The following is a 94,513-nucleotide window of genomic DNA, read 5'->3' on the forward strand; positions in this document are numbered from 1 at the left end:
GGGAGATCTTCTCGACGCTGCCGACGGTAACGTCGTCGACCTTGACGGAGGCCCGTGGCACCAGTTAGAGCACGTCGCCGAACTCGGCGGTGACGGTGTAGCCGTCGCCGGCCGGCGCCCCGCCGGGCAGCGGCAGGTCGGCGACCTCGGGCAGCCCGCAGCCGGCGGGCAGCACCGCCGCCACCAGGACGCCGGCCAGCACGCGCAGCGCCCGGGCGGTCATGCCGGACCCCGCAGGATGCCGCCGAGGGTGGGGTCGCTGGTGGTGGAGGAAGAGCCGCCCGGCGCCTCGGCGGGGATCGGCGCACCGGGGGAGCTGACGGAGCCCGGTGGGGACCCGCCGGCCGCCGGGGCGCCGGGCGGCAGCTTGAGCAGCTTGCGCAGCTGGTCGGTCAGGGGCAGGCCGCGGGAGCGCAGGGTCTGCGCCAGCGCGGTGCACTTCGCCGGCACCTGGCCGGCGGGGAGCTGGTCCACCATCAGTGAGCAGACGAAGGTGGCCGGGTCGTAGGGGCCGAGGGCGTTGTCGCGGGTGTCGAGGGTCCCCGAGCGCGGGTTGTAGGCGAGGCTGAGGTTGTTCACCGCCAGCGGCGTCACGTCGAGGATGTCGATGACCGCCTGCTGCTGGCGGACCAGCACGCCGGTGATGTCGGTCAGCGCGGCCACGTTCGAGGTCAACGCGGTGCGGTTCTGCTTGACGAAGGTGGTCACCTCGGCCAGCGCGGCGGAGAGGTTGCGCAGCGCGGCGGCCAGCTCCTCCTTCTCGCCGGCGAGCTGCTCGGCGACGTCGGCGAGCTGCTGGTTGAAGCCGCGTACCTGCTGGTCGCTGCGGGCCAGCGCGGTGGTGAAGCGTTGCAGGTTGGCCACCGAGCCGAACAGGTCCTGCCGCCCGTCGGCGAGGGTGGTCAGCGCGCGGGACAGCCCGTCGAGGGTGTCGTGCAGGTTCCCGCCGTTGCCCTGGAGGTTGGCCCGGCCGGTGGCGACCAGGTCGGACAGGGCGCCGTTCGCGTTGGCGCCCTGCGGGCCGAGGGTGCGGTTGAACTCGTCGAGCGCCTGGTAGATGTCGTCGATCTCCATCGGGGCGGCGGTCCGCTCGACCGGGATCTGCGCGCCGTCGGCCAGCGCCGGCCCGCCGGTGAACGCCGGGGTGAGCTGGACGTACCGGTCGCTGACCACGCTGGGCGGGACGATCAGCGCCTGGGCGTCGGCGGGCACGTCCACCGCGGGGTCGTAGCGCATCTCGACGCGTACGGTGCGGCCCTGCGGCGTGACCGCCGCGACCTCGCCGACCCGGACGCCGAGCACCCGTACGTCGGAGCCGGGGTACACCCCGACCACCTTGGTGAAGTACGCGACCACCCGCCGCTGGGATGGCTCGTGGCGCCACAGCACCACGCCGACGGCGACGGCGGTCAGCAGCACGGTCGCGGCGGCCAGGGGGCGGCGCCAGCGCTGGATCGGGCCGGGCATCAGCGTCCTCCCGTCGTGGGCAGGTACGGCTGGAGCAGGCCGTCGACGTACGAGTCGAACCAGCGGCCGTTGCCCACCACGTTGGCGAACGCGGTGACGAACGGTGTCATCCGCCGGATGGTCCGCTCCAGGTCGTCGCGGTTGCGTTGCAGGATCGCCACCACGTCGCGCAGCTTGCGCAGCGCCGGTTCGAGCTGGGCGCGGTTGTCGGCGACCAGCCCGGACAGTTGGATGCTGAGGTCGTTGGTGCCGACGAGCAGCCGGTGGATGGCGTCCCGGCGACGGCTGACCTCGGCGAGCAGCTGCTCGCCGTCGGTCACCAGCTTGCGGAACTCGTCGTCGCGTTGGGCGAGCACGCCGGTGACGTCCCGGGTCCGGGCGAGCAGGGTACGCAGCTCGGCGTCGCGGCTCGCGACGGTTTGGGACAGCCGGGACAGCCCGGTCAGCGAGGTGGTGACGCTGGCCGGAGTGTCGGCGAAGGTCTCCGAGAGGGTGTCGAACGCCTGGGCGAGCTGGTCGGTGTCGACCTTGTCCAGGGTGTCGGCGAGTCCGGTGACCGCCTGCACCACGTCGAACGGCGCGGCGGTGCGGGCGAGCGGGATCTGCCCGTCCTCGGGCAGCTTCCCCGGTCCGGCCGGGGACAGGGCGAGGTACTTCTGCCCGAGCACGGTCTTGATCCGGATGGTGGCGCCGGTGTCGCGGCCGAACCGTACGCCGTCGTCGTCGATCCGGAAGCGGACCCGCACGTACGGCTGGGCGCCGTGGGCGAGTTCCACCCCGGTCACCGCGCCGACCCGGACCCCGGCCACCCGGACCTCGTTGCCGGTGGCGAGGCCGCTGGCGTCGTGGAACGCGGCCTGGTACGTGCGGCCGGTGAGGGCGGCCAGCCGGTCGAGCTGGAAGGCGCCGAGCAGGGCGGCGAGGATCAGAGTGAGTGCGGTCGCGCCGACGACGACCGGGTTGCGTTCGCGGAAGGGTTTCACTGGCTGCCTCCGGTGGCGCAGCGGGCGGCGGGGGCGCTGAAGGTGGCGGGGTTCAGCGGGGCATGGCCGGCGACGGCCACCCGCCCGTCGAAGTCGCAGAGGTAGAAGTTGAACCAGGAGCCGTAGGAGGCGACCCGGGTCAGCGACTCGTAGCGCTCCGGCAGCCGGCCCAGAGTGCCGTCGATGACGGCGGAGTTGCGGTTCAGGGTGCCGGCGAGGTCGTCGAGGGCGCGGACGTCGGCGGCCAGCGGCGGCCGCACCTGACCCAGCAGCGAGGAGGTCGTAGTGGTCAGCTCGCCCAGGTTGACCAGGGCATCGCCGATGGCGGTCCGGTCGGCGGCCAGCCCGGAGACGAACTGCTGCAACTGGGCGATGCTCTGGTCCAGCTCCCGGTCCCGGCTGGCCAGGGTCGCCAGGACGCGGTTGAGGTTGGTGACCACCCGGCCGATGACGGCGTCCCGGTCGGCGAGGGTGTTGGTCAGCGAGGCGGTGCGTTGCAGCAGGCTGGCGACGGTGCCGCCCTCGCCCTGCAGGACCTGGATGATCTCGTACGCCAGCTTGTTGACGTCGTTCGGGTTCAGCGCGGTGAACAGCGGCCGGAACCCGTTGAACAGCACGGTCAGGTCCAGCGCGGGCGTGGTGCGGGCGAGCGGGATCAGGCCGTCGGCGCGCAGCGGCCGGCCCTCCCCCGGGCCCTCGCTCAGCGCCACGTACCGCTGGCCGACCAGGTTCCGGTACCGGATCTTCGCGCGGACGCTGGTGGCCACGGGCACGTCGCGGTCCACGGTGAAGGCCACCTCGGCGACCGTGTCGTCGACCACCGCGATGTCGCTGACCTTGCCCACCCGCACCCCGGCGATCCGGACGTCGTCGCCCGGCAGCAGGCCGGTGACGTCGGTGAACCGGGCCCGGTAGGTGACGCCGTCGGGCGGGAACGCGCCGAGGGTCTGGGCGAGCAGCGCGGTGGCGAGCAGCGTCACCGCGGCGAAGACCACGAGCTTGACCAGCGCACCGGTCGTCTTCCCGGTCATCGGGCGTTCACCACCGCTCCGCGCAGCAGCGGCCCCCAGAGCAGGACCGCGATGTCGGGCACCTCCGCCGGGGGCGTGCCGGTCAGCCCGCCGACCAGGGGTTTGACGAGGGCGCTCTCCTCGCCGGTGCCGGCCCGGCCCATCGCGGGACCGGCGGCCGGGGCGTCGGCGCCGGCCGGCGCGCCGACCGGCAGGGGCGCCCGGGTACGGGTGCGGCCGTAGTCGTAGCCGTCGGCGACCGGCACCTCGGGCGCGGGCACCGGCGGGTCGGGCAGGCCCCGGCAGTTCGGGCCGTCGTGGGCGGCGTAGACCGGCTCGTCGCGGCCCCGCTCGTACGGGCCGCCGTCGCGGGTCACCTCGAGGGTGATGTGCATCCGCCCGCCGGCGAAGACCTGCTCGACCCGGGGTTGCAGGGCGACCAGGCCGTGCACCAGGCACGGGTACTCGGGGGCGTAGGTGGCGAGCAGTTCCAGCACCGGGCGGCTGACGGCGCCGAGCCGGATGAGCTGGTCGCCGTGCCGGTCGAGGAAGCCGCGGGTGGTGTCGGCGGTGTCGGTGGTGTCGGCGAGGAACGCGGCGAGCTGGGTCCGCTGGTCGCTGACCGTGGCGGCGGTGACGGTGACGTCGCGCAGCAGGGCGAGCAGGTCCGGCAGCGCGGCGTCGTAGCCGTCCAGCACGACGGCGAGTTGGCGCACGTCCTCGGCGATGGTGGGCATCGCCGGGTTGAGCTGCCGCAGGTACCCGTCGAGCCGGGTCAGGTTCGCCCCGAGCTGGTCGCCGCGCCCCTCGAGGGCGGTGGATAGGGCGCCGAGGGTCGCGGCGAGCTGGTCGGGCCGGATGGCCTGCAGCAGCGGCAGCGCCTGGTCGAGGACCCGTTCCAGCTCGACGGCGGTGCGGCTGCGGTCCTGGGTGATGACCGCGCCGTCGCGGATCGGCCGGGCGGCGCTGGCCGGCGGTGGGACCAGCTCGACGTACCGCTCGCCGAAGAGGGTCTTGGGCAGCAGTCGCGCGCTCACGTCGGCGGGGATCCGGCCGGTGCTGGCGGGGTCGAGCGCCAGCCCGATGACGGCCCCGCCGCCGTCGCTGCGTACCGTCCGGACGTCGCCGACGACGACGCCGCGGACCTTGACGTCGGCGCCCTCGAGCAGTTGCAGGCCGGCGCGGTCGGCGCGGAGGGTGACCCGCTCGACCGGGGTGAACGCCTTGCGGTACTGCAGCACGGAGGCGGTCAGCGCGGCGGCCAGCACGGCGATGAAGAGGATGCCGAGGATGCGGTGTCTCATGGTCACCCCGCGATCCGGACGGTGGTCGTGGCGCCCCAGATGGCCAGCGACAGGAAGAAGTCGACGACGTTGACCGCGACGATGGCGGTGCGGACGGCCCGCCCGACGGCGACGCCCACCGCGGCCGGTCCGCCCTTGGCGGTGTAGCCGTACCAGCAGTGCACCAGCACCACGATCACGCTGAACACCAGCACCTTGCCGAAGGACCAGAGCACGTCCCCGGGCGGCAGGAAGAGGTGGAAGTAGTAGTCGTAGGTGCCGGCGGACTGTCCGAAGTAGCCGACCGCGATGGTGCGGGTGGCGAGGTAGCTGGCGAGCAGCCCCACCACGTACAGCGGGACGACCGCGATGAACCCGGCGATCATCCGGGTGGTGACCAGGAACGGCAGCGACGGCACGCCCATCACCTCGAGCGCGTCGACCTCCTCGGAGATCCGCATCGCGCCGAGTTGGGCGGTGAACCCGCAGCCGACGGTGGCGGAGAGGGCCAGCGCCGCCACCAGCGGCGAGATCTCCCGGGTGTTGAAGTACGCCGAGACGAAGCCGGTGAACGCGCTGCTGCCGATCTGGTCGAGCGCCTGGTAGCCCTGCAGACCGACCTCGGTGCCGGTGAAGAAGGTGAGGAAGCAGATCACCCCGACGGTGCCGCCGAGCACGGCGAGCGCGCCGGAGCCGAAGCTGACCTCGGCCAGCAGCCGGATCACCTCCCGCTTGTAGCGGCGCAGGGTGCGCGGGGTCCAGGCGAAGGCGCGCAGGTAGAAGGCGAGCTGCCCGCCCAGGTCGTCGAGGTAGCGCAGCACGGCCATGTCAGCTCCCCTTCTGCGGTACGACCTGGAAGTACACGGCCGTGACGACGAAGTTCAGCGCGAACAGCAGCATGAAGGTGATGACGACGCTCTGGTTGACCGCGTCACCGACCCCCTTGGGGCCGCCCTTGGCGTTCATTCCCTGGTAGCAGGCGACGAGCGCGGCGGTGGCCCCGAACAGCAGCGCCTTGACCTCGCCGACCAGCAGGTCGGGCAGCTGCCCGAGGGCCTGGAAGCTGGCCAGGTACGCCCCGGGCGTGCCGCCCTGCAGGACCACGTTGAAGGTGTAGCCGCCGGTCACCCCGACCACGCTGACCAGCCCGTTGAGCAGCACGGCGACCAGCATCGAGGCGAGCACCCGGGGCACCACGAGGCGCTGGATGGGGTCGATGCCCAGGACCTGCATCGCGTCCAGCTCCTCGCGGATCTTGCGGGACCCCAGGTCGGCGCAGATCGCCGAGCCGCCGGCGCCGGCGATGATCAGCGCGGTGACGATCGGGCCCGCCTCGCGGACCACGGCGAGCACCGACGCGGCGCCGGTGAACGACTGCGCGCCGAGCTGCCGGACCAGCGAGCCGAGCTGCAGGGCGATGACCGCGCCGAACGGGATCGAGACCAACGCGGCCGGCAGGATCGACACCGAGCTGATGAACCACGCCTGCTGGACGAACTCGCGGACCTGCACCGGGCGGCGGCCCAGGCCGCGCAGCGTGTCCAGGCAGAACGCGAAGAACTCGCCGGAGCGGCGCAGCGCGGCAACCGGGGCGTTCATCCGGCCACCTCCCGGTGGTGCCGGCCTTCCGTGGCGAGGTGCGGGGCCAGTTCGACGGTGGGCCGCTCCGCGTCCCGGCGGCCCTCGAACGACCCAGGTGGCGGGGCGACGCCGTGCTCCCGGCACCACTGGCCCGGTGGGCGTTCGGCCCGCCGGGGCAGCCCGTCCGACGGCGGCAGCTGCAGCGGGATGGGCGGCAGCGGCGGCAGCTCCACGCCGGCCTGCGCCTCGGCCTGGAGTTCCTCGGCGTCCTTCTCCTCGGCCATGCCGATCGGGCCGATCCGCTGGGCGTTGAGGAACTGTCGCACCACCGGTTCGGTGCTGGACAGCAGCATCTCCCGGGGGCCGAACATGGCCAGGTGCCCGTGGTAGATCAGGCCAATGTTGTCCGGCACGGTCCGGGCGGTGTTGATGTCGTGGGTGACGATCAGGAACGTCGCCCCGGTGCGCTGGTTGAGGTCGATGATGAGCTGGTTGAGGTACGCGGTGCGCACCGGGTCCAGCCCGGAGTCGGGCTCGTCGAAGAGGATGATCTGCGGGTCGAGGACGAGGGCCCGGGCCAGCCCGGCCCGCTTGCGCATGCCGCCGGAGATCTCACCGGGCAGCTTCTTCTCGGCGCCGACCAGGCCGACCATGTCGAGCTTCTCGGTGACCACGGCGCGGATCTGCGGCTCCGACTTGCGGGTGTGCTCGCGCAGCGGGAACGCCACGTTGTCGTAGATGTTCATCGAGCCGAACAGCGCGCCGTCCTGGAACAGCACGCCGAACAGCTTGCGCACCTCGTACAGCGCCCGCTCGGACAGGCGGGGCAGGTCCCGGCCCTCGATCACGATGGAGCCCCGGTCGGGCCGGAGCAGGCCGACGAGCGTCTTGAGGAACACCGACTTGCCGGTGCCGGACGGTCCGAGCAGGACGGATATCTCCCCCGCCGGCAGGGTGAGGGTGACGTCCGACCACACGGGCTGCCCGCCGAACGACTTGGTCAGCCCCTGCACGGTCACCTCGACGCCCATCGACCCTCCCGTCGCCTCTACTGACAGAGACATCGCCGCGGTACGTGAAGTCGCAACACATAACTTTCGGTGCCACAGCGCTACCCAGCGTGAGAGGTGCGGAAACCAGCCCGACTCAGTACGGTGCGGTTAACCCGTCGGTAACGAAGGTGTCTCGCAATCCCATGATCCGAGCAGTCGATCCAGAGCTGGTCCACCAGGCCGTCCAGGGTGACCGGACGGCGATGGCGACGCTGCTCACCGACCTGCGGCCCGGCCTGGTCCGCTACTGCCGGGCGCGCCTGGGTCGCATCGGCGGTGCGTACACCACCGCCGACGACGTCGCCCAGGAGGTCTGCCTCGCGGTGCTGCGCGCACTCCCCCGCTACCGCGACCAGGGCTCGCCCTTCGCCGCCTTCGTCTACGGCATCGCCGCCCACAAGGTGGCCGACGCGCAACGCGCGGCGATCCGCGACTCCGCCGTCACCTCCACCGACGCTCCGCTGGAGCGGCCCGACGCCGCTCCCGGTCCGGAACAGCAGGCCGTCGCCACCGACCTGGCCCGGCGGCTGTCGGTGCTGCTGAAGAAGCTGCCGGAGGGGCAACGGGAGATCGTCCTGCTGCGCGTCGCGGTCGGGTTGTCCGCCGACGAGGTGGGGACGATCGTCGGGATGACGGCGGCCGCCGTACGGGTGGCCCAGTCCCGCGCCCTGGCCCGGCTCCGTACGCTTGCCGGGAACGCACTGGACGAGGTGGCGGCATGAGTGAGCGCACCCCCGGCGGCGGCGAGGAGGCGATGGACCTCGACGTCATCGCCCGCGACGACCTGCTGCTCGACGCGCTCGCTCGGGGCGAGGACGCGCCGACCGACGACGTCGTCGCCGCCATGCTCGCCGCCTGGCGGGCCGACGTCACCGCCGACGCACCCGAGCCGATGGGGGTGCGGCCGCCCGCCCCGACCGGGGACGGCGGGGTGCCCGAGCCGCCGGTGCCCCTGCGTCCGGCCGCCCGCTCCCGCCGGTCACGCCCCTGGGCGCTGCGCCTGGCCGCCGCGGTCGTCGCGGCGCTCGCCCTGGTGTCCGGGCTCGGGATCGGCAGCCGGAACGCCGGGCCGAGCAGCCCGCTGTGGTCCCTGACGAAGCTGCTGTATCCGGAGCATGCCGAGGTGCGCGGCGTCGAGGAGACGATCGCGCGAGCCCGCGCGGCGCTGACCGCCGGCCGCTTCGACGAGGCCCAGCGGCTCGTCGACCGGGCGCGTCGGGAGCTGACCGCGATCACCGACCCGGCCCCCGTGGAGCGGCTTCGCGGTGAGCTCGCCGCGCTGACCCGCCAGCTCGTCGCCGCGCGGGCCGTCGCCACGCCGCAGGCCGCTCCCCCGGCGTCGGCCGCGCCGTCGACGCAGCGGTCCGGGCCCACCGGACGCGCGACAACCCACGCCCCGGCAGCGCCGCCAGGGCCGACGAAGCCGGGTTCCGGACCGGCGCCGGACGCCTCGCCGACCGGCGGCGGCGACCCCCGGCTGCCGCTGCCCCGGCTGCCGCTGCCGCCGGTCACCGGCCCGTCGCTGCTGCCGCCGCTGCCGGCCCTGCCCCTGCCCACCACCGGCCTGCTCGGCTGAACGTCCGCGTCCGCCGACCCGCCGAGCGGCGACGACGACCGCGGCCGTGATGACCCGGTCGGCCGGTGACGACGACCCACGGCGACACGCTGCAGCTGGACGACAGCTACGCCGACGGCGGCTCAGGCCGCGGGCCGCTCCCGGTCGGCATCGCGGCCGAGGGCGACCATCCGCAACGTCTCCTCCCGACGGCGGACGAGCAGCACGCCGGCGAGGAACGTCATCGCCGGCACGAGCACGAGCATCGCCCACTGCGTCGGTACGAGCGGGATGGTGTGGCCCATGTGCATCGTGGACACCGCCCAGCCGGCCAGCGCGGTGTCGATCACCAGGGCCAGCGTGGCGACCGGCGCCAGCATCACGACGATGCGCCGGCGGACCTCCGGGGCGAGGGTGGCCAGGGCGACCAGCGCGGTCAGCCCGGCCGCGGCGAGGCCGGCGACATACAGCCACATGACCAGCTCGCTGCGCGCCTCCAGGTCGTAGAGGCGCTGAAAGGACACCGTCGCGGTCGTGGTGTTGAAGAGCGGACTGGTGACCCGGTTGACCACCAGCAGCGCCGCCATCGCGAGCGGCGCCAGCACCAGCACCGCCAGCCGGCGTACGCCCAGCACCGCCACCGCCCGGCGGCGCGGCGCCGGCACGCTGAGCGCGGCGGCCACCACCACGGCGAGCGCGAGCTGCGGCAGGGTGTCCACCACGTACCGGGGCTGGTCGGCCACCCCCGGCCCGACCAGCACCACCCAGGCGACGACCGCCGCCCAGGCCAGCCCGGCGGCGATCCACCGCAGCCCGACCAGCGCGGCGACGCAGACGCCCGCCCAGCCGACCAGGCGCAGCAGATCGACGCGGTCGGCACGGACCACCAGATGGACGAACGGCGGGAGGGAGGGATCCGATACGAACTGATCGACCACCCCCTTCCCGGCCAGCACCAGCAGCACGAGGGCGACGAACAGGCCGGTCACCGCGGCGGCGTCGGCCCAGGCCGGCTCGGTGAACCCCCGTGCGCTCACCCTCAGCCGGGCCCGCAGGCCGGCGCCGATCAGGTTGGCCGCGTCCGCGGCGGTGGGCCGACGCTGCCCGGGCCGGGCGTCGGCGAGGAGGACAGCGAGCATCTCATCCTCGTACGCCCGGCGGTGTTCCCAGGGGTAGACGGCGAGCAGCCGACGGTAGCGGCGTTCCAGCTTCTCGTCGCTCACGCCGCTCCCCCCTCGGGGAGCAGGCCGGCCCGACGCAGCCGGACGCCGGCGGCGTCGGCGTTGCGGCGCAACCGGGCGGCCTCGTCGGCGAGCCGGGTCGCGCCCAGCGCGGTGAGGCGGTAGTAGCGGCGCAGCCGGGACTGCACCACCTCTTCGCGCTCGACCTCGATCAGGCCGTCGGCACGGAGCCGGTCCAGGACGGCGTAGAGGGTGCCGGCGCGGAGTCGGACCCGGCCGTCGGAGATGCGCAGGACGTCCTCGATGACGGCGTAGCCGTGCTGGGGTGTCTCGGCCAGCGCGGTGAGGACCAGGAAGGTCGGTTCCCGGAGCGGACTGTCGGTCATGCTGCCGAGCATATACCGCTTGTCGTTATATGCAGTGCCCCGTCAGTGCGGCGGTTCCTGCCGACCGCGGTGGCCGTCGCCCTCGGCCGCGGCGGCCACGCTCTCGGTGACCGGGCCGAGCACCGGCCCGACCGGCGTCGCCTGCTCCTTCGGCCCCGGCCCACCGGGAGCCGCCTGCTCACGGGCGCCCCGGGTGAACTCGCTGAAGAAGCGCAGCAGCTCCACCGGGATCGGCATGACCAGGGTGCTGTTCTTCTCCGCCGCGACTTCCACCACCGTCTGCAGCAACCGCAGCTGGTACGCCCCCGGCGTGTTCGCCATCGCCTGGGAGGCGTCGGCGAGCCGGCGGGACGCCTGGAACTCGCCGTCGGCGGCGATCACCCGGGCTCGGCGTTCCCGCTCCGCCTCGGCCTGGCGGGACATCGAGCGCTTCATCCCCTCGGGCAGCGACACGTCCTTCACCTCGACCCGTTCGATGAGCAGGCCCCACGGCTTCTCGGTGGGCGCGTCGATCACCGCCTTCAACTCGGCGTTGATCCGGTCCCGGTCACGCAGCAGGGTGTCCAGGTCGGCCTTGCCGATCACCGACCGCAGCGCCGTCTGGGCCACCTGGAGCACCGCCGATTGGTAGTCCCGCACGTTGACCAGCACCTTCACCGGGTCGACCACCCGGTAGTAGACGACCGCGTCGACAGTGAGGGTGACGTTGTCCCGGGTGATGACGCCCTGCGCGGGCACTCCGATCACGGTGGTCTGCATGCTGACCCGCACCATGCGGTCGGCCACCGGGATGATCAGGTGAAAACCGGGCTGTCTGATGCGGTCCACCACCCGGCCGAAGCGGAACACGACCCCGCGCTGGTACTGCTGCACCAACCGGACGCTCAGCGACAACACGAGCACCACGATCGCGATGACGATGACCAGGCCAACGACGACGGCAGCTCCCATTGTCCCCCTCGATTCCGGAGGCGCCCGCCTCCCGGCGCCGCGCCTACCCGTTCCGACGCCGTTCACTCCCGCGAGCGGGGCATTGCGGAGCGCGTGCCCGCCCGCCGGCCCGGTCCTCGCCCCGGACGGCGTCGCCCTCACCATCGTCGGAGCCGGCGCGGCGCAACGGGCACCGGCGGGCGTCGGCGGCCGCCGACGCTGGGCGCTGGCCGAGCCGGTCGGGGTGGACGTCAACCCGGTGGTCATCCGCCCACCGGCCAGACCGTCTGACCGGAGCGGATGGACGCCGGGCGGACCCGGCGGTCCGGGGAGCCACGGGCAGCGACGAGTCGCCTGCGGTTGGTAATGTGTCGCCGGTCCGCGGCGGTAGGCTCCCTTCGGCGCCCGGACGGTGTCCCCTGGGGAGGGTCGACATGTGGACGGACGACGCGGGCCTGGCGACGGCGGGACGCCGCATCGACGACTGGGAGGCCTCCCTCGCCGATCGGGCGGAGCGCAGCCGGGCGCTGGCCCAGCGACTGTCGGGCTTGACGGCCAGCGCGACCAGCGCGGACGGGGCCGTCGAGGCGACCGTGGACTCCGCCGGCACGCTGATCGCCCTGCGGCTCGACGAGCGGATCCGGGCCCGGCCGGCGGCGCGGACCGCCGAGCAGGTGCTGGCCACCACCCGGGCCGCATACGCCGACTTGCTGCGCCAGGCCACCGAGGCGACCCGGGAGACCCTGGGGCCGGACGATCCGGCGGCCGACGCGATCATCGACTCGTACGGCCGGCGACTCGGCGGAGCCGACGGGGACGGCCACCGTGCCGGCCGGTGAGGGCATCGACGTCGTACCGACGGATCTGACCGCGCACGCCGGTCACCTGGACGGGATCGCCGACGCCCTGGCGGTCGCCCGGCAGGCCGGCGCGTCCGTCCGACTCGGCGCGGACGCGTACGGCCAGCTCTGCGAGCTGATGCCGGTGCTGCTCGACCAGGTGCAGCGAGTCCTGGTCGACGGCGTCGGCACGGCGGCCCGCTCGGTGGGCGACACCGCCGACCGGCTGCGCACCGTGGCCGCCCGCTACCGGGAGACCGACACCCGGGCGGAGACCACGCTCAACCGGATCCGGCAGCGCCTGTGACCACCAACCCGCTGGTCGCCGCCCCCGCCGACGGCCCGGCCAACCCGTGGGCCGGCGTCTGGATCGCCGAGGACATCCAGCTCATCGGCGAGGGCATCACAAACGGCAGCTGGATCGACGGCACCCTCGGCGTGGTCGGCGCCAGCCTGGACGGCCTCGCGCTGGTCTCCGACCCGATCGGCTCCCTGCTCCAGTACGGCGTCGCCTGGCTCATCGAACACGTCCGGCCGCTCACCGAGGCGCTCGACTGGCTGGCCGGCGACCCCGCACAGATCGCCGCGCACGCCCAGACCTGGCGCAACGTCGCCGGCTCCCTGCGCGACGAGGCGGAGAGCCTGGCTCGGGCGGTACGCATGAACGTCGCCGAGTGGGGCGGCAGCGCCGGACCGGCCTACCGCACCTGGGCCGGCGAGCAGCAGCAGGCCGTCGCCGGCCTGAGCCACGCCGCCGACACCATGGCGCTGGTCACCGAGGCCGCCGGCATGCTCATCGCCGCCGTCCGGCTCATGGTCCGCGACGCCATCGCCACCTGCGTCTCCCGCCTGATCGTGTACGCCGCCGAGGAGGCGGCCAGCCTCGGGTTCGCCACTCCCCTGGTCGTCGAGCAGGTCACCACCACGGTGGCGGCGTGGGGGGCGAAGATCGCGCAGTGGTTGCGCGGGCTGCTGGCCAGCCTGCGGCGGCTGATCCCGAAGATGCACCGCCTCGGCGAGTTGATCGACAAACTGAAGCAGATCCTCGGTCGGCTCAGGGACGGCAGCGGGCAGCCCTCCCACCGGCCTGAACATCGGAACGAGCGTCTGGATCCGGAAGCTGAGGCGAAGCGAGTCCGCGATCTCGGCATGGATCCAGCCACCGGCAGATTCCGTCCGTGGAGGCCGAAACGGCAGTACGGCTGGAGCAGGCACTCGGAGTCCGACTGCGACGGGCCCCAGCAGGATCCTCCGCCGACTGGGTTGACGAGGCCGGTCACACGTATGATGCCGTGGGACCTTTCGACAGCCGGTTCTTCGACCGGGAGTGGAAGCGACTCCAGTACCAGATGGAACGACATCTGAACAAGGCGGATCTCGTACCAGTGGACGTATCAACGTTCACGCCGGAGCAGATCGTGCGGATCCAGCAATTCATTGCGGACAAGCAGCTTGGTCCGCGTGTCTTCATCTTGGGGAAATGATGGCGGGCCTGATCGTACTCAAGCCAGGGCTCGACTGGTCTGCGGGCGGTGGCTTGTTCGACTGGACCCTGGAGTTCCTCATTCCACGAGTGAGCGACCGGAAGGCAGCCGAACACCTCCAGGAAATCGTCGAAAACAATCTCGGGTCCTTCTGGTTGGACGACGTGCCCGCCGACACGCGGCGGGAGATCCTCGCACAGTGGCAGGATGGTCTGATCGAGGCAGCGCGGGACGAGCTTCCGGAAACCAGTCACAAGAGCGATGTGCTGCGGCAGTTGCAAGATCTCGTCGAGCTTACCTACGAGGCCGGCCGGACATAGCCAAGCCACCGCGCGTGAGCGTCCACTTGCATGGACCTCGCCGGTCCTTTGAGGAAGGGCTCCATGAATCTTCACGACCCGGTTCAACTGGTGTCGGAACTGCCCGAGCAAGGGCTGCCAGCAGGTCAGAACCGACGCGCCAGCGGGATGCCGTGCGGGGGTGCGGAACGCAGCAGCCAGGTCGGGTTGCTCGCCCCAAGGATCGTGCCGTCCGCCGATCGGACCTGGGTACGGACGTAGGTGCCGTCGCCTGGCGTCACCCGCAGGTCGTACCAGCCCGGTCGAAGCTGCCCTATGGAGATCCGGGTGGTCCTGTTGGCCGGGGTCAGGTCGCGAACGCCGGCCAGGTCCACCGTCCCGATGACCGCCTCCAGGGACGCGCCGGCCGGCAGGTCGGTGGCGAGCAGACGTACCGTCAGCTCCGCCGCGTCGGTGACGGCGACCGCGCCCATCGCCGTACGGCCGTTGAGCTCGATGTCCAGGGCACCCCGGTAGCGGGCCAGGTCGGTGAACCAGGCCTGCCCGGCGCGCAGCGCGGCCACCAGGTCATCGCGGTCGGTGGACGGCGCCCAGACGTACGTGACGTGTCGATCGCCGCGTCCCCGCCAGTCGGTGCCGTCGTGGTCGTCGGTCACGCCGACGGCGGTGAAGAAGACGGCGTTACGGGCGGCGACGTCGAGCGCCCACAGGTGGTCGGCGAGGGGCCCGCGACCGATCTCGACCAGGTCGGCGCCGAGGTTGTTCCGCTCCACCATCAGCCGGGCCAGCGACTCCCGGTTCTCCACGTCGAGCGGGTGGTTCCAGCAGACCACGCCACCGTGCGAGTGCAGGAACTCGATCATCCGCGCGGTACGGGTCACGTCGTTGTCCCGGTACGGCGGCGACGGGAACGCCGGCAGCGTCTGGTCCCCGCCGAACCAGTTGAGGTGCCGCACCAGCGACACCTCGTACGCCCGGTGGTGGGTGACACCCGGGAACGCGCCGTCGTACCCGCGGAGCACCTCGGCGCGGAGGTCCTCGCCGGCCTGGCCGGCGCGGCGGGCCCGGTCGAAGGCCAGCCGGTCGACGACGAAGCTGCCCCGCGCGGACGCGTTCACGCTGACGCCGAGGCGCAGGCCACGCAGGGAGTTGTCCCCGGCGACCAGGTCGGGCCAGAGCCGCCGGACGTCCTCCACCAGCGCGAACGTGTGCCGCCGCCACTGCCCGGGCGGGGCGGGCAGGTCGACGGTGCCGAGCAGGTCGTCGGTCGACTGGCCGGCGCGCTCGGTGCCGATGCGGTAGCGCAGGATGTGCTGGCCGGCGGGTCGGCCGGCGCGGGCGGGGTGGTGCGAGAGGGCGATCTCGACGAGCAGGATCGCGTCCGGCCCGGACGTTTCCGGCAGCACGTCGAGGTGGAGCGTAGTGTCGGAGATGTTGCCGGTGTGCGTCCAGTTCCAGGCCTGGCCGGCGTACCAGAGGATGCCGTCGCCGGTGGCGGTGAGGCGCAGGGTCTTCGCCGAGTCGTCGGTGGCGTGCGGGCTGTCGACGAAGTCGGCGGCCGAGGCGGCCAGTTGGCCCTCGGTGGACGCCTTCCAGGTCCAGGCCAGCCCGCCCTCCAGCTCCTCCGCGCCGTCGAAGTGCACCATCCGGCGGTGGTCGTGCGCGGCGACCCGGAAGTCGTGGTCGGTCCACCAGATCACGTCGACGTCGTTGCGGCGGGCCTGGTCGAGGTGGGCGGCGTAGCTGGCGATGCCCTCGCTGAACGAGGCGTGGATGTGCATCGCCATGCTGATCGGCCGGCGGCCGCCCGGCGGTGGCGGTGGCGGGTCGGCGGTGGCGGCGAGGCTGACGGGGACGCCGACACCGGCCACGGCCAGGCCCCCGGCGGCGACGAGCAGGCTCCGCCGGTTGAGCCGTGGCTGTCCCTCGCCCATCCCCGCTCCTGTCCTGCCCGTCGGTGGGGCCAGCGTACGGTCGGCGGCGACGGCCGGGGATCCGGCAGTGGTGTCCGGCGGCGGAACAGCGGGGTGCTCGCCGACCTCGTCGGCTGACGCCTCCTGTTCGTTCGATCCGATTGGGGCACTCAGCTCTGCGTCATCTGCCCTTCTGCGCGCCGATCTACACGTACCCCGCGGCGTCGATCCGGCCCCACCTGCCTGGAATGTCGAGCAGCTCGATCCGCCTGAATCTCTCGGGCAGGGCCGGCGCCGCCACCAGGTCGTCTCCGTACGGCTCCAAGCCGAGCATGGTCCGCAACAACAGGAGTGGCGCGCCGGTGGACAGGACCTGAGGGCTGTTCGCTGTGGGGTACTGGACGGGGTGCCTCGTCAGCTCCCGGTCGTATCCGCCGAAGGCCTCCGGCAGTCGATCGTTGAAGAACTCGGCTGCGTCGATGATGCCCTGGGCGATGTGCGCGGCTTCTTGGGCGAAGCCGTAGCGGCGTAGTCCCCAGGCGATGAAGGAGTTGTCGAAGGGCCAGACGGTGCCGACGTGGTAGCCGAGCGGGTTGTAGCGGGCCTCTCCCTTGGCGAGGGTGCGGACGCCCCAGCCGGAGAACAGTCGGGGGCCGAGCAGGTGCTCAGCGATCTTCGCGGCCCTGGACTCTTCGACGATGCCGCTCCACAGCAGGTGGCCGATGTTGGAGGACAGCGCGTCGACCTGGCCGCCGTCGGCGTCGAGGGCGAGGGCGTAGTATTCGCCGTCCTCCACCCAGAAGTCCCGGTTGAACCGTTGCTTGAGCTCGGCTGCTTCCCGTTCGAGGCGGTCGGCGTACGCCGGGTCGTTCCAGAACTCGCGGGCCAGGCGGGCGCCGCGGATCTTGGCGTCGTAGGCGTAGCCCTGCAGCTCGCAGGTGGCGCGGGGCAGGCCGGGCAGCCTGCCGTCCCGGTAGGAGATCGCCTCCGGCGAGTCCTTCCAGCACTGGTTCTCCAGGCCGGTCTGCTCGTTGCGGCGCTGGTACCAGACATAGCCGTTGCCCATGATGTCGCCGTACTCGTCGATCCAGTGCAGGGCCGCCCGGGCCTCGTCCTCGAACTCCCGCACCAGGGCGGCGTTCCCGGTCCACCGCTCGTACTCGTCGAGCAGGACCACGTAGAGCGGGGTGACGTCGGCGCTGCCGTAATACGGCGATTGCGGGCGTTGCTCGAACGCGACCAGCTCGCCGTAGCGAAACTCGCGCAGGATCTTTCCCGGCTCCTCGTCCCGGAAGTCGTCCAGCACCGAGCCCTGGTCAATCCCGAGCATGCGCAACGTGGCCACGGCGAGTTCCGAGGCGAAGGGCAGTGCCTGCAGACTGGCGAAGATGGGTTCACGCCCAGTGAGGGTCGCGGCCCACGGCAGGCCGGCGGCGGGCATTGCCTCCTTCGGGAGCGTCAGCGGCGAGTACCGCAACGCCGCAAGATCGATCAGGCTTCGACGGTACGTCCTCGTCAGCGGCGCCCAGTCACAGTGCAGTTGCGGTGCCTTGTCGAGCCACCGTTGAAGGTCCTGCTCGAGGTGCACCTTGTTTCGCCTGCGTCGCCCGGGATACACATGGTCGCGAACATCCTGGCCGTCCGGGCGCAGCACCTGTCCTCGGACGTGCAGTGTGGTGGTCCACTTTTCGTGCGCGCCGACGAGGATGTTGTACGTCAGCCCGTGTTCGTCGACCTGCGCCGGCTCGCTCGTGGAGATGACCGTCTCGCGCCGGAACTTCTCGCGCTCGTAGCCGAGATGCAGGGACCCGTCCTCGACGCGCTTGTAGATCCGGCCCGCTGGCTTCTCCGGCTGCGCGATCGCGAGCAGAGGCATGAAGTCAGAGTCCGCCTCGAAGCGGACGGTGAACTCGGCCGGTTCCGCGGCGTGGTTGAAGACCGTCAACCGCTCCTCAAAGCTGCCGGCGACCGACCGTTCACGCATCACCGACACCTTGGAGTCCAGGTAATGGGTCGGAGCGCCCGGCACCAGGAAGAAACGCACTTCGAAGTAACGCGAGTCGTCCATGGCCAGGGCGTGCAGCCCTTCGCCGTTGATGCTCAGCCGCCACAGCGACAGGAATCGGGTGTCGAACGAGAAGAACCCACATGGGACAGCGGGCGACGCTTCGATGTCACCGCTGTCAAAGCTCAACACGAAGATGTTGCCGTCCAGGATCCTGACGAGCTCCGCACTCATCTGCGCCCCCCACGTTCGCGGGCAAAGGTCCGCGGATGGCGCGCGCCGGGCGTCTCGCGAAAGAGCCGCTCCAGCAGGACTATGAACCGATATTGGCCTTCGCTGGTGATCTCGTTCCGCAGCCACGCCGGCAACGGTTTCTCCTCGCCGCGTGCCATGCGGTCGAAGAACGCGTTGTCGGCACGGATGACGCAGTCGGCGTCGCGCTCCTCCCTCGACACCCGAATATCACCATTGATGATGGTGACGAGCCAATGATCGATCCCGTGGCCGTGTTCGAGATCGAAGCGTATGGTGCCCGTGGTCTTTTTCAGCAGGCGTTCGGACCCACGGCGGTCGAGTTCGTCGAAGAACTCTCTGGTCGCATGCGACATCAGCGCCACCCCTTGCAAGTCGACCGGCTCAACAGGCAGCGTCGCTCACCCCGTGATGCCGAGGTGCCCCGGCCCGGGTGATGCTGTGCTGGTCAGAACTGACCGAGGGAGTCTGATGTCTGATCCAACGGCGGAGTTCTTCGACGGGCTCGGCCGCCGCGGCCACGAACCCCTGCTCCAGGAGGCCACCGGCACCATACGCTTCGATCTCGAACACGATCACGGGATCGACCATTGGCTCGTCACCATCAACAATGGTGATATTCAGGTGTCGAGGGAGGACCGCGAGGCCGACTCGGTCGTCCGCGCCGACAAGGGGCTCTTCGACCGGATCGTCAGCGGCGGGGAGAACCTGTACGCGGCGTGGGTACGGAACGAACTCAGGGCCGTGGGCGACATACGGCTGGCGCGCTTCATTCAGCGAGTCTTTCCGGGGCCGCCCGGCGCGCACCACCCGCGGATGTTCGCCAGCGAGCGGAGACGGCAGGGATGACTGAGGACCTTGTCAGGCTTCTGGACGGCAACACGTTCGTGGTCAGTGAGGCGAGCGGCGACATCGACGCGTCTCCCACCATCCCGACCGGACTGTTCTCGTTTGACACCAGATTCCTGTCGAAGTGGCTACTGAGCATCGACGGGGATCGGCTCAACGCGCTCACCGTCGACGACCTCGAGTACTTCGAGACGCGGTTCTTTCTCACCCCGGTTGCCGCGACTCCCGCTATCGATCCCAAGGTTTCGGCCATCCGCGAACGCTCGATCGGTGGCAGCTTCAACGAGCGCTTGACGGTGATCAACCACCGAAGTGAGCCGGTCGACCTACGGATCCGGCTCGAGGTCGACAGCGACTTCGCCGATCTGTTCGAGATCAAGGACGTGCGGGAGAAGAAGGGACAGTACTACACGCGGGTCGAAAACGGGTGCCTGCGTCTCGGCTACCGGCGCGAGGCGTTCCAGCGGGAGACGGTCGTCTCCACCACCGAGCCGGCCCGGATCGACGAGCACGGGCTGACGTACGACGTCCGGATCGGACCACACGGCGAATGGGTGACCGATCTTCACGTGGCGACACTGGGCGTGAACGGGCGTGATCTCCGGGAGAGCCTCCAGGGCAGACCCGGTCGGGTCAAGACGGAGATGCGCCGGGACCTGGACCTGTGGCTCCGTGAGACACCCCGTCTGAACTGCGAATCCGCATCACTGATGATGACCTACCAACGCAGCCTCGTTGACCTTGCCGCGCTCCGTTTCGCGCCGCTGACGGCCGGCGGACGAAGCCTGCCCGCCGCCGGTCTGCCGTGGTTCATGGCCATCTTCGGTCGTGACAGCATCTTCACTAGCCTGCAGGCGCTGCCGTTCGCACCGGATCTCGCCGCTACGACGCTGCGCCTTCTGACGCTGTTGCAGGGCAGCGTGCTGGACGATTTCCGCGAAGAAGAGCCGGGAAAGATCATGCACGAGTTGCGCTACGGGGAGACGGTCGGGTTCGAGGAGCAGCCGCACTCACCGTATTTCGGCAGCGCCGACGCCACCCCGCTCTACGTGATCCTCATCGACGAATACGAGCGCTGGACCGGAGACACCAATGCGGTGCGGCTTCTCGAGCGCTCTGCGCGGGCCGCCCTCGACTGGGTCGACGAGTACGGCGACATCATGGGCAACGGCTATGTCTGGTACCAGCGCCGCAACGAGCAGACCGGCCTGGAGAACCAGTGCTGGAAGGACTCGCCGGAGGCGATCTCCTACCGGGACGGCAGGCTGCCCGGCCTGCCCCGCGCCACCTGCGAGCTGCAGGGCTACGCCTACGACGCCAAGATCCGCGGCGCCCGCCTGGCCCGCGAGTTCTGGAACGACCCGGCGTACGCCGACCGCCTCGAACGGGAAGCAGCCGAGCTCAAGCAACGGTTCAACCGGGACTTCTGGGTGGAGGACGGCGAATACTACGCCCTCGCCCTCGACGCCGACGGCGGCCAGGTCGACGCGCTGTCCTCCAACATCGGCCACCTGCTGTGGAGCGGCATCGTCGAAGAGTCCAGGGCCGCGAAGATCGCTGAGCACCTGCTCGGCCCCCGACTGTTCTCCGGCTGGGGCGTCCGCACCCTCGCCAAGGGAGAGGCCCGCTACAACCCGCTCGGCTACCACGTCGGCACCGTCTGGCCCTTCGACAACTCCTTCATCGCCTGGGGACTACGCCGCTACGGCTTCGCCCAAGAAGCCGCGCACATCGCCCAGGGCATCATCGACGCAGCCGAGTTCTTCAACGGTCGACTGCCGGAGGCCTTCGCCGGACATGACCGGGAACTGACCCGGTATCCGGTCCAATACCCGACTGCCTGTAGTCCGCAGGCGTGGTCGACGGGCACCCCCTTGTTGCTGCTGCGGACCATGCTCGGCATGGAGCCACGCGGGGAGCACCTGGTGACCAGGCCCGGGGTGCCCAGAGAGATCGGCCGGATCGAGCTGCGGGACATCCCGGGGCGGTGGGGCCGCGCCGACGCCTTCGGACGGGGGCGCCTCGGCTGACAGCCGCGGCGTTCAGGCCGCGTACCGGGCGGCCAGGTCGACGATGCGGCAGGCGGCGGCCACCATCGCGCGGTCGGCGAACCGGCCGTCGGGCAGCACCACCGTGCCGGAGTCGCGGGCCTGCGCGTCGGCGACCGCGGCGAGGAGCTCCCGGGCCCGGGCCACCTCGCGCTCGGCCGGCCGGAACGCCTCGGCGATCACCGGGAGCTGGCGCGGGTGGATGGCCGCGCGGCCGAGGAAGCCGAGCCGCCGGCCGGCCGCGCAGGAGGCGGCCAGCCCGTCGAGGTCGGCGACGTTGGCGTACACCGACATGGCGGGCGGCGGCAGGCCGGCCGCGCGGGCCGCGACCACGATCCGGCCGCGCGCCCAGAGCAGGCCGTCGTCGTCGGCGACGCCGAGGTCCGAGCGCAGGTCGGCCTCCCCCAGCCCGAGCGAGGACACCGCCGGATGCGCGCCCGCGATGTCGTACGCGGCTTCCAGCCCGGCGGCGGACTCGATCAGCGGGTGCAGCGGGGTGTCGGTCCGGGCAGCGAGCGCGGCGACGGTGGCCGGGGCCTCCACCTTGGGCAGTCGCAGCCCGGCCAAACCCGGTGCCCCGGCGACGGCGGCCAGGTCGGCGTCCACGTCCGGGCCGGTCAGCTCGTTGACCCGGACCTGCACCGGCACCGGGTGCGGCGCGGCGAGGAACTCGGCGACGGCGGCGCGGGCATACGCCTTGCGCCCGCCGACGACCGCGTCCTCCAGGTCGAGGATGACCGCGTCGGCGCCCGAGGCGACCGCCCTGGCGAACCGGTCCGGCCGGTCGCCGGGCACGTAGAGCCAGGTGAGCAGCATCAGATCACCCCCCGCTCGCGCAGCGCGGCCAGTTCGTCGTCGGTGACGCCGAGCGCCCGGAACACCTCGTCGGTGTCCTGGCCGTGCCGCCGGCCGGCGTGCCGGATCTCCCCCGGGCTGGCGGACATCCGGAACGGCACGTTCTGCATGCGTACCTGGCCGAGGTCCTCGTCGGGGACGCTGACGACGGTGCCCAGCGCCGCGTACTGCGGGTCGGCGAGTATGTCGCGGACGTCGTAGACGGGGGCGACGGCGGCCTGCGCGGCCTCGAACGCGGCGACGACCTCGTCCCGGTCGCGTTTCGCCACCCACGCGCCGACGGCGGCGTCGAGCTCGTCGGCGTGCGCGGCCCGGCCGCTGCCCGTGGCGAACCAGGGTTCGTCGATCAGTTCGGGGCGGCCGACCAGCCGCAGCACCCGCTCGGCGATGCTCTGCGCGCTGGTCGACACGGCCACCCACCGCCCGTCGGCGCACCGGTAGGTGTTGCGGGGGGCGTTGTTGTTGGACCGGTTGCCTAGCCGGGGCTGGACGTAGCCGAGCTGGTCGTACCAGGTGATCTGCGGGCCGAGCATCGCCATGATCGGCTCGATGATGGCCAGGTCGACCACCTGGCCCTGGCCGGTGAGGTCGCGGCCACGCAGGGCCAGCATGACCGCGTACGCGGCGGCGAGCGCGGTGACCGAATCGGCGAGCCCGAACGGGGGCAGGGTGGGCGGGCCGTCGGGTTCGCCGGTGGCGGCGGCGAAGCCGCTCATCGCCTCAGCGAGGGTGCCGAACCCCGGCCGGGACGCGTACGGGCCGACCTGGCCGAAGCCGCTGATCCGGGCGATCACCAGTCGCGGGTTGACGACGTGCAGCTCGTCGGGGCCGAGCCCCCAGCGTTCCAGGGTTCCGGGGCGGAAGTTCTCCACCAGCACGTCCGCGTCGGCGATCAGCCGGCGCAGCAGTTCCGCGCCCTGCGGGTCGGAGAGGTTGCAGGTGACGGTGCGCTTGTTGCGGCCGAGCACCTTCCACCACAGGCCGACGCCGTCCCTGGCCGGGCCGTGGCCGCGCGACGGGTCGGGCTTGGCCGGGTGCTCGACCTTGACCACGTCGCCGCCGAAGTCGCCGAGGAACGCGGCGGCGAGCGGACCGGCGAAGAGGGTGGCCAGGTCGACGACCTTGATCCCGTGCAGCGGCGCGGTCATCGGACCTCCCGGGGCAGGTCGGCGGCGCAGCGGAAGCCGATCGAGTCGGAGCGGGTCAGTCCCGCGCCGAGCAGCAGCAGCTTCACCGACACGTCGGGCGGCTGCGGGCCGCCGTCGAGGTACCAGTCGGAGCCCTCCGCCCGGTACGCGCACCCGCCCTTGAGGATCACGAACCGGGTACGCCCGTCGGAGTGTTCGCTCTCGGTCAGGTTCCAGACGAGGGGTTCCCGCCTGCTGAGCAGCCCCGCCTCGGCGGCGACCTGCCACTCGTCCTCGGTGGGCAGCCGCAGTCCCGCCCAGTCGGCGTACGCGCGGGCGTCGGCGAGGTCGACGCCGGTGACCGGGGCGTCGGCGGGTCCCTGGCCGGCGGTGAACCGTTCCGGTCGGACGGGTCGGTAGCCGGTGGCGGCGAGGAACCGCGCGTACTGGCCGTGGGTGACCTCGTTGGTGTCGATGGCGAAGCGGCCGAGCCGGACCGGACGGCGCAGGGTGCCGGTGTGGTGCAGCCGGGGCGGCAGCGGCTTCCACTCGTCGACGTAGGGCGCCTCCCCGTACAGCCCGGTCTCCCGGACCCGGTGGCGGACGAGCAGGTCGTGACGGCCGCCGTCGACGGTGACCATGCCGTCGGGCAGGGCGGCGAGGGGCGACCACGGGGTGCGGCTCCGCACCGCGGCGCGGGCCGGGAAGGACGGATCGCCGGTCGGCGGCTCGTGCCGGGCGACGGGCGTGTCGGTGGCGACCACGGCGGCGATCGCGCCGGCCGGGAGCGGGCCGCCGACGGCGACCCGGCCGTCACCGGTCTCGCTGACGGTCAGTTCCGCCCCGGTGACCAGGTCGACAAAGCGCCGGCCGGGGCGCGGCTCGGTGAGCAGCCACGGCCCGTCGTGGTCGGCACCCCGGTTGACCACTGTCCACAGGGGTTCGCCGTCGTGCGTCCAGCGGGACGCGTACACCTGGCCGGAGCCGGGGTGGTCGGCGAGAGGCACCCAGTCCTCGGCGCGCAACCAGGCGGCGTGGCTGGCCTGCACCCGGCGCATGGCCCGCAAGACGGCCTTGTCCCGGTCGTTCCAGCCGACCCAGACACCGAAGACGCTCTCCCAGACCAGGACCCCGCAGCCGTTGAGCCAGGCGGAGTGCAGCTCGTCGAGGTGGCTGCGGTGCCAGCGCCGGGTGTGGTGCAGGATGTGCCGCCGCTCGAACCACTTGGCCCGCAGCACCCCGGGCACCTCCGAGTCGGCGAACCACTGCGCCCAGGACATGGCGTGATCGGAGATACGCGCCAGCGGCACCCGGCTCTCCCCCTCCAGGACCAGGCCGGGGCGGACGGCGTCGAGGGCCTTGCGCAGCTCGCCGGCACCCTCCTTGAGGGTGTCCAGGAAGACCCCGTCGACGCCGAGGGTGGCGGCCAGCGCGGCCACCTCCTCGGCGTCGGTGCCGGGCTCCCGTTTTGTGCCGGTGTCCCAGGGGTTGTAGTCGATGAAAACCCGGACGCCGTGCGCCTGGAACGCGCGCACCACCTCGGGCAGCTCGGGCACGTCCCGGTACCAGTCGAACTGGTTGCGGTCGTCCAGCCCGATCACCGGGTACGCGTGCCAGAGCACCACCCCGTCGAAGCCGCCGAAGTCGCGCCGGGCGGCTTCTAGGAACGCCTCGACGGTGAAGACGCCCCGCTCGTGGTCGTAGAGGGTCTCGTCCCAGAGCCAGGCGAGGCAGACGGTGAAGCAGTCGCCGGTGATCTCGTCGTAGTGCTCGCCCGTGTAGGCGATGCGGCCCCGGGCGTCGGCCCGCCACCGGGTGAGCTGGTCCCGCCAGGCGGGCCAGTCGGCCGGGTCGTCGGGGGCGGCGAAGACCTTCGCCTCGTCGAGGGTGGCGAGGTCGGCGTGCGAGCCGAGCGGCACGTCGGCCGGCCGGTCGATCGGCCGCGGCATGTAGGCGTTGAAGCTCACGCGGCATCTCCGTAGGTGGCGGCGTGCAGGGCGTCGATGGCGGCCCGCCGCGGCAGGGCGGTGGACGCGCCCGGCCGTTGGGCGCAGGCCGCGCCGGCAGCGCACGCCCAGCGCAGCACGGCCGTCGCCGTGTCGGCGGTGAGGACGCCACCGTGCTCGGCCAGGGCGACGGCGAGCGCGCCGGTGAACGCGTCACCGGCCGCGGTGGTGTCGACCGCGTCGACCTTCGGCGCCGGGACCTCGATGCGGGCGCCGTGCCGGTCGGCGTACGCGGCGCCGCGCGCGCCCAGGGTGAGCACCACCCGGGGCACCAGGGTCACGAGCGCGTCGAGCAGCGCGCCGGGTTCTTCGGTGAAGACGCCGCCGACGACTGCCGCCTCGTGTTCGTTGACCACCAGCACGTCGACCAGGTCGAGCAGCTCGCCCGGCAGCGGCCGGGCCGGGGCGGCGTTGAGCACCACCGTGGTGGCGTCGGCGCGGGCCCACTCGGCGGCCTGGCTGACCGCCGTGAGCGGCACCTCCAGCTGGAGCAGCAGCACGTCGGCGGCGGCCACCGCCGTCCGGTCGGCCGCGTCCAGCGTGGTGAGGGCGGCGTTGGCGCCGGGGGCGACGACGATGAAGTTCTCCGCCGCGCCGTCCACGGCGATCAGCGCGACGCCGGAGGGCCCGTCCACGGTGCGCAGGCCCCGTACGTCGATGCCGGCGGCGATCAGGTTGTCACTCAGCAGCATGCCGAAGTCGTCGGTGCCGACGGCGCCGACGAAGTCGCAGTCCGCGCCGGCCCGGGCGGCGGCCACCGCCTGGTTGGCGCCCTTGCCTCCGGGCACGGTGCGGAAGTCGCCGCCGAGTACCGTCTCACCGGGCCTGGGCAGCTGCGGCGTGGTCACCACCAGGTCCAGGTTGGCGCTGCCGACCACGATCACCCGGGCGCTCACGCCGCACCGCCGTCCGCTGGCGCCGTGGCCTCGGCCAGGGCGAGGGTACGGTCGGCGAGGGTGTCGAAGCCGATCCCGTCGAAGCCGGCGATGCTGCTGGCCAGCCGGTTGCGCAGCGGGGCGACCCAGCGCTCGGGCAGCCCGGACGCGCCGGTCAGCGCCCCGGTGACCGCGCCGACGGTGGCGCCGGTCGAGTCGGTGTCCCAGCCGCCACTGACCACGGCGCAGATGGACCGCTCCAGGTCGCCGCGCCCGTACGCGAGCGCCGCCGCGACCAGCGCGGCGTTGTTGCGCACGTGCACCCAGTGCAGGTGGCCGTGCCGCTGGTAGAGGGTGTCCACGATGCGCTCCCAGTCGTTTGTGCAAGCGCCGAGGGCGCGCGCCTCCCGGACGGCGGCGGTGAACCGGCTGCCCGGGGGCAGCACCGATTCGGCCGCGTCCAGCACCTCGTCGATGCTCCCGGCGACCGGCGCCGCCGCGGCGAGGGCGGCCACCCAGATCGCCCCGTACGCCCCGGCCCGGACGTGGCTGACGGCGGCGTCCCGCCAGGCCGCCTCGGCGGCCCGGTCGGGGCGGCCGGGGTTGGTCCAGCCGTACACGTCGGTGCGGATCTGCGCGCCGATCCACTCCCGGAACGGGTTGTGCCGGCGGGCGGTCTCCGGCGGGGTGTAGCCGAGCAGCAGGTTGCGGTAGGCGACCCGCTCGGCGGTGAAGACCCGCCCGGCGGGCAACCAGTCCAGCCAGGCCTTGGCCACGTCGGCGCTGGTGAAGTCCGGCCCGTGGGTCTCCAGGAGCCGCAGGGCCAGCAGCGCGAAGTTGAGGTCGTCGTCCTCGGGCATGCCGGCGATGTTCTCGGCCAGGCTGGTGGGGGCGCTGCGCCGGTTCCACGGCCAGCGGGCCGCCACCTCGGCGGGCAGCCCCTCGGCGGTGAAGTACCCGCGCAGCGGCCACCGGCCGGTGGCGGTGAGGATCTCCCGGATCCCGTGTCGGGGGATCTTCTCCACCGGCTTGCCGAGCAGGCAGCCGACGGCCCGGCCGAGCCAGGCGCCGTGCAGCCGGTCCCGGTCCACCGTGGTCGGCAGCGCCCAGGCGGTCGGCCACGTCGCCCGCACGGCGGCCAGGTCGTCCGGCTCGTCGACCGCGTCCGGGCCGGGCAGCGCGTCGGCGGCGTCGAGCAGGTCGACGGCCAGGGCGCGCAGCTCGGGCGACGCGGGCACCGCCGAGGCCCCGCTGATCGGGGCGGTCGCGTCGCCGCCGGCCGCCGTCCAGCAGTCGGCGAGGGCGGTGACGTCGCGGCCCTCGTCAGCGCTGGCCGCCAGCTCGTGCGGGAGTAGGTCCTCCGGCTGCACCCAGGTCAGCCGCAGCCCGCCCGCCGCGCCGGACCGCACGGCACGGCCCCCCGGGCCGGCCGACCGACCGGCGGCCGTCGCGCCACCGGCGGCCGGGACACCCGCAGCGCTCATGCCAGGCCGCCGAAGCGCTCGGCTCGCCGGGCGAACCGCTCCCGGTCCCGGTCGAAGACCTCGGTGGCGACCTCGGCGAGGACCCGCGCCGGCTCGACCAGGTCGGTGCGGGACGCCTCGGCCACCACCGCGGACCACTCGGCGGGCACGGCCGCCGCGCCGCCGAGCGCCCCGGCGATCGCGCCAGCCATGGTGGCGGTGGAGTCGGCGTCGCGGCCGTAGTTGACCGAGCCGAGCACCGCCGCCCGGTATTCGCCGCGGGCCACCACCAGCATGCCCAAGGCCACCGGCAGCTCCTCGATGGCGTGCAGCCGGCTGGGCCGGCGGGCGCCCAGGCCGGGGCTGCGGTACTCCTCCCCCACCGTGTCGTAGGGCGCGACCGCGGCGCGCAGCGCGGGGATGGCGGCCTTCCAGTCGTCGTACCCCCGGGCCTCCTTGACCACGGCGTCGATGGCGGCGCGGGTGCCGTCGCGGGCCAGGTTTAGGGCCGCGGCGAGCACGTCGTCGACGCCCGCGCCGGGGGCCGCGGCGGCGGCGACCGCCGCGGCGAAGACCGCCGCGGCCTCCCGCCCGTAGCTGTGCTGATGCGCCCCGGCGATCTCCACCGCCTCCGCGTACGCCCCGGCCGGGTCGCCGGCGTTGACGATGCCGACCGGGGCCATGTACATGGCGGCGCCGCAGTTGACGATGTTGCCCACGCCGGCCTCGCGAGGGTCGGCGTGCGCGTGGTGCAGGCGGGTGACCAACCACCGCTCGGCCGCGGCCAGCCGGTGGAAGGTCACCCCCTCCCGCTCCAGGTCCGGGATGTACACCACCCGCTCGATCAGGTCGGGGACGAGCAGTTCCACCACGTCGTACGCGTCGAGGTGGTCCCGCTTGGCCGCGTACGCCCGGACCAGCGCGTGGGTCATCAACGTGTCGTCGGTGATGTGCCCGTCGCCCTTGTGGTACGGCGCGAGTGGCCGCGCGGTCGCCCAGTCGGCGTGGTACGGGGGCACGATGCCCTCGACCCAGCCGCCGAAGCGGGCGCGGATCTGCTCGGGGAGCGCTGTCTCGGTGGCACCGCCGAGGGCGTCGCCCACCGCGGCGCCGACCAGGCAGCCGACCGACGTGTCGAGCAAGAGTGACATGGTTACCTCAGAACCTGCTTGCCACCGTCGACCAGCTGCGTGCCGAGCTGGTCCAGGGTGATCTTGTTGGCGAAGTACTGCTGAAGGGCCGGGGTGGCGTACTTGGTCTTCCACTCCGGGTAGCCGTCGACCTTCTGGAACGGGGCGACGGTCAGGTCGGCGGCGCTGTCCGCGGCGACGTCCCAGCCCTGCTTGCCGCTGGTGGCCTTGACCAGCTCCGCGTTGGCCTGCTTGCCGGTCGGCACCAGCCAGTCACCCTTGGCGAGGGTGGCCATGTTGGTCGGGTTGAGGAACCATTCGAGGAACTGCGCGGCCTGCTTCTTGTGCTTGCTGTCCTCGGAGATGGACAGCGTCTGCGGGTTGGCGGCCTGCTTGGTCGACAGCCCCTTGATCGGCGGGAGGGTTACCCACTCGAAGCCGGCGGGGGCCTGCTCGACCATCTGCTGGCGCAGCGACACCGAGCCGGGCAGCATCGCGTACTTGCCGCCGAAGAAGCCGGGGAGGGTGTCCGCGCCGCTCATGCCGAGCGCCTCCGGGGAGGCCGACTTGCTGGTGTAGATCATGTCGTGCATCCGCTTCGGCACCTCCTTCTCCGCGTCGCCGACCTTGACCTCGGTCTTGCCGCCGTCGGTGTAGAAGAACTTGCCGTCGTAGTTCAGCGCCAGGTTCATCACCCGGTTGGTGGGTGACTTCAGCGCCCAGGCCACGCCGTACTGGCCGGGCTTGGTGAGCTTCTGCGCGTTGGCCTGGAACTCGTCCCAGGTCCAGCCGCCGTCGGCCGGCGGCACGGCGACGCCGGCGGCGTCGAGCAGCTTCTTGTTGGCGATGACCACCTGCGACTCCAGCAGGAACGGCACGCCGGTGACCTTGCCGTCGAAGGTGGCGGTGTCCCAGACGCCCGGGTCGATCTGGCCCTTGAAGTCGTCGCTGAGCAGCTTGGAGACGTCGGCCAGGTAGCCCTGCTTGCTGAACTCGCCGATGGCGGATGCCTCGTAGTGCACGATGTCGGCGGCGTCGCCGCCCTCGAACGAGGTGAGCAGCTGGTCGTGGACGGAGTTCCAGTCACCCTGGACGTACTCGACCTGGATGTCGGGGTGGTCGCTGTTCCACTTGGCGACCAGGTCCTTGTTGGCCTGCAGCGACTCCTTCTGCCAGGCCAGGCTGAGGAAGCGCAGCTTCACCGGGCCGGACGACGCCTCGTCCTTGCCGCCGCCGTCACCGCAGGCGGTGAGGGCGCCGAGGCCGACGACCGCGACCGCGGCGGCCGCGGCGAATCGACGGCGGAAACCTGTACGGGGCATGGGGGTTACCTCCTAGGTGATGGGTGGGGGATGTGGTTCCGCTCGTCAGCCCTTGACGGCGCCGGCGAGCGAGCCGGAGGAGAGTCGGCGTTGCATGAACGCGAAGAAGAGCAGGCTGGGCAGGGTGGCCAGCAGGGATCCGGCGGCGAGGGGGCCGAGCCGGGCGGTGCCCTCGATGCCGACGAACCGGGCCAGGGTGACCGGCAGGGTCGCCAGGTCGGGGGTCTTGAGCAGCACGAGGGCGAAGAAGAACTCGTTCCAGGCGGAGATGAACGAGAACAGCGCGGTGGCGACGATCCCGGGCGCGAGCAGCGGGAAGACCACCCGGCGCAGGATCTGCAGGCGGCTGGCCCCGTCGACGCTGGCCGCCTCCTCCAGTTCGCGCGGGATGTTGCGGACGAAGCCCTGGAGCATCCAGAGCGCGAACGGCAGCGCCCAGACCACGTAGATCAGCACCAGTCCGGCGTGGCTGTTGGCCAGCCCGACCTCCCGCAGGATCAGGAAGATCGGGATGATCAGCAGCACGAACGGGAAGAGCTGCGACAGCAGCACCCAGCCCAGCGCCGCGGTGCCGAGCTTCGTGCGGAACCGGGCCAGGGCGTACGAGGCGGGCAGCGCGATCAGCACGGTGAGCACCGCCGAGGCGAGGGACACCTGGAGGCTGTTCAGCGCGGCCCGACCGAGTTCCTGCTCGGTGAAGGCCTGCACGAAGTTCTGCACCGTCGGGTTTTCGGGGATCAGCGTGGGGTGCAGCCGCACCAGTTCCCGGGGCGGCTTGAACGCGGTGGAGACCAGCCAGACCAGCGGGAACCCGAGGAAGATCAGGTAGCCGGTCAGGGCGACGTACTGCAGCGTCCGCCCGGTGCGGCTCGGCTTTCCGAACATCAGTTGGCCTCCCGGAGTCGGCGCCGCAGGTAGACCGCGAGCAGCGCGACGATGATCACGACCATGACGTTGCCGAGTGCGGCGGCGTAGCCGTAGTTGCCGTAGCGGAACGCCTCCTCGTAGGCGAAGAGCATCGGCAACATGGTCTTGCCGCCCGGCCCGCCCGCGGTCAGCACGTAGACCAGTCCGAACGAGTTGAAGTTCCAGATGAAGTCCAGCGAGGTGATCGCGACGATCACCGGCGCGAGGGCAGGCAGCGTGACGTTGCGGAACCGGTGCCAGGTGCTCGCCCCGTCCACCGCGGCCGCCTCGTGCAGCTCGCGCGGCACCCCCTGCAACCCCGCCAGCAGTACGACGGTGGTCTGGGGCATGCCGGCCCAGACGCCCACGATGATCACCGCGGGCAGGGCGGTGCTGAAGTCGCCGAGCCAGTTGGTGCGCAACCCGTCCGCGCCGGCCTGGTGGAAGAATTCGTTGAGCAGGCCGGCGTCGGGGTGGTAGACCAGCTTCCAGAGGATGCCGACCACCACCGGCGGCATCGCCCAGGGCACCACGGCGAGCACCCGGGCCGCGCCCCGGAAGCGCAGCTGCTGGTTGAGCAGCAGGGCCAGCCCGAGGGCGAGCACGAACTGCAGCACGGTCACCCCGACCGCCCAGAGCAGGCCGATCTTGAACGAGTTCCAGAACAGCTCGTCGCCGAGCAGCTCCCGGTAGTTGGCCAGCCCGGTGAAGCTCACCTCGACGTGGCGGCCGGCGCGGGCGTCCGTGAAGCCCAGGTAGATGCCGCGCAGCAGCGGGAAGACCGAGAGCACCACGATGGGCAGCAGCGACGGCAGGAGCAGCAGGTAGATGCCCATCCGGTCGGAGCGGGACCGGGCGGCGCGCGGGCCGTCGGCGCGCGCGACGTCCGGCCGTTCGGCCACGGTCGTCATGCGGTCACCTCCGGGGTGCGCGGTGCCGGCGGCATCGCCGCCTTCGGCAAGAGCGGTGGGGCGCTGGAGGCGCGGACGGCGAGGTGGGGGGCGACCTGCTCGCGGCGGGGCGGCAGGGCCGGGTCGGCGATCCGTTGCAGGAGGAGCTCGGCGGCGCGTCGACCACGCTCGGCCGAGCCGAGGGAGACGCTGGAGAGCTGCGGGAACATCATCCGGGCCAGCTCGGTGTCGTCCATGCCGACCAGGGCCACGTCCCCGGGAACCCGGTGGCCGGCGGCGAGCAGGGCGTGCAGCGCCCCGACGGCGATCAGGTCGTTGGCGCAGACCAGCGCGTCGGGGCGGGCCCGGGCGAGCAGCCGTTCGGCGGCGTCGCGGCCGGCGGTGTACTGGAAGTCGCCGACCTCGACGAGCCGCTCGTCGAGTTCGATGCCGTGACCGGCGAGGGCGGCCCGGAAGCCGGCGTCGCGGGCCGCGCCGGGGACGGTGTCGAGCGGGCCGTTGACGAAGCCGATCCGCCGGTGTCCGGCGGCGACCAGGTGGTCGACCGCCAGCCCCACGCCGGCGCGCGAGTCGGTGCGGACGTTGTCGACCGGGGCGTCGGCGCCCAGCTGACCGACCACCACCACCGGCACCGGGCTGTCGACCAGCGCGGCCAGGTGGTCGTCGGTGACCCGGATCGGCGAGACGATCATCCCGTCGACGTAGCGGTGGGCGAGCCGGCGCAGCAGCGCCGTCTCGTTGGCGACCTGGCCGGCGGTGGCGTGCACCAGCAGCTGCCGGCCGGAGGCGGCAACCACCGACTCGATGGCGCGCATCATCTCGACGTACACCGGGTTGCCGATGTCCGCGACGGCGAGCGCGATCAGGCCGGTGCGCTGCGACTGGAGCGAGCGGGCGATGGCGTTGGGCACGTAGCCGACCTCCGCCGCCGCCGCGCGGACCTTGCGGATGGTCTCGGGGCTGCCCCCGACCCCGTTGAGTACGCGGGAGGCGGAGGCGATCGACACGCCGGCCCGGGCGGCGACGGTGTGCACGGTGGGTCGACCGTCGACCGCCTCCTGTAAACGTTTACGACCCATGCTCGCCACCTCCGCCTGCTTGCTGTAAACGTTTCCGGGAGTCTGCGCCTGAGCCGACCGTCAGGTCAAGGGCCCGTTACGAAAACGTTTCCAACCACGGTGAGCCGGCCCAGGCGCTGCGGGTCGGCGATCACCTCGATCGCCGTGATCCTGTCGGTGGAGATCGTGAAGGTCATGACCGTGACGAGACGTCCACGGGGTGTCACCAGGATTCCCGGCGCGCCGTTCACGAGCCCGGTGTGGGCGTGCTCGGCCCGGTGCGAGAACAGCAGCGCCTGCCGGGCGACGGCACCGGCACCGCGCACGTGTGTCGGGCCCGGGGAGGGCGCCGCAAAGCCGTCGGCGGAAACGGTGACATCGGGGTGGAGCAGGTTGAGCAGCGCCGCGAAGTCGCCCTTGCGCGCAGCAACCAGGAAGGCATCGACGGCCGCCCGTTGACGGGCCCGATCGGTGTCGGGCAGTTCGGCGGCCCGCACCCGGTGACGTGCGCGACTGGCGAGCATTTTCGTCGCGTCGGTCGAGCGCCCGAGGATCGGTGCGATCTCCCGGTAGGGCACGGCGAAGATGTCGTGCAGGACGAGCGCCATCCGTTCCGCCGGCTTCAGCGTGTCCATCACGACCAGCAGGGCGAGCCCGACCGAGTCGGCCAGCACTGCCTCCTGTTCCGGGTCCGAGCCGTCCAGGGGGAACGGTGCGGCGAGGGAGACCTCACGACGTGCCGTGCGCGACCGCAGCATGTCCAGGCACACGCGTGCCACCACGGTGGTGAGCCAGGCGCGGGTGTTCCGGACTTCGCCGGTGTCCGCACGGGCCGTCCGCACCCACGCCTCCTGGACCGCGTCGTCGGCCTCACTTCGCGAGCCGAGCATGCGGTAGGCCACCGCGTGCAGGTGGCGCCGATGCGCCTCGAAATCGTCCACCGTTACCCTTTCGCCGCGCTCTTCGTCTTACCACTGACGGCTGCGAGCACGCACCGGTAACAAGGAGGGGCGATGGCACCACTGGTTTCCACGATCGAGATCGCGCGTCCACCGGACGAGGTCTTCGCCTACGCCACCGATCCTTCGCGGTTCGCCGAGTGGCAGCACGATGTGGTGCGGGTGCGCCTTCTCGACGGCTCACGGTTCACCACCATCCGGAGGATCAGGGGAGCCGAGCGCACGATGAGCCAGCAGATCACCCAGAACGAGGCGCCGCACAACTGGGCGGCTCGGGGCATCGACGGGACCATCCGTCCGCACGCCACGATCACCGTAGAGCCGATCGAGGACGGCACCCGGTCCCGAGTGACGTTCACGCTCGACTTCGAGGGCCACGGCCTCGGTGTGCCGTTGGTGCCGCTGGTGCGCCGGCAGGCGCGGCACGCCGCACCGACCAGCTACCAGAATCTCAAGCGACTCCTCGAGAGGGGCCACTAGCCGACCTCTCGAGTGTTGCCCCTGCGGTTACGAGGTCACCGCCTGCCACTGATAGGCCCAGGGCGGCCCGGAGCCGGTGACCGGTTCGCGCACGTACAGGCCGTCGCCCACAACGTCGACCTCGCCCGGATGCAACTCGCCCGGGGGTTCACCGCGCTCGTCGAGCTCGACGGTCGCGATACGTCCATCGGCCGGTCCGCCCACGATCGGCACATCAGCTACGTCTCGCATACGTGCAGCATTGCGGTCCGGCAACGCTGTGCGTCCAGAACGCCGAAGTTCGGTCCTTCGTCTCCCCGGCGGTCTCGTGGTGACGTCACCCGCCGCCGTCCGAGTTGACCACACTGGTTTGCATTCGACCGTTCCTAAAGACTGAGCGGGAGTGAGTTCCGTTGCCAGAACGGGTCAGTCGTGCGACCTGCCGCTCAAGATCTTCTTTCTGATCGTGGGACGAGACCCTGGCATACAGGCCTAGGCCGTCGACCGCCTCGGGTGCGGTGCTGGCTTCGATGTTCACCAAGACCATGCGCGGTCCGACCCGCTGAGCCGGCACCGGCAACGTCCCATCACGGAACCAGCGATACGCGGTCTGCGGATGCACGCCCTGCGTCCCTCGCCCATTCCGTCAGATTCACACGAAGAAAATTGCACTCACTCGATCATGCTTACGCTCACTCACACGACCTTGGAGGCGAACAGTTGATCACCCTCCGACCTGGACGGCGGGAGACACGGATCGATTCTTGTCGCCGTCACCCCTAGCGCTTCGCGCATCCATGGCAATATCCTCCGTCTCACGCGCGGCTTCTGAAGTTCCTTTTCACTGCTGATCCTCGCCTGCCGCGAAGGAGACGACATGCTCTTCAACCACCCCGAGCTGGACCGCCGTACGCTGCTGCGCGCCGGTCTCGGCGCCGCCGCGGTCGCGGTCGTCGGGAGCGAGCTCGCCTTCCCGGCCGCCGCGCAGGCCGCGCCGGGCGCGAACCTCGACTGGATCATCGGCTGCGACGAGTGGGGAGCCCGCCCGCCGGCGGACCCGCTGTCGATCAGCGCGATCGCCACCAACAAGATCATTGTCCACCACATGGCCTTCCCGAACAGCACCGACTACTCGGAGGAGCACGCCAAGCTGCTCGCCCGGGACTGCCAGGACCTGCACCTGGACGTCAACCATTGGTCGGACACCGGGCAGCACTTCACGGTCAGCCGCGGCGGCCACGTCCTCGAGGGCCGGCACGGCAGCCTGGAGCGGCTCCAGGCTGGCGACCGGCAGATGATCTCGGCGCACTGCCCTGGCGAGAACGGCCGGGCCATCGGCATCGAGAACGAGGGCACCTACGTCACCGAGACGCCGCCGCAGGAGCTGCTGGACTCGCTGGTCAAGCTCTGCACCACCGTCTGCGAGCAGTACGGCCTGCACGCCCACGACATGTTCGGCCACTGGGACTTCCGGGCCACCCAGTGCCCGGGCGCGATGTTCTACCGGGAGTTCCCCACCCTGCGCCGGCGGGTCTTCGCCAAGCTCGGCACCGACCTGGCCGACGTGCCGGCCCGCCGCTGGCCGGACATCTGGCGCTTCGTCGGCGGCCCGGTGGTGCGCGTCGCGCAGTACCTGCTCACCTTCCGCGGCTACACCGTGCCGGTCACCGGTGTCTTCGACGCCGCCACAGTCGCGGCCGTGCAGGACTGGCAGGCCCGCAACGGCATCCCGGTCGACATCGACGCCACGCTCACCGCGCCTACCTGGGAGACCCTCGCGCCGGAGCTGGACAAGGACGCCAGCGGCATCCCGGTCAGCGCGGTGCAGTTCATGCTCAACTCCAAGGGCTACGCCGAGGTCGCGATCACCGGCGAGTACGACTACGTGACCAAGAAGGCCCTGAAGGACCTACAGGAGCTGCACGGCCTCGACCCGAACGGAAAGGTCAGCACCACCACCTGGTGTGCTCTGGTGGGTGGTGTGGTGCGTCAGTCGTTCCAGAAGAGCTGACGGCGCACCGTTCGGCGCGCCTCATCGACGACAACAGCACCGACACCCGGCCGAGCCTCGTTGTCCATCGCTGTCCCGTCTGAGAGCATGACCCGGGTCAGGACACGACCAGGACCTGGTCAGGACCGAGGAGGACGCTATGGCGTCTCGGCTCAACCCGTACCTCAGTTTCCGCGACAACGCCCGCGAAGCGCTGGAGTTCTACCACGAGGTCTTCGGCGGCAATCTCACGCTGAGCACGTTCGGTGAGTTCGGCAGCCCGGAGCCCGAGCTCGCCGACAAGATCATGCACGGCATGCTCGAGACCGACCGTGGCTACACTCTGATGGCCTCCGACACCCCGCCCGGAATGGAACACCACCCCGGCGACAACATCACCGTCAGCCTGAGCGGCGACGATGTCGACGAGCTGCGGGGCTACTGGCAGAAGCTCTCCGACAGCGGCACCGTCTCGGTCCCGCTGGAGAAGCAGATGTGGGGCGACGAGTTCGGGCAGTGCGTCGACCGGTTCGGCATCGGCTGGCTGGTCAACATCGCCCAGCCGCAGGCCTGATCGGCTGCGGCCACGAGGGATGTCGCCCGAACGGCGGTATCCACAATGGCAGCGGACCCCGCCGGAGGGGACCAGAGGCACCGCAGGCAACTGACCCGGCTGGTCACCGCCGCTATGGCGGTGGCCAGCCTGGGTCCACCACGTGGACCTGGTCGGCCTGCAGGAGGTGACGCTCTGGCGGATCGGGCGTACCGGGCGGATCGGCGACCCCGGATACACCGCGGGGCTGGGCGACGACCTGACCGAGCCGGCCGACGACGTCGAGCACCGGATCGACATGGTGATGGTCCGGGGCGCGGTCGCACCGGCGGCGAGTGAGGTCTTCGGCACCGCGCAGCAGACCCCCGACGGCCGGTGGGCGTCGGATCACCTGGGTCATCTGGCGGTGCTCGCCGGCGGTACACCTTCCGCTCCGGACCCGGGGCGGCGCGCATACGATCCGCAGGTGACCGGCGCGGAGGACAGCACGGACGACGACCGATTGGCCCGGCCCGCGGTGCGGCGATGAGGGGCGGCGCGGTACCGATCGGGCCGGCGCTGGTCGCCGCCCTGCTCGGGCTCACCCTCGCGGGCGCCGCGGTGCTCCGGCTGAGCGGCCTGGGCCGGGCCCGCGCGATCCTGGGTGCGGCCGCCCGGGCCACCGTCCAGCTCGGCGTCGTCTCGCTGGTCATCGTCGCCGTGCTGCGCCACTGGTGGAGCACCGGCGCGTTCATCCTTCTCATGTACGTCGTCGCCAGCGTCACCGCCCGCCGGCGGATCGGGGCCGGCGGCCCGGCCTGGATCGCCCCGCTGGCGATCGCTGCCGGGGTGGCGCCGAGTCTCGGCGTACTGCTGGCCAGCCGGGCGCTGCCCGCGACGCCGCTGGTGGTGCTGCCGACGGCGGGCATCCTGATCGGCGGCGCGATGACCGCGACGAGCCTGGCCGGCCGGCGGACGCTCGACGAGCTGCGCACCCGGCACGGCGAGTACGAGGCGGGGCTGGCCCTGGGGCTGCTCCCCCGCGACGCCGCGCTGGAGATCTGCCGTCCGGCCGCCGGGCAGGCGCTGATCCCGGCGCTGGACCAGACCCGCACGGTCGGGCTGGTCACGCTGCCGGGGGCGTTCGTCGGGGTGCTGCTCGGCGGGGCGGGACCGATCCAGGCCGGGGCGACCCAGCTGCTGATCCTGCTGACCCTGCTGACGGTGGAGGCGGTGGCGATCGCGATCGCCGTCGAGCTGCTCGTCCGCGCCCGGGCCCGCACCGAGCCCTGACTCCGGGCGGCGCCCGACGACCCGGGTCGTCGCGGGTGTACCGGTGCGGCAAAGGGGTACCGGCGCGAGGTGACCGGGCAACGGCCGCGTGCGCGATGACCAGGGTCCGTAGCCTGCGGGTACGGCCCGACCTGCTGTACGTGGCGAGCGGGTGGAGCACCCTGGTCACCGACGTGCGGGGCCGGATCACCGGCAGGGACCCGCAGGGTTTCTTCGCGCGGAACACCCGGGTGCTCAGCGTGGAGCGGATCACTGTCGACGGCCGCGAGCCGGTCTCGTTCAGCACGGCGAACGTACAGGGGCACGCCCAACTCTCGTACGCCGAGCTGGGCGACGGTGAGGCGCTGCCGTCGCGGGCGGCGTACCTGCTGACGGAACGGTTCGTGGGCGACGGGCTGCGCACCCGGCTCACCGTGGTCAGCTACGCCCAGCAGCCGCTGCGGATGGCGGTGGAGCTCCGCCTCGGCGCCGACTTCGCGGACACCGGCGAGGCGGAGCAGGGCCGCCGGGTGCAGGTCGGCGGCGTCGGCGCGAGCTGGGACGCCGAGGCCGGGGAGCTACGGCTGAGCTACCTGCGCGACGACATCGACCGCGCGGTGGCCGTCCGGGTCCGCGCCGGCGACCTCCCCGTCCGGTACGCCGATGGCGCGTTCGCGATCGAGGTCGTGGTGCCGCCGCGCGGCAGCGTCCGGGTGGATGTCGTCGTGGAGCCGGTCTTCGACGGTGAGCGGCTGGTCGCGCCGCCGGCGACGTTCGCCGAGCCGGCCGACGCCGCCGGGTCGGCGCGTGCCCGGCTGGCCGGTGAGCTGACCCGGTTGAGCAGCAGCAACTTCGACGTCACCGCGGCCTGGCGGTGCGCGGTGGAGGACCTGGCCGTACTGCCGCTCGGGGAGCCGGCCGGGCCGACGGCGCCGATCGCGGGGCTGCCCATCTACCAGGAGATCTTCGGGCGGGACACGATGACCGCCTCCTGGCAGGCGCTGCTGGCCGGGCCGACCATGCTGGGCGACAGCCTGCGGCTCAACGCCGACCACCTCGGGCGGCGCATCGACTCCTGGCGTGACGAGGAGCCCGGCAAGCCGCTGCACGAGGCACGCCGGGGACCGGTCTCGGTGCTGGGGCTGGACCCGTTCACCGGCTACTACGGCGACTGGTCGACCGCGCCGGACTTCCTGGTCTTCCTCGGGCAGTACCTCGCGTGGACCGGTGACCTGGGCACGGTCAGGGAGCTGCTGCCGACGGCGCGGCGCGCGCTGGGCTGGATCGAGCGGTACGGCGACATCGACGGGGACGGCTTCCTGGAGTACCACTGCCGCTCCCGGGCCGGGCTGAAGAACCAGGGCTGGAAGGACTCGGACACCGCCATCGTCGACGAGCACGGGCGGGTGGTGCCCAACCCGATCGCGACCAGCGAGCTGCAGGCCTACTGGTACGCCGCGCTGCGGCACGCCGCCGTGGTGTTCACCGCGACCGGTCATCCCGCTGAGGCGGCCGCCCTGCTGGCCCGGGCCCACCGGCTGCGCCGCCGCTTCCACCGCGCGTACTGGCTGCCCGAGCGGAGCTGCTACGCGATGGCGCTGGGGCCGGACAAGCGGCCCGTACGCTCGGTCAACTCCAACGACGGGCACCTGCTCGCCACCGGGATCGTGCCGGCGCGGGTCGCCCCGGTGGTCGCCCGCCGGCTGCTCGCGCCGGACATGTTCAGCGGCTGGGGCGTGCGGACGCTGTCGGCCGCGCATCCGGCGTACAACCCGTTCAGCTACCACCGGGGCAGCGTCTGGCCTGTGGAGGCGGGCACGATCGGCATCGGGCTGGCCCGGTACGGCTGCTGGGAGCACCTGCACCGGCTGGCCGAGGGGATGTTCGCCGCGGCGGCGCTGTTCGAGGAGCACCGCCTGCCCGAGGTGCTCAGTGGTCTGCCGCGCGACGCCGCCCACCCGCACCCCGGCGTCTACCCGAACTCGTGTTCTCCGCAGGCCTGGTCGGCCAGTTCCATCATCGCGCTGGTGCAGGCGCTGCTGGCGCTGCGCCCGGTCGCGCCGCTGCGGACGATCTTCGTGGATCCGCACCTGCCCGAGTGGCTGCCCGACCTCCGGTTGGAGGGGGTGCGGGTCGGTGGCGCCACCGTCGACCTGACGGTGCGGCGCCGGCGCGGCGGGCGGACGTCGATCACCGCGCGCGGGGACCGGCTGGCCGTGGTCCGCCGGCCGACGCTGCAGGCGTTCACCACCCGCCACCGCGGCTGACCGGCCCGGGCCCGGGCGGCAGCCGTCACCCGCAGGTGTAACGCCGCCGGGATGGGGAACCCGGCGGCGCCTGGGGGGAGACAGGAGTGCCGTCATGGAGAGTCGCGCGAAGGCGATGGGTCACGGGATCCATCCCATTCTGATCGTGTTCCCGCTGGGGCTGCTCGCCACCTCGGTGATCTTCGACATCCTCTACCTGATCACCGACCGGCCGGGTTTCCAGATCTCCGCCGCGTACACGATCGCCGCCGGCATCGTCGGCGGCCTGGTCGCCGCGGTGTTCGGCCTGATCGACTGGGGGGCCATCCCCGCCGGTACCCGGGCCAAGCGGGTCGGCGCGGTGCACGGCCTGGGCAACGTGGTGGTCCTGCTGCTGTTCGCGGTGAGCTGGCTGCTGCGCCGGTCCGCCGACAACTGGGACCCGAACGCGCTGGCGCTGATCTGCAGCTTCGCCGGCGTCATCCTGATCGGGGTGACCGGCTGGCTCGGCGGTGAGCTGGTCGAGCGGCTCGGGGTCAGCGTGAGCGACGACGCCGGCGTCAACGCGTCGAGTTCGCTGTCGCGCCGGTCCGCCGGGCGGCCCCGCACCCGCGGCGTCTGAGCCTTTCGGAGACGTCCGGCCGGTCAGCCCAGCCCGAGCTGCTTCATGAAGGTCATCAGGTCGTAGAAGAGGTTCTCCTCGACGATCTTCCCGTCGACCCAGCGGGCCACCGTGCAGAAGTCCACGTCGAAGGACTTGCCGGTGGGCGGGATCTGGTTGCCGTCCGGGCCCTGCATGGGGCCGGTCATGGTGCCGGTGTACCGCGCGATCGAACACGTCCACTCGTCCGAGGCGAAGAGCACCTTGTACGGCCGGTTGTCCAGGTGCTGGTCCGGGAACGCCGTGAAGAACTGCCGCGCCTCGGCCTCGTGGTTGTGCTGGCCATGGGTCTCCGGCCTGCCGGGCCAGCGGACCACCACGTCGTCGTGGTGGCGGCTGTTGAACGTCTCGATGTCCTTGGCGTTCCACGCATCGTCGAGCGTCTGCATGAGTTCCATGTTCTGCTGTTCCACGCCCATCAGGTGGCCTCCTCACGACGACAACGACGTTAAAGTTATGCCGCTTTAGTGGCTTGTGCGGCGTATTTGCCGGCACTGCCCTTCCTCCTGCCCAGCGCCACGTACGGCTGCGGCGCGGAAGGGTGACGCCCGTGGATCAGTTGCGCACCGGTACGGCCCGAACGGCGGTATCCACAATGGCCATCGTGGCGTTACCGTACGCAGGCTTGCCACCAATGCGGTGGATCCGCGGGAGAGAGGACCGGGCGCATGGCCGGCAGAGCACGCTCCTACCGACTGACTCGACTGGTCGCTACCGCCGCCCTCGTGGCGGCCAGCCTCGGACTTCTCGCACCGCCGGCGCACGCCGAGGCCGGTCCCAACGTCACGGTGATGACGCGGAACCTCTACCTCGGCGGCGACCTCACCCCGTCGATGACCGCGACGACCCTGCCGGCGTTCCTGGCCGCGAACGCGGCCCTGCTCAGCCACGTCGACCTGGTGAACTTCCCCGCCCGGGCGAAGCTGATCGCGGAGGAGATCCGGGATCGCAGGCCCGACCTGGTCGGTCTGCAGGAGGTGGCGCTCTGGCGCACCGGGCCGATCGGCGATCCGGCATCCGCCACCACGGTCCGCTACGACTACCTGACGCTGCTGATGTCCGAGCTGGCCGTCTCCGGCCACCCGTACGACCTGGCGGTGGAGCAGGAAGAGGCGGACCTGGAGGCCCCGGCGGGTGCACCGCACAACGTGGACGCCCGACTCACCATGCGCGACGTGATCCTGGTGCGGCACGGCGGCCGGGTGAAGGTGACCGACACGTCGTCCGGGAACTTCTTCCACAACCTGGTCACCCCGCTCCCGGCGGTCGGTGGCAGCGCCACCAGCACCCGCGGCTGGACGGCGGTGGACGTGGCGCAGGGCAACCGGACCTACCGGTTCGTGAACACCCACCTGGAGGCGTTCCACCCCGGCATCCGCGTGCTGCAGGCGCAGGAACTGCTGCAGGGCCCGCTGCACACGACCGGTCGGGTGATCCTCGTCGGGGACCTCAACACCGGGCCGGAACTGCCCGACCCGAACAACCGGCTCGCGTACTTCACGCTGGTGGGTGGCGGCATGATCGACAGCTGGCCGATCCTGCACCCGGGCGACCCCGGGTACACCGCGGGCTTGGGCGACGACCTGAACGAACCGGCCGGCGACGTCGAGCACCGCATCGACATGGTCATGTTCAAGGGCGCGGTCGTGCCGGTGAGCAGCGAGGTCTTCGGCAACGAGCGGCAGACCCCCGACGGTCGGTGGGCGTCGGACCACCTGGGGCATGCCGCCGTGCTCGCGCTGCCGTGACGGCTTGGCGCGCTGAGGCGGCTGGTGGAGACGGTGTGCCCGCCCGTCGACCGCGGGCGGACACGGGCCGCGTGACGTGGACCGGGTCCGGCCGGCGCTGCGTCGGGGCCGCCGCTACCGCGGGATCCGGGCGCGCAGGGCCCGGATGAACCAGTCGAGCGCCGGCGCCAGGCTGTCCGGGGCCGTCCAGTCGTTGATCACCGAGAGCAGCTGAAGGTACCGCTCCCGGCGCGGGTCGTTCGCGGTCTCCAGCAGGGTCGACAGCCGGCGCCGCAGGTCGACGTCGTCAGGACGACCGGAGAGCCGCGCGTACCGCGCCGTGACCGCCACGACGACCGGATCGGCCTCGGGCGAGGCCGGATCGATGCCGGCCGCCAGGGCGGGGCCGACCCCGTCACGGACCACCGCGGCGGCGTCGCGGCGCACGGCCCGGTCGTCACCCCGCGCGCGCTCGGCCGCGTGCTGCTCGGCCATGCGTCGCATGCTCGCGCGAAAATCCGGGTCCTGGGACAGTTCGGCCAGCTCCACCCACGCCTCGACCTGCTCGGCCTCGGGTTCGTCGGGCAGTTCGGGGGTCATCGAGCGCATGATCCCCACGAATCCCGCGTCGGCGTCCAGGCCGCCGAAGACGGTGTCGAGGAACCCGCCGATGAGACGTCGGCGTTCCTCCTCGGAGAGCTTGGCCAGCTTGTGCAGGAGGTCCATCTCCTCAGGAGTGGACCCGCGCCTGGCCACCGCCGTCAGCACCGCGCGCCGCAGCCGCAGCGTGCGGATCTGCACCGCCAGCGCCTCGGCGTGCGCCGCGGCAACCTCGGGAAGCGAGATCTCCCGGTCCACGACCTTCCGGATGGTGGTCAGGTCCAGTCCCAGGTCGCGCAGTGTCCGCACGAGCTCCAGGCGGGCGAGGGACTCGATTCCGTAGCGGCGGTGGCCGGCCGGGTTGCGGCCGGTCGGCGGCACGATCCCGAGGTCGGAGTAGAAGCGGATGGCCTTGACCGTCAGCCCGGTCCGCCGGGCCAGCTCGCCGATCGAGTAAACAGTGTCGCCGTTCATCCCCCCACCCTCGCGCCTCCCCCTACCGGAGACACAACCCCGGTCCGCTCAGCTCGGTGGGAGCCACCGGTCGAGGTAGTCGACCAGCGCGGCCCAGCCCTGGGCCCCGGACCGGAACCCGATGTGGCCGTCCGGTCGGACCAGGTAAAGCGCGTCGGCGTCGGTGTCGAGGCCGAGCCGGCGCAGGGCGTGTCCGTCCGGGTCGTGCAGGGTGCCGGGCTCGTCGCTGACGCCCAGGCGCCGGACCGTGAGCGGACCGCCCCGACCATGGGACAGCTGCTCGACCTGTTCGGCGGCCCAGGTCCGACCGGGGCCGCACACCAACAAATGCCAGCCCGGGGCGGCGGTCGCCCCGTGCAGGGTGGTCGGTTGCCGGTCGCGTACGACGGGCGCGTCGGGTAGCCGGTCGCCAGCCCGGGGCCCGTGCCGTGGCGGGCGCGGCCCCTCCACCGACAGGGGGCTGCGCCGGTACCGGACGTCGAGCTCGGAGACGGTACGAAATGCGAACGCCCGGGCGGCCCGGGCTCGTACGGCCAGCGGGATGACGGCGGGGGCGATGCGGGTACGGGCGAAGCGGACGAGCGGGTTGGTGGAGGTGGCGATGGTGAAGGCCCGGTCGGTGAAGCGCAGCACCATCCGCCCGATCGGGGCGCGTTCGGGTTCGTAGGTGTCCAGCAGCCCGGCCCCGGCGCGGCCGTGCAGGGTGTGGGCGAGTTTCCAGCCGAGGTTGATCGCGTCCTGGATGCCGGTGTTCATCCCCTGGGCTCCGGCGGGGCTGTGGATGTGGGCGGCGTCGCCGGCCAACAGGATCCGCCCGGCCCGATAGTGCCTGGCGGCGCGGTGGTGCAGCCGGAAGTTGGTCATCCACACCGGGTCGTGCAGCCGCACGGTCCCGCCGGTGTACCCGTCGGTGAGCGTCTGCGCCTGGTCGAGGGTCACCGTCGCGTCCGGTGGGGTGGGGTCGGCCGGTGGTCGCATCACCAGCAGCCGCCAGCTGGCCGGCCGGCCGAGCGGGAAGAAGAGCAGCATCCCGGTATCGGAGAGGAACGCGTGGGCCGCCCCGGTGGCGAGACCGTCGGCCTCGACGTCGGCCAGCACGAACGTCTGCGGGTAGGAGCTGCCCTCGAAGGCGATCTCGGCGGCGCGGCGAACGGCGCTGTGCGCGCCGTCGCAGCCGACCACGTACCGGGCGTCGACCGTCTCCTCCCGGCCGTCGCGGTGGCGCAGCCGGCAGGTCACCTGGTCGGCCGTGCTCCGCAGGTCGACCAGTTCCACGCCGCGCTCGACGGTCACGCCCGAGGTCCGCACGTGTTCGGAGAGGATGCGTTCGGTCTCGGCCTGGGACAGGAGCAGCAGGTGCGGGTAGGCGGTATCGGCCAGGCCCAGGTCGAACATCGGCAGGGTCCGCACCCGGTTCCGGACGTGCAGGTGCAGCCGCACCGCCGGGTTGCCGTCGGCGATGAGCTGATCGGTGACGCCGAACCGTGCCAGCACCTCCAGGGTGCGCGGCTGGATCGCCAGGGCGCGCGACTCATGGACCCGGTCGGTGCTGCGGTCGATCAGGCGTGGCCGGACGCCGTCCGCGGCGAGTTGCGCCGCCAACGCCAGGCCGGTCGGGCCGGCGCCGACGATCAGCACATCCACCGAGGCGGTCATGGCGTCAACCTACGGCCTGGTCCGGCTTGGCGGGGGCCACGCCACGATTCGACTCCTGCCTCGGGTCGCACCTGCGGTCGGCCCGCCGCCTGATCAGTACGCGCCGGCCCGCTCCACGTGCGCGGTCACCCGGTCACGCAGCTCGGCGAGCCCCGGGCTGACCGTCGCGGTGAGCGGGGTCGGGTCGGCCAGCCGGCGCGTCGCCTCGGGCAGCCAGGCGAGGTCCGCGTCGAACCGGCGGCGCGCGGCCTGCACCTCACCGGCCGGATCGGCGGCGTCGACGCGAACTCCGCCGCGCATGACCGGCACGAGCAACGGCTCGCGGCCGGCCGGTGGCGGTTCGTCGCGCAGCCCGACCACGTCGCCGCTCGCCCCGCTGGGGTCACGGAAGACCTGCTTGGGGCCGGGCAGGGTGGCCTTGCCGGGCGACAGCTTGAGCACCGGCCGGTCGCCGAAGGCGACGAGTTTGTAGGCGCTGTCCAGGGACGGGGCGTCGAAGGAGACGCCCATCCGGGTGCCGACGCCGTAGGCGTCGATCGGTGCGCCCTTTGCGACGAGGGCCGCGATGACGTCCTCGTCGAGGCTGCCGCTGGCCACGATCTTCGCCTGGGTGAGCCCGGCGTCGTCCAGGATCGCGCGGCTCTGCCCGGCCAGCGCGGCCAGATCGCCCGAGTCGAGCCGGACGCCGAGCGGCCCGGTCAGCCCGAGCTCGGTGATGACGTCGACGGCGGCCCGCACGCCGGCGGGCGTGTCGTAGGTGTCGACGAGGAAGATCGGGTTGGTGGGGAAGTCGGCGGCGAACGCGCGGAACGCGGCCCGCTCGTCGGGGAACGCCTCGACGTACGAGTGGGCCATCGTGCCGGACGGTCGCAGGCCGTAGCGTCGAGCGGCCTCGACGTCGCTGGTGCCGGCGAAACCGGCGATGGCCGACGCCCGCGCCACCCCCGCCCCCGCCTCGATCCCGTGGGTACGGCGGAAGGCGAAGTCGACCAGCTCCGCGTCCCCGGCCGCGAGCCGGCAGCGGGCGGCCTTGCTGGCCACCGTGGTGTGGAACGTGATCAGGTTCAGCACGCCGGTCTCCACCAGCTGCGCCTCGGCGATCGGCGCGGTCACCTCCACCAGCGGCTCGTCGGCGAAGACCACGCGTCCCTCCGGCACGGCCCGGACGTCCCCGGTGAACCGCAGCCCGGCGAGCGCCGCCACGGTCGGCTGGTCGAGGCCGACGACGTCGCGCAGGTAGCTCAGCTCGTCGTCGTCGAACGCGAAGCCCTCCAGGAAAGCCAGCGCCTCGGCCAGCCCGGCGGCCACCAGGAAGCCGCGCCGGGGCGGCAGGCGGCGGACGAACAGGCTGAACGTGGCGTCTTCCACCATGTCGCGGCGCAGGTAGCTGGCCGCCATCCGAAGCTCGTACAGGTCGGTACGCAACCCCGTCATGCCACCTCCACCCGCTCGGCACCGCCGCCGGCGGACCGGCGACGTCGACCCGATCCCCGCCCGGCCTCGCTCCCACTGTCTGCGATCCGGTGGCGGTGCGTGCGGGAAATGGAACATCGTCGTCGCCGCCCGCGGTCGACGTCTCCAGCGGTGGGTCCTCCGCGCCTGTCCGACGTCTCGCCGCTACGCGGGCCGCCGCCCGTCCAGCCGGACGGTCCACGGCTCGACGGTGTCGACCTCGAGGTGCGACCCGCTCCACGGATCACCCGCGAGCGTCGCGCGCACGGCGCCCTCCGACTCGGCCTCGACGGCGAGCGCCACGCGGCGCTCGTCGGCCAACGGGCCGCCGAGGACGACGAAGCCCGACTCCACGAGCCCGTCCATGAACGCCGCGTGCGCCGACCAGTCGAGCTGCTCCTCCAAAGGCCGCGCCGGGTCCCACCGGGGGCCGGACCGCCGGAGCGTGACGAGGTACATCGCCATACGCTGATCGTAGGACCCCGGCGTCCGCGCGTCACGGCATGAGCCGCCCGACCGGCTTGAGGAGCGCCTCAGGCAGTCACTGTTTCGGCAGGTCAGCGCGGTACAGCGAACCAGCCGTGCGAACATGTGTTCGTGTCGAGCGACGCCACCATCCTGCACGCCGACCTGGACGCGTTCTACGCGTCGGTCGAGCAGCGGGACGACCCGCGGCTGCGCGGCCGGCCGGTGATCGTCGGCGGTGGCGTGGTGCTGGCGTCCAGCTACGAGGCCAAGGCCCGGGGCGTCCGCAGCGCGATGGGCGGGCGGCAGGCCCGCCGGCTCTGCCCGGACGCGATCGTGGTGCCGCCGAGAATGGCGGCCTACACGGCGGCGAGCCGAGCGGTATTCGAGATCTTCCGAGGGACCACTCCCCTGGTCGAGGGGCTCTCCATCGACGAGGCGTTCCTCGATGTCGGCGGCCTGCGCCGCCTCGCGGGCCCACCGTTCGACATCGCCGTACGCCTGCGCCGCGAGGTCCTGGAACGGGTCGGCCTGCCGATCACCGTCGGCTTGGCCCGGACGAAGTTCCTGGCGAAGGTGGCCAGCGGGGTGGCGAAGCCGGACGGCCTGCTGGTCGTCGCGCCGGACCGGGAGTTGGAGTTCCTGAACCCGCTGCCGGTGGAGCGGCTCTGGGGCGTCGGTCCGGTCACCGCGGCGAAGCTGCGCGACCGGGGCATCCGTACCGTCGGGCAGGTGGCCCGGTTGGGCGAGGCGACCCTGGTCTCGCTGCTCGGCGCGGGCGCCGGCCGACACCTGCATTCCCTTGCGCACAACCGCGATCACCGCCCGGTGCAGGTCGGCCGTGGGCGCTCCTCGATGGGCGCCCAGCACGCCCTCGGCCGGCAGCCGCACTCCCCCGAAGACCTCGACGCCGTCCTGGCCGGGCTCGTCGACCGGGTGACCCGGCGGATGCGCGCCGCCGGGCGGACCGGCCGCACGGTGATGCTGCGACTGCGTTTCGCCGACTACACCGGGGCGACCCGCTCGCACACCCTGGCCAAGGCGACCGCGCACACCGGGCCGCTGCTCGACGCGGCCCGCGCGCTGCTGCGGACAGCGCTGCCGGAACTCGACCGGCGCGGTGTCACGCTGATCGGGGTGTCCGTCGGCAACCTCGACGACGGGCACGTGCAGCCGCCGCTGCCGTTCGATCGTGACCCGGGCGCGGACCTGGACGCCGCGGTGGACGCGGTCCGGGACCGGTTCGGCTCGTCGGCGCTGACCCGGGCGGTGCTGCTCGGCCGAGACCCGGGTCCGGAGATGCCTCGCCTGCCGGACTGACCGGAGGTGACGGCCGACGGCACGCCGGCCCTGGCCGCCCCGCACGCCTGGCTCAACCGGCTGCTCATCGCCTGGATCGCCGACGTGGACGGCGAACCATCCAGATCGTCCAGCATCTTCGGGCCGGATGACCGGTCGTCACGTCCGGCTCGGCTGCCGCACAATGCCGGAGCATGAGTACGCGGCTGCGGGCCATCGCCCGCGACACCCTGGACATTCTCGACGCCGGCCACTTCCGCAACGGGCGCGGCGAGCGGGTGGACCTCGCGGACCCGGTACGCGCCGCCGTCGCAGGCACCCGCCTGCACCTGCCCGACGACCCGCTGCCCACCCCGCCGGCCGGTGGTGGCGCGCCGACCGTCGAGGTGACCCGGGAGAGCACCCTGGTCGCCGCCCGCCGACTCGCCGAGGGTGGTGAGGTCGCCGCGCTGGTCTTCGCCTCCGCCAAGAACCCGGGCGGCGGCTTCCGGACCGGGGCGCAAGCCCAGGAGGAAAGCCTGGCCCGTGCCTCCGCGCTGTTCCCGTGCCTGACGGCCGTCGGCGAGTGCTACGAGTTCCACCGCCAGCAGCGGGATCTGCTCTACAGCGACCGGGTCATCTACTCGCCGCGCGTGTCGGTGTTCCGCGACGACAAGGGGCGCCTGCTTGACGCCGCCCACGAGGTGTCCTTCCTGACCGCCGCCGCCCCCAACCGGGGCGAGGTGCTGCGCAACCAGCCCGGCGACGCCGACCGGGTGGCGCCGGTGCTGCGCGCCCGGGCCCGCCGGGTCCTCGCGGTCGCCGCCGCGCACGACCACCGGCGGCTGGTGCTCGGCGCCTGGGGCTGCGGGGTGTTCCGCAACGACCCGGCCACGGTCGCGGACGCGTTCGCGCTTGCTCTGGCCGACGCGGCCGGCTGGTTCGACCAGGTGACCTTCGCGGTGCTCGACCGGGTCGACGGCCCGGTACACGCCGCCTTCACCGCCCGCTTCGGCGCCGCGCCCACGGCGGGCAGGCTCTCTGGACGGTAGAGATGGTTGCCGCCACGTGCGCGCGGCTGGCTGGCCGACGAGGTCGACGGCGGCGAGCACCGCGAAGATGTCCACCGGGCCGTACAGGCTGTTGGCGTGGACCGTCGATCAGGCCTCCGCGTCGCTGCCGCCGTGCACCGTGTCGGTCGTGACGATCGGCGGGTAGTTGGGGGAAAGGTGCCCCGACCGCCGCCGGTAGTCGGCGACGAGGTCCAGCAACTCCCGGCCCCTCGGCCGCCGACCGTGTCGGATGTCGCAGGTGCCGACCTTGCTCTCCTGAATCAGTACGTTGGGGTCCAGCGTGATCCCGAACAGGTCGTTGGCCGAGTCGCCCCGGCTGAGGCCCTCATATCCCCAGTGATAGGGCAGCCAGATCTGGTGGATGATCCGGTCGTCGACCCGCAGCGGGGTGAGCCGGTCGGTCACCATGACGCGCGCCTCGATCGCCGCGCGGGTGGTGACCAGGTGGGCCCAGTCCAGGTGGGTCAGTTCCCGCTCGGCCGCCAACTCCGGCGACACCTCGACGAACATTTCCGGCTGCAGCTCGGCGAGGTGTTTGACCGTCCGGCTCATCCCGCCCGCCGTGAGGTGTTCGGTGAGCCGGCTGACCGTGAAGACGTACGGAAAGACCTCGCTGTGCGGCTCCGGCGGGCTCGGGTTGAGGGTATTGACCGGGTGCGTATAGACCTTGCGGGTCGGCCTGCTGGCCGTAGAGCGGGTTGCGCACTGGCGACTCGGCCGGCTCGTAGTGGGTGGGCATCGGCCCGTCGAGCACCCCGGTCGGCGCGTACAGCCAGCCCTTGCCGTCGCCCTGCATGATGAACGGGTCGTCGCCGGCGAGCCCCTCCACACCGGTGGTCCCCAAGGGCGGCCGATAGGACGGCGGCTTCTTCTTCTCGAAGTCCGGCACGTCGTAGCCGGTCCACTCGCCCTTCGCCTGGTCCCACCAGATGTACTTCTTCCGCTCGCTCCACGGCTTGCCATCGGGGTCGGCTGAGGCGCGGTTGTAGAGGATCCGCCGGTTGGCCGGCCAGGCCCAGCCCCACTCCGGGGCCACCCAGGTCTGCTCCGAGCCGGGCTTGCGGCGGGCGGCCTGGTTGACACCGTCGGCGAACACCCCGCAGTAGATCCAGCACCCACCGACCGTGGAACCGTCGTCCTTCATCTCGGTGAACAGCGACAGCGGCCGGCCGGTGGCCAACTCGTAGCCGTTGATCTCGCGCAGCACGTCCTCGGCGCTCGGCTCGGCGTGCGGGCCGTGCGTCGGATAGTTCCAGTTGAGGTCGAGCAGCGCCCGATCGCGCGGCCGGGTCGAGTCCGCCAGCCGCTCCCGGATGATGCGGCCGAGGTGGTAGAAGAACCACAGCTCGGAGCGGCAGTCGCCCGGTGGGTCGAGGGCCTTCTCCCGCCACTGCAGCAGCCGCTGGGTCTGGGTGAACGTGCCCTCCTTCTCGACGTGCGAGGCCGCCGGCAGGAAGAAGACCTCGGTGCGGCACCGCTCGGTCACGATCTCACCGGTCTCGATCTCAGGGGCGTTCTTCCAGAACGTCGCGCTCTCGATCATGAACAGGTCGCGGACCACCAGCCAGTCCAGGTTGGCCATGCCCAGCCGCTGCGCGCGGCCGTGCGCGGAGCCGACCGCCGGGTTCTGGCCGAGCAGGAAGTAGCCCTTGACCTTGCCGTCGATCATGTCGAACACCTGCTGGTACGTGCCGTGGTCGCCGGTCATCCGCGGCAGGTAGTCGTAGCAGTAATTGTTTTCGGCGGTAGCCGCGTCACCCCAGTACGCCTTCAGCAGGCTGACCCCGTATGCCTTCGCGTTGCCCCAGAAGCCCTTCTGGCCCGGATGCTGGATGCTCTCGATCCAGTCGTCGAACGTCGGGTGGTCGGCGTGGTGCGGCATCGGCAGGTAGCCGGGCAGCAGGTTGAACAGCGTCGGGATGTCCGTCGAGCCCTGGATGTTGGCGTGTCCCCGCAGGGCCATGATCCCGCCGCCCGGGCGGCCCACGTTACCCAGCAGCAGCTGGATGATCGCGCCGATGCGGATGAACTGCACCCCCAAGCTGTGTTGCGTCCAGCCCACCGAATAGACGAGCATGCTGGTCCGGTCCCGGCCGGAGTTCTCCGTCCAGGCGCGCGCCAGCTCCAGGAACTTCTCCGGCGGGATGCCGCAGACCCGCTCGACCATCTCCGGCGTGTAGCGGGCGTAGTGGCGCTTGAGGATCTGGTAGACGCAGCGCGGGTGCCGCAGCGTCTCGTCCCGCTCGACCTGCCCGCCGATCGGTGCGCCGTGCGACTCGTGCTCCATCCCGGCCGCGGTCTCCCGCTGGGTCTCCGTGTCGCGCACCGCGCCGATGGGCTCGTGCCCCTCGTACAGCCAGCTCGCCTGGTCGTAACTGGCGTTGTTTGGCTTGAAGCCGGAGAACAACCCGTCCAGATCCTCGGTGTCGCGGTAGCCCTCGGTGAGGATCGTCGCCGCGTTGGTGTAGGCGACCACGTAGTCACGGAAGTCCAGCTCGTTGTCCAGGATGTACCGCACCACGCCGCCGAGCAGCGCAATGTCGGTGCCGGCCCGGATCGGCAGGTACGTGTCGGCGAGCGCGCTGGTCCGGGTGAACCGGGGGTCGACGTGGAAGACCTTGGCGCCACGGGCCTTGGCCTCCATCACCCACTGGAACCCCACCGGATGCGCCTCGGCCATGTTGGAGCCCTGGATGACGATGACGTCAGAGTGGATCAGGTCCTGCTGGAAGTCCGTCGCGCCGCCGCGACCGAAGCTGGTCCCCAGACCGGGGACGGTGGCGGAGTGTCAAATACGGGCCTGGTTCTCGACCTGGAGTGCCCCCATCGCCGTGAACAGCTTCTTGATGAGGTAGTTCTCCTCGTTGTCCAGCGTCGCCCCGCCCAGGCTGGAGATGCCCAGCGTCCGGTGCAGCGGCCGGCCGGCGGCGTCGACGTCCTCCCAGGTCTCGTCGCGGGCGGCGAGGACCCGGTCGGCGATCATGTGCATCGCCGTGTCGAGGTCCAGGTCCTCCCACTCGGTGCCGTACGGGCGGCGGTAGCGCACCTTCTGCTGGCGGAGTTCGCTGGTCACGTAGTTCTTGCTCGCCGAGCCCTTCGGGCACAGCCGGCCCCGGGAGATCGGGCTGTCCGGGTCGCCCTCGATCTGGGTGACCTGGCCGTCCTTGACGTACACCCGCTGCCCGCAGCCAACGGCGCAGTAGGGGCAGACCGACCTGGCCATCGAATCGGCGGTCTCAGTGCGGGCGGTCAGCGACTTGGAGCGTGCGGACTTGGCCGCGACACCCCGGCCCAGCGGATCGGTGCCGGTGAGCTGGCGGTAGACCGGCCAGCCCTCGATCCAGGTGCGCACACCCATCTCGTAATCTTTCCGACTAAAAGGGCGAAAACGCGAACGGTTCGACCATAGATGAGTTGCCGGCCGGGCGCAGCGCGTTGACAACCCCAGACCTGGTGGCGGCGCACGACGCCCGGTAGTTTCGCTCGCCGCCGGGACGGGGAGAGAGGCGGGCATGAACTGGGCCCGCCGTGCCGTACCCGTCGTCTCCGCCGCCGTCGCGGCCCTCGCCGCGCGGGACCTGCTGCAACGCGACCACGCGCTCCGGCGCAACTTCCCGATCATCGGGCGGGCCCGCTACCTGCTGGAGGCGATCGGGCCGGAGCTACGGCAGTACATCGTGGCCGGCAACAACGAGGAGCGGCCGTTCACCCGCGACCAGCGACGGTGGATCTACGCCTCGGCGAAGAAGGAGAACAACTACTTCGGCTTCGGCACGGACAACGACATCGAGTACACCCCCGGGTACCCGATCATCAAGCACCGCACCTTCGGTCGGGCGGTGCCGCCGTCGTCGCCGACGGCCGGGCACGAGGTGGAGCTGCCCTGCGCCAAGGTGCTCGGCGGTCCCCGGGGCCGGGCGAAGGCGTTTCGGCCCGGCTCGGTGGTCAACATCTCCGGGATGAGCTTCGGCTCGCTGTCCGGCCGGGCGGTGGAGGCGCTCAACAAGGGCGCCGCCCTCGCCGGCTGCCTGCAGAACACCGGCGAGGGCGGGCTGTCGCCGTACCACCGCAACGACGGTGAGCTGGTGTTCCAGCTCGGCACCGCGTACTTCGGGTGCCGGGACGAGCGGGGGCGGTTCAGCCTGGACCGGCTCACGGACCTGGTGGCCGGCGCACCGGTGCGGGCGTTGGAGATCAAGCTGAGCCAGGGGGCGAAGCCGAGCCTCGGCGGGCTGTTGCCCGGGGCGAAGGTGTCGGCGGAGATCGCGGCGACGCGGGGCATCCCACAGGGTCAGGACTGCGTCAGCCCGTCCCGGCACGCCGAGTTCTCCGACTGCGACAGCCTGCTCGACTGGGTGGAGCTGCTCGCCGCCGAGACCGGACTGCCGGTCGGCATCAAGTCGGCCGTCGGTGACCTGGGCTTCTGGGACGAGCTGACCACCCTGATGCGGGACACCGGCCGGGGCGTGGACTTCGTGAACGTCGACGGCGGCGAGGGCGGCACCGGCGCCGCGCCGCTGATCTTCACCGACTCGGTGTCGCTGCCGTTCCAGCAGGGCTTCTCCCGGGTGTACCGGACGTTCGCCGAGAAGGACCTGCACGAGCGGACGGTCTTCATCGGCGGCGGCAAGCTGGGCCTGCCCGACAACGCCATCGTCGCGTTCGCCCTCGGCTGCGACATGGTCAACGTCGGCCGGGAGGCGATGCTGGCGATCGGCTGCATCCAGGCGCAGAAGTGCCACACCGACACCTGCCCGACCGGCGTCGCGACCCAGAACCCCTGGCTGGCCCGCGGCCTGGACCCGACCCTGAAGTCCGTCCGCGCGGCCAACTACCTCCGTACGCTGCGCCGGGACCTGGTCAAGGTCGCGGAGGCCTGCGGCGTCGAACACCCGGGCCTGATCGACACCGACGCGGTGGAGATCCTCGACGGCCGGACCGCTTCCACCCCGCTGCACGAGGTGTACGGCTACCGGCCCGAGTGGGGTCTGCCGTCGGCGGCCGACCGGGCGGAGATCGTCCGACTGATGACCGCCGAGGCGCCGCAGGGCGGCAGTGCTCCGCCGTCGCCGACCGCGGTCGGCTGACCCGCAGGCTCACGGCCGTAGCCAGCCCGCCCGGAGCCGGCGGCGGGCCACTTTCACCCTCGTGGACTGCGCGCTTCCCGCCGCCGGCCATGGGCCCGGCGGGTGGACCGACGGTGTCGCCGGGTCCGGGGCGCCCCGGTGGGTGGGTGCGGCCGGCGCAGGTGTCCCCGCGCGGGCGGTCGTACCACCGCCTGCCCCCGGCCGGCCGCCTGGCGCACCACCCGGTTGGCGCCGTCCGGTTCGTACCCGATCGCCCGGAGCAGTTCGCTGTCCGCCGTCCGCAGGTCGGTGATCAGCGCGTCGCCGTAGGACCGCACCCCCTCGGCCCAGGCCCGGCCGGCGAGCTCGGCGCTCTCCTGGACGAGCTGGCGGCAGCGCTCCGGCTCCACGCCCGCCTGGCTGTCCCGGCGCAACTGCCGTAGCGCGTCGCTGAGCCGGGCGACGGCCACGGGCAGCGACGGCGGGATCGGCTCGTCGTACTGCAGGGCGGTGGCGGACCGGCGGGCCACGGACCGGGCGTACAGGATCAGGCGTTCCAGGTGTTCCGCGCCGCGGGCGTACTGGTGGTACCGCGCCCGGCGGTGCCAGCGGGCTGGCGCGAGGGTGACCACCTCACCGGCGCCGCTGAGCGCCTCGTTGAGCCGCCCGACGTCGGCGTCCACCCCGCGAAGCTGGTCCAGGGCGCGGATGGCCGCGTCGGCGTCCCGCGCGGTCAGGGCCCGCGCCACCGCGTCCAACTGCTCGGTGACGGTGGCGAAGATCGGCGCCGCCGCCCGGTCCAGCACCCGCAGCGGGTTGATCGGCAGCAGCAGGGCCACCACCAGGATGCCGACCACGCCGCCGACCAGGGCGTCGAAGATCCGGGGCAGCTCCAGGCCGGAACGCGTCGGGGCGAGGGTGGAGATCAGGACGGCCGTACCGCCGGCCTGGGCGACCAGGGCGCCGCCCCGGCCGGCGACCAGCAGCGCGGTGGCGACCGCCAGGGCGACGACCAGGCCGGTCTGCCAGGGCCCGGAGCCGAGCAGGAAGCGCAGCAGGTCCCCGACGACGATGCCGAGTCCCACGCCGCCGAGCAGCTCGAACGTCCGGCGGGCCCGCTGGCCGATGGCGGTGGCGATCGTGCCGACCGCCGCCGCCGGGGCGAAGACGTGCGCGCCGGGGCCCAGCAAATTCTGGGCGATCAGCGCGGCCAGTGCGGCGGCCAGCCCCGCCTGCGCGGCGATCACGACGGTGACTTCCAGCTGGCGCAGCCGGACGCGGCCCGCCTGCCCGCCCTGCCGGCGGGCCTGGGCCACCGCCCGGCCGCCCCGCTCGACGACCTCGTCGAGCGGCGACCGGACGGAGTCGGCGGCGGGGCGGTCGTCGGGCATGGCGGCGGTTACCCGGCCGGTGGCGGGTGAATCGTGCCCGGACGGGTCATCTGCGTCGGGTGGCGGCCCCGCCGGCGGCGGAGGTCAGCGGCGGAACGTGCGGTCGAGCAGGTCGAACAGGGCGACCCAGTGCCGCTCGGTCGCCTGCTCGTCGTACATGGCGGTGTCGGCCATCGTGAAGCCGTGCGGCGCGCCCGCGTACAGCTCGGAGCGGAAGGTGACCCCGGCGGCGTCGAGCGCCTTCTCCAGGGTGGCGATCTGCTCGGCGGTCATCGACCGGTCGTTGTCGGCGTGGGCGAAGTACACCTCGCCGGTGATCGACCCGACGCCCAGGTGCGGGCTGTCCGGGGCGTCGGTGACGAGCCGGCCGGCGTGGAAACTGGCCAGCGCCGCGATCCGGTCCGGGTACGCCTCGATCGCGCGCAGCGCGTTGGTGCCGCCCATGCAGTACCCGGTGATGGCGACCGGCCCCGCCGCGACGTCGTCCCGCGCCGCCAGGAAGTCCAGGTACGCGCCGGCGTCCCGGGCGACCGCGTCCGGGGTCAGCGCCCCCATGAGCGGCATGAGCTGCCCGAAGATCTCGCCCCGCCGGTCCGGGTCGGCGAGCCCCGACAGGTCGACCAGGGGCGCCCGGCCGGCCCGGTAGAACAGGTTGGGCACCAGCACGACGTGGCCCTGGGCGGCGATCCGCTCGGCCATCTCGACCAGCCGGGGCCGCAGCCCGAAGGCGTCCATGAAGACCAGGACCGCCGGGAACGGGCCGTCGCCGTCCGGCCGGACGAGACAGGCGTCCACCACACCGTCGCTGATCGGCACGTCCACCGTCGTCGTTTCCACCCGGAGCCTCCTCGCTGATCGTCTCGCCGTTGCACGCTACCCGCGGGCCGTTGGCCCGGCATGTCGAGGCCGCCGTCGCCCGGCGGCCGCACGGCGGACCGCGCACCCGGCCGCGACCCGCCCCGGTCCGCCTCATCACCGGCGCCCGCCCCCCGGATGGACCAGACTGGCACGGGCGGGTGGGTGTGCGCCGCCGAGACGAACGCAGGGGGTTGCCGGTGGCCGTGGACGTGGTGTCGGAGGTGGTGATCGACCGTCCGCTCGCCGAGGTGGCCGCGTACGCGGGCGACCCGTCGAACGCGCCGGACTGGTACGTCAACATCGCGTCGGTGGAGTGGCTGACGCCGCCGCCCCTGCGGGTGGGTTCCCGGGTCGCCTTCGTGGCGCACTTCCTCGGCCGGCGGCTGGCCTACACGTACGAGGTCGTCGAGTTGGCGCCCGGTGAGCGACTCGTGATGCGGACCGCCGAGGGGCCCTTCCCGATGGAGACCACCTACCGCTGGGAGCCGGAGGGCCAGGGTCGCACCAGGATGGCCCTGCGCAACCGGGGTGAGCCGAGCGGCTTCGCGACGGTCGCCGCGCCCGTGATGGCCGCCGCGATGCGCCGGGCCAACCGGAAGGACCTGGCCAGGCTGAAGGCACTGCTGGAAGGACGGCCGGCCTGATCCGACCGCGGCCTCTGGCTCCGTGCACCCCGGCTGGGGCATGCTGGATGGATGGCGGAGGTGCGACCGATGCCCAGCTTCGGTGACCTGTTCACCGATCTGCGCGGCGACGACCGGACGATGCGCGTGAGCTACCACCCGGACCGCGGCGCGGTGGTGGTGTCGCTGTGGAACGGCGCGGTGTGTCGGGGCTCGTTCCGGATGCCCGTCGACGACGTGCGCAAGCTGACGGCCCTGCTCACCGAGATCGAAGCGTCCGTCCCGGCACCGGTCTCCGTACCGGCCGACGGCGGGCCGGGGGCGGGGGCCGCCGTCGCGGGCGGGGCCGTGCCGCCGGCGCCGGCCGTCGACCAGACCGGCGACATCGCCGGTACGACGCACCGCGTGGCCCTGCCGATCCTGTCCGTGCCCCGGGTGGCGTAGCCGGCACGTCCGTCACCAAGTCGGCGTAAATAGTCGGTCCGGGGCAGCGCTCCCCCACCTTCGAGAACTACCGTCTGGATAGGAGTTCAGAAGGGAGAGACGATGATTCCCGTCTCACCAGGCACCCCACACCCACGCCGCCTCGGCTCGCGTACGGCTCTCGGGGTGGCCCTCGTGGCCACCAGCCTGCTCGTTCCCGTCACCTCGGCCTCGGCGGCCGGCCCATCACCCACCACGGCGAGCTCGGCGTCGATCGCCCAGCATCTCGCCACGACCACGGCTCGGCCGGTGCTGCGGCAGGGTTCCCGCGGCACGGCGGTGACGACGCTGCAGCGTCGGCTCGCCACGCTGCACTACGACGTCGGTTCCGCCGACGGGGTCTTCGGGCCGTCGACGTTCCACGCGGTCGTCGCCTTTCAGAAGGTGAACGGCCTGAGCCGGGACGGGATCGTGGGGCCGCTCACGTGGGCGGCCCTGGACCGACCGGTGATCCCGAAGCCGAAGTACTCGCACACCGGCTACTCCGTCGAGGCAAATCTGACCAGGCAGGTGCTGTATCTGGCGCGCGGGGGGTCGGTGGTACGCATCCTCGACGCCTCGAGCGGGAAGGCCAGCACCCCGACGCCCACCGGCAACTACACCATCCAGCGCCGCATCGACGGCTGGCGGCAGAGCGACCTCGGCCTGCTGTGGCGGCCGAACTACTTCTACCGGGGCTACGCGGTGCACGGCGCCACGTCCGTCCCGAACTACCCGGCCAGTCACGGCTGCGTCCGGGTCCCGATCCCGGCGATGAACCGGTTGTGGTCGATCATCGGGGTCGGCGTACCGGTGCACATCTACCGCTGACCGCGCCGACACGGCGGCCTCCGGCCCACCCGCGGGGGTCGCCGTCGGAGGCGCGGCGCTCAGGGACGGAACTCCGTCGTGGATGGGTCCCGGGCCGGGTCGCTGGGGCGGTGCGGGCGGGATCCGGCCGGTAGCATCGGCGCGATGTCGATCCGGCCCGCAGCGGTCCGACCGCTCATGCTGGTGGCGGCGGCCCTGTTCCTGGGGGTCGCGCTCACCATCCGAGTGCTTTCGGACGGTCGCCTCGAGCAGTACTCCGGCACCGCCCTCTACGCGTCGATGGTCTACGCCGGGGTGCTGTTCCTGTGGCCGCGCATGTCCCCACTGCCGGCGGGCGCTGTCGCCCTCGCTTTCTGCTGGGCGGTCGAGTGCGCGCAACTGACCGGCATCCCGGCGGCGCTGTCGGCGCGGAGCCTGCTGGCCCGGCTGGTGCTGGGCGTCCAGTTCGACCCCACGGACGTGCTCTGGTATCCCGTCGGCGTGGTACCCCTGGTCGCGGCCCACTGGCTGTTGGACGCCCCGCATCGGCCCACTGCCCAGTCTCCCGGGTGACGGCTGTACGAGTACCTGTTTCAGTCAGCGAAGAGCCGGCGGGTGAGGATGGCGTGTCCCCGGCCGGTATCGGTGAAGCCGAGCCGGGTGTAGAGCCGGGCGGCCACCTGGTTGTCGCTGCCCACGTGCAGCTCCGCCCGCCGGTGACCGGCCTCACGGGACGCGCCCAGCGCCTGGCCGATCATGGCGCTGGCCACGCCGCGGCCCCGCCAGGTCGGCCGGGTCCCGACGCAGTGCAGCAGCGCGGCCGCCCGACCGCGGGCGTCCACGTGGTCCAGGGTGAACAGGAAACCGACGACGGGATTGCCGTCCGGCCCGTCCGGGGCGAGCGCCAGCACGGAGGCCTCCGGCAGGAAGGTCGGCAGCCCGGTGGCGTGCGCCGGCCAGCTGTCCCGGTCGGGGACCATCGCCGTGGGGTTGTCGGTGTACGCCTCGTTGTGGGTGAGCCGGGTCTGCTCGTCGTACCGGGGGTCGAAGGGGACGAGCGAGACGTCGGCCCGGGTCGGCGCCCGCGGGATCGGCTCGTCCAGGTCACGGGCGAGGGTCTGCTCCCAGCGCACCACGGCGAAGCCGGCCGCGGTGAGCAGGTCGAGGCGGAGCCGATCGCTCGCGCCGCAGCGGGTGCCGAGCATCCCGGGCAGGTCGGGCCGACGCTCCCGGCGCAGCTCCGCCGCTCTCCGCAGCAGCCAGTCGTGGGCGTGCCGGGTGGCCGAGCCGCGCGCGGACGGGTCGACGACGCTGGTGAGCCGGATGCGCAGCGCGCCCGGGCCGAGGCCCATGTCGGCGACCTCGGCGTAGGCGACGAGCCGCCCGGCGGCGTCCTCGGCGACGAGGGTGTCCCGGGCGTGGTCGAGGCCGGGCATGGCCAGCCGGGCGCGGACCTGGTCGGGCTCGACGTCGAGGCCGACGGGATCGGCCTGCTCGCAGGTGGCGAGGAGCGCCGTCAGACGGTCCACATCGGTCGGCGCGGCGGGGCGCCACTGGGGCCGGATCATCGCCGGAGGGTAGCCCGGATTGTCGCCGCCGGCCGTCCCGCTCGGCCGCCCACGATCATCGGCTGATCATCGACGGGCTTCCCGGCACCGCACTAGGCTGTACCGGTGACCGAACCGCCAGCCCTGACCCGCCTGGAGATCCAGCCCTCCGGGCTGGCCGTGCTGACCATCGACGCCGGTCCGCTCAATCTCTACACCCTCGGCCTGCACGAACAGCTCGACGCCACCCTCGACCGGCTGCCGGCCGACACGCGGGCCCTGTTGATCCGCTTCGCCGGTAGGGTCGTCAGCGCCGGCGTGGACGTCACCCTCTTCGACGCCCAGCAGTCACCGGAACAGGCGAAGATCCTCTTCGACCGGATGCTCACCCTGCCCGACCGGATCGCCGCGCTGGCGTTCCCCACCGTCTTCGCCGCCCACGCGCTCTGCCTGACCTGGGCGTTCGAGGTGGCGGTGGCCTGCGACATCATCCTCGCGGCCGAGCGGGCGAGCTTCGGCCTGGTGGAGAAGGTGGTCGGGCTGACCCCCACCATGGGCGGCACCCAGCGACTTGCCGCGCGCGCCGGCGTCGGCCGGGCGAAGGAGTTCGTGATGACCGGCGAACGCTACTCGGCCGCCACGCTGGAACGGTGGAATGTGGTCAACCGCGTCCTGCCGGACGCCGGTTTCGACGCGGCGGCACGGGCGTTCGCCGAGCAGCTCGCCGCCGGTCCGACCCGGGCCCACGCCGCCACGAAGGCGGTGCTCGACCACTTCGCCACGGGTGGTGTGCCGGGGGCCAACCGGCACGTCACGGAGATCGCCGCCGACCTGTACCGCACTGAGGACCTGCGCGGGGCGGTGCGCTCCTTCCTCGCCGAGGGTCCGGGCAAGGCCACGTTCACCGGCCGCTGACCGGATGGTCGGTTGCCCGTCAGCTCTGCGGGGCGGCAGGGCCGCCCGGCTTGCCGGGAGCGAGCCAGGCCAGCACCTCTGCGGTGTGCTCCCCGAGCCGGGGCGGTGGCCGGTGGTAGACGGCCGGCGTACCCGACAGCGTGATCGGGTTGGCGACCTGGCGCACCGGTTGCGACCGTTCCGGCCCGTCGATGTCCACGACCGGCGCCAGCCCCAGGTCCGTGGCGAGACGGAAGGCTCCCCCGAGGTCGTTGACCGGCCCGCACGGCACACCGAGGCGACTGAGCGCCGCGGCCAGGTCGTCGGCGGACCGCAGCGCCGTTCGCGCGGACAACGTGGTGATGAGCGCTTCGCGGTGGCGCACCCGGTCGGCGTTGCTGCCGTAGCGCGGGTCCTCGGCGACGGCGGGTACGCCGAGCGCCCGGCACAGCGCGCTGAACTGCGCGTCGGTGCCGACCGCCACCGCCAACGGTCGGTCGGCGGTGGGCAGCAGCTCGTACGGCACGATGCTGGGGTGCGCGTTGCCCAGGATGCCCGGGACCACGCCGGCTGAGACGTAGCCGGATGCCTGGTTGACCAGCGCCGACAACAACGACGAGAGCAGGTTGACCTCGACGTGCTGGCCGGCGCCGGTGGCGTGGCGGTGGCGCAGCGCGGCCAGGATGCCGACGGTGGCGTGCAGCCCGGTGATCACGTCGACCACGGCCACCCCGACCTTGACCGGCTCGCCCGGCTGGGCTCCGGTGACGCTCATCAGCCCGCCGACGGCTTGGACGAGCAGGTCGTATCCGGGCCGGTCGGCGCCCGCACCGGAACCGAAGCCGGTGATCGAGCAGTAGACGGCACGCGGGTTGGCGGCGGCGATGTCGGCGTAACCCAGGCCGTACCGTTCCATCGTGCCGGGGCGGAAGTTCTGCACGATCACGTCCGCCCGGTGCGCCAGGTCGCGGGCGACGGTCAGGTCGTCCGGATCGGTCAGGTCCAGCGTCACCGACCGCTTGTTGCGGTTGACGGACAGGTAGTAGGTCGCGGTGCCGTCACCGTCGTACGGCGAGCCCCAGGCGCGGGTGTCGTCACCCGCTCCGGGCCGTTCCACCTTCACCACGTCGGCGCCGAGGTCGGCCAGGAGCATGGTGGCGTACGGCCCGGCGAGCACCCGGCTGAAATCGGCGACGAGCACCCCGTCAAGAGACCCGGTCATACGGCCGCTCCTTAACGATCGCGATGGGGTGGCGTCATCGGCAACGCCGTCCTGTCGCAGTCGCTCACCCTGTGGAGGACAGTGGGTCTGCTCGTCAGCGGCTGCCGCGGTGCGCGCCCACGTGGGTCCGAGCGGAAAAGGCTGCTGCGCCCGAGGGCCGGGCGGGTGCCGCAGCCGCCGTACGGCCACCTCGGCCCGAGCCCGACTGCGGCGATGACGTCCCATGCGGTGACACGGATCCGGTGTCAGGCATGGCGGAGGAAAGCGGCTTCGCGTTCCGACGTGAACGGTCGTGCCGTGACGTGTCGGTCACGGCCGGGTGGTCGACCGGTGGTGTGACGAACGAACGTTGACCGGGGGCGAGTTGGGTGAGCAGCGGATGGCCGGGCCGCAGTCGGGTGGTCGTCGGCGCAATGCCCGCCTTGCGTGCCAGCTCGCGCACGTCGCCGACCTGGTCGTCGGTCATGAGCGTGACCACTGTGCCGTGTGCGCCGGCACGGGCCGTTCGGCCGGAACGGTGCAGATACGCCTTGTGCTCGACCGGCGGATCAGCGTGGATGACGAGGGTGATGCCGTCGACGTGGATGCCGCGGGCCGCGATGTCTGTGGCGACCAGCGTCTTCGCGCTGCCGTCGGAGAAGGCGAGCAGGTTGCGGCCACGCGCGGATTGGGCCAGGTTGCCGTGTAGCTCCACGGCCGGCACCCCGGCGGCGACGAGCCGGCGGGTCAGTGTCTTCGCCCCGCGCTTGGTGCGGGTGAACACCAGCGTGCGACCCGGCGCGGCCGCGAGATCGACCAGGACGGGAAGCCGGTCGTCATGGCTCACATGCAACAGGTGGTGCGACATCGCCGCGACCGGTGACAGCGACGAATCGACGCTGTGGGTGACCGGGTCGGTGAGGAACCGCCGCACGAGGACTTCGACCCCGGCGTCGAGCGTCGCGGAGAACAGCAGCCGTTGGCCGGATCGCGGGGTCTGGTCCAGTAGTTGCCGAACCACGGGGAGGAAGCCGAGGTCGGCCATGTGGTCGGCCTCGTCGAGCACGGTGATCTCGACCGCGTCGAGACGTGCGTGGCCCGCCTTGAGATGGTCGGCGAGCCGGCCCGGGCAGGCCACAAGGATGTCCACGCCCGCGCGCAGGCCGGAGATCTGGGGGTTCGGGCTCACCCCGCCGAAGACGGTGAGGGTGCGTAGCGACAGCGCCCTGGCCAGCGGGGCGATGGTCGCCTCGATCTGGGTCGCGAGTTCGCGGGTGGGAGCGAGGATCAGCGCACGCGGACGACCGGGCCGCCGCGGCGAGGTGCTGGCAGCCAGTCGGGTCAGCACGGGCAACGCGAATGCGTAGGTCTTGCCCGAGCCTGTTCGGCCCCGGCCGAGCACGTCGCGTCCGGCGAGCGTGTCGGGCAGCGTCGCCGTCTGGATCGGGAACGGCGCGGTGATACCGCCGGCCGCAAGCGCCTCGGTGAGTGCGGCGGGTACGCCGAGGTCGGTGAACGTGGTGGACGTAGACGAAGGTGTGGTGTGGGGGCGGCGTGCCGCCATGAAGTCTCCGAACGTGGAAGGGTCGTCCTGCCCGGCGCAGCCCTGAGCGGTCGCAGCGCGTGGTGGTCGACGTCAATCACGGCCCGAGGCAGAACATGCGAGCCGTGTGCCGAAGTCTACCCGCGCCGGCCGGCGAGTCACCTGGGCGGCCTGTGCGGGCCCTTCGGCGATCTCCGTCTTCCGCCCTCAAAGAGGCGCACTTTGCGGGCCCGCTCACCATCCAAGGCGGTCGCCTCGAGCGGGCGACGAGATCATGTGCGTTCGCTTCCGACCGGCATCGCAAGGGTCGCGGGCGTCTAGGTTGCCCGTCCTGAGCCGGCGGGAGGGGGATGGGAAATATAACGCCGTGATGGCCGGTTGCACTGGTTGGTCGTGTTTTTGCGTGTCTGTGGTGATCTGTGACGCCCGCGTGCGCGAGCCCAGCCCCCAGCGCCTCGCCGCCAAACGCTCTCCCGCGTTGCCGCCGGCGTAGGGGCGCCTCAAGCGACGGTCGGCTCACTGCGTCATCCGCTGGTGGGCCGACCGTCTCCTCCCCCACGACTGGATGGCGACTTGCCCTTCAGGTGAGCAAGCCTGCACGGCGGGGGCGCAAATGCGATAGACAGCAACAATTGTCTTGCCACGTCAGTTCGCACGCCCGACGGCCGTGCTGTTCGTTCAGTGGCCGGTCGGCGGGATCGCCGAAGCTTTGTCCGCGTTCTTGGCCTTCTTCGCCACCCGCTTCTCCTTCAAAGTCTTGCCCTGCTTCTTCACATTGCTCTTCTGGTGAGACTTGTCCGCCATGGCTACCCTTCCCTCACAACGTCAGGATGGTGGTTCGGCCGCAGGTCGGCGGCGACCTCGATGTCCGCGCCAAGCGCGATCTGCCGGACGGAACACGTGGACAACAGGCGATGCCTGGTCGGTTGGCCACCCTGAGCCAAGAAAAATTATGGTCAGACGACCATGTCCATAGCCTAGTCCTCGATAGCACGCGGGCCGCGCGGGGTTGTTGGGCCCCCGCACTGGGATTGGGTTGGGTTGGTGCCGGTGCGCTGGTGTCACGGCACATTCACCCTCGACGGGCGCCGGGTCCGGATCCCGACCGCGAAGGGCACTTCACCGTTGTGGGTGCGGTTGGCGCGCGACGTGCCGTACCGAGCCGAGCAGGTCCGCTCGATCACCCTGCTGTGTGAGGACGACCGGCTGTTCCTGGACGTGACCGTCGAGGTGCCGGTGGCGGTCTACCCGCCTCAGGCCGGCCCGGCTTCGTCCCGGTCAGTGGTTGTCGGCGCGCTGGAACCCTTCCTCGTTTGAGGAGGCGGTGCTCGGGAAGACGCCGCTGACCGTGCGAGAGAAAGGCCTGAAGGTGGACGACAACGAGTTCATCGGCTTGGTGGCGAAGCGCTCAGGAATGTCATCGGAGCAGGCGGCCGCCATCACGCGGGCCACGCTGACGACCCTGGCGGAACGGATCGACGGAGGCGAGGCTCGTGACCTCGCCGGCCAGCTTCCCGAAGGGTTGGGGGCGTCCGCCTTCGCCTCCGGCGAAACCGCCGAACGGTTCGGACTCGACGTGTTCGTGGAACGGGTCAGCGGACGCGCCGAGGTGGCGGTGAGACAGGCGAAGGACGGGGTGACCACAGTGTTCGACGTCCTCCGCGAGGCCCTCACCCCCGCCGGGTACGACGACGTCGTGTCCCAGCTCCCGGCGGAGTTCGGTGAGGTCGCCGACCCGACCGCGCCTTTCGTGCAGCGCAGCCGCGGGTAGCGGCACGGGGTCGACGGCATGCCTCGGCGCTGCCATGATGTGCGCCGTGAAGATCACCTCTGGCCCGGAGCGGACCCCGTCGGGCCGGTCCGCCACGGCCGCGCTCGGCCGACGTCACGCGCAGGCCGCGGCGACGGCGATCGTCGGCCTGATCGTCCTGGCGGCCGCGCACTCCGTGCCGTGGGTGGCGGTGCGACCGGCGCCCTCCGACGAGGTACGGACGTACGCGTTGACCGACTTCCCGGGTTCCCGGACGTCGCTGTACGTCGGGTGGGTGCTGCTGCTGGCGATGCTGGTCGCGGCCTGGGTGAGGCCCCAGTGGCGCCCCGGCACGCGGTTGGTCGCCTGGGTGCTCAGCGTGGCGCTGACGCTCCTCACCTTCCTACCCGGCAGCGAGGCCATGGACGCCAGAGGTTTCCCGGAGGCCCACAGTCCCCACAGCGAGTTCCTCACCGGCACGTGGGTCGCGCTGGCCGGGATGCTGGCGCTGGCCCGCGCCGTCTCGACACTGACGGCGGCGCCGCAGCCGCCCACGCCCGCCAGCCCGATCCCGGCGGAGCCCGCACCGGTCGCCGAGACCATCGCGACGGAGCCGCCGGCTCCCGCAGGTCCGACCTCGATTTTCGCACCCAGCCCGCACTGGACCGCCCGCCCGGCGCTGGTTCCCTGGTGGCGGCGCCCCTGGCGGGTGGCCGGCGTCGTGGCGGCTTGCGTCGCCGCAGCGGCCCTCGTCGGGACGGTGGCCTGGTACGCGATTCACGCGCGCGTCGACCGGGACGGCGACCTCGGCGCGCTGGTGGTGACGCTCCCGGCCGACTCGACTCCCACCACGCCGGCGGCCGTCGACGATCGCGTCGACACCACCCGGATCGTGCCGCTCAGCGAGGACTTCCGGTCCATGATGCTCGCTGTGGAGGTACGCAACACCGTGCAACACGCCGCCGGCGCGGCGTGGACCCGACCGGACTCCGCCACGGTGACGGTCACCCTGCTCCAATTCGACTCGGCATCGACGGCCGAGGAGTTCCAGCAGTCGTACGCCGATCTCCAGCCGCCGGGCCGCGGCCCCGGCGACCTGGTGCAGATCCCCGACGTGCCGGGCGCGATGGCCTTCACCAACAACGGCCAGGCCGAGGTACGGGCGATCGCGCACCGGGACGAGATCGTCGTGCTCGTCACCATGGCCGGCGTACCGCCGGACGCCGTCACCGCCGTCGAGACGCTGGTCCGCGAGCAGTACGGCCGACTCTGATCCACCCCGGCCGGCCACCGCGCGGACGGACGACGACGCACCGGCTCTCCTGATCGTTGAGCCAGTGCCCGACCGAGTCAGGTCGTTGCCGCGGTTGGAGGACAAGATGACGGACTATCCGAAGGCGATCGCCCCGGTCGACCGCATCGAGCCGGTGCCCCGCCGGATCCGCGCGTTCCTCGCCGGCGAGCAGGTGCTGGACACCACACGAGCGCGGTACGTGTGGGAGTGGCCGTTCTACCCCCAGTACTACATTCCGATCGCGGACGTGGACCGTGATCTGCTGGTCGACGAGGAGCGCACGGAGCAGTCCCGGCGCGGCACCGCCCGGCTGCACGGGCTGCGGGTCGGCGAGACCTTCCGTCCCTCGTGCGGGCGGTGGTACGGGGACGACGCGCTGCCCGGGTTGACGGACACGATCCGGTTCGACTGGGCCGCGATGGACCGCTGGTTCGAGGAGGACGAGGAGGTCTTCGTCCACCCCCGCAACCCGTACGCCCGGGTGGACGCGCTGCGCTCGACCCGCACCGTTCGGGTGGAACTCGACGGGACCGTGCTGGCCGAGTCGACGTCACCCGTGCTGGTCTTCGAGACCGGACTGCCGACCCGCTACTACCTCAACCGCACCGACGTGAACTTCCGGCACCTCGTACCGTCGGCGACGACGACCGCCTGCCCGTACAAGGGGCGCACCAGCGGCTACTGGTCGGTGCGGGTCGACGGCACGGACCACCCGGACCTGGCCTGGTCGTACGACTTCCCCACCGGCGCGCTCCTGCCGATCGCCGGCCTGATCGCCTTCTACAACGAGAAGGTCGATCTGATCGTCGACGGGGAGCGACGCACCCGGCCCAGAACGCACTTCTCCTGAACGTCCACCTGACGTGCGGGCCACGACCCGGTTCTCTCCGATGTACGCCTCGTCGGCCATCCGCGGCTGTCGACGCGGCCGCTGATCGGGGCGCCGCCGCGCCTCGAGATCTACAGGCCGGCGACCGAACCGCATCGGCGCCGGTTCCGGTGCTCAGCTGTTCTGTGGAAAACCGAGGTTCACTCCACCGTGGGACGGGTCGAGCCACCGACTGGTGACCACCTTGGATCTGACGAAGAAGTTCACCCCCTCCGGCCCGTACGCGTGAGCGTCGCCGAACAGTGAGTCCTTCCAGCCCCCGAAGGAGTAGTACGAGACCGGGACGGGGATCGGGACGTTCACCCCGACCATGCCGATCTCGATCTCATTCTGGTACCGGCGGGCTGCGCCGCCGTCGTTGGTGAAGATTGCCGTGCCGTTGCCGTACCGGTTGGCGTTGACCAGCTCGACGGCGGCGTCGTAGCTGGGCACCCGCAGCACCGAGAGCACCGGTCCGAAGATTTCGTCGGTGTATATGGACATGTCGGTGCCGACGTGGTCGAAGAGGGTCGGCCCGAGCCAGAAGCCGGCTTGCTCACCGTCGATCGGGTGGCTCCGCCCGTCGACCACCAGCTGCGCCCCCGCGGACCGACCGGCGTCCAGGTATGACATCACCCGGTCGCGGTGGGCACCGGTGACCAGCGGTCCCATCTCGCAGCCGGGGCGGCGGCCGTCGCCGACATGTAGTGCGGCGATCCGATCGCTGATCTTGCCGACCAGTTCGTCACCGACCGGGTCGACGGCCACCACGACGGAGATGGCCATGCAGCGTTCACCCGACGAGCCGAAGCCGGCCGAGACGGCCGCGTCGGCGGCGAGGTCGAGGTCGGCGTCGGGCAGGACGACCATGTGGTTCTTCGCGCCGCCGAGCGCCTGCACCCGCTTCCCGTGCTGGGTGCCCGTCTGGTAGACGTAGCGGGCGACCGGGGTGGAGCCGACGAACGAGATGGCCTTGACGCTGGGATGCTCGAGAATCCGGTCGACCGCCTCCTTGTCGCCGTGCACGACGTTGAGGACACCGTCCGGTAGCCCGGCCTCCGCGAACAGCTCCGCCAGGAAGTTCGACGCGGACGGGTCCTTCTCGCTCGGCTTGAGCACCACTGTGTTGCCGCAGGCGATCGCGTTCGGCACGAACCACAGCGGCACCATGGCCGGGAAGTTGAAGGGGGAGATCACCGCGACCACGCCGAGCGGCTGCCGGATGGAGTACACGTCCACCTGGGTCGAGGCGTTCTCGCTGAACCCGCCCTTCAGCAGTTGCGGGATACCGCAGGCGAACTCGACGGCCTCCAACCCGCGCTGGATCTCTCCCGCCGCGTCGGACAGCACCTTGCCGTGCTCGGCGGTGACGATCTCGGCGAGGTCGGACCGGCGGGCGTTGAGCAGTTCCCGGAATGAGAACATCACGCTCGTCCGCTGAGCGAGGGATGCGGTACGCCATCGGGGGAACGCCTCGCGGGCGGAGGTGACCGCCTCGTCGACGACCGAGGCCGTCGCGAAGTCGACCTGTCCGGAGACCTGGCCGGTGGCGGGGTCGTAGATGTCACGGGTGCGCCCGGGGACACCGTTCCATGGCTTGCCGCCGATCCGGTGCGTGGTCCTCATCGCTCCTGAACCTCCTTGGCCACGGCCTCGATCGACTGAGTGAGGATCTCGAGCGCCTCATCCGCCTCGGCCTGGGTCAGCGTCATCGGCGGCGCCAAGCGGATGACGTTGCCGTACAGGCCACCCTTGCCGACGAGCAGCCCACGTTCACGGGTTTCCTCCAGCAGCGCGGCGGCGGCCACCGGGTTGGGCTCGCCGTCCGGTCCGACGAACTCCAGCGCGATCATCAGGCCCTTGCCGCGGACGTCGCCGACCACGGGATGCGCCGCGGCGACCGAGCGCAGACGGTCGAGCAGTCGGCTGCCCAGCTTCGCGGCGTTGGCCTGGAGCTCGTGCTCCAGCAGGTAGTTCAGCGACGCCAGAGCACCGGTGGTGGCGACCGGGTTGCCACCGAAGGTGGAGATCGAGTTGGCCCCCAGACAGTCCATGAGGTCGGCACGCGCGACCACGCCCCCGATCGCGAGACCGTTGCCCAGACCCTTGGCGAAGGTGATCGCATCGGGCACGACGTCGTGCGCCTGGATACCCCAGAAGTGCTCGCCGGTGCGGCCCCAGCCGGTCTGCACCTCGTCGGAGACGAGGAGGATGCCGTACTCGTCGAGCACTTTCTTGAACTCGCCGAACAACCCGTCCGGCGGGGTGGCGAAGCCGCCGACCCCTTGGATCGGCTCGACGATCATGCACGCGACGTCTCCCGCCGTCGTCGTTTCGATGACCTCGCGCAGGTCGGCTACGCAGGCCTTGATGTAGTCCGCGTCGGACAGATCCCGGAACGGGCTGCGGTAGCGGTAGCCGCCGTGCACCCAGCTCACCTTGATCGGGCTGAGCGCGCTGGCCGACCAGCCGCGGATGCCGGTGATCGCGACGGTCGCGAATGCGCGGCCGTGGTAGGAGTTGCGCAGGGCGAGCACCTGCTCGCTCCGGCGGTACTGGGTGGCGAGCATCAGCGCCGTCTCGTTCGCCTCGGTGCCCGAGTTGGTGAAGAACACCTTGGCGTCCGGGATGGCGGACAGTTGCGCGATCTTCTCCGCGAGCTCGACCTGCGACTGGATCAGGTACAGCGTGGAGGAGTGCAGCACGCCGGTGTCGAGCTGTGAGCGGACCGCGTCGCTGATCTCGGCCACGTCGTAGCCGATTGCGTTGGTGAGGATGCCGGCGAAGAAGTCGAGGTAGGTTCGCCCCTCGCGATCCGTCACCCGGCGACCGTGGGCGCTGGCGATCTCGATCGGCTGCTCGTAGTAAAGCGCCAGCCATTTCGGCATCACGGACCGGTGCCTGGCCAGCAGCTCGCGGTGTGCCATCGCGTCCTCCGTATCTCGTCGCTAGGGCGAGTGTGGCGGCAATCGTTGTCCAACCGCTATGCACAACCTGTGCCGCTCTGGGCGTCACGCCATTACGTTGTGTGCAAGCCCGCAGTAGGGAGAGACGACCAGTCGTCAGCTTCCTCCTAGCCATCGTGGGCATCTTCTCGGGCTGGCTGGACGGGCTACGACGCTATGGGAAGTCACTCGAAGGGGCGGACCTGACGGTGGAGGCCGGCCAATGAAGGCCACCCGGATCGCATACTCGACGGCGCTGAATCCGGGTAAGTACGCCGCCTTGGCGGAGCAGGCCCGTCGGTTGGGTCGGGTGCGTAGTGAGGTGTGGCAGCGGTACGGGTCGATCGCCGGGGTCGGGTCCGGGCTGAAGGATCGGCAGGTGCGGGATCGGTGGCTGGCTGACGGCACGCATGTGCGGTTCGCTGTGTTGGCGAATGCGTGGAAGGAAACCGTCCGCGACGCTATGGCCGACATCGCGGCGAACCTGGCGTCGGCCAAGGTCGAGGTCCGGCAGGCGATCACCCGGCGCACCAACGATCCGGTCGAGCGCAAGCGGATGTTCACCGCGCTGAAGGCTAACCAGTGGGCCAGTGAACCGTTCCTGGCTCGGCAGATGCGCAAGCACTGGAAGCGTGGCCGCAACCACACGCACGATCAGATCGTCGTGCGCGCCGACCAGTACAACACCGTCGCCGACGCGCGGGGCCGGTTGTGGCTGGCGGTCCCCGGTCTGCAACGCCGCAAGATGGTCAAGATCCCGCTGTCCACGACCGTCGCCCCGACCGGCACGCTGCGGCTGATCCTGCGCGGCGGCCGGGTGGAGGTGCACTACCAGATCGACGCATCGCAGATGCGGTCGTCGCAGCGGCCGTGCGGCGACCGGACGATCGGCGTCGACAAGGGGTACACCGAAGCGCTGACCGACTCCGACGGCGGCCACCACGGCAGCCTCCTCGGCGCGCTGCTGACCAGCGAGTCGGACCGGCTGAAGGAACGTAACCGGCGGCGGGCGAAGCTGCGCTCGATAGCGAACACCGCCGCCCTACGCGGTGACCACGCGAAAGCGCACCGGATCAAGGTCAACAACCTCGGGACGGTCAAGCGGGACCGGCAGGCCGCCCGCCACCGTGCGCTGGTACGCACCGAGATCTTCACCGCCGTGCACCGGGTCCTCGACAAGGCCGCCACCGTGGTCGCCGAAGACCTCACCAAACGCTTCGTCGGGCGCAAGACGCTCGGCCGCAACGTCAACCGGCGTCTCGCCGCGTGGACCAAAGGGGTCACCGCCGAGGCCCTAACGAACGTGTCGGAGCGCAGAGGTTCTGCGCTCGTGCACGTCAACGCCGCCTACACCTCACAAACCTGTCACCGCTGCGGCCGGCTCGGCCGACGCAACGGGGACCGGCTTCACTGCACCCCGTGCGGGGTGGTGTGGCAGGCCGACGTGAACGCCGCGATCAACGTCCTGCAGCGAGCAGGCGACCCCGACATCGCCCTGCACACCCCACACCACAAGGTGAAGCAGATCCTGCGGGACAGGACCGATCGCCACCGGACCAGACTGCCGGTCCAGGACTCCAGCCCGGCCACCACCGCGCGGAGAGCGAACCATCCGAACCGCTCAACAACGAGCAACAAGTAGGAAGCAGGCCGCGATGTACCCCTCCGTCGCAGAAGCCGTCGCGCTGCCGGTGATCCGGCGCGCGAAGCCGCAGGTGGTGGCCGGATCGGCCGGCATGCAGGGCCGAGTCCGCTGGGTCCATGTGGCGGAGGTCGCCGACATCGCGCACCTGCTGCGGGGCGGAGAATTGGTGCTGACCACCGGAATCGCGCTGCCGGACGAGGCGGCCGCGCTCACCAGGTACGTGGACGACCTGGCCGCGGTCCGCGCGGCGGGACTGGTGATCGAGCTGGTCCGGCGGTGGAGTGATCACGTACCAGAGGCGCTCGTGACAGCGGCCGACCGGCACCGACTCCCACTGATCACGCTCGCGCAGGAGACGCGGTTCGTGTCCGTCACCGAGGCGGTGGTGGAGCTGATCGTCGACGCGCAGCTCGCCGAGCTGCGGGCTGCCGAGCAGGTGCACGAGACGTTCACTTCGCTCACCGTGGCCGGGGCGGAGCCGGCCGAGGTGCTGCGCGAGGTGGCCAGGATTTCCGGACTGCCGGTCGTGCTGGAGACGCTGGGACACGACGTGCTCGCGTACGACGCGGCCGGGCAGGATCCCACCGAGCTGCTGGCCGACTGGGGTGAGCGGTCCCGGTCCGTGGCTGCGCCCGAGCGGACCGCCCACGACGAGGAGGCCGGCTGGTTGGTCACGATGGTCGGCGCGCAGGGCGCCGACTGGGGGCGCTTGGTCCTGCTCTCGCCGGCTCCTCCGCCGCATCGGCATGTGGTGGTCGCGGAGCGGGCCGCGTCGGCGCTGGCGGTGCATCGGCTCGTGGCGCGTGATCGGGAGAGTCTGGAGCGGCAGACGCACCGCATGTTGCTCGCGCAACTGCTCGGTCAGGCAGTGCCGCCGCCGGATCTGGCCGCCCGGGCGGCCGCGCTGGGCGTCGGCCTCGAGCGGCGGCAGCTGATCGGGGTGGCGATCCGGCCCGGGACCGGGACGCCACGCGCCCCTGCGCTGGCCACGCAGGAGGTGTTGCGCGACCTCGCGGAGGCGACCGCGTTGGCGGCGCGGCGGGTGGCGGTGCCCGCCCTGGTGGGCGTCGTGGACGACACGAGCGTTCGCGCGTTGTTGTCGCTGCCCGCGCAGGCCGGGGTCGACGCGGTACTGCGCCGGTTGGCCAGAGAGGTGCACCGCTCTGCGGCCGGTCCGGTGCTGGTGGCGGTCGGTACCACCGTGTCACACGTCGCCGAGGTGCGCCGCAGCCTGGGCGAGGCCGCCCACGTGGCGGGGGCGGCCCTACGCTCCCCCGGCACGCAGCTCTACCACAAGCTGGACAACGTGCGCCTGCGCGGCCTCCTGCATCTGTTGCGGGAGGACGAGCGGGTCCGGGCATTCGCCAACCGCGAGTTGGGTCCGCTGTTGGCGCGGGACGCCAACCAGCGCAGCCGGCTCGTGGAGCTGCTGCGCTGTTTCTGCGAGCAGGGTGGGAACAAGTCGGCGGCGGCCGCGGCCGCGCACCTGTCCCGTACGGCCTACTACCAGCAGCTGTCCCGGATCGCGCAGGTCCTCGGGGTGTCGCTGGAGGACCCTGAGTCGATGCTGTCGCTGTACGTCGCGCTCCTGGTGCACGAACTCGACGACGCGTGACGGGACAAGGGCCCTGCAGGACGCCGGAATCCATCCACCGCGCCGATTGACAGGTCGGTGCGGGCATGCGGTGGACAGAGTGTGCCCTGATCATGGCAAGCGTGGACACTTTGCCACTGCCCGTGGCGGGTCTGTGACACCCACCATTCCGAGATAAAGATCGAGCTGAACCGCCCCACCAGGAGCGCGTGAGCCGGTTGGTCGGCCAGTGTTGCAGCAGCGTAACAGGGAGGTGACCAATGGCCGTTGAACCCCTGCCCCCCGCCGAAACCACCGCGGTCGCGCCGGGCACACAGATCACCCATCCGGATGGCCGAGTGGAGCTGCGTGACTTCTCCACGATCGCCGACAGCCCGTACTTCAACGAAGAGCTCGCCCCGGTACCCATCGAGAAGCGCACCTGGACCACGTACAACTTCGCGGCGCTGTGGATCGGCATGGCGCACAACATCCCCACCTATCTGCTCGCCGCCGGGCTCATCCAGCTCGGCATGAACTGGGTGCAGGCGTTCCTCACCATCACGCTCGGCAACCTGCTCGTCCTGATCCCGATGCTGTTGAACAGCCACGCGGGCACGAAGTACGGCATCCCGTTCCCGGTCTTCGCCCGCGCGTTCTACGGTGTGCGCGGCGCCAACCTCGTGGCCCTGCTGCGCGCCTTCATCGCCTGCGGCTGGTTCGGCATCCAGACCTGGATCGGCGGCGAGGCGATCTACGCGATCGCCGGCAAACTGCTGGGTTCCTGGTGGGTCGACGCGGCGCACGTCATGGACTACCCGTGGACGCTGTGGGCGTCGTTCTTCCTGTTCTGGGCGATCGAGATGGCGATCATCTGGCGGGGCATGGACACGCTGCGGCGCTTCGAGAACTGGGCCGCGCCGTTCGTCATCGTGGTCGCCGTCGCCCTGCTGATCTGGGTGCTGGTCGAGGCGGGCGGGCTCGGCCCGATCCTGTCCCAGCCGTCGAAGCTGGGCTGGGGCGTCGACTTCTGGAAGCTGTTCGCGCCCTCGCTGATGGCGATGATCGCGTTCTGGGCGACACTCTCGCTGAACATCCCCGACTTCACCCGGTTCGGCGGCAGCCAGCGGCAGCAGGCGTACGGCCAGATCCTCGGTCTACCCACCACGATGTCGTTCTTCGCCCTCCTGTCGATCATGATCACCTCGGGCACCGCCGTGATCTACGGCGAGGCGATCTGGGACCCCATCCAGCTCGCGGCCAAGTTCGAGAACCCGCTGGTCGTCGCGCTCGGCCTGTTCACGGTCGTGGTCGCGACGCTGTCGGTGAACGTCGCCGCGAACACGGTCAGCCCGGCGTACGACTTCTCCAACGCCGCACCCCGACTGGTCAACTTCCGGACCGGCGGCCTGATAACCGGCGTGCTCGGCATCCTGATCCAACCGTGGCGCCTGGTGCAGGACCCCAACATCTACATCTTCGTCTGGCTCGGGTTCTACGGCGGCCTGCTCGGCGCCGTCGCCGGCGTACTCATCGCCGGCTACTGGGTCCGCAACCGCACCCGCCTCCAACTGCCCGCCCTCTACCGCCCCGAGGGCAGGTACTGGTTCTCCGGCGGCTGGAACTGGGCGGCGGTCGTCGCCACCGTCGTCGGCGCGGTCCTCGCCGTGGGAGGCGCCCACTCCGCGCCCGGCAAGGGACCTTTCCCCGAGGACGGACTCATCCCGTTCCTCAAGCCGCTCTACGACTACAGCTGGGTCGCCGGTCTCGTCAGCGCGTTCGTCGTGTACCTGGCGCTGACGCTGCCGCGCACCGCCCACGCCAAGGGGGAGAACAGATGAGCAACATCATCCGAGCCGGCCTGGTGCAGCAGAAGTGGACCGGCGACAAGGATTCCATGATCGCAGGCGCGGTCGAGGCGATCCGCAGCGCCGCGTCGCAGGGCGCACAGGTGGTCTGCCTCCAGGAGCTGTTCTACGGCCCGTACTTCTGCCAGGTACAGGACACGGACTACTACTCGTACACGGAGATGATTCCGGACGGGCCGACGACCGCGCTGATGCGCGAGGTCGCCGAGCAGCACGGCGTGGTCCTGATTGTGCCGATGTACGAACAGGAACAGCCGGGCGTCTACTACAACACCGCCGCGGTGATCGACGCCGACGGCACCTACCTCGGTAAGCACCGCAAGAACCACATTCCGCAAGTGAAGGGGTTCTGGGAGAAGTTCTACTTCAAGCCGGGAAACCTCGGCTATCCGGTGTTCGACACGGCCGTCGGCCGCATCGGCGTCTACATCTGCTACGAGCGGCACTTCCCGGAGGGCTGGCGCGCACTGGGGTTGGCCGGCGCGAAGATCGTGTTCAACCCCTCCGCCACGAGCCGCGGCCTGTCGGAGTATCTGTGGCGGCTGGAACAGCCCGCGGCCGCGGTCGCCAACGAGTACTACGTCGGCGCGATCAACCGGGTCGGCGTGGAGCCGTTGGGCGACAACGACTTCTACGGCCAGTCGTACTTCGTTGACCCGCGCGGGCAACTGGTCGGCGACGCCGCGTCGGACACCGAGGATGAGGTCGTCGTCCGCGACCTCGACATGGACAAGCTGGCCGAGGTGCGCGACCTGTGGGCGTTCTATCGCGACCGCCGGCCGGAGACGTACGAATCGCTGGTGAAGCCATGAGCATTCTCATCCGCAACGGAACAGTCGTCAACGCCACCGGGGCGTACCCGGCCGACGTGCTGGTCGAGGGCGAGCGGATCGCCGCGCTCGCCGCACCGGACTCCGGTCTGGCGCAGCAGTGGGCGTCCGGGGCCGAGCGCGTGATCGATGCCGCCGGAAAGTACGTGGTGCCCGGCGGCATCGACGGGCACACGCACATGGAGATGCCGTTCGGCGGCACGTTCTCGGCGGACAACTTCGAGACCGGGACGATGGCGGCAGCCTGGGGCGGCACGACGACGATCGTGGACTTCGCCGTACAGGGCAAGGGCACGTCCCTGCTGTCCGCGCTGGACAAATGGCACAGCAAGGCCGACGGGAAATGCGCGATCGACTACGCGTTCCACATGATCGTCTCGGACGTCAACGACACGTCGCTCAAGGAGATGGAGGCCTGCATCGACGCGGGCGTCAACACGTTCAAGATGTTCATGGCCTATCCGGGTGTCTTCTACGCCACGGACGGGGAGATCCTGCGGGCGATGCAGAAGGCCCGGGACACCGGCTCGATGATCATGATGCACGCGGAGAACGGCATCGCGATCGACCAGCTCATCCTGCAGGCGCTGGCCAGCGGGCGCACCGAACCCGTGGAGCACGGGCTGACCCGGCCGCCCGAGCTGGAGGGCGAGGCCACCTCGCGGGCGATCGCGCTGGCAAAGGTCACCGGCTCGCCGCTGTACATCGTGCACCTGTCCGCCGCGCAGGCCCTGGACGCGGTCACCCAGGCCCGCGACACGGGCCAGAACGTGTTCGCGGAGACCTGCCCGCAGTACCTGTTCCTGTCGTTGGAGGATCTGGCCAGGCCCGACTTCGAGGGCGCGAAGTACGTCGCCTCTCCTCCGCTGCGCCCGAAGGAGCACCAGGCGGAACTGTGGCGGGGCCTGCGCACCAACGACCTGTCGCTGGTGTCGACCGACCACTGCCCCTTCTGCTTCAAGGACCAGAAGGAGCTGGGCCGCGGAGACTTCTCCAAGATCCCGAACGGGATGCCGGGCGTCGAGCACCGGATGGACCTGCTCTATCAGGGCGTCGTGAAAGGCGAGATCACCCTGGCGCGCTGGGTGGAGATCAGCTCCACCACGCCCGCCAGAATGTTCGGCCTCTACCCGCGCAAGGGCGTCATCGCTCCGGGCGCGGACGCGGACATCGCGGTGTACGACCCGACGGCCGAGCAGACCATCTCGGCCAGCACCCACCACATGAACGTGGACTATTCCGCGTACGAGGGCATGGAGCTGACCGGGAAGGTCTCCACCGTGCTGTCCCGTGGTCGGGTCGTCGTCGACGACAACGCCTTCCACGGCGCGGCCGGGCACGGCACGTTCCTGAAGCGCGATCTCAGTCAATACCTGGTCTGACAAGGAGGAACCGTGGACTTCGGTGTCGTACTGCAGACCGACCCGCCCGCTCGCGACGTCGTGGCGGGCCTCACCGCCGCCGAGGACAACGGGTTCCGCTACGGGTGGACGTTCGACTCCTGCGTGCTGTGGCAGGAGCCGTTCGTCATCTACTCGCAGGTCCTCGCCGCGACCAAGCACCTGATCGTCGGGCCGATGGTGACCAACCCGAGCACCCGCGACTGGTCGGTCACCGCGTCGCTCTTCGCCACGCTCAACGACATGTTCGGCAACCGCACCGTGTGCGGGATCGGCCGCGGCGACTCGGCCCGACGGGTCATCGGCCAGCCGCCGGCGAGCCTGACCACGCTGAAAGCGGCCATGCACGTGATCAAGGAGCTGGCCGAAGGCAACGAGGTCGAACACCACGGCACGCCGGTGCGCATCCCGTGGGTGCGTGACGGCAAGCTGGAGATCTGGATGGCCGCCTACGGTCCGAAAGCGCTGCGGCTGGTCGGCGAGCAGGCCGACGGCTTCATCCTGCAGACGGCCGATCCCGACATCGCCCGCTGGACGATCGGCTCGGTACGCGACGCGGCCACCGCCGCAGGCCGAGATCCCGACTCGATCACGATGTGCGTGGCCGCACCCGCCTATGTGGGCACGGACCTCGCGCACCAACGGGATCAGCTGCGCTGGTTCGGCGGCATGGTCGGCAACCACGTGGCCGACCTGGTCGCCCGCTACGGCGACTCCGGGGTGGTGCCGAAGGCGCTCACCGACTACATCAGCGGTCGCGACGGCTACGACTACGCACACCACGGCCGCGCGGGCAATCCGTCCACAGACTTCGTGCCCGATGAGATCGTCGACCGGTTCTGCCTCGTCGGCCCCGAGTCAGCCCACGTCGACCGGCTGCAGGAGCTCAAGGAGATTGGGGTGCACAACTTCGCCCTCTACCTCATGCATGACGACAAGGAGAAGACCCTCTCCTCGTACGGCAAGGACGTGATCACGCACGTCTGATCCCGGCGCGCCAAGTACGCCTTGTCCCCAGTTGAAGTACGTTCGGTGCAGTTTGCGGCGCGGGCGCCGCTGGTCAAGGGTGGTGGATCGGGGTCTCGAGGCCGGTGAGAGGGCGACCCGAGCCACCCCAGGCCTGGGCGATGATCTCGGCGGCGATCGCCACGGCCGTCTCCTCCGGCGTCCGCGCGCCGAGGTCCAACCCGATCGGGGAGGAGAGCCGGGCCAGGGCGGCCTCGTCCACACCCGCCTCACGCAGCCGGCGCAGTCGGTCGGAGTGGGTGCGTTGGCTGCCCATCGCGCCGATGTAGCGGGCCGGGGTGCGCAGGGCGACCTCGAGCAGCGGCACGTCGAACTTCGGGTCGTGGGTCAGCACGCAGAGCACTGTGCGCCCGTCGACGGCCGTCGACTCCAGGTACTTGTGCGGCCACTGGACGACGAGGTCGTCGGCGTCCGGGAAGCGCTTGCGGGTGGCGAACACGGGGCGGGCGTCGCAGACCGTGACGTGGTAGCCGAGGAACCGGCCGATCCGGGCCAGCGCGGCGGCGAAGTCGATCGCACCGAAGACGATCATCCGGGGCGGGGTCACGTATGACTGGACGAAGACGCTCATCTCGTCGCGCCGCTGCTCCCCGTTCGCACCCAGGTGGACGGTGCCGGTGGTGCCGAGCGCGAGCATGCCGGCCGCCTGCTGCGCCGCCGCGTGGTCCAGGCCGGGTTCGCCGAGGCTGCCCGCGACCCGGCCAGGCCAGACCACCAACTGCGCGTCCTCAACCGACGCCGTGGCGACCGGCCGGCCGTCCCGGATCGCGGTGAGCACCTCGTCGGGCTCGGTCATCGCGACGTCCGGCTGGACCAGGATCTCGATCGTGCCGCCGCAGGTCAGGCCCACATCGAACGCGTCGTCGTCGCTTACGCCGTAGGTCTGGGTCCGGGCCTTGCCGGTCTCGATCGATGCCAGGCAGAGCTCGTAGACCGCGCCCTCGACACAGCCGCCCGAGATGCTGCCCAGGACCTCGCCGCGGGCGGAGACCGCCATGGCCGCGCCCGGCTGCCGGGGCGCCGACCGCCAGGTCCGTACGACGGTCGCCGTGGCGAATGCGACGCCGGCGGCCCGCCAAGCCGTCAGCCCGTCGACGATGTCCCGCATGGCCGCACGATCCGTGAGCCGCGGCGGCACCGTCAACGCCGACCTAAGCAATTGCTTAGGTCAGCGTTGACTTTGGTACGCGCCGGGGCCAGATTTTGCCGGACTGCGGAGGTGGACATGCAGGTCCCGGCACCGTTCGAGTACGAGCGCGCTACCACTGTGGACCAGGCCATCGGCCTGATGGAACGGCTGGGCAGCAACGCGCGACTGATCGCCGGCGGGCACAGCCTGCTGCCGATGATGAAGCTGCGCCTGGCCAACTTCGACTACCTGATCGACATCAACGACCTGCACGCGGAACTCGGCTACATCGAGCCGGGCCCGGACGAGGTGCGGATCGGCGCGCTCACCCGGCACCGGGAGCTGCTCGAGTCCGCCGGACTGGCCGCGGCGTTCCCGATCTTCGCCGATGCCGAGCGGGTGATCGCCGACCCGGTCGTGCGCAACCGGGGCACGTTGGGCGGCTCGCTCTGCCAGGCGGACCCGTCCGAGGACCTGTCCGCGGTCTGCACGACGCTGGACGCGAGCTGTGTGATCCGCGGGCCGGGCGGCGCCGAGCGTGTCGTGTCCATGGAAGAGTTCCACGTCGGGCCGTACGAGACGACGGTCGGCGACGCGGAGATCCTGGTCGAGATCCGGCTGCCGGTGCGGCCGGGCGGCGGCAGCGCGTACGAGAAGGTCGAGCGCCGGGCCGGCGACTGGGCCGTGGTCTCGGCCGGCGCGGCGGTCTGGCTCGACGGCGGCGTGATCGCGGACGCCCGGGTCGGGCTCGCCGCGGTCGGGCCGAACACCACGGGCATCCCGGCGATCTCGGCGGCGCTGCGGGGCCGGGAACCCACCGAGAGCCTCTTCGAGCAGGCCGGGGCGATCGCGGCGCGCAGCTGCGACCCGGTCACCGACCAGCGCGGCAGCGCCGACTACAAGCGGCATCTGGCCGCCGAGCTGACCAACCGGGCCCTGCGCCGGGCCGTCGAACGGGCGAGGAGTTGAGCATGCAGGTCACGATGACCGTCAACGACGTCGAGGTCACCCGGGAGATCGAGGGCCGGCTGCTGCTGGTCCACTTCCTGCGGGACGTGCTCGGCCTGACCGGCACGCACTGGGGCTGCGACACCAGCAACTGCGGCACGTGTGTGGTCTGGCTGGACGGCGAGCCGGTGAAGTCGTGCACGGTGCTCGCCGCGATGGCCGGCGGCCACCAGGTGCGCACGGTCGAGGGCCTGGCCACGGGCGCCGAGCTCGACCCGATCCAGCAGGGCTTCATCCAGTGCCACGGCCTGCAGTGCGGCTTCTGCACGCCCGGGATGATGATGACCGCCCGGGCGCTGCTCAACACCAACCCGGACCCGTCCGAGGCGGAGATCCGCGAGGCGATCTCGGGCCAGATCTGCCGGTGTACGGGCTATGCCACCATCGTGCGCTCGGTCCGCTGGGCCGCCGTGGCTGCCGCCGCGGCCCGGGTCGCCGAGACCACCGAATCACGCGAAGCCGGCGAGATCGCGGACGCCGGCCAGCCCGCCGGGAGCGTCGCATGACGACCGTGCACGAGCGCGTGGACACCTTCCACGACAACGACCAGAAGCCGGTCGGACACGGCCGGATGCTGCGCAAGGAGGACCCGCGGTTCGTCCGCGGCCGCGGCCGGTACGTCGACGACATCCAGCTGCCCGGCATGCTGCATCTCGCCATTCTCCGGGCGCCGGTCGCGCACGCCCGGATCGTCGGCATCGACACGAGCGCCGCCGAGGCCTCGCCCGGGGTCAGGGCGGTCGTGACCGGGGCGATGCTGGCGCAGCAGGGCCTGGCCTGGATGCCGACCCTCTCCAACGACGTGCAGGCCGTGCTCGCCACCGACAAGGTGCGCTTCCAGGGCCAGGAGGTGGCGTTCGTCGTAGCCGAGGACCGGTACGCGGCGCGGGACGCGCTCGAGCTGATCGACGTCGAGTACGACATCCTCGAGCCGGTCATCGACGCCCGCCGCGCGCTGGAGCCGGGCGCCCCGCTGATCCGCGACGACCTCGAGGGCAAGGCGAACAACCACTGCTTCGACTGGGAGACCGGCGACGAGGCGGCCACCGCGGCCGTGTTCGCGCGCGCCGACGTCGTGGTCAGCCAGGACCTCGTCTATCCCCGGGTGCACCCGGCGCCGATGGAGACGTGCGGGGCGGTCGCCGACTTCGACGCGGTCGACGGCAAGCTGCGGCTCTGGTCCACCACCCAGGCACCGCACGCACACCGCACCCTCTACGCCATCGTGGCGGGCATTCCCGAGCACAAGATCCAGGTGATCTCGCCGGACATCGGCGGCGGGTTCGGCAACAAGGTGCCGATCTATCCCGGGTACGTCTGCGCGATCGTCGCCTCGATCGTCACCGGCAAGCCGGTGAAGTGGATGGAGGACCGCTCGGAGAACCTCATCAGCACCGGCTTCGCCCGCGACTACATCATGCGCGGCGAGATCGCAGCGACCAGGGACGGCCGGATCCTGGCCATCCGCACCGACGTGCTCGCCGACCACGGCGCGTTCAACGGCACCGCCGCGCCCGTGAAGTACCCGGCCGGCTTCTTCGGCGTGTTCACCGGCAGCTACGACATCGAGGCCGCCTACTGCAAGATGACCGCGGTCTACACCAACAAGGCGCCCGGCGGCGTCGCGTACGCCTGCTCGTTCCGGATCACCGAGGCCGTCTACCTGGTCGAGCGGATCGTCGACTGCCTCGCCGACGAGCTGGGCATGGACCCGGCCGAGCTGCGGCTGAGGAACTTCATCAGACCGGAGCAGTTCCCATACACGACGAAGACCGGCTGGGTGTACGACTCCGGCGACTACGAGCCCACCATGCGGCTGGCGATGGACATCGCCGGCTACGCCCAGTTGCGCCGCGAGGAGGAGGAGAAGCGGGCCCGGGGCGAGCTGATGGGCATCGGCATCTCGTTCTTCACCGAGGCCGTCGGCGCCGGGCCCCGCAAGGACATGGACATTCTCGGACTGGGTATGGCCGACGGCTGCGAGTTGCGCGTGCACCCGACCGGCAAGGCCGTGGTCCGGCTCAGCGTGCAGTCCCAGGGCCAGGGGCACGAGACGACGTTCGCGCAGATCGTCGCCGAGGAGATCGGGATCCCGCCGGCCGACATCGACGTGGTGCACGGCGACACCGACAACACGCCGTTCGGCCTCGGCACGTACGGCAGCCGCTCGACGCCCGTGTCGGGCGCGGCAGCGGCCCTGGTCGCCCGCAAGGTCCGCGACAAGGCCCGGATCATCGCCTCCGGCATGCTGGAGGTCTCGGTCGCCGACCTGGACTGGCAGAAGGGCGCGTTCCACGTCAAGGGCGACCCGGGCAAGTCCGTCACGATCCAGGACATCGCCATGCGCGCGCACGGCGCCGGCGAGCTGCCCGAGGGCGTCGAGGGCGGGCTCGAGGCGCAGATCTGCTACAACCCGTCGAACCTGACCTACCCGCACGGCGCGTACATCTGTGTGGTGGACGTCGATCCCGGCACCGCGCAGGTGAAGGTGCGGCGGTTCATCGCGGTCGACGACTGCGGCACCCGGATCAACCCGATGATCATCGAGGGGCAGGTGCACGGCGGCCTGACCGACGGGGTCGGCATGGCGCTGATGGAGATGATCGCATTCGACGAGGACGGCAACTGCCTCGGCGCGTCGCTGATGGACTACCTGATCCCGACGGCGCTCGAGGTGCCCGACTGGGAAACCGGCTTCACCGTCACCCCGTCGCCGCACCACCCGATCGGCGCGAAGGGCGTGGGTGAGTCGGCCACGGTCGGCTCGCCGCCAGCGATCGTCAACGCGGTCGTGGACGCCCTCAAACCCTTCGGCGTACGGCATGCCGACATGCCGTTGACGCCGTCGCGGGTCTGGGACGCGATGCGCGGTCAAGCGCGGCCGCCGATCTGAAGGGGCCAATCATGACGACGATCGCCGACCGCGCCCGCGAGCTGACCGTCTCGCGCGAGCCATTCGTGCACGCCACCGTGGTCCGCGCCCAGGAGCCGACGTCGGCGCAGCCGGGAGACGCCGCGGTGATCCTGTCGGACGGCTCGATCGAGGGCTTTGTCGGCGGGGTGTGCGCCGAGAGTTCGGTGCGGGCGGCCGCGCTCGACACCCTGCGGGACGGCAACACGCTGCTGCTGCGAGTGCTGCCGGACGGCACGGCGACGTTCCCCGAGACCCCGGGGGCGCGGGTCGTGGTCAACCCGTGCCACTCGGGCGGCGCGATCGAGATCTTCCTGCGGCCGGTGCTGCCCGCGCCCGTGCTGGGGCTGGCCGGCAGCACGCCGATCAGCGCCGCGGTGGCGACGCTGGCGGCGTTCCTCGACTTCGAGGTCTCCGTGTCCGGCGACTACGCGGGCGCGACCGCGGTCGTGGTGGCCGGGCTCGGCAAGGGCGAGCAGGACGCGATCCGGGCCGCGCTGGACGCCGGGGTGGGCTTCGTCGCGCTGGTCGCCAGCCGCAAGCGCGGCGCGGTCCTGCTCGACGAGTTGAAGCTGACCAACGCCGAACGGGCCCGCATCCACTCGCCGGCCGGGGTGGACATCGGGGCCCGTTCGCCGCAGGAGATCGCCCTGTCGATCATGGCTGAGGTGGTCCGGGCGATCAGGGTGGACGGGCTGGCCCCGTCCCCGAGCGCGCCCGCTGCGCGGCCGCAACAGGCCGTCGACCCGGTGTGCGGGATGACCGTGCTGGTCGGGCCGGAGACGCCGCACGCGCGGGTCGACGAGCGGGACTTGTGGTTCTGCTGCGCCGGCTGCCTCGCGAGCTTCACGGCGGCGTAGCCGTGTTCGTCACCGGCCTGGTGCTCGCCGCAGGGGCGTCCGTGCGCCTCGGCGAGGCCAAACAGTTGCTGCCGTACCGCGGGCGGACACTGCTCGACGCAACCCTGGAGCTGGCCCGCTCGTGCGGCTTCGATCAGCTGCTCGTGGGGCTGGGCGGCGCGGCAGACCTGGTCCGCGACCGGGTGGACCTGACCGGGGTCCAGGTCGTCGAAAACGCGGCGTTCAGCACCGGGTGCGGGTCGTCGATCAGCGCGGCGGTGAACGTGGTGGACCCGCGCGCCGACGGGCTCCTCCTGCTCCTCGGCGACCAGCCCGGCGTGCGTGCAGCCGACGTCCGGCGGGTCGCCTCGGTGGCCACCACGCTCGGCGTGTGTCGGTACTCCGACGGGCTGGGGCATCCGTTCCGGTTCGGCCGCGAGGTCTTTCCCGAGCTGCGCGGCCTGCACGGCGACAAGGCCGTCTGGAAGCTGCTGCACTCCGGCCGCCACCCGGTGACCGAGGTGCACGCCGACGGGCCGGTGCCGATCGACGTGGACACCCGCGCGGACTACGAGCGGCTGCTGGCGGGCGACGCGCGGTGAAAGATCCCCTGGCCGTCCGGCGCCGCCTCGACGCCGTCGACTACCTGGTCGACGACGGCATGGCGATGGCCCTGTTCCTGGCGCTGAAGCTCGGCAAGCCGCTGCTGCTCGAGGGCGAGCCCGGCGTCGGCAAGACCGCGGCTGCCAAGGCCCTGGCCCGGGCGCTGGACACGACGCTGATCCGGCTGCAGTGCTACGAGGGCCTGACCGCCGGCGAGGCGCTCTACGAGTGGAACTACCAACGGCAGCTGCTCGCGATCCGGCTCGCCGAGGCGCAGCACGCGAAACTCACCGACGCCGACCTGTTCAGTGCCGAGTTCCTCCAGGAACGGCCGATCCTGCGGGCCGTACGCCATCAGGGGCCGGTCCCGCCGGTGCTGCTGATCGACGAGATCGACCGCGCCGACGACGAGTTCGAGGCGCTGCTGTTCGAGTTCCTCGGCGAGGCCGGCATCACGATCCCCGAACTCGGCACGTTCACCGCGAGCACGCCGCCGGTCGTCGTGCTCACCTCCAATCGCAGCCGGGAGCTACACGACGCGCTGCGCCGCCGCTGCCTGTACCACTGGATCGACTTCCCGGAGCCGGGCCGGGCCGCCGAGATCGTCCGCCGGGCCGTGCCGGGTGCGGCCGAGCCGCTGATCCGCACGGCGACCGAGTTCATCGGCGGCGTACGCGACCTGGAGCTGGACAAGGCGCCCGGCATGGCCGAGACCATCGACTGGGTCGCCGCGCTGTCCGTGCTCGGCGCCACCGACCTCGCCGCCGGCGACGTCCTCCGGACCATCGGCACCATCGCCAAGACCCCCGACGACCGCGCCGCCGTCGCCGCCGCGCTCGGCACCTACCAGGAGCGTCAGCCATGAAGATCACCAACGAGTTCGCGGTCAACACCCCGATCGAGCGGGCCTGGGCGGTCCTCACCGACCTCGAAGGGATCGCGCCGTGCCTGCCGGGCGCCCAGCTGACCGGCGTAGACGGCGACGTCTACCGGGGCAAGGTGAAGGTCAAGGTCGGGCCGGTCATCTCCGAGTTCGCGGGCACCGCGCAGTTCGTCGAGAAGGACGACGCGCAGTACCGCGGGGTGATCGACGCGAAGGGCCGCGATGCCCGGTCGGCGGGCAACGCGGTCGCGCTGGTCGCCGCCCAGCTGCGGCGGGACGGCGACCGGACGCTGGTCAGCGTGGACACCGACCTGCGAATCTCGGGGAGGCTGGCCCAGTTCGGCGGCGGCATGATCAAGGAGGTATCGGGCAAGCTGCTGGCTCAGTTCGTCACCAACCTCGAGGCCAAGCTGGCGGCCGAGGCGACGGGCAGGGCGGCGCCGGCCGCCCAGCCGGCGGGCATCCCGGCCGCGTCCGCCGCCCGGCCCGCGCCCGTCGCGGTCGTATCCGCCGCGACCACGCACGACACCGCCGCCGTGGAGCCCACGCCCATCGAACCCCCGGCCGCCACCCTCGCCGAGCCCGCGGCCGAAGCTGAGGCGCTCGACCTGCTCAGCATTGCCGGTCGCTCGATCTCCAAGCGGCTCGTGCCGGTGCTCGCCGGCCTCGTCGCGGTCGGCGCGGTGATCGCCTGGCTGGTCGCGCGCCGGTGAGTTCCCCCATGCTGCGCGGGATCGACCGTGCCGCGTTCGCCGTGGCTCTCGCCGACCGGCTGCGGCACGCCGGCGTCCCCGCCGGGCTCACCGAGGTCGACGACTTCGTCCGGGCGCTCGCCGCCAGCCCACCCGTGGAGATGTCCACGCTCTACTGGACCGCCCGGATCAGCCTGGTCCGGCGGCACGCCCACCTCGCCGCGTTCGACCGCGTCTTCGCAGCCGTCTTCGCCTACGCGCCGCCGCTGCCGCTGACCCGGTCCGCGGCCCCGCCCGGCCGCCGCGACGACGTGCACGTGCCGGTGCCCGGGGACACCGACGACGCGGGCCCCGGCGGTGGGCTGCCGTGGGCGACGCTGCCACCGGCCGTCACCGAGGCGCGGGAGTCCGAAGCCGCGATGCGGCTGCCCGAGCGGCGCCCCAGCGCCCTCGCCGTGCTCGCCGACCGGCCGTTCGAGGAGCTCGACGGAGCGCAGGTCGCGCTGCTCGGTGACGCCCTGCGCGCGGCCGTCGCCGGCTGGCCGACCCGGCGCACCAGGCGGCACGCCATCGGCCCGGCCGGACGTCGGGTCGCGCTACGGCCGACGATCGCCCGGGCCCGCCGCACCGCGTGGGAACCCGTCGAGGTCGTCCGCGAGCGGCCGGTGCGGCGACCGCGCCGGGTCGTGCTGCTCTGTGACGTCAGCGAGTCGATGCGGGCGCAGGCGACCGCGTACCTACACCTGATGCGGGCGTTCGCGGTGGTCGCCGACGCGGAGGTGTTCGCGTTCGCGACGACGCTGACCCGGCTCACGGTCGCGCTGCGACACCCCTCGGGGGCCGTGGCGGACACGCAGGCCAGCGCGACGGTGACCGACCGGTTCGGCGGGACCCGGATCGCCACGAACCTGCGCGCCCTGCTGGCGTCCCATCACGGTGACGCCGTCCGCGGGGCGGTGGTGGTGATCGGCTCGGACGGCTGGGACAGCGACCCGCCCGGCGAACTCGCCGCCATGATGGCCCGGCTGCGCCGCCGCGCGTACCGGATCGTCTGGTTGAATCCGCGGGCCGGCGCCCCCGGCTTCGTCCCTCGGGTAGCGGGCATGGCCGCAGCGCTGCCCTACTGCGACCGGCTGCTGCCGGCCGGGACGTTCCGGGACCTGGTGGACGCCGCCAGTCAGCTCCACAGCGTCACGTGCACCGACGGCTTGAAGTGGCCCACGCTGACGCCCGCGCCGCGCATCATCGCCTGAATCGCCCGCGGCGTCGACGCGAACCGAGACAGCTCGGCCGCAGCCGACGGGCTGCCCGGGTTGGTGAGCACCAGCGAATGCCAGACGGCCTCGAACGTCGCGTGCGGCCCAGCCAGCAACAGGAGATGGCCCTTGCGGACGTCCGGCGCGACGGTGAACGACAGCGCCGGCGCGACGCCCTTGCCACGCTTCGCCTCCCCCAGCGCGGCCGCGTGGCTCTGGAAGATCTGCTGCCGGTCGTCGGCACGGCGAGCCGGCGCAGCATCGCCGGGACCGCGCCCAGGTCGGTGGCCGCCGACGGCCCGAGCAGCCAGGTCTGGTCGCGCAGCTGCCCCGGCGACGCCTGCACGCCGGCCAGCGGATGGTCCGGGCCGACGACGATCACGAGCCGGTAGTTCATCACCGGCCGGCAGGCGATCGCCGTGTCGACGACCGGCGGCTGCGGCCCGACTGCGATGTCCGCAGCCCGGGTCAGCAGCAGCGTCTCGAACGATCCCGGGTTGCGCACGCTCAGCTCGACATCGAGGTCGGCGGCGCGCTTCGCGAACAGCTCGATCAGCCCCGGCGCGGCGAGCTCGGCGAACAGGCTGGACGCGGCGACCCGCAGCAGCCGGCGGCCGCGTCCCGCGGCGCTCACCTCGAGCACCGTGCGGTCCTGCAGGCCCAGCAGCTCGGCCGCGCGACTGGCCAGCCGCAGCCCGCCAGGGGTAAACGCGAGCCCCGCCGCCTTCCGGGAGAACAGCTGGTCCCCGAACTCCTTGCGCAACTGTCCGATGTGCAGCGAGACGGCCGCCTCGGAGACCTCGAGCTGCGCAGCGGCCTGCTTGACGGATCCCAGCCGGACCACGGCGACATATGCGCGCAGCTGCGTCGGGGTCATCGGCGTCGACCCACTTCCCCGCCCCCGATCGAGTGATCCGGAGTTTCCTCGCAATGAACCTCGATCATCCCCGCTCAGCCGCCCCGCCGCCAGCACCAGTTCACCTCGCCGGCAGCTGCCCGACAGCCCGCGCCCGCGCGGCGAGCGCCTCACCGGCACGTCGGAGCGGGCGACGTCCGAGGCCGGCGACCCCTAGCGGTCCGGGCTGTCGGCGGGGGCCATGACGCGCAGCGCGTTGGGGTCCAGGCCGATCCGGATCGGCGTCTCGCCGTACGGCTCGCCGTCGACCTCGACGCGCGCCGGTCGGTCGGTCTCCAGCCAGAGTTGGCGGACGGCGAGGAACGGGTCCTCGCCGAGGGTACGGCGGTGCCCGGTCGCCGCGTTGCGGGCGGTGTCGCGCAGCAGCTCGCGGCGGGCCGGTCCGCCCACCGGGTACGCGACCAGGAGCCGGTCGTCGGCGTTCGCGTCCGCGGTGATCGGCCGGCCGGCGTGGAAGCCGCCGTTGGCCACGTACAGCTGGTGGGTGACGAACTCGTGCTCCCGCCCCTCGGCGCGGATGGTGGCGCGCAGCGGCCGGTGCCGGGCCAGCAGCGCCAGGGCGGTGAGCGGGTACGCGAGCCGGCCGGTGACCCGCTTGAGCCGCGGCGGCGCGGTGAGCATCACGTCGGCGGAGAGGCCGATGCCGACATGGTTGGTGAACCGCATGTCGCCGACGAGCCCGAGGTCGACGTCGATCACCTTGCCGTCCGTCAGGACCGCGACGGCCGCGTCCAGGTCGAGCGGGATGCCCACCGTACGGGCGAAGTTGTTGGTGGTGCCCAACGGCAGGAGGCCGAGGGCGATGTCACGGTGGGCGAGCAGGCGCGCGGCGGTGCCGATCGTGCCGTCGCCACCGCCCGCGACCAGGAGGTCCGGCCCGAGGTCGGCGGCTTCGACGAGGCTCTGCTCAAGCTCGTCGGGCCGGTCGACCGGGTACGTGGCGAGCAGGGTGAAGCCGGCCGCCGTCAGCCGCGACCGGGCGCCCTCGTAGAGCCGGCGGCCCCGGCGGGAGTGGGCGTTGACGACGAGCGCGGCACGCCGCTCCCGCCGGATGGCCGCGCCCAACTCCCGCTTCGTACGCACAGCACCAGACCCTACTGCCGGGAGGCACCCGCTCGCCGACGCACCGGTCCGGCGGGGCGGGGCTGGACGCCCGGTGGCGGCACCGGGACCTGCTGCTGGCTGGCGCGCCCGCGAAGAGAATTTCAACGAGATCTGCTGGTGATAAACTTTTCGGCATGGCAACGGCCCCCTGGCAGGCGGTGTCGGCCCTGGTCGACCAGGTACGACGGGCGCTTTTCGACTACGTGCGCAGCCAGGATCACCCGGTGACGCGGGACGAGGCCGCCGAGGCCCAGCACATCTCGCGCAACCTGGCGGCCTTCCACCTCGACAAGCTGGTCGGTGCCGGACTGCTGCAGGCTCGGTACGAGGCGCCGACCGACCAGCCGCGCGGCCGTGGCCGAACGCCGAAGGTGTACGAGGTGGCGCCGGGCTGCATCGCACTGACCATCCCGGCGCGCCGCTACGAACTGATCGGCGAGATCCTCGCCCAGGCCGTCGCCGAAGATCCCACCGACGCCAGGTCGGCGGCCCGACGCCTGGCCGCGCACCGGGGCGCGGCCATCGGTCGCCAGGTCGGCGGTGGCGGCCCGGTCGCGGCGGTGCTGGCCGAGCTCGGCTTCGAACCGGCCGGCGACGACGTGCTGATCCGGCTGCGGAACTGCCCCTTCCACGAACTCGCCGCCCGGCAGACCGAGCTGGTGTGCGGCCTGAACCAGGCCTTCATCGCCGGTCTGCTCGACGGGCTCGGCCGGACGGACCTCCACGCGCGGCTGGCCCCCAGCCCCGGCGCCTGCTGCGTACAGATCCATCCGGCCTGACCCGGGCCGCCGCCGCTTCCCGCTCAGCGGCACGCGCGCTCAGCTCAGCAGGTCGCCGAGTGGCATCCGCGGGTCGGAGAGCTTGGCCAGGTCGATGGCCCTGCCCCCGTGGCCGGCCCGCACCAGCGCCTGGATCTGGTCGGTCACGTCCCACACGTTGGCGTTCATCCCGGCCAGGACCCGACCGTCGGCGACCCAGAACGCCATGAACTCCGGCGCCCTGCCACCGACCACGGCTGGGTCGCCGCGGAACACCACCTGGTCGTAGCCGTCCGGGGCCACCCACCCCGAATACTCCATCCCCAGGTCGTACTGGTCTGAGAAGAAGTACGGCAGGCGCGCGTACTCGACCTGCTGGCCCAGCATGGACCGCGCCGCGGCCGGACCGCCGTTGAGCGCGTTCGCCCAGTGCTCCACCCGGATGTGCCGGCCCAGTATCGGGTGGTGGGCGTTGGCCACGTCACCCGCGGCGTAGATGTGCGGGTCGGAGGTGAGCAGCCGGGCGTCGGTGACGATGCCGTTCTCCACCTTCAGGCCCGCCTCCTCGGCCAACTGCACGTTGGGCTGGATGCCCACGCCGACGACGACGGTGTCGGCGGCCAGTTCGGTGCCGTCGGTCAGCAGCACCGAGGAGACCCGTCCGGTACCCCGCAGGTGTCGGACCCCGACGCCGAAGTGGAAGGCGACGCCGTGGCAGCGGTGCAGATCGGCGAAGACCCGGGCGACCTCGTCGCCGAGGACCCGCTGCAACGGCAGGTTGGCGGTTTCCACCACGGTCACGGCGGCGCCGTGCTGGCGGGCGGCGGCGGCGATCTCCAGGCCGATCCAGCCGGCACCGATCACCACCAGGTGGGCCTGGTCGGTGAGGGCTTCGGAGATCCGATCGGAGTCCGCCAAGGTGCGCAGGTACCACACGCCGTCGAGGTCGGCGCCGGGCACCTCGAGGCGACGGGGCGCCGAGCCGGGGGTGAGCAGCAGCTTGTCGTACCCGAGCCGTTCGCCGTCGTCGAGGACGACCTGGCGGGCGTCGCGGTCGATGCCGGTCACCCGGGTCGCGGTACGCAGCTCCACGTCGTTCGCCTCGTACCAGCCGGCGGCGTGCACGTAGACGTCGCGCCGCGGCGCGGTCCCCAGCAGCAGGCCCTTGGACAGCGGTGGTCGCTCGTAGGGCCGTTCGGGCTCCTCACCGAGCAGTATCACGCGCCCGCCGAAGCCCTCCTCGCGCAGCGTCTGGGCGGCCTTGGCGCCGGCAAGGCCGGCGCCGACGATGACGAAGTTTTCCATGCCGCGTCTCCGAATCGTGTCAGTGGGCTCCGGTGAGGGAGAAGAACTCGGCCCGGGAGCGGGCGTCGTCCCGCAGGGTCCCGAGCAGGGTGGAGGTCACGGTGGTGGCGCCGACGGCCCGCACGCCGCGCAACGTCATGCACATATGCTCCGCCTCGATGACGACACCGACGCCCTTGGGAGCCAGTTCGAGGGACAGCCAGTCCGCCACCTGCTTGGTCAGCCGCTCCTGCACCTGCGGGCGGTGGGCGAAGAGCTCCACGACGCGGGCGAGTTTGGACAGTCCGAGGATCCGGTCGCCCGGCAGGTAGCCGACATGCGCGACACCGACGAACGGCAACAGGTGGTGTTCACATACCGACCGGATCGGGATGGAGCGGGCCAGTACCAGTTCGTCGTAGCCCTCGTCGTTGGGGAAGGTGGTCAGGTCGAACGGCCGCGCGGTGAGCAGCTCGGCGTACGCCCGGGCCATCCGACCCGGCGTGTCACGCAGGCTTTCGGAGTCCAGGTCGATGCCGAGTGCGGCCAGAAACCCGGCGGCAGCCTGTTCGGCGGCGACCAGGTCGCGGGCTGGTTGCTGGTCGACTCGACGTGGGGCCGGTGCGATGGTCACGTCAGCCGCCCCCGAGCGCGGTGCGCAGGTTCCACGCCACATCCTCCATTTTCGCCAATGGTCCTTGCCGTTAATCATGATCCTGGACCATCGCGGCCAAAATTTCAATAGCGAACGCTAGTGAAATTCGGCCGCTCTGGCCCTGGTAAGCAGGATCGTCGGCGTAGCCGGAGGGTCCGCGCGTGGCCGGGTACGAGCTGTCCCCTGCCATCCTGGCGAACATCGGGTCGATCATTCGCCGGTCGATGTCCCGGTTGTCGCCAATGCGACCATCGGCAGTCCACTCGTCGGTGCTGATCTGGACCGCATCGAAGTCGCGCAGATCCACCCGCCGATCGGGTCGCTGGGCCGGTAGAGGTTGCGCCATGGCCAGCGCGGGCTGCCGCCATCGAGCACCTCACGACCTGCCGCCGCGGCTCACAGCGTGAGGTGAACTACCGCCTGCCCGCAGTCGGGGCAGGCGGTAGTGCTCCAAGGATTGCTCGGGTCACGCTCCGACCCGGCGGTTCACCGGATGAAGCAGCTGCCGGATGTCCTTTGACAGCTCGGATTCCAGGTCCTTGAGTTCTTCGGCGCTCACCGCCTCGCGCAGGGTGGTCAATACCGCGCGGGCTCCCTCTGCGGCCCGCTGGTCATCCATTCCCGCGCGCGCCCGTACCTCATTGAGGAACTCCACGAGATCGAGCCGTTCGGCGAAGTCCACTTCCTTGTGCAGGTACCCTCGGAACTCCTCGGGGAGCTGCGTGGCCAGGTCGCGGGCCTCGCCGCCACTGATCCGTTCCGCCAATGTCGTGAGCGTGGCTCGGATGACGTTCGCCGCCTCCGCCGCTGGCATTCCCGTCCGCTGTCCCACCGCTTCGAGAAACTCGGCGTAGTTCACGGGTTCTCCTTCCGGACCGTGCATCGCGTCCTCAACTTTGAGGCGACGAGCGCCGCTTACCCGAGCGATGTCCGGCAAAACGGCGCCTGCGGAGGCCGCGCGGCGCGGCCTTGCCGTCGGCGAAATCAGGCGGAGGCGGCCCGACCCATTTCGGCGAGGATCCCTGTGCCCTGACCCAGCTCGATCAGGTAGCCATCCGGATCCCGCAGGTAGCACCGGATCTCGACGCCGTGATCCTTCGGCTCGGTCAGGAACTCCCCGCCCCGCGACCGCCACTGCTCAGAGGGCATCCCGTCTAGGTGTGTATGGATGTGTCTGTTTCGGGGTGGTCATCGCGCCAGGATGGGGTCGATTCGTGGGTCAGTCGACGGCTCATGTTGTCGATCATGGCCCAGTGGATGTGGGCGC

Annotated in this window: 90 protein-coding genes and 2 pseudogenes; 43 read left to right on the forward strand and 49 right to left on the reverse strand. The window is 71.7% G+C overall.

The annotated features are described in order from the left end of the window. Positions 1-64: 64 nt before the first annotated feature. From SLP03_RS09460 to SLP03_RS09495, 8 genes are read right to left on the reverse strand one after another with little or no spacing between them, the layout of a single operon-like run. Positions 65-223, reverse strand: coding sequence for a hypothetical protein (locus SLP03_RS09460; protein WP_319460156.1), 159 nt, complete (start codon positions 221-223; stop codon positions 65-67). Next, entirely contained in the window at positions 220-1,467 is a 1,248-nt protein-coding gene (locus SLP03_RS09465; protein ID WP_319460157.1) for an MCE family protein, read from the reverse strand. Before SLP03_RS09465 ends, SLP03_RS09460 begins: the two co-directional genes overlap by 4 nt. Next, positions 1,467-2,450 (reverse strand): MCE family protein, encoded by a 984-nt coding sequence (locus tag SLP03_RS09470; RefSeq protein ID WP_319460158.1) that lies wholly within the window; start codon positions 2,448-2,450, stop codon positions 1,467-1,469. The genes SLP03_RS09465 and SLP03_RS09470 overlap by 1 nt, the downstream gene beginning before the upstream one ends. Further along, positions 2,447-3,481, reverse strand: coding sequence for an MCE family protein (locus SLP03_RS09475; RefSeq protein WP_319460159.1), 1,035 nt, complete (start codon positions 3,479-3,481; stop codon positions 2,447-2,449). Before SLP03_RS09475 ends, SLP03_RS09470 begins: the two co-directional genes overlap by 4 nt. Further along, entirely contained in the window at positions 3,478-4,764 is a 1,287-nt protein-coding gene (locus SLP03_RS09480) for an MCE family protein (RefSeq protein WP_319460244.1), read from the reverse strand. Before SLP03_RS09480 ends, SLP03_RS09475 begins: the two co-directional genes overlap by 4 nt. 2 nt (positions 4,765-4,766) lie before the next feature. Further along, positions 4,767-5,570: an ABC transporter permease gene (locus SLP03_RS09485; protein WP_319460160.1), complete on the reverse strand. Its 804-nt coding sequence runs from the start codon at positions 5,568-5,570 to the stop codon at positions 4,767-4,769. 1 nt (position 5,571) lies between these two features. Continuing rightward, the gene (locus tag SLP03_RS09490) at positions 5,572-6,342 is read right to left on the reverse strand and encodes an ABC transporter permease (RefSeq protein WP_319460161.1); all 771 of its coding nucleotides are present in this window, start codon (positions 6,340-6,342) and stop codon (positions 5,572-5,574) included. Continuing rightward, a complete protein-coding gene (locus SLP03_RS09495; protein WP_319460162.1) occupies positions 6,339-7,355 on the reverse strand; it encodes an ABC transporter ATP-binding protein in 1,017 nt (338 codons plus the stop codon). Before SLP03_RS09495 ends, SLP03_RS09490 begins: the two co-directional genes overlap by 4 nt. A 164-nt stretch (positions 7,356-7,519) precedes the next feature. Between SLP03_RS09495 and shbA the strand changes: the two genes are divergently transcribed. Together shbA and SLP03_RS09505 are read left to right on the forward strand one after the other, a co-directional pair. Further along, positions 7,520-8,098, forward strand: a complete 579-nt coding sequence (gene shbA, locus SLP03_RS09500; protein ID WP_319460163.1) for an RNA polymerase sigma factor ShbA — start codon at positions 7,520-7,522, stop codon at positions 8,096-8,098. Then, on the forward strand, positions 8,095-8,952 hold the full coding sequence (locus tag SLP03_RS09505) for an anti-sigma-D factor RsdA (protein ID WP_319460164.1): 858 nt from the start codon (positions 8,095-8,097) through the stop codon (positions 8,950-8,952). Before shbA ends, SLP03_RS09505 begins: the two co-directional genes overlap by 4 nt. Before the next feature lie 122 nt (positions 8,953-9,074). Here the strand turns inward: SLP03_RS09505 and SLP03_RS09510 are convergent, their stop codons facing one another. From SLP03_RS09510 to SLP03_RS09520, 3 genes are read right to left on the reverse strand one after another with little or no spacing between them, the layout of a single operon-like run. Continuing rightward, positions 9,075-10,154, reverse strand: coding sequence for a hypothetical protein (locus SLP03_RS09510; RefSeq protein WP_319460165.1), 1,080 nt, complete (start codon positions 10,152-10,154; stop codon positions 9,075-9,077). Next, the gene (locus SLP03_RS09515; RefSeq protein ID WP_319460166.1) at positions 10,151-10,498 is read right to left on the reverse strand and encodes a PadR family transcriptional regulator; all 348 of its coding nucleotides are present in this window, start codon (positions 10,496-10,498) and stop codon (positions 10,151-10,153) included. Before SLP03_RS09515 ends, SLP03_RS09510 begins: the two co-directional genes overlap by 4 nt. A gap of 42 nt (positions 10,499-10,540) precedes the next feature. Beyond that, the gene (locus tag SLP03_RS09520; protein ID WP_319460167.1) at positions 10,541-11,449 is read right to left on the reverse strand and encodes an SPFH domain-containing protein; all 909 of its coding nucleotides are present in this window, start codon (positions 11,447-11,449) and stop codon (positions 10,541-10,543) included. 413 nt (positions 11,450-11,862) lie between these two features. Between SLP03_RS09520 and SLP03_RS09525 the strand changes: the two genes are divergently transcribed. The 4 genes from SLP03_RS09525 to SLP03_RS09540 all read left to right on the forward strand — a co-directional run bounded on the left by SLP03_RS09525 (position 11,863) and on the right by SLP03_RS09540 (position 14,071). Beyond that, positions 11,863-12,267, forward strand: coding sequence for a YbaB/EbfC family nucleoid-associated protein (locus tag SLP03_RS09525; protein ID WP_319460168.1), 405 nt, complete (start codon positions 11,863-11,865; stop codon positions 12,265-12,267). Further along, positions 12,254-12,574, forward strand: coding sequence for a type VII secretion target (locus SLP03_RS09530; protein WP_319460169.1), 321 nt, complete (start codon positions 12,254-12,256; stop codon positions 12,572-12,574). Before SLP03_RS09525 ends, SLP03_RS09530 begins: the two co-directional genes overlap by 14 nt. Before the next feature lie 871 nt (positions 12,575-13,445). After that, on the forward strand, positions 13,446-13,751 hold the full coding sequence (locus SLP03_RS31570) for a hypothetical protein (protein ID WP_413644492.1): 306 nt from the start codon (positions 13,446-13,448) through the stop codon (positions 13,749-13,751). Next, the gene (locus SLP03_RS09540; protein ID WP_319460171.1) at positions 13,748-14,071 is read left to right on the forward strand and encodes a hypothetical protein; all 324 of its coding nucleotides are present in this window, start codon (positions 13,748-13,750) and stop codon (positions 14,069-14,071) included. The genes SLP03_RS31570 and SLP03_RS09540 overlap by 4 nt, the downstream gene beginning before the upstream one ends. A 125-nt stretch (positions 14,072-14,196) precedes the next feature. On the opposite strand, the gene SLP03_RS09545 is transcribed toward SLP03_RS09540, so the two are convergent. The 3 genes from SLP03_RS09545 to SLP03_RS09555 all read right to left on the reverse strand — a co-directional run bounded on the left by SLP03_RS09545 (position 14,197) and on the right by SLP03_RS09555 (position 18,576). Next, positions 14,197-15,984 carry a hypothetical protein gene (locus tag SLP03_RS09545; RefSeq protein WP_319460172.1) on the reverse strand — a complete coding sequence of 596 codons (1,788 nt, stop codon included), beginning with the start codon at positions 15,982-15,984 and terminating at the stop codon, positions 14,197-14,199. A gap of 184 nt (positions 15,985-16,168) precedes the next feature. Beyond that, a complete protein-coding gene (locus tag SLP03_RS09550) occupies positions 16,169-18,202 on the reverse strand; it encodes a glycogen debranching N-terminal domain-containing protein (protein WP_319460173.1) in 2,034 nt (677 codons plus the stop codon). After that, on the reverse strand, positions 18,199-18,576 hold the full coding sequence (locus SLP03_RS09555; protein ID WP_319460174.1) for an SCP2 sterol-binding domain-containing protein: 378 nt from the start codon (positions 18,574-18,576) through the stop codon (positions 18,199-18,201). Before SLP03_RS09555 ends, SLP03_RS09550 begins: the two co-directional genes overlap by 4 nt. A 115-nt stretch (positions 18,577-18,691) precedes the next feature. On the opposite strand from SLP03_RS09555, the gene SLP03_RS09560 reads away from it, so the two are divergent. Next, positions 18,692-19,069 carry an SCP2 sterol-binding domain-containing protein gene (locus SLP03_RS09560; protein ID WP_319460175.1) on the forward strand — a complete coding sequence of 126 codons (378 nt, stop codon included), beginning with the start codon at positions 18,692-18,694 and terminating at the stop codon, positions 19,067-19,069. Beyond that, entirely contained in the window at positions 19,066-21,099 is a 2,034-nt protein-coding gene (locus tag SLP03_RS09565; protein ID WP_319460245.1) for a glycogen debranching N-terminal domain-containing protein, read from the forward strand. The genes SLP03_RS09560 and SLP03_RS09565 overlap by 4 nt, the downstream gene beginning before the upstream one ends. Before the next feature lie 12 nt (positions 21,100-21,111). Here SLP03_RS09565 and SLP03_RS09570 read toward each other — a convergent pair whose 3' ends face one another. The 11 genes from SLP03_RS09570 to SLP03_RS09620 form a co-directional block, all read right to left on the reverse strand. Then, the gene (locus tag SLP03_RS09570) at positions 21,112-21,933 is read right to left on the reverse strand and encodes a CoA ester lyase (protein ID WP_319460176.1); all 822 of its coding nucleotides are present in this window, start codon (positions 21,931-21,933) and stop codon (positions 21,112-21,114) included. Further along, the gene (locus SLP03_RS09575) at positions 21,933-23,120 is read right to left on the reverse strand and encodes a CoA transferase (RefSeq protein ID WP_319460177.1); all 1,188 of its coding nucleotides are present in this window, start codon (positions 23,118-23,120) and stop codon (positions 21,933-21,935) included. The genes SLP03_RS09570 and SLP03_RS09575 overlap by 1 nt, the downstream gene beginning before the upstream one ends. Continuing rightward, complete coding sequence (locus tag SLP03_RS09580) at positions 23,117-25,066, reverse strand: formylglycine-generating enzyme family protein (RefSeq protein ID WP_319460178.1); 1,950 nt, start codon at positions 25,064-25,066, stop codon at positions 23,117-23,119. The genes SLP03_RS09575 and SLP03_RS09580 overlap by 4 nt, the downstream gene beginning before the upstream one ends. Next, positions 25,063-26,001: a ribokinase gene (locus SLP03_RS09585; protein WP_319460179.1), complete on the reverse strand. Its 939-nt coding sequence runs from the start codon at positions 25,999-26,001 to the stop codon at positions 25,063-25,065. Before SLP03_RS09585 ends, SLP03_RS09580 begins: the two co-directional genes overlap by 4 nt. Further along, the gene (locus SLP03_RS09590; protein ID WP_319460180.1) at positions 25,998-27,389 is read right to left on the reverse strand and encodes an ADP-ribosylglycohydrolase family protein; all 1,392 of its coding nucleotides are present in this window, start codon (positions 27,387-27,389) and stop codon (positions 25,998-26,000) included. The genes SLP03_RS09585 and SLP03_RS09590 overlap by 4 nt, the downstream gene beginning before the upstream one ends. Before the next feature lie 71 nt (positions 27,390-27,460). Further along, positions 27,461-28,594 carry an ADP-ribosylglycohydrolase family protein gene (locus tag SLP03_RS09595; protein ID WP_319460181.1) on the reverse strand — a complete coding sequence of 378 codons (1,134 nt, stop codon included), beginning with the start codon at positions 28,592-28,594 and terminating at the stop codon, positions 27,461-27,463. 2 nt (positions 28,595-28,596) lie between these two features. After that, entirely contained in the window at positions 28,597-29,895 is a 1,299-nt protein-coding gene (locus tag SLP03_RS09600; RefSeq protein WP_319460182.1) for a sugar ABC transporter substrate-binding protein, read from the reverse strand. A gap of 45 nt (positions 29,896-29,940) precedes the next feature. After that, entirely contained in the window at positions 29,941-30,780 is an 840-nt protein-coding gene (locus tag SLP03_RS09605) for a carbohydrate ABC transporter permease (RefSeq protein ID WP_319460183.1), read from the reverse strand. Next, a complete protein-coding gene (locus SLP03_RS09610) occupies positions 30,780-31,712 on the reverse strand; it encodes a sugar ABC transporter permease (protein WP_319460184.1) in 933 nt (310 codons plus the stop codon). Before SLP03_RS09610 ends, SLP03_RS09605 begins: the two co-directional genes overlap by 1 nt. Beyond that, the gene (locus tag SLP03_RS09615; protein WP_319460185.1) at positions 31,709-32,791 is read right to left on the reverse strand and encodes a LacI family DNA-binding transcriptional regulator; all 1,083 of its coding nucleotides are present in this window, start codon (positions 32,789-32,791) and stop codon (positions 31,709-31,711) included. The genes SLP03_RS09610 and SLP03_RS09615 overlap by 4 nt, the downstream gene beginning before the upstream one ends. A 65-nt stretch (positions 32,792-32,856) precedes the next feature. Further along, positions 32,857-33,711, reverse strand: a complete 855-nt coding sequence (locus SLP03_RS09620) for a sigma-70 family RNA polymerase sigma factor (protein ID WP_319460186.1) — start codon at positions 33,709-33,711, stop codon at positions 32,857-32,859. A gap of 72 nt (positions 33,712-33,783) precedes the next feature. Here SLP03_RS09620 and SLP03_RS09625 point away from each other — a divergent pair, with 72 nt between their 5' ends. Continuing rightward, a complete protein-coding gene (locus SLP03_RS09625; RefSeq protein ID WP_319460187.1) occupies positions 33,784-34,209 on the forward strand; it encodes an SRPBCC family protein in 426 nt (141 codons plus the stop codon). Positions 34,210-34,236: 27 nt separating this feature from the next. Here SLP03_RS09625 and SLP03_RS09630 read toward each other — a convergent pair whose 3' ends face one another. Together SLP03_RS09630 and SLP03_RS09635 are read right to left on the reverse strand one after the other, a co-directional pair. Continuing rightward, a complete protein-coding gene (locus SLP03_RS09630) occupies positions 34,237-34,413 on the reverse strand; it encodes a hypothetical protein (protein WP_319460188.1) in 177 nt (58 codons plus the stop codon). 199 nt (positions 34,414-34,612) lie between these two features. After that, positions 34,613-34,844: pseudogene (locus SLP03_RS09635) on the reverse strand (IS607 family transposase); the annotation flags it as partial. A 221-nt stretch (positions 34,845-35,065) separates the two neighbouring features. Between SLP03_RS09635 and SLP03_RS09640 the strand changes: the two are divergent. The 6 genes from SLP03_RS09640 (at position 35,066) to SLP03_RS09665 (ending at position 40,850) form a co-directional block, all read left to right on the forward strand. Continuing rightward, entirely contained in the window at positions 35,066-36,199 is a 1,134-nt protein-coding gene (locus tag SLP03_RS09640) for an N-acetylmuramoyl-L-alanine amidase (protein ID WP_319460189.1), read from the forward strand. 139 nt (positions 36,200-36,338) lie between these two features. Then, positions 36,339-36,752 (forward strand): VOC family protein, encoded by a 414-nt coding sequence (locus tag SLP03_RS09645; protein WP_319460190.1) that lies wholly within the window; start codon positions 36,339-36,341, stop codon positions 36,750-36,752. Positions 36,753-36,894: 142 nt separating this feature from the next. Continuing rightward, on the forward strand, positions 36,895-37,260 hold the full coding sequence (locus tag SLP03_RS09650) for a hypothetical protein (RefSeq protein ID WP_319460191.1): 366 nt from the start codon (positions 36,895-36,897) through the stop codon (positions 37,258-37,260). Beyond that, positions 37,257-38,003: an ABC transporter permease gene (locus tag SLP03_RS09655; RefSeq protein ID WP_319460192.1), complete on the forward strand. Its 747-nt coding sequence runs from the start codon at positions 37,257-37,259 to the stop codon at positions 38,001-38,003. The genes SLP03_RS09650 and SLP03_RS09655 overlap by 4 nt, the downstream gene beginning before the upstream one ends. A gap of 95 nt (positions 38,004-38,098) precedes the next feature. After that, on the forward strand, positions 38,099-40,249 hold the full coding sequence (locus tag SLP03_RS09660; protein WP_319460193.1) for a glycogen debranching N-terminal domain-containing protein: 2,151 nt from the start codon (positions 38,099-38,101) through the stop codon (positions 40,247-40,249). 94 nt (positions 40,250-40,343) lie between these two features. Next, on the forward strand, positions 40,344-40,850 hold the full coding sequence (locus SLP03_RS09665; RefSeq protein WP_319460194.1) for a DUF2231 domain-containing protein: 507 nt from the start codon (positions 40,344-40,346) through the stop codon (positions 40,848-40,850). Positions 40,851-40,873: 23 nt separating this feature from the next. Here SLP03_RS09665 and SLP03_RS09670 read toward each other — a convergent pair whose 3' ends face one another. After that, on the reverse strand, positions 40,874-41,308 hold the full coding sequence (locus SLP03_RS09670) for an ester cyclase (protein WP_319460195.1): 435 nt from the start codon (positions 41,306-41,308) through the stop codon (positions 40,874-40,876). 249 nt (positions 41,309-41,557) lie between these two features. Here SLP03_RS09670 and SLP03_RS09675 point away from each other — a divergent pair, with 249 nt between their 5' ends. Beyond that, complete coding sequence (locus tag SLP03_RS09675) at positions 41,558-42,637, forward strand: endonuclease/exonuclease/phosphatase family protein (RefSeq protein ID WP_319460196.1); 1,080 nt, start codon at positions 41,558-41,560, stop codon at positions 42,635-42,637. 114 nt (positions 42,638-42,751) lie between these two features. Here the strand turns inward: SLP03_RS09675 and SLP03_RS09680 are convergent, their stop codons facing one another. From SLP03_RS09680 to SLP03_RS09695, 4 genes are all read right to left on the reverse strand, one after another. Then, the gene (locus SLP03_RS09680) at positions 42,752-43,690 is read right to left on the reverse strand and encodes a MerR family transcriptional regulator (RefSeq protein WP_319460197.1); all 939 of its coding nucleotides are present in this window, start codon (positions 43,688-43,690) and stop codon (positions 42,752-42,754) included. Between the two features lie 48 nt (positions 43,691-43,738). After that, positions 43,739-45,346: an FAD-dependent monooxygenase gene (locus tag SLP03_RS09685; RefSeq protein ID WP_319460198.1), complete on the reverse strand. Its 1,608-nt coding sequence runs from the start codon at positions 45,344-45,346 to the stop codon at positions 43,739-43,741. Between the two features lie 93 nt (positions 45,347-45,439). Next, positions 45,440-46,780: a nicotinate phosphoribosyltransferase gene (locus tag SLP03_RS09690; protein WP_319460199.1), complete on the reverse strand. Its 1,341-nt coding sequence runs from the start codon at positions 46,778-46,780 to the stop codon at positions 45,440-45,442. Positions 46,781-46,963: 183 nt separating this feature from the next. Then, positions 46,964-47,263 carry a hypothetical protein gene (locus SLP03_RS09695; RefSeq protein WP_319460200.1) on the reverse strand — a complete coding sequence of 100 codons (300 nt, stop codon included), beginning with the start codon at positions 47,261-47,263 and terminating at the stop codon, positions 46,964-46,966. Positions 47,264-47,395: 132 nt separating this feature from the next. Here SLP03_RS09695 and dinB point away from each other — a divergent pair, with 132 nt between their 5' ends. Both dinB and SLP03_RS09705 read left to right on the forward strand, forming a co-directional pair. Then, entirely contained in the window at positions 47,396-48,583 is a 1,188-nt protein-coding gene (gene dinB / locus SLP03_RS09700; protein ID WP_319460201.1) for a DNA polymerase IV, read from the forward strand. 173 nt (positions 48,584-48,756) lie between these two features. Continuing rightward, positions 48,757-49,593 (forward strand): TIGR02452 family protein, encoded by an 837-nt coding sequence (locus SLP03_RS09705; RefSeq protein ID WP_319460202.1) that lies wholly within the window; start codon positions 48,757-48,759, stop codon positions 49,591-49,593. Between the two features lie 108 nt (positions 49,594-49,701). Here SLP03_RS09705 and fdh read toward each other — a convergent pair. After that, a pseudogene (gene fdh, locus SLP03_RS09710) lies at positions 49,702-52,972 on the reverse strand (formate dehydrogenase). Between the two features lie 154 nt (positions 52,973-53,126). Between fdh and SLP03_RS09715 the strand changes: the two are divergent. After that, entirely contained in the window at positions 53,127-54,701 is a 1,575-nt protein-coding gene (locus tag SLP03_RS09715; protein WP_319460203.1) for an FMN-binding glutamate synthase family protein, read from the forward strand. 53 nt (positions 54,702-54,754) lie between these two features. Here the strand turns inward: SLP03_RS09715 and SLP03_RS09720 are convergent, their stop codons facing one another. Together SLP03_RS09720 and SLP03_RS09725 are read right to left on the reverse strand one after the other, a co-directional pair. Further along, complete coding sequence (locus tag SLP03_RS09720) at positions 54,755-56,071, reverse strand: FUSC family protein (RefSeq protein WP_319460204.1); 1,317 nt, start codon at positions 56,069-56,071, stop codon at positions 54,755-54,757. Positions 56,072-56,155: 84 nt separating this feature from the next. Next, positions 56,156-56,908: a dienelactone hydrolase family protein gene (locus tag SLP03_RS09725; RefSeq protein WP_319460205.1), complete on the reverse strand. Its 753-nt coding sequence runs from the start codon at positions 56,906-56,908 to the stop codon at positions 56,156-56,158. 218 nt (positions 56,909-57,126) lie between these two features. Between SLP03_RS09725 and SLP03_RS09730 the strand changes: the two genes are divergently transcribed. From SLP03_RS09730 to SLP03_RS09745, 4 genes are all read left to right on the forward strand, one after another. After that, positions 57,127-57,573, forward strand: a complete 447-nt coding sequence (locus tag SLP03_RS09730; protein ID WP_319460206.1) for an SRPBCC family protein — start codon at positions 57,127-57,129, stop codon at positions 57,571-57,573. A 51-nt stretch (positions 57,574-57,624) separates the two neighbouring features. Beyond that, positions 57,625-57,996, forward strand: a complete 372-nt coding sequence (locus SLP03_RS09735) for a hypothetical protein (RefSeq protein ID WP_319460207.1) — start codon at positions 57,625-57,627, stop codon at positions 57,994-57,996. Positions 57,997-58,170: 174 nt separating this feature from the next. Next, positions 58,171-58,845 carry a L,D-transpeptidase family protein gene (locus SLP03_RS09740; protein WP_319460208.1) on the forward strand — a complete coding sequence of 225 codons (675 nt, stop codon included), beginning with the start codon at positions 58,171-58,173 and terminating at the stop codon, positions 58,843-58,845. A 144-nt stretch (positions 58,846-58,989) separates the two neighbouring features. Continuing rightward, on the forward strand, positions 58,990-59,397 hold the full coding sequence (locus SLP03_RS09745; RefSeq protein ID WP_319460209.1) for a DUF2809 domain-containing protein: 408 nt from the start codon (positions 58,990-58,992) through the stop codon (positions 59,395-59,397). A 20-nt stretch (positions 59,398-59,417) separates the two neighbouring features. Here the strand turns inward: SLP03_RS09745 and SLP03_RS09750 are convergent, their stop codons facing one another. Then, positions 59,418-60,392 carry a GNAT family N-acetyltransferase gene (locus tag SLP03_RS09750; protein ID WP_319460210.1) on the reverse strand — a complete coding sequence of 325 codons (975 nt, stop codon included), beginning with the start codon at positions 60,390-60,392 and terminating at the stop codon, positions 59,418-59,420. 105 nt (positions 60,393-60,497) lie between these two features. Here SLP03_RS09750 and SLP03_RS09755 point away from each other — a divergent pair, with 105 nt between their 5' ends. Next, complete coding sequence (locus SLP03_RS09755; RefSeq protein WP_319460211.1) at positions 60,498-61,286, forward strand: enoyl-CoA hydratase/isomerase family protein; 789 nt, start codon at positions 60,498-60,500, stop codon at positions 61,284-61,286. A 19-nt stretch (positions 61,287-61,305) separates the two neighbouring features. Here the strand turns inward: SLP03_RS09755 and SLP03_RS09760 are convergent, their stop codons facing one another. From SLP03_RS09760 to SLP03_RS09770, 3 genes are all read right to left on the reverse strand, one after another. Continuing rightward, positions 61,306-62,487 carry a CoA transferase gene (locus SLP03_RS09760; RefSeq protein WP_319460212.1) on the reverse strand — a complete coding sequence of 394 codons (1,182 nt, stop codon included), beginning with the start codon at positions 62,485-62,487 and terminating at the stop codon, positions 61,306-61,308. Between the two features lie 94 nt (positions 62,488-62,581). Then, the gene (locus SLP03_RS09765; RefSeq protein ID WP_319460213.1) at positions 62,582-64,030 is read right to left on the reverse strand and encodes a DEAD/DEAH box helicase; all 1,449 of its coding nucleotides are present in this window, start codon (positions 64,028-64,030) and stop codon (positions 62,582-62,584) included. Between the two features lie 657 nt (positions 64,031-64,687). Continuing rightward, the gene (locus SLP03_RS09770; RefSeq protein WP_319460214.1) at positions 64,688-64,813 is read right to left on the reverse strand and encodes a hypothetical protein; all 126 of its coding nucleotides are present in this window, start codon (positions 64,811-64,813) and stop codon (positions 64,688-64,690) included. 240 nt (positions 64,814-65,053) lie between these two features. Here SLP03_RS09770 and SLP03_RS09775 point away from each other — a divergent pair, with 240 nt between their 5' ends. The 4 genes from SLP03_RS09775 to SLP03_RS09790 all read left to right on the forward strand — a co-directional run bounded on the left by SLP03_RS09775 (position 65,054) and on the right by SLP03_RS09790 (position 67,903). Beyond that, positions 65,054-65,326 (forward strand): hypothetical protein, encoded by a 273-nt coding sequence (locus tag SLP03_RS09775; RefSeq protein WP_319460215.1) that lies wholly within the window; start codon positions 65,054-65,056, stop codon positions 65,324-65,326. Positions 65,327-65,333: 7 nt separating this feature from the next. Further along, positions 65,334-65,780: a DUF2267 domain-containing protein gene (locus SLP03_RS09780; protein WP_319460216.1), complete on the forward strand. Its 447-nt coding sequence runs from the start codon at positions 65,334-65,336 to the stop codon at positions 65,778-65,780. Positions 65,781-65,826: 46 nt separating this feature from the next. Beyond that, the gene (locus SLP03_RS09785; protein WP_319460217.1) at positions 65,827-67,032 is read left to right on the forward strand and encodes a hypothetical protein; all 1,206 of its coding nucleotides are present in this window, start codon (positions 65,827-65,829) and stop codon (positions 67,030-67,032) included. Positions 67,033-67,138: 106 nt separating this feature from the next. Beyond that, positions 67,139-67,903 (forward strand): DUF427 domain-containing protein, encoded by a 765-nt coding sequence (locus tag SLP03_RS09790; protein ID WP_319460218.1) that lies wholly within the window; start codon positions 67,139-67,141, stop codon positions 67,901-67,903. A 153-nt stretch (positions 67,904-68,056) separates the two neighbouring features. Here the strand turns inward: SLP03_RS09790 and SLP03_RS09795 are convergent, their stop codons facing one another. Both SLP03_RS09795 and SLP03_RS09800 read right to left on the reverse strand, forming a co-directional pair. Next, complete coding sequence (locus SLP03_RS09795; RefSeq protein ID WP_319460219.1) at positions 68,057-69,547, reverse strand: CoA-acylating methylmalonate-semialdehyde dehydrogenase; 1,491 nt, start codon at positions 69,545-69,547, stop codon at positions 68,057-68,059. Beyond that, positions 69,544-70,848 carry an aspartate aminotransferase family protein gene (locus SLP03_RS09800; protein ID WP_319460220.1) on the reverse strand — a complete coding sequence of 435 codons (1,305 nt, stop codon included), beginning with the start codon at positions 70,846-70,848 and terminating at the stop codon, positions 69,544-69,546. Before SLP03_RS09800 ends, SLP03_RS09795 begins: the two co-directional genes overlap by 4 nt. Positions 70,849-71,089: 241 nt before the next feature. Here SLP03_RS09800 and SLP03_RS09805 point away from each other — a divergent pair, with 241 nt between their 5' ends. The 6 genes from SLP03_RS09805 (at position 71,090) to SLP03_RS09830 (ending at position 79,169) form a co-directional block, all read left to right on the forward strand. After that, complete coding sequence (locus SLP03_RS09805) at positions 71,090-72,508, forward strand: transposase (RefSeq protein WP_319460221.1); 1,419 nt, start codon at positions 71,090-71,092, stop codon at positions 72,506-72,508. 13 nt (positions 72,509-72,521) lie between these two features. Then, the gene (locus SLP03_RS09810; RefSeq protein WP_319460222.1) at positions 72,522-74,126 is read left to right on the forward strand and encodes a PucR family transcriptional regulator; all 1,605 of its coding nucleotides are present in this window, start codon (positions 72,522-72,524) and stop codon (positions 74,124-74,126) included. A gap of 239 nt (positions 74,127-74,365) precedes the next feature. After that, the gene (locus tag SLP03_RS09815) at positions 74,366-75,925 is read left to right on the forward strand and encodes an NCS1 family nucleobase:cation symporter-1 (RefSeq protein WP_319460223.1); all 1,560 of its coding nucleotides are present in this window, start codon (positions 74,366-74,368) and stop codon (positions 75,923-75,925) included. Further along, positions 75,922-76,764, forward strand: coding sequence for a nitrilase-related carbon-nitrogen hydrolase (locus SLP03_RS09820; protein WP_319460224.1), 843 nt, complete (start codon positions 75,922-75,924; stop codon positions 76,762-76,764). Before SLP03_RS09815 ends, SLP03_RS09820 begins: the two co-directional genes overlap by 4 nt. Continuing rightward, positions 76,761-78,164, forward strand: a complete 1,404-nt coding sequence (gene hydA / locus SLP03_RS09825) for a dihydropyrimidinase (RefSeq protein WP_319460225.1) — start codon at positions 76,761-76,763, stop codon at positions 78,162-78,164. The genes SLP03_RS09820 and hydA overlap by 4 nt, the downstream gene beginning before the upstream one ends. Before the next feature lie 12 nt (positions 78,165-78,176). Further along, complete coding sequence (locus SLP03_RS09830; RefSeq protein ID WP_319460226.1) at positions 78,177-79,169, forward strand: TIGR03842 family LLM class F420-dependent oxidoreductase; 993 nt, start codon at positions 78,177-78,179, stop codon at positions 79,167-79,169. A gap of 73 nt (positions 79,170-79,242) precedes the next feature. Here SLP03_RS09830 and SLP03_RS09835 read toward each other — a convergent pair whose 3' ends face one another. After that, positions 79,243-80,316, reverse strand: a complete 1,074-nt coding sequence (locus SLP03_RS09835) for an XdhC/CoxI family protein (RefSeq protein ID WP_319460227.1) — start codon at positions 80,314-80,316, stop codon at positions 79,243-79,245. Positions 80,317-80,433: 117 nt separating this feature from the next. Here SLP03_RS09835 and SLP03_RS09840 point away from each other — a divergent pair, with 117 nt between their 5' ends. From SLP03_RS09840 to SLP03_RS09875, 8 genes are read left to right on the forward strand one after another with little or no spacing between them, the layout of a single operon-like run. Beyond that, complete coding sequence (locus SLP03_RS09840) at positions 80,434-81,306, forward strand: xanthine dehydrogenase family protein subunit M (RefSeq protein ID WP_319460228.1); 873 nt, start codon at positions 80,434-80,436, stop codon at positions 81,304-81,306. A 2-nt stretch (positions 81,307-81,308) separates the two neighbouring features. Continuing rightward, entirely contained in the window at positions 81,309-81,851 is a 543-nt protein-coding gene (locus SLP03_RS09845; protein ID WP_319460229.1) for a (2Fe-2S)-binding protein, read from the forward strand. Continuing rightward, entirely contained in the window at positions 81,848-84,238 is a 2,391-nt protein-coding gene (locus SLP03_RS09850; RefSeq protein WP_319460230.1) for an aerobic carbon-monoxide dehydrogenase large subunit, read from the forward strand. Before SLP03_RS09845 ends, SLP03_RS09850 begins: the two co-directional genes overlap by 4 nt. Before the next feature lie 11 nt (positions 84,239-84,249). Beyond that, entirely contained in the window at positions 84,250-85,116 is an 867-nt protein-coding gene (locus SLP03_RS09855) for an XdhC family protein (protein ID WP_319460231.1), read from the forward strand. A gap of 2 nt (positions 85,117-85,118) precedes the next feature. Continuing rightward, positions 85,119-85,697, forward strand: a complete 579-nt coding sequence (locus SLP03_RS09860) for a nucleotidyltransferase family protein (RefSeq protein WP_319460232.1) — start codon at positions 85,119-85,121, stop codon at positions 85,695-85,697. Next, positions 85,694-86,563, forward strand: coding sequence for a MoxR family ATPase (locus SLP03_RS09865; RefSeq protein ID WP_319460233.1), 870 nt, complete (start codon positions 85,694-85,696; stop codon positions 86,561-86,563). The genes SLP03_RS09860 and SLP03_RS09865 overlap by 4 nt, the downstream gene beginning before the upstream one ends. Next, on the forward strand, positions 86,560-87,294 hold the full coding sequence (locus SLP03_RS09870) for an SRPBCC family protein (RefSeq protein ID WP_319460234.1): 735 nt from the start codon (positions 86,560-86,562) through the stop codon (positions 87,292-87,294). Before SLP03_RS09865 ends, SLP03_RS09870 begins: the two co-directional genes overlap by 4 nt. Further along, positions 87,291-88,526, forward strand: a complete 1,236-nt coding sequence (locus SLP03_RS09875) for a vWA domain-containing protein (RefSeq protein ID WP_319460235.1) — start codon at positions 87,291-87,293, stop codon at positions 88,524-88,526. The genes SLP03_RS09870 and SLP03_RS09875 overlap by 4 nt, the downstream gene beginning before the upstream one ends. Here SLP03_RS09875 and SLP03_RS09880 read toward each other — a convergent pair. Next, on the reverse strand, positions 88,516-89,406 hold the full coding sequence (locus SLP03_RS09880; protein ID WP_319460236.1) for a LysR family transcriptional regulator: 891 nt from the start codon (positions 89,404-89,406) through the stop codon (positions 88,516-88,518). The two genes, SLP03_RS09875 and SLP03_RS09880, sit on opposite strands and share 11 nt — an antisense overlap. A 192-nt stretch (positions 89,407-89,598) precedes the next feature. Next, positions 89,599-90,528, reverse strand: a complete 930-nt coding sequence (locus SLP03_RS09885; protein ID WP_319460237.1) for a diacylglycerol/lipid kinase family protein — start codon at positions 90,526-90,528, stop codon at positions 89,599-89,601. Between the two features lie 155 nt (positions 90,529-90,683). On the opposite strand from SLP03_RS09885, the gene SLP03_RS09890 reads away from it, so the two are divergent. Further along, entirely contained in the window at positions 90,684-91,328 is a 645-nt protein-coding gene (locus SLP03_RS09890) for a hypothetical protein (protein WP_319460238.1), read from the forward strand. Positions 91,329-91,367: 39 nt separating this feature from the next. Here the strand turns inward: SLP03_RS09890 and SLP03_RS09895 are convergent, their stop codons facing one another. The 5 genes from SLP03_RS09895 to SLP03_RS09915 form a co-directional block, all read right to left on the reverse strand. After that, positions 91,368-92,612: an NAD(P)/FAD-dependent oxidoreductase gene (locus tag SLP03_RS09895; RefSeq protein WP_319460239.1), complete on the reverse strand. Its 1,245-nt coding sequence runs from the start codon at positions 92,610-92,612 to the stop codon at positions 91,368-91,370. 19 nt (positions 92,613-92,631) lie between these two features. Next, complete coding sequence (folE, locus tag SLP03_RS09900) at positions 92,632-93,225, reverse strand: GTP cyclohydrolase I FolE (RefSeq protein ID WP_319460240.1); 594 nt, start codon at positions 93,223-93,225, stop codon at positions 92,632-92,634. A 70-nt stretch (positions 93,226-93,295) separates the two neighbouring features. Next, positions 93,296-93,553 carry a hypothetical protein gene (locus SLP03_RS09905; protein WP_319460241.1) on the reverse strand — a complete coding sequence of 86 codons (258 nt, stop codon included), beginning with the start codon at positions 93,551-93,553 and terminating at the stop codon, positions 93,296-93,298. 159 nt (positions 93,554-93,712) lie between these two features. Next, complete coding sequence (locus SLP03_RS09910; RefSeq protein WP_319460242.1) at positions 93,713-94,105, reverse strand: DUF2267 domain-containing protein; 393 nt, start codon at positions 94,103-94,105, stop codon at positions 93,713-93,715. Between the two features lie 125 nt (positions 94,106-94,230). Further along, positions 94,231-94,395: a VOC family protein gene (locus tag SLP03_RS09915; RefSeq protein ID WP_319460243.1), complete on the reverse strand. Its 165-nt coding sequence runs from the start codon at positions 94,393-94,395 to the stop codon at positions 94,231-94,233. Between the last annotated feature and the right edge of the window lie 118 nt (positions 94,396-94,513).

Source organism: Micromonospora sp. RTP1Z1, from assembly GCF_033804685.1.
GTDB lineage: Bacteria > Actinomycetota > Actinomycetes > Mycobacteriales > Micromonosporaceae > Micromonospora.

Bases quoted from the DNA above. Each gene is read 5' to 3' on its own strand.
- SLP03_RS09460 (WP_319460156.1), bottom strand. From the start codon at position 223: ATGACCGCCCGGGCGCTGCGCGTGCTGGCCGGCGTCCTGGTGGCGGCG.
- SLP03_RS09465 (WP_319460157.1), bottom strand. From the start codon at position 1,467: ATGCCCGGCCCGATCCAGCGCTGGCGCCGCCCCCTGGCCGCCGCGACC.
- SLP03_RS09475 (WP_319460159.1), bottom strand. From the start codon at position 3,481: ATGACCGGGAAGACGACCGGTGCGCTGGTCAAGCTCGTGGTCTTCGCC.
- SLP03_RS09480 (WP_319460244.1), bottom strand. From the start codon at position 4,764: ATGAGACACCGCATCCTCGGCATCCTCTTCATCGCCGTGCTGGCCGCC.
- SLP03_RS09485 (WP_319460160.1), bottom strand. From the start codon at position 5,570: ATGGCCGTGCTGCGCTACCTCGACGACCTGGGCGGGCAGCTCGCCTTC.
- SLP03_RS09490 (WP_319460161.1), bottom strand. From the start codon at position 6,342: ATGAACGCCCCGGTTGCCGCGCTGCGCCGCTCCGGCGAGTTCTTCGCG.
- SLP03_RS09495 (WP_319460162.1), bottom strand. From the start codon at position 7,355: ATGGGCGTCGAGGTGACCGTGCAGGGGCTGACCAAGTCGTTCGGCGGG.
- shbA (WP_319460163.1), top strand. From the start codon at position 7,520: ATGATCCGAGCAGTCGATCCAGAGCTGGTCCACCAGGCCGTCCAGGGT.
- SLP03_RS09505 (WP_319460164.1), top strand. From the start codon at position 8,095: ATGAGTGAGCGCACCCCCGGCGGCGGCGAGGAGGCGATGGACCTCGAC.
- SLP03_RS09515 (WP_319460166.1), bottom strand. From the start codon at position 10,498: ATGACCGACAGTCCGCTCCGGGAACCGACCTTCCTGGTCCTCACCGCG.
- SLP03_RS09520 (WP_319460167.1), bottom strand. From the start codon at position 11,449: ATGGGAGCTGCCGTCGTCGTTGGCCTGGTCATCGTCATCGCGATCGTG.
- SLP03_RS09525 (WP_319460168.1), top strand. From the start codon at position 11,863: ATGTGGACGGACGACGCGGGCCTGGCGACGGCGGGACGCCGCATCGAC.
- SLP03_RS09540 (WP_319460171.1), top strand. From the start codon at position 13,748: ATGATGGCGGGCCTGATCGTACTCAAGCCAGGGCTCGACTGGTCTGCG.
- SLP03_RS09545 (WP_319460172.1), bottom strand. From the start codon at position 15,984: ATGGGCGAGGGACAGCCACGGCTCAACCGGCGGAGCCTGCTCGTCGCC.
- SLP03_RS09550 (WP_319460173.1), bottom strand. From the start codon at position 18,202: ATGAGTGCGGAGCTCGTCAGGATCCTGGACGGCAACATCTTCGTGTTG.
- SLP03_RS09555 (WP_319460174.1), bottom strand. From the start codon at position 18,576: ATGTCGCATGCGACCAGAGAGTTCTTCGACGAACTCGACCGCCGTGGG.
- SLP03_RS09560 (WP_319460175.1), top strand. From the start codon at position 18,692: ATGTCTGATCCAACGGCGGAGTTCTTCGACGGGCTCGGCCGCCGCGGC.
- SLP03_RS09565 (WP_319460245.1), top strand. From the start codon at position 19,066: ATGACTGAGGACCTTGTCAGGCTTCTGGACGGCAACACGTTCGTGGTC.
- SLP03_RS09570 (WP_319460176.1), bottom strand. From the start codon at position 21,933: ATGCTGCTCACCTGGCTCTACGTGCCCGGCGACCGGCCGGACCGGTTC.
- SLP03_RS09575 (WP_319460177.1), bottom strand. From the start codon at position 23,120: ATGACCGCGCCGCTGCACGGGATCAAGGTCGTCGACCTGGCCACCCTC.
- SLP03_RS09595 (WP_319460181.1), bottom strand. From the start codon at position 28,594: ATGTCACTCTTGCTCGACACGTCGGTCGGCTGCCTGGTCGGCGCCGCG.
- SLP03_RS09600 (WP_319460182.1), bottom strand. From the start codon at position 29,895: ATGCCCCGTACAGGTTTCCGCCGTCGATTCGCCGCGGCCGCCGCGGTC.
- SLP03_RS09605 (WP_319460183.1), bottom strand. From the start codon at position 30,780: ATGTTCGGAAAGCCGAGCCGCACCGGGCGGACGCTGCAGTACGTCGCC.
- SLP03_RS09610 (WP_319460184.1), bottom strand. From the start codon at position 31,712: ATGACGACCGTGGCCGAACGGCCGGACGTCGCGCGCGCCGACGGCCCG.
- SLP03_RS09615 (WP_319460185.1), bottom strand. From the start codon at position 32,791: ATGGGTCGTAAACGTTTACAGGAGGCGGTCGACGGTCGACCCACCGTG.
- SLP03_RS09625 (WP_319460187.1), top strand. From the start codon at position 33,784: ATGGCACCACTGGTTTCCACGATCGAGATCGCGCGTCCACCGGACGAG.
- SLP03_RS09640 (WP_319460189.1), top strand. From the start codon at position 35,066: ATGCTCTTCAACCACCCCGAGCTGGACCGCCGTACGCTGCTGCGCGCC.
- SLP03_RS09645 (WP_319460190.1), top strand. From the start codon at position 36,339: ATGGCGTCTCGGCTCAACCCGTACCTCAGTTTCCGCGACAACGCCCGC.
- SLP03_RS09655 (WP_319460192.1), top strand. From the start codon at position 37,257: ATGAGGGGCGGCGCGGTACCGATCGGGCCGGCGCTGGTCGCCGCCCTG.
- SLP03_RS09660 (WP_319460193.1), top strand. From the start codon at position 38,099: ATGACCAGGGTCCGTAGCCTGCGGGTACGGCCCGACCTGCTGTACGTG.
- SLP03_RS09665 (WP_319460194.1), top strand. From the start codon at position 40,344: ATGGAGAGTCGCGCGAAGGCGATGGGTCACGGGATCCATCCCATTCTG.
- SLP03_RS09670 (WP_319460195.1), bottom strand. From the start codon at position 41,308: ATGGGCGTGGAACAGCAGAACATGGAACTCATGCAGACGCTCGACGAT.
- SLP03_RS09675 (WP_319460196.1), top strand. From the start codon at position 41,558: ATGGCCGGCAGAGCACGCTCCTACCGACTGACTCGACTGGTCGCTACC.
- SLP03_RS09680 (WP_319460197.1), bottom strand. From the start codon at position 43,690: ATGAACGGCGACACTGTTTACTCGATCGGCGAGCTGGCCCGGCGGACC.
- SLP03_RS09685 (WP_319460198.1), bottom strand. From the start codon at position 45,346: ATGACCGCCTCGGTGGATGTGCTGATCGTCGGCGCCGGCCCGACCGGC.
- SLP03_RS09690 (WP_319460199.1), bottom strand. From the start codon at position 46,780: ATGACGGGGTTGCGTACCGACCTGTACGAGCTTCGGATGGCGGCCAGC.
- SLP03_RS09695 (WP_319460200.1), bottom strand. From the start codon at position 47,263: ATGGCGATGTACCTCGTCACGCTCCGGCGGTCCGGCCCCCGGTGGGAC.
- SLP03_RS09705 (WP_319460202.1), top strand. From the start codon at position 48,757: ATGAGTACGCGGCTGCGGGCCATCGCCCGCGACACCCTGGACATTCTC.
- SLP03_RS09715 (WP_319460203.1), top strand. From the start codon at position 53,127: ATGAACTGGGCCCGCCGTGCCGTACCCGTCGTCTCCGCCGCCGTCGCG.
- SLP03_RS09720 (WP_319460204.1), bottom strand. From the start codon at position 56,071: ATGCCCGACGACCGCCCCGCCGCCGACTCCGTCCGGTCGCCGCTCGAC.
- SLP03_RS09735 (WP_319460207.1), top strand. From the start codon at position 57,625: ATGGCGGAGGTGCGACCGATGCCCAGCTTCGGTGACCTGTTCACCGAT.
- SLP03_RS09745 (WP_319460209.1), top strand. From the start codon at position 58,990: ATGTCGATCCGGCCCGCAGCGGTCCGACCGCTCATGCTGGTGGCGGCG.
- SLP03_RS09750 (WP_319460210.1), bottom strand. From the start codon at position 60,392: ATGATCCGGCCCCAGTGGCGCCCCGCCGCGCCGACCGATGTGGACCGT.
- SLP03_RS09760 (WP_319460212.1), bottom strand. From the start codon at position 62,487: ATGACCGGGTCTCTTGACGGGGTGCTCGTCGCCGATTTCAGCCGGGTG.
- SLP03_RS09765 (WP_319460213.1), bottom strand. From the start codon at position 64,030: ATGGCGGCACGCCGCCCCCACACCACACCTTCGTCTACGTCCACCACG.
- SLP03_RS09770 (WP_319460214.1), bottom strand. From the start codon at position 64,813: ATGGCGGACAAGTCTCACCAGAAGAGCAATGTGAAGAAGCAGGGCAAG.
- SLP03_RS09790 (WP_319460218.1), top strand. From the start codon at position 67,139: ATGACGGACTATCCGAAGGCGATCGCCCCGGTCGACCGCATCGAGCCG.
- SLP03_RS09795 (WP_319460219.1), bottom strand. From the start codon at position 69,547: ATGAGGACCACGCACCGGATCGGCGGCAAGCCATGGAACGGTGTCCCC.
- SLP03_RS09800 (WP_319460220.1), bottom strand. From the start codon at position 70,848: ATGGCACACCGCGAGCTGCTGGCCAGGCACCGGTCCGTGATGCCGAAA.
- SLP03_RS09805 (WP_319460221.1), top strand. From the start codon at position 71,090: ATGAAGGCCACCCGGATCGCATACTCGACGGCGCTGAATCCGGGTAAG.
- SLP03_RS09810 (WP_319460222.1), top strand. From the start codon at position 72,522: ATGTACCCCTCCGTCGCAGAAGCCGTCGCGCTGCCGGTGATCCGGCGC.
- SLP03_RS09815 (WP_319460223.1), top strand. From the start codon at position 74,366: ATGGCCGTTGAACCCCTGCCCCCCGCCGAAACCACCGCGGTCGCGCCG.
- SLP03_RS09820 (WP_319460224.1), top strand. From the start codon at position 75,922: ATGAGCAACATCATCCGAGCCGGCCTGGTGCAGCAGAAGTGGACCGGC.
- hydA (WP_319460225.1), top strand. From the start codon at position 76,761: ATGAGCATTCTCATCCGCAACGGAACAGTCGTCAACGCCACCGGGGCG.
- SLP03_RS09835 (WP_319460227.1), bottom strand. From the start codon at position 80,316: ATGCGGGACATCGTCGACGGGCTGACGGCTTGGCGGGCCGCCGGCGTC.
- SLP03_RS09840 (WP_319460228.1), top strand. From the start codon at position 80,434: ATGCAGGTCCCGGCACCGTTCGAGTACGAGCGCGCTACCACTGTGGAC.
- SLP03_RS09845 (WP_319460229.1), top strand. From the start codon at position 81,309: ATGCAGGTCACGATGACCGTCAACGACGTCGAGGTCACCCGGGAGATC.
- SLP03_RS09850 (WP_319460230.1), top strand. From the start codon at position 81,848: ATGACGACCGTGCACGAGCGCGTGGACACCTTCCACGACAACGACCAG.
- SLP03_RS09855 (WP_319460231.1), top strand. From the start codon at position 84,250: ATGACGACGATCGCCGACCGCGCCCGCGAGCTGACCGTCTCGCGCGAG.
- SLP03_RS09870 (WP_319460234.1), top strand. From the start codon at position 86,560: ATGAAGATCACCAACGAGTTCGCGGTCAACACCCCGATCGAGCGGGCC.
- SLP03_RS09880 (WP_319460236.1), bottom strand. From the start codon at position 89,406: ATGACCCCGACGCAGCTGCGCGCATATGTCGCCGTGGTCCGGCTGGGA.
- SLP03_RS09890 (WP_319460238.1), top strand. From the start codon at position 90,684: ATGGCAACGGCCCCCTGGCAGGCGGTGTCGGCCCTGGTCGACCAGGTA.
- SLP03_RS09895 (WP_319460239.1), bottom strand. From the start codon at position 92,612: ATGGAAAACTTCGTCATCGTCGGCGCCGGCCTTGCCGGCGCCAAGGCC.
- SLP03_RS09915 (WP_319460243.1), bottom strand. From the start codon at position 94,395: ATGCCCTCTGAGCAGTGGCGGTCGCGGGGCGGGGAGTTCCTGACCGAG.